This is a genomic window from Cupriavidus phytorum, assembly GCF_003254285.1.
GTDB lineage: Bacteria > Pseudomonadota > Gammaproteobacteria > Burkholderiales > Burkholderiaceae > Cupriavidus > Cupriavidus phytorum.
Genome location: NZ_QKZN01000004.1, coordinates 507,213 through 598,210, shown reverse-complemented (window position 1 = coordinate 598,210; position 90,998 = coordinate 507,213). Strand labels below are relative to the sequence as shown.

Here is a 90,998-nt window from a genome sequence, read left to right as displayed (position 1 = left end):
ACTCATGGTGTCTCGGGCGCTCCACGGCATGGTTCGTTCTCCCGGGCAGATATCTGCCCGGGAGTGTCAACCATGTCCTCGCACACCTGTCACCTTTGTCCCCGGTCCATACAGCGGGAGAGGGGTTGGGGGAGAGGGCCAGCGCCTGCCAGGCACGATGCCGAATCACTCCGTGGCGACTCCTGCCCTCTCCCCCGCCCCTCTCCCATAAATGGGAGAGGGGAGCAGACCAGCGGTGGTCGTTACGCGGTCAGACCTTGCTCGCCACCCACTCGCTGACCCCCGCCAGTGCCTGCGGCAGCTTGGCCGGCTCGGTGCCGCCGGCCTGCGCCATGTCCGGGCGGCCGCCGCCCTTGCCGCCCACCTGCTGGGCGACAAAGTTGACCAGCTCGCCGGCCTTGACCTTGCCGGTGGCGTCGGCGGTAACGCCGGCGATCAGGCTGACCTTGCCGTCCGCCACCGCGCCCAGCACGATGGCAGCGCTCTGCAGCTTGTCCTTGAGCTTGTCCATGGTCTCGCGCAGGGTCTTCACGTCGGCGCCGTCCAGCTGCGCGGCCAGCACCTTCAGGCCCTTGACGTCGACCGCCTGCGCCGCCAGCTCGTCGCCCTGCGACGCGGCCAGCTTGCTCTTCAGGCGCTCCAGCTCCTTCTCCAGCGCGCGTACCTGGTCCTGCACCTGGCCGATGCGCGGCACCAGCTCGGACGGCTGCGCCTTCAGCACGGCGGCGGCTTCGTTCAGCCTGGCGTCGAGGCCCTGCAGGTAGTGCAGCGCGTTGTCGCCGGTGATGGCTTCGACGCGGCGGATGCCGGCGGCAACGCCGCCTTCCATCACGATCTTGAACAGGCCGATATCGCCGGTGCGGTGCACGTGGGTGCCGCCGCACAGTTCCTTAGAAGTGCCGATCGACAGCACGCGCACGTCGTCTGCGTACTTCTCGCCGAACAGCGCCATCGCGCCGCTCTTGACCGCGTCGTCGAACGGCATGATCTCGGCCTGCGTGTCCTCGTTGCGCAGGATCTCGGCGTTGACGATCTCTTCGACCTGGCGGATCTGCGCGTCGGTCAGCGCTGCGTTGTGCGAGAAGTCGAAGCGGGTCTTGTCCGCATCGACCAGCGAGCCCTTCTGCTGCACGTGGCTGCCCAGCACTTCGCGCAGCGCCTTGTGCATCAGGTGGGTGGCCGAGTGGTTGCGCACGGTGCGCGCGCGGCGCAGCGCGTCGACCTGCGCCGACACGGCATCGCCCACCTTGAGCGCGCCGCCCTGCAGCGTGCCCTGGTGGCCGAACACGTCGGCCTGGACCTTGGTGGTGTCGGCGACCGCGAAGACAGCATTGCCAGCCTGCAGCACGCCCTGGTCGCCGGCCTGGCCGCCGGACTCGGCGTAGAACGGGGTGTTGTCCAGCACCACCACGCCGGTCTGGCCCGGCTGCATGGTGTCGACCGCGGCGCCATCCACATACAGCGCGGTGACCTTTGCCTGCGGCAGTTCCAGCTTTTCGTAGCCATGGAACACGGTCTTGTCGCCCGAGTACTCCAGGCCGGCGGCCATCTTGAACTTGCCGGCGGCGCGCGCCTGCTCGCGCTGGCGGTTCATGGCGGCGTCGAAGGCGGCCTCGTCCACGCCGATTTCCTGCTCGCGGCACACGTCCTGGGTCAGGTCCAGCGGGAAGCCGAAGGTGTCGTGCAGCTTGAAGGCGAGTTCGCCGTCCAGCGTCTTGCCGCCCTTGAGCTTCAGCTCGGCCAGCGCGGCGTCGAGGATGGCCATGCCGTTCTCGATGGTCTCGAAGAAGCGCTCTTCCTCGGCCTTCAGCACCTCGGTCACGCGCGACTGCGCCTCGGCCAGCTCCGGATAGGCCTGCCCCATCTGCTCGACCAGGTCCGGCACCAGCTTGTGGAAGAACGGGGTCTTCTGGCCCAGCTTGTAGCCATGGCGGATGGCGCGGCGGATGATCCGGCGCAACACGTAGCCGCGGCCTTCGTTGCCCGGGATCACGCCGTCGACGATCAGGAACGCGCACGCGCGGATATGGTCGGCGATGACCTTCAGCGAGTTCTGGTTCAGGTTGTCGATATGGGTTTCGCGCGCGGCGGCCTTGATCAGTGCCTGGAACAGATCGATCTCATAGTTGCTGTGCACGTGCTGCAGCACCGCGGCGATGCGCTCCAGGCCCATGCCGGTGTCGACGCACGGCTTGGGCAGCGGCGTCATGGTGCCCTGCTCGTCGCGGTTGAACTGCATGAACACCAGGTTCCACACCTCGATGTAGCGGTCGCCGTCTTCCTCGGGCGATCCCGGCGGGCCGCCCCACACGTCCGGGCCGTGGTCATAGAAGATTTCCGAGCAGGGACCGCACGGGCCGGTGTCGGCCATCTGCCAGAAGTTGTCCGAGGCGTAGCGCGCGCCCTTGTTGTCGCCGATGCGCACGATGCGCTCGGCCGGCACGCCGACTTCCCTGGCCCAGATGTCGTAGGCCTCGTCGTCTTCGGCATAGACCGTCACCCACAGCTTTTCGGCCGGCAGCATGTAGGTCTTGGTCAGCAGTTCCCATGCGTACTGGATGGCTTCGCGCTTGAAGTAGTCGCCAAACGAGAAGTTACCCAGCATCTCGAAGAACGTATGGTGGCGCGCGGTGTAGCCCACGTTCTCGAGGTCGTTGTGCTTGCCGCCGGCGCGCACCGAGCGCTGCGCCGAGGTGGCGCGGCTGTACGGGCGCTTGTCGGTGCCGAGGAACACGTCCTTGAACTGCACCATGCCGGAATTGGTGAACAGCAGCGTCGGGTCGTTCGCCGGCACCAGGCTGGACGAGCGGACCACGGTATGGCCCTTCGATTCGAAGAACTGCAGGAACTTGCTGCGAATGTCTGAGACTTTCATGGGATGGCGGACGCTTGCCCCGGCGTGGCCGGGCGCGACGAATCAGTATGGGATTTGCAAACCGTTGATTATACGGGCAAGGCAGGCCGTCGGGCAGGTCAGCCACGGCGCCCCGGAAGCGGCCGGCTATCGCCCTGAATCCCATTGCCTCGAGATACGCCTAAATCACTTATGGCGGCAACGGCGGCTGGCCGGTGGTACAGTGCAGCCAGCCCGCGCCGCCCCGTTTCGGGCGTGCCGACCACCCGCATTCCGGATCCGATCCCCGCCTTACCTCTGCCTCGAATACCGCCATGGGAGCCTTAAGCCATCTCCGCGTCCTCGACCTGACCCGCGTGCTCGCCGGGCCGTGGTGCGCCCAGAACCTTGCCGACTTCGGCGCCGACGTGATCAAGATCGAGCGCCCCGGCGCCGGCGACGACACCCGCACCTGGGGCCCGCCCTGGCTCAAGGACGAAGACGGCCGCGACACCGCCGAGGCCGCCTACTACCTCGCCGCCAACCGCAACAAGCGCTCGGTCACGTGCGACATCAGCACCCCGGAAGGCCAGCAGATCGTGCGCGACCTGGCCGCGCAGAGCGACGTGGTGCTGGAGAACTACAAGGTCGGCCAGCTGAAGAAATATGGCCTGGACTACGACTCGCTGAAACAGGTCAAGCCCGACCTGATCTACTGCTCGGTCACCGGCTTCGGCCAGACCGGCCCGTACGCCGCGCGCCCGGGCTACGACTTCATCATCCAGGGCATGGGCGGCTTCATGAGCCTGACCGGCGAGCGCGACGACCTGCCCGGCGGCGGCCCGCAGAAGGCCGGCGTGGCGATTTCCGACCTGATGACCGGCCAGTACGCCACCATCGCCGTGCTGGCGGCGCTGGCGCACCGCGACCGCACCGGCGAGGGCCAGTACATCGACATGGCGCTGCTCGACGTGCAGGTGGCAATGCTGGCCAACATGAACACCAACTACCTGGCCAGCGGCGAGGCGCCGCGCCGCTGGGGCAACGCGCACCCGAACATCGTGCCCTACCAGACCTTCCAGGCCGCCGACGGCTGGATCATCGTCGCGGTCGGCAACGACGGGCAGTTCCGCAAGTTCGTCACCGACGGCGGCATGCCCGAGCTGGCCGACGACCCGCGCTTTGCCACCAACCCGCAGCGCGTGGCCAACCGCGACGTGCTGGTGCCGATCCTGGCCGGGATGGTGCGCCCGCGCACCCGCGCCCAATGGATCCGCGACCTCGAAGCCGCGGGCGTGCCGTGCGGCCCGATCAACACGCTCGACGACGTGTTCGAGGACGACCAGGTCAAGGCTCGCGGCCTGCGCGTGGACCTGCCGCACCCGAGCGCTGGCGAGGTCAAGCTGGTCGGCAGCCCGATCAAGATGAGCGCGACGCCGCCGCAGGCGCTGCGCCACCCGCCGCTGCTGGGCGAGCACACCGACACGGTGCTGGCCGAGACCCTGGGCTACAGCGCCGCGCAGATCGACGCACTTCGTGCAAAAGGGGTGCTGTAAGATTCTCCTCCAGCCCGCGGCGGGCCAGCCGGCCGCGGGCGCTTTCCGGAAGCTCAGTCCCCACTGAAGTACTTTCCCCGGCCCGCGCCCTTGCGCGCGCCCGTGCAAAGCGAAGGAGAACCCATGCTGACCGACGCCATCCTCGCCTTCCTGCATTTCCTGGCGATCTTCGTCCTGATCACGCTGATGGCCGCCGAGGCCGTGGCGCTGCGCCCGGACCTGACCCCGGCCACCGTGCGGCGCCTGTCGCTGTACGACCTGTTCTATTTCCTGTCGGCGATGCTGGCGCTGGCCACCGGCCTGCTGCGCCTGTTCTACGGCGCCAAGGGCACGGACTTCTACCTGCACAACCCGTGGTTCCACGCCAAGATGGGCGTGTTCGTGCTGATCGCGCTGTGCTCGCTGCCGCCGACCTTCGCCATCGCGCGCTGGCGCAAGCAGGCGCGCAGGCTGCCCGATTACGTGCCGCCGCCGTCCGAGATCAAGGCGGCGCGGCGCTGGGTCATGATCGAATCGCACCTGGTGATCCTGCTGCCGCTGTGCGCCGTGATGATGGCGCGCGGCATCGGGGCCCGCTGAGAATCCCTATCCTTTTTGTCCTCCGTAACATGCTGAAGAAACTGCTTGCCGCCGCGCTGACCGCGGCCCTGGTGCCGGCTGCCGCCGTTGCCGCCACCAATGCCTACCCGACCAAGCCGGTCCGTTTCGTCGTGCCCTATCCGGCCGGCGGCCCGCTGGACACCGTGGCGCGCGCCATCGGCGACAAGCTGCGCGACAGCCTGGGCCAGCCGGTGATCGTGGAAAACAAGCCGGGCGCCGGCGGCAACCTGGGCGCGGATTATGTCGCCAAGCAGCCCGCCGACGGCTACACCATCGTGATGGGCGCGGTGGCCACGCACGCGATCAACCCGACGCTGTTCAGCAAGATGCCGTACGACCCCGTGAAGGACTTCGCGCCCATCACGCTGGTTGCCGACGTGCCCAACGTGCTGGTGATGCATCCGGGCAAGGCCGCCGAACTGCATATCAACAACGTGCGCGACCTGGTCGCCTACGCACGCAAGAACCCGGGCAAGCTGGACTACGCCTCGGGCGGCAACGGCAGCGCCGGGCATCTGTCGGGCGAGCTGTTCAAGAGCATGGCGAAAGTCAGCATGGTCCATATCCCCTACAACGGCGCGTCGCCAGCGCAGTTGTCGGTGCTGTCGGGCCAGACCGACCTGATCTTCGACAACCTGGCGTCGGCGTCGGCCAATATCAAGGCGGGCAAGCTCAAGGCCTTTGCCGTGACCACCGCCGGCCGCGCCGCGTCCTTCCCGGAGCTGCCGACCATTGCCGAGGCCGGCAAGGGGCTGGGGCTGGAAGGCTTCGACATCTCGACCTGGTTCGGCGTGTTCGCGCCGGCCAACACGCCGCGCGAGATCGTGGAGAAGCTGAACCACGAGATCGTGGCGATCCTGAAGACCGAGGACATGAAGGCCCGCCTGGCCCGCATCGGCGCCCAGCCGGCACCGACCACGCCGGAGCAGTTCGCGGCGTTGATCCAGAAGGAACTGAAGAAGTATGCGCAGATCGTGAAGGTGTCGGGGGCAAAGGTCGACTGACGACAAACAGGGAGAGGGACATTACGCGCGCTCGCGGCTCTGCTCCGCCCGGCGCCGCCGCCCCCACAGCTTCCCGCCCGAATCGCCCTCCAGCCGCGGCAGCAGCAACCCCACCTGCACGATCTGCGCCCCCTCCATGCGCGTCACCGTCAGCGGCAGTCCGGCGATCTCGACGCTGTCGCCCTCCACCGGCGGCGACGTGAACACGCGCTGCATCGCGCCTTCCAGCGTCAGCGGCGCTTCGTCCGGCGTCAGTTCGCGCGTGCCGTAGAGCGCGGCCACGTCGCGCAGCGGCGCGTCGCCCGACAGCAGGAAATCGTGCGACACCTGCTCCCAGGTGGGCGCGCGGCCCGGCGTCTGGAACAGCGCCGACAGCAGCGGCAACGAGACCGTCGGCCCCAGCACGCAGACCGCATCGCCGGCGCGCAAGACCGTCTGGGCCGGGTCGGCCAGCGCGTCGTCGCGCGCCACCGTCAGCAGCCGGCAGCGCGGCGGCAGCTCCAGCTGGTCGGCGCGCACGTTCTCGACCGGCGCGTTGGGGCCGACCTCGAACTGCATCACTTCCAGGATCGGCGCGCGCGTGCCGCGCAGGCGCGAGCGCGCCAGCGGCTCGGGGTAGCCGGGGCGCAGCACGCGCGCCAGCCGCGCCGCCACCGCCACGGTGGTGCCCTGGAACAGCAGGCTGGCCAGCACCACCGCGAAGGCAATGCGGAACAGCAGGCCCGACTGCGGCACCTCGCGCAGCAGCGGGAACAGCGCCAGCACGATGGGCACCGCGCCGCGCAGGCCCATCCAGGCGATAAAGCCGGTCTCGCGCGCATTGAAGCGGAACGGCAGCAGCGCCAGCCATACCGCCACCGGCCGCGCCACCAGCATCAGGAAGGCCGCCACCGCCACCGCGGGGCCGGCGACCTCCCAGATCCGGTGCGGCGCCACCAGCAGGCCCAGCAGCAGGAACATGGCGGACTGCGCCAGCCACGCCATGCCGTCCATCGCGCGCATGGTGTCAGCGGTGACGGCGCGCTCGCGGTTGCCGATCAGCATGCCGGTCAGGTACACCGCCAGGAAGCCGCTGCCGCCGGCGCTTTGCACCATGGCAAAGACCATCGCGCCGCCCGAGCACAGCAGGATCGACTGCAGCCCTTCGGCCACGCGCGTGCGCTCCAGCACATTGGCCAGGCAATAGCCGAGCCCAAGCCCCAGCACGCCGCCCACGCCGAACTGCACCAGCAGGCGCAGCACCAGCCCCAGCGGCGTCAGGCCCTCGGGCGCGGTCAGCCATTCGATCAGCGTCAGCGTCAGGAAGATCGCCATCGGGTCGTTGATGCCGGATTCGATCTCCAGCACGCTCGCGACCCGGTCCTTGAGCCGGATGCCGCTGCTGTTGAGCGTCGAGAACACGGCGGCGGCATCGGTCGAGCCGACGATGGCCCCCAGCAGCAGCCCCAGCCGCCAGTCGATGCCGAGCAGCCAGGCGGCGAACAACCCCACCAGCGCGGCCGTCACCAGCACCCCGACCGTGGCCAGCGACAGTGACGGCCTGAGCGCCACGCGGAAGGTGGCCAGGCGGGTGCGCAGCCCGCCGTCGAGCAGGATGATGGCCAGCGCCAGGTTGCCCACCAGGAAGCTGAGCCAGGTATCGGAGAAGCGGATGCCGCCGGGGCCGTCGACGCCGGCCAGCATGCCCACGGCCAGAAACACCAGCAGGAACGGCACGCCGAAGCGCGCCGAGAACGCGCCCAGCACGATGCCCAGCGACATCACGACGGCGCCGAGCAGGATGACATGGTCGATGCTTTCCAAAACGCTCCTTGTGTTGCCTGGGATTCGCCTGCGTCAGCTGGCAGGACCTTTCCGAACCTTTCAGAACCTTTCAGAACCATCCGCGGCGGCAGGCCGCCGCGGCACGCAAGACCGTTCCGGATGATAGCGCAGCGGCCCCGGCTGCTGCCCGCCAACCCGCCTGCAGCTTGGCGCAGCGGCACTTTTAAGCGCGCTCTCACTAGGGGATACCCGAACCATGACCCCATTTGCAGACATCTGAAAGGTAGCTGAAAGGTCGCCCCCTTACCTTCCACCCTGCCCGCCAGAAGGCCTCCGAAATTCGCTGCTTTGGTGCAACGCAACAAAGCCAGCAAGGAGGCCCCGCAGATTTCAAGCAGTCTTATCGAGGAGATTCACTTTGCGCATACGTAGCCAAAAGGACTTTGCCTCCGGCCTGATGTTCATCCTGGTCGGATTCGGCTTTTCCTGGGTCGCGCGCGGTTATTCCATGGGAACCGCCGCAAAAATGGGACCGGGATACTTCCCGTTCTGGCTCGGCATCGTGCTCGCCCTGCTGGGCGCGCTGGTGCTGTTCGGCTCGCTGTCGTCCAAGTCGGAAGAAGACAGCCTGGCCCGCTGGGACATCAAGACGCTGTTGTGGATCCTCGGTTCGGTGGTGCTGTTTGGCCTGCTGCTGAAGCCGCTGGGCATGGTGCTGTCGGTGCTGGTGCTGGTGCTGGTGTCGTCGATGGCCAGCCACGAGTTCAGCTGGAAGGGCGCCATCCTGAACGCGGTCATCCTGGTGCTGATCAGCCTGGGCGCGTTCGTGTACGGCATCAACCTGCAGATGCCGGTGTGGCCGGCTTTCCTGGCAAGCTAAGGAGGCCGCCAACATGGAACTACTCACCAACCTGAGTCTGGGCTTCTCCACCGCCCTGACCTTCCAGAACCTCGCGTACGCCTTCCTGGGCTGCGTGCTGGGCACCCTGATCGGCGTGCTGCCGGGCCTGGGGCCGCTGGCCACCATCGCCATGCTGCTGCCGGTGACCTACACGCTGCCGCCGGTGGCCGCGCTGATCATGCTGGCCGGCATCTACTACGGCGCCCAGTACGGAGGTTCGACCACCGCCATCCTGGTGAACCTGCCCGGTGAATCGTCGTCGGTGGTGACCACCATCGATGGCTACCAGATGGCCAGGCGAGGGCGAGCGGGGGTGGCGCTGGCGACAGCGGGCCTGGGCTCGTTCTTCGCCGGCTGCGTCGCCACCATGATCCTGGCCGCGTTTGCCGCGCCGCTGTCGGAACTGGCATTCAAGTTCGGCCCGGCCGAGTACTTCTCGCTGATGGTGCTGGGCCTGATCGGCGCCGTGGTGCTGGCCTCGGGTTCGCTGGTCAAGGCCATCGCCATGATCGTGCTGGGCCTGCTGCTCGGCCTGGTCGGCACCGACGTCAACTCGGGCGCCGCGCGCTTCTCGTTCGACGTGCCGGAACTGACCGACGGCCTGAACTTCGTCTCGGTGGCAATGGGTATCTTCGGCTTTGCCGAAATCATCGCCAACCTGGAGCAGAAGGAGCACCGCGAGACCTTCACCGACCACATCACCAACCTGTTCCCGACCAAGGACGACTTCAAGCGCATGATCCCGGCCGTGCTGCGCGGCACCGCGCTGGGTTCGGCGCTGGGCATCCTGCCGGGCGGCGGCGCCTCGCTGGCCTCGTTCGCGGCGTATTCGCTGGAGAAGAAGACCTCCAAGCACCCGCAGGAATTCGGCAAGGGCGCGATCGAAGGCGTCGCGGGTCCGGAATCGGCCAACAACGCGGCTTCGCAGACCTCGTTCATCCCGCTGCTGACGCTGGGCATTCCGCCCAACGCGGTGATGGCGCTGATGGTGGGTGCGATGACGATCCACAACATCCAGCCCGGCCCGCAGGTGATGACCAGCAACCCGGCGCTGTTCTGGGGCCTGATCGCCTCGATGTGGATCGGCAACCTGATGCTGATCGTGCTGAACCTGCCGCTGATCGGCATCTGGGTGAAGCTGCTGAAGGTGCCCTACCGCTACCTGTACCCGGCCATCCTGACGTTCTGCTGCATCGGCGTGTACTCGGTCCAGAACACCACCTTCGACGTGTTCCAGACCGCCGCCTTCGGCGTGGTGGGCTACCTGTTCATCAAGCTGCGCTGCGAACCGGCACCGCTGCTGCTCGGCTTCGTGCTGGGGCCGATGATGGAAGAAAACTTCCGCCGCTCGCTGCTGCTGTCGCGTGGTGACTTCAGCGTGTTCGTGACGCGTCCGCTGTCGCTGGGCCTGCTGATCGCCGCCGCGGTGCTGGTCGTGATCGTGGCGCTGCCGTCGATCAAGGCCAAGCGCGAAGAAGCGTTCCAGGAAGAATAAGCAGGGAATATCGCCGGCCTGGCGCCGGCGGCATCAAAGCTGAAGGGCACCGCTAGGTGCCCTTTTTTTCGTCCGCCACCCGCCGCCGCTAGGCCCCGAACAGTTCGCTGCAGGCCGCCCGCACCGCCGCCGTGACCTGCCCGCGGCCATGGTCGCGCCGCTCCAGCATGCCGATCTGGCGCATCACCGGCTCGCCGTTGACCAGCAGCGGCAGCACCCGCAAGGCGTCGTCGTCGCGCCAGCGCGCGCGCCGCAGCAGCGGCACCACCGTCACCCCCACCTCCTGCCGCACCAGTTCGACCAGCGCCTCGATCGCGTTCAGTTCCAGGAACTCGTTGACCTTCAGGTGGGCGCGGCGCAGCGCGCGCTCCACCAGCACGCCGGTGCGCTGGCTGCGGTCGAAGCGCAGGTAGGGATTGGCCGCCAGCGCCTCGCGCGCGTCGCGGCCCGGGCTGCCGCGCGCGGCGATGGCCACCAGCGGCTCCTGGTACAGCGGCGTCCAGCGCAGCGTGCCGGGCACGCGTGCCGCGCCCTCTACCAGAATGGCGGCGTCGAGTTCGCCGGCCTCCACCTGCGCCGCCAGCTCGATCGACTTGGCGCCGACCAGGCGCACATCCAGGGCCGGATAGGTGCGCTTCATCCGCGCCACCGCGTGCGACAGGCCGCCCATCACCGACACCACCGCGCCCACCGCGACCGCGCCCGCCATGGCTTCGGCCGACGCCAGCGGCAGCCGCATCTCGTCATACAGCGCCAGCAGCTTGCGCGCCTGCGGCAACAGCGCGCGGCCATCCGCATTGAGCACCGCCACGCGGCCGTTGCGGTCGAACAGCTCGCGGCGCAGCTCGGTCTCGAGCGCGCGCATCTGCAGGCTGACCGCGGCCTGGGTCAGCGCCACCTGCGCCGCGGCGGCGGCGAACGAGCCGTGCTCGGCCACGGCGACGAAGGTGCGAAGGAAACGGACAGTGCTCATGAGGCACACCAAGGAAGGAACGCCCCGTGTCGCCAAGGCGTTCGATACTTAAAAAAATCTTGTGACATCGGAAAGAAATATTAGCTTTCTTTGTGACCGACGGCACGGAATAATGAAGGCCGATCATCAATCCGCCCTGCGCCTGATTCTCGGAGACACCCATGACATCCTGGCTGCGCCGCCTCGGCACCGGCCTCGGCATCGGCCTGTGCCTGGCCGCCACCCCCGCACTGGCCGACAGCTACCCGAGCAAGCCGATCCGGCTGCTCGTGCCCTTCCCCGCCAGCGGCGCGACCGACCTGCTGGCGCGCGCCATCGCGCAGAAGGTGGGCAGCAACATGGGCCAGCAGATCGTGGTCGACAACCGCCCCGGCGCCGGCGGCGCGATCGGCTCCGACATGGCCGCCAAGGCCGCGCCCGATGGCTATACGCTGCTGATCGCCACTACCAGCACGCATTCGATCGGGCCGCATATCAATCCCCGCCTGCCGTACCAGACCGAGACCGACTTCACGCCGGTGGGCCAGGTCGCAATCGCCACCAACGTGCTGGTGGTGCCCAACAGCCTGCCGGTAAAGAACGTGCGCGAGCTGGTCGACTACGCCAAGAAGCATCCCGGCGAGCTGAACTACGCCTCGAGCGGCAACGGCACCGTGGTGCACCTGACCACCGAGGCGTTCAAGACGCAGGCGGGCGTGTTCATCACCCACATCCCCTACCGCGGCACCGCGCTGGCCGTGCCCGACCTGATCTCGGGCAAGGTGCAGGTGCTGTTCGACAGCATCGTCTCGGGCCTGCCGCATGTGAAGGACGGCAAGCTCAAGGCGCTGGCGGTGACGAGCGCGAAACGCTCGCCGCTGGCGCCGGAAATCCCCACCGTCAGCGAATCGGGCCTGCCCGGCTTCGTCTCCGATACCTGGTTCGGCATCTACGGCCCCAAGGGCATGCCGGCCGATATCGTCAACCGCCTCAATGCCGAGTTCAACAAGGCCATCCAGTCGCCCGAGGTGAAGGAACGGCTGGCCAAGCTGGGCGCCGAACCGGTCGGCGGCACGCCCGCCCAGTTCGCCGCCATGGTGAAGCAGGACAGCGCGCGCTGGGGCAAGCTGATCAGGGATCGCAAGATCACGGCAGAATAAGAACGCCACCGGGCGCCACCGAGTACAAAGGACCACACATGCAGAACTTCAACTGGACCAACCCCTACCCGTCCGTGCGCATTCCGCTGTTTGCGCGCAACGTGGTCTCGACCTCGCACCCGCTGGCCGCGCAGGCCGGCCTGCGCATGCTGCTCAAGGGCGGCAACGCGGTCGATGCCGCCATCGCCGCGGCCGCCGCCATCACCATCGTCGAGCCGGTGTCGTGCGGCCTGGGCAGCGACGCCTTCGCCATCTTGTGGGACGGCAAGTCGCTGCACGGCCTGAACTCGTCGGGCGTGGCCCCGGCGGCCTGGAGCCCGGAATACTTCAAGGCCAAGTACGGCACCGACGCCAACGGCCTGGCCAAGCGGCCGATCCGCGGCTGGGACTCGGTCACCGTCCCTGGCGTGGTCGCCGGCTGGGCCGCGCTGCACGAGCGCTTCGGCAAGCTGCCGTTCGCCGACCTGATGGAGCCCGCGATCGAGATCGCCGAGCGCGGCTACGCCGTGCCGCCGGTGGTCGCGCACAAGTGGGCCGCCGCGGTGCCGGAACTGAAGGACCAGCCCGGCTACGCCGAGACCTTCATGCCCAACGGCCGAGCCCCGGCGGTGGGCGAGAAGTTCACCATGAAGGACGCCGCCGAGACCCTGCGCCAGATCGGCGCGACCCGCGGCCGCGCCTACTACGAAGGCGCGATCGCCGAGAAGATCGCCGCCTTCAGCAAGCAGTGCGGCGGCGCGATGACGCTCGACGACCTGCGCAACTACCAGCCCGACTGGGTCAAGCCGATCAGCAAGTCCTACCGCGGCTACGAACTGCACGAGATCCCGCCCAATGGCCAGGGCATCGCCGCGCTGATCGCGCTGGGCATCCTCGACCAGTTCGACCTGGCCTCGATCCCGGTGGATTCGGTCGATTCGCAACACCTGCAGATCGAAGCCATGAAGCTGGCCTTCGCCGACCTGTACCAGTACGTGGCCGATCCGCGCAGCATGGAGGTCACGCCCGAACAGATGCTGGACGACGCCTACCTGAAGTCGCGCGCCAAACTGATCGACATGCAGCGCGCCACGCATTTCAACTTCGGCATGCCCAAGGTCGGCGGCACCATCTACCTGACCGCGGCGGACGAGAACGGCATGATGATCTCGTTCATCCAGTCGAACTACATGGGCTTCGGCTCGGGCGTGGTGGTGCCGGGCACCGGCATCAGCCTGCAGAACCGCGGCGTGGGCTTCTCGATGGACCCCAAATCCGCCAACGTGGTCGCGGGCGGCAAGCGTCCGTTCCACACCATCATCCCGGCCTTCCTGACCAAGAACGGCCAGCCGGTGATGAGCTTCGGCGTGATGGGTGGCGACATGCAGCCGCAGGGCCACGTGCAGACCGTGGTGCGCATGCTCGACTACAACCAGCAGCCGCAGGCGGCCTGCTGCGCGCCGCGCTGGAAGGTCAACCGCGACTTCACGCTGGACGTGGAAGGCACCATGGACCCGGCCACGGTCGAGGGCCTGAAGGCGCGCGGCCACCAGCTCAAGTCGGTGGACGATCCGTACATGGACTTCGGCTCGGGGCAGTTCATCTGGCGCCTGTCGGACGACGCCGAACATGGCTACGTCGCCGCCAGCGACAGCCGGCGCGACGGGCAGGCAGTGGGGTTCTGAAGCAAAAAAAGGAGCGCGGTTTTGGGTGCGCCAACGCCGCCCGAACTCGCCTAAGCAAGGTGTTCTCCCTCTCCCCTCATGGGAGAGGGACCGGGGTGAGGGGGAGCTAGCAAGGTACCAAACGGAGCGAAGCCTTCGGTTTTCACCCACGGGCGTCAGCCTTTGACGCTCCGGCCCTCTCCCCCGCCCCTCTCCCGCAAGCGGGCGAGGGGAGCTTGCTGCAAGCGGCATCGCGAGGACATCGCCGATCCCATCGATCCAACTGGCCCGCTCGCCACCGCGCCAATTGTCCATGGCCCGCCGCTCCGCGCTCCGTACACTGTGACAGAACATAATCCGGAGCCCCGCCATGACCACCTACGCCTTCCGCCTGCTCAACGTCTTTGCCGAATCTACCTTCGGCGGCAATCCCCTGTGCGTGTTCGAGGATGCGCGCGGCATGGACGCCGCCACCATGCAGGCGCTGGCGCTGCAGTTCAACCTGTCGGAAACCACCTTCATCCTGCCGTCGGACCAGGCCAGCGCGCGGGTGCGCATCTTCACCACCGGCTATGAGATGCGCTTCGCCGGCCATCCGACGCTGGGCACCGCGCACGTGGTGCGCGAACTGGCTGGCACCGGCGATGCGCTGATGCTGGAGTTCGCCGCCGGTGTGGTGACGGTGACCGCGCAGGGGGATGTCTGGACCTTCACCGCGCCCCACCGCGGCCAGCCGAAGACCGCGCCGGCCGGGCTGCCCGACGCCGACATGGCCAGCCTGCTCGGCCTGCGGCAACAAGACCTGCTGATGCCGCCGATGTGGGTCGATACCGGCGCCGACCAACTGCTGGTGCCGGTGCGCAGCGTCGATGCGGTGCGCCGCGCCAATCCGGACAGCGCACGGCTCGACTTGTGGCCGCAGAGCAGCCTGGGCCGCAAGACCGCCTACGTCTTTGCCTTCGACCCCGAACAGCCCGGGCATGTGCTGGCGCGCTACTTCTTCACCAAGCAGGGCGGCGGCGTGGCCGAGGATCCTGGCACGGGCTCGGCCTGCGCCAACCTCGGCGGCTGGCTGCTGGCCACCGGCCGGGCCTTGCCGGCGGAATATGCGATCAGCCAGGGCGAGGCGGTCGGCCGCCCCTGCCGGCTGCGCCTTGCCGTCGATGCCGAGGGCGCGATCCGCGTGGGCGGCCGCGTGCTGGAGATCGGCCGCGGTACCGTCACCGTGTAAGGCCTGCGCGCCGCGCTTGTGCGTTACATTGACGCTTTCGCCTCCCGCCCCAATGCCCAGCCTGCCATGACCCCGCACGCCATCACCACGCTGGCCGAACTGGAAGCGCTCTACGCGCAACCCGCGGCGCCCTCGCTGTCCAAGCAAGTCGATTACCTGCACCCGCACTACCAGGGCTTTATCGAGGCGGCGCCGTTCTGCCTGCTGTCGACCGTCGGCCAGGACTGGGCCGAATGTTCACCGCGCGGCGACGCGCCGGGCTTCGTCCAGGTGCTGGACGAGCGCACGCTGCTGCTGCCGGACCGGCGCGGCAACAACCGCATCGACAGCCTGCGCAATATCGTTGCCGATCCGCGCGTCGGCCTGCTGTTCGTGATTCCCGGCATCAACGAGACCATTCGCGTCAACGGCACCGCCCAGATCAGCGTCGATCCGGCGCTGATCGCGCGCTGCGTGGTCGACGGCAAGGCGCCGACCACGGTGCTGGTGATCACGGTGCAGGCCGTGTTCTTCCAGTGCGCCCGCGCGCTGATCCGCTCGCGCCTGTGGGCCGCGCAGTCGCAGGTCGCGCGCCAGTCCCTGCCGAGCAACGGCGAGATCCTGGCCACGCTGAGCGGCAACGCCATCGACGGCGCCGCCTATGACCGCGAGCTGCCCGAGCGGCAGCGCACCACGCTCTACTAGCGCGGCAGCCACTCCGGCGCGTGCGTGCCGAGCGGCTCGGACGGCAGCGTCCAGCGCGCCGGGGTCTCGGACAGGTGCGCAGCGTGGCGCACCACCGTCAGCATGCCGAAGCCGGACGGCACCGCTTCGAGCAGGTCGGCGACGTCGTCGATCTTCTGCTCGGGCGCCTTGAGCCCGTCCGGCACGCGTCCCAGCCCGCGCAGCCACTGTCCCACCTGCGCCAGCGACACGCGCACATGCCAGCTGCCGCCCTCCACCGCGCGCCGGTGCAGCGCGGCCATGGCGCCGAACGCCAGCAGGTAGCCCGCGGCGTGGTCCAGCACCTGGGCCGGCAACGGCCGCGGCGTGTCGCTGCCGTCGGCTTCCGCCTCGGCGTGGTTGAAGCCGGTGGCGGTCTGCACCAGCGAATCGAAGCCGCGCTTGTGCGCCCACGGCCCGACGTGGCCATACGCGCTCAGCGACACATAGACGATGCCCGGACGGGCGCGCGCCGCAGCCTCGGGGCCCACGCCCAGTCCGGCCAGGCCGCCGGGCCGGTAGCCTTGCACCAGCACGTCGGCGCCGTGCAGAAGCTTGTGCAGCGTGCGCTTGTCGTCGGCATCGCGCAGGTCCAGCTGGCAGCTGCGCTTGCCGCGGCCGGTGTCGATCACCAGCGGTGCGATCGACGGCAGGTGCGGCGCGGTCACCAGCAGCACGTCGGCGCCATGCGCGGCCAGCGTGCGGCCCGCCACCGGGCCGGCGATGATGCGGGTGAAGTCGAGCACGCGCACCCCCGACAGCGGCTGCGCATCCGCCGACACCGGGGCCGGCAGCGGCTGCGGCGGGGCGTCGCCGATCCGCTCCAGCGTTACCGGCGGCAGGCCGCGCAGCGCCGCCGCCTGCGGGTGGCGGTCCCATTCGTCGAAGCTGCGCAGCGCGGCGACCACCAGGCCGGCGTCGGACGCGGCCGTTTCGAACGCCTCGGCTTCCCATTTTTCCAGCGCGGCCTGCACCGCCGCCTTGTCATGGGCGCAGCCCAGCAGGCGCAGCACGCCGTCGCGGTGGTGCGGGAAATTGGTGTGCAGGCGGACCCAGCGGCCGTCGCCGCATCGATAGATGCCGGCGATCTTGTCCCACAGCTCCGGCGCCGGGCCGCCATCGACGCGCAGGTAACGCTCGCTGCGGAACTCGGTGATGGCGTGGCGCATGTCGACACCGACCTGTTGCCAGCGGCCGCTGCGGCCTTGCCACAGCGTGGCCGCGGCCAGCGCGGACGCGGCCAGGCTGGCCTGCGCCGCGGTGCCCACGGCAAAGCTCGAAGGCAGCACCGGCTCGGCGCCGTCCAGGCGCAGGTGGGCCAGTGCCTCGGCGGGCAGTCCGGCATCGCGCCACAGCGCGCCGACGACATCGAGGGGCATGGGCGGCACTTGTGCCGCAGCGGTGGGGGCGGTCATGGTCGTTCCTGGGCGTTGCTGCTGCGATGGGATGACTGCCGGCCGTGGCCGGCACGGGTCTCCATGCTACTCCGACACATCACTTTCGGTACGCGCAACTTGTGCCGGCAACGGACAAGACCACAAATGAGCCGATGCTCACGGCGTGCGGCGCCGCCGGCACGGTAAAATCCCGCTATTGGCATTCCGCCACGCAATCCGAAGACCCGGCCCCACGCCCTGCAGGCGCTCTGCAGGCGCCTGCGGCCGGCCAACCGGCGCCATCATGAGCCACGACAACAAGCCTACCGACAGCACCCCAGCCGCCTCCAACTTCCTGCGCAGCATCATCGACCAGGACCTCGCCGCCGGCACCTATGCCGGCCGCCAGGACAAGCAAGGCGAGCCGCTGCCGACCGTCATCACCCGCTTCCCGCCGGAGCCCAACGGCTACCTGCATATCGGCCACGCCAAGAGCATCTGCCTGAACTTCGGGCTGGCGCGCGACTACGGCGGCCGCTGCCACCTGCGCTTCGACGACACCAACCCGGTCAAGGAAGACACCGAGTACGTCGACTCCATCATCGACGCCGTGCACTGGCTGGGCTTCTCCTGGGACAGCACCGGCAAGGACGGCGCCGCACAGCCGCACCTGTACTACGCCAGCGACTACTTCGACCAGCTCTACGCCTTTGCCGAGACGCTGATCGAGCGCGGCGCCGCCTATGTGGACAGCCAGTCGGCCGAGCAGATCGCCGCCAGCCGCGGCAATTTCTCCGAGCCGGGCAAGCCCTCGCCCTACCGCGACCGCAGCGTCGAGGAAAACCTGCAGCTGTTCCGCGACATGCGCGCCGGCAAGTACGCCGACGGCGAGCACGTGCTGCGCGCCAAGATCGACATGGCCGCGCCCAACATCGTCATGCGCGACCCGGTGCTCTACCGCATCCGCCACGCGCATCACCACCGCACCGGCGACAAGTGGTGCATCTACCCGATGTACGACTTCACGCACTGCATCTCGGACGCGCTGGAGAACATCACCCACTCGCTGTGCACGCTGGAGTTCGAGAACAACCGCCCGCTGTACGACTGGGTGCTGGAGCACCTGCGCGACAGCGGCGTGTTCCGCGACCCGCTGCCGCACCAGTATGAGTTCGCGCGGCTGAACCTGACCTACGCCATCACCAGCAAGCGCAAGCTCAAGCAACTGGTCGACGAAAAGCGCGTCGACGGCTGGGACGATCCCCGCATGCCCACGCTGGTGGGCGTGCGCCGCCGCGGCTACACGCCGGAATCGATCCAGCTGTTCTGCGACCGCGTCGGCGTGGCCAAGGCCGACAGCTGGATCGACATGAGCACGCTCGAAGGCTCGGTGCGCGACGATCTCGACGGCCGCGCCGCCCGTGGCGTGGCCGTGCTGGACCCGCTCAGGCTGGTCATCGACAACTACCCCGAAGGCCACAGCGAGGAATGCTCGGCGCCGGTCCACCCCAAGAAGCCGGAACTGGGCAAGCGGGTGTTCCCGCTGTCGCGCGAGTTGTGGATCGAGCGCGAGGACTTCAACGAGACCCCGCCCAAGGGCTATTTCCGCCTGTTCCCCGGCAACAAGGTGCGCCTGAAGTACGGCTATGTGATCGAGTGCACTGGCGTGGACAAGGACGCCGACGGCAACGTCGTGGCGGTGCACGCCAACTACCTGCCCGACACCAAGAGCGGTACGCCGGGCGCCGACAGCGTCAAGGTCAAGGGCGTGATCCACTGGGTCAGCGCGGCGCATGCGTATGAAGCCGAGGTGCGCCTGTACGACCGCCTGTTCAGCGATCCCAATCCGGATGCCGGCGGCAAGAACTTCCTCGATGCGCTCAACCCGGATTCCAAGCAGGTGATCACCGCCTACCTGGAGCCGGGCCTGCGCGAGGCGCAGCCGGAAGACCGCTTCCAGTTCGAGCGCCATGGCTACTTCGTCGCCGACCGCAGCGATTCGACCCCGGGCAAGCCGGTGTTCAACCGCATCGTCGGCCTCAAAGACAGCTGGGGCAAGTGATGGCCAGACCTGGCAAGGCAACGGTGCAGACCATCACCTTCCCGCTCGAGGGCGAATTCATCGCCCTCAATGACCTGCTCAAGCTGGCGGGCGTGTGCGACAGCGGCGGCGCCGGCAAGGCGCTGGTCGCGGCCGGCGAAGTCTCGGTGGACGGCGCGCCCGAATCGCGCAAGACTGCGAAGATCCGCGCCGGGCAGGTGGTGGGCCTGGCGGGCATCGAGATCCGCGTGGTCGCCGCCTGAGCGCGCGGACCGGCCGGCGCGCCGCCCTTTGCGGCTGGCGCCGGCACAGCAACCGAAAGGATGACTATGCCGATCGCTTTCTGGTGCGTGCTGCTGGCCGGCGTGCTGCCGCTGGCGACGGTGGCCATCGCCAAGGCCAGCGCGCCGGGCTACGACAACCATGACCCGCGCGGCTGGCTGGACCGGCAATCCGGCCGCGCACGCCGCGCCGACCTGGCGCACCGCAACCATTTCGAGGCCTTCCCCTTCTTTGCCGCGGCGGTCCTGAGCGCCACCTACCTGCAGGCGCCGCAAGCCCGCGTCGACGAACTGGCGATGGCCTTCATCGCGGCGCGCCTGCTCTACACCCTGTGCTACATCACCGACCGCGCCACGCTGCGCACGCTGTGCTGGACCATCGGCTACCTGACCGTGGTGGGGATCTTCCTGCTGCCGGTCTTTGTCCACTGAAGCCCATGGGCCCGCGCGCGCTGGTGCTCGTGGCCGCCATCGGCATTCCTGCCGCCCACGCGACGCCGGTCGAGTACGCCCTGGATCCGACCCATACCACCGTCTATTTCTCGGCCAGCCATTTCGAGCGCAGCTCGGTGCGCGGGCGCTTCGGCAAGATCGACGGGCGCCTGGTCTATGACGCGGACAGTGGCGCGGGCGCGCTCGACGTGACCGTCGACCTGGGCTCGGTCGATACCGGCAACCGCACGCTGGACGGCGTGCTACGCTCGGCACAGTTCTTCGATATTGCCGAGCACCCGGTGGCACGGTTGCGCGCCGACCGGTTTCTGTCTGAAGCCGGCCGCATCACGGCCGTGGAAGGCGAACTGACGCTGCGTGGGGTAACCCGGCCGGTGCGCCTGCTGGCCGAGCGCTTCCGCTGCGGCGAGGTCACGCTGTTCGGCGTGCGCCGCCAGGTCTGTGGCGGCGACTTCCGCGCCGAAGTGCCGCGCAGTGCCTTCGGCATGACCCGCTTCCTGCCCGAAGTCGGCGACATCGTGACGCTGCAAGTGGCGGTCGAGGCATCGCCAGCTGCAAGCGTTCCGCGCTGACCCCGCGCTTACCCTACTCGTCACCTGCGCCACAAATTTCTCTTGTAGAATCAGCGCTTTGCAAAAATCCCTGCCACGCTTCGTGCGCGTGTGCGGCGACGCGAGACAGAGACCATGTTCGAGATTCATTCCGGCGACATCGTGGCCGCCGCGCTGGCGGCTGCCGGCGCCTGCCTGGCCTGCAGCATTCCGGGCGACTTCCTGCGCCGCTTCCCGCTGTGGGCGGTGCGCACCTACGGCCGCGGCGCGCTGCTGATGCCGTTCCTGGCGATGATGGTCGGCACCTGGCTGTTCCGCCTCGGCCTGGCCGGCCAGATCGATACCCCGCCGGGCCAGGCGCTGCTGGTGGCGGCCGCCTTCCTCGGCACCCTGCTGCTGTCGGCGCTGCTGCGCTTCTACCTGAAGGAATACCGCAAGCGCTGAGCCGCCGGCTTTGAATTGCCGGGCTTGAATCGCGTATGATGCGGCCTTTTGCGTCGTACGCACCCCAGCCCGGGGCGCCTGCCGCTTACCTCTCCTCATGGCGCTCAAATCCACCATCTTCAAGGCTGAACTGTCCGTGTCGGACATGGACCGGCCGTATTACGGCAGCCACAGCCTGACCATCGCCCAGCACCCGTCGGAGAACGACGCGCGCATGATGGTGCGCCTGCTGGCCTTTGCCTGCGAAGCCAGCGAAACCCTGGCCTTTACCCGCGGCCTCGATGAACCCGACGAGCCCGACCTGTGGGACAAGCGCCTGACCGGCGACATCGCCCATTGGGTCGAACTCGGCCAGCCCGACGAAGCTCGCCTGAAACGCGCCGCGGCCCGCGCCGAGCGCGTGACCGTCTACACCTACAATGCCGCGAGCGCGCGCGAATGGTGGAAGGGCATGGCGGGGAAGGCCGGCAAGCTGCGCAACGTCACCGTCTACAATGTCCCGGCAGAAGCCGTCGACGCGCTGGCCGCGCTGGCGCAGCGCGCCATGCGCCTGTCGGTGACGATCCAGGACGGCGATATCTGGGTGGCCGACGACGACCGCAACGTACAACTGACGCTGGAAGTGCTCCAGCGCGCCCAAGCCTGAGCGCAGCGCCGCTGCGCTCATCTTCCCTGTCCACGTCTTTTCCATCGCAAGGAAACCACGCCATGCAAACCACGCCCTCTGGCCTGCAATACGAAGACACCACCGTCGGCTCCGGCGCCGAAGCCACCGCCGGCAAGCACGTCACCGTGCACTACACCGGCTGGCTGTACGAGAACGGCCAGGCCGGCCGCAAGTTCGATTCGAGCAAGGACCGGAACGACCCGTTCGTGTTCCCGCTGGGTGCCGGCCATGTGATCCGCGGCTGGGACGAGGGCGTGCAGGGCATGAAGGTCGGCGGCGTGCGCCGCCTGGTGATCCCGGCCGACCTGGGCTACGGCGCGCGCGGCGCCGGCGGCGTGATTCCGCCGAACGCGACGCTGCTGTTTGAAGTGGAATTGCTGGCGGTCTGAAGCTGGCGATTCAGGCCGGCGCCACGCCGCTCCCGCGCCAGCAGGAGCGGCGTCCCGGCCGAAGCATTCAGCCCCGGGCGCCCGGCCCGGGCGCTCTCAGAAACCGATGGCGGCGTTGCCGACATCGACGCGGACCTTGTCCCGGTCCAGCAGCCGCGCCGCATGGCGCGCATAGTCCTGCGCCCAGGCAGCATCGCCGGAGAAGCGCGCTTCTCCCGAGAACTTGGCGACATTCAGGATCTTGTCGATCACCAGCACCTTGCCCACCGGGCTCGATGCCTGGCAGTCCAGCTCGGTGTATTCCCGGTCGAACCAGCGCCAGGCGGCATCCTCGGTGACCGCGGCCAGCTCGTCCGTGCCGATCGTGAAGTCATATTCCTTGCCGCTGCCGAACACCACCGTAAGCGTACGTGCCATCGCAGGTTCCCCCTGGGTTGGATTGAGGCCCCATTGTAAGGACTCGGCGGCGCCAGCGGCGCGCCATTGCGCCGCATTGCGCTGCATTTCGCGCCGGCCTGACCCCCGACAAGCCGCGGCGCCGCACGGCTATCGCACATGGCAACGGCGGCACGCGGCCGCGACCGTTGTCTGGCGCCCACAACGCGACCGCTGACTCGGACAATTCCGAGTAAAAGTGCCACTTGTGGCATTTCCCCGGCCCGCCCGGGACGCCGCTTTGATTTATGCTTGCAGCATGGGCATCACGCGACAGGACCTCGAATCCGACCGGCTGCGCACCTCGCTGTGCAGCACCCCGGTTGCGTCCTCGCTGTTGCCCGAGGCCGCGCTGGAGCAATCGCTGGCCGATACGCTGGCGCGCCGCCCCCATGATCCCGCGCTGGGCGGCGATGTCTGGGTATTCGGCTACGGCTCGCTGATCTGGAACCCGATGGTGGTGCACACCGAGCGCCAGCGCGCCACGGTGCACGGCTACCACCGCGGCTTCTACCTCTATTCCCGCATCAACCGCGGCACCTGGGACAATCCCGGGCTGGTGCTCGGGCTCGACCGCGGCGGCTGCTGTCACGGCATGGCCTTCCGCGTGCCCAGCCATGTGGTCGAGCAGGAGTTCCGCGTGCTGTGGCGGCGCGAGATGCTGACCGGCGCCTACCATCCGCGCTGGCTGCGCATCCGCGTCGGCGCCGCCGGCGCGCCGGAGCAGCGCGCGCTGGCCTTCGTCATGAACCGCTCCCACGAGGCCTACGCCGGCCGGCTGCCTGACGCCAGCGTGGTGGAACGGCTGCGCCACGCCGCCGGCCTGTACGGCCCGGCACGCGAATACCTGCAGCAAACCCTGCTGGGACTCGCCACCAACGGTGTCGACGATCCCTACCTCGGGCGGCTCTGGCGCCAGCTGCAGGCGGGCGATGCCGCCGAACCTGCCGCCGACCCCGCCGCCCAGGCGGCGGGCCAGGCGCCGGACAACCGCGCGCTGCCGGCCAGCCCTCACGAAACCGTCTGAGCCCAGGAGCTGCCGCCATGACGCGCCCCGCCGCCCGCACCCGCAGACAGGCACTCAACGAGTTGCTGGGGCTGGTGGGGTTGCTGATGGGCGGCGGCCTGCTGGCGGCGCAGGGCAGCCAGACCCTGGCGGCGCGTCCCGCCGGCGGTGCGGCCAACGCGCCCGCGGCGCGCCCGCCGCGCGCACCCGCCATGCAGGCGCCGGCACGCCGCGACGCCATCGGCACGCTCGACCGCAACCTGATCACCGCCGCCAGCGCCGGCGACCAGGCCCTGGTGGCGCGCCTGCTGGCCGCCGGGGCCTCGGCCCGTGCCGCCGACGAACGCGGCCACAGCGCGCTGCTTGCGGCCGTGCAGAACCGCCACACCGAGGTCGCGCGCACGCTGATGCTGGCCGGCGCCGACGTCAACCTGAAGGATGCCGATGCCAACAGCCCGTTCCTGCTGGCGGCCGCCACCGGCCAGGCCGACATGGTGCGGCTGGCACTGGCGCACGGCGCCGACCTCGCCAGCACCGACCGCTACCGTGGCACCGCGCTGATCGTGGCCAGCCAGCAGGGCCATGTAGAAGTGGTGAAGCTGCTGCTCAAGGCCGGCATCGCCGTCGACCACGTCAACGACCTGGGCTGGACCGCGCTGCTGGAGGCGGTGATCCTGGGGGACGGCAGCGCGCGCTACGAGGATACGGTGCAGCTGCTGCTGGACGCGGGCGCCGACGCCAACCTGGCCGACCGCGAAGGCGTGACGCCCACGCGCCATGCGCGCCAGCGCGGCTACAAGACCATGGTGAAGATGCTGATGCGGGTGCGCGGGCATTGAGCCCGGGACGCACACAAAAAGAAAAAAGGCTGGTCGCCGGACCAGCCTTTTTCATGCGAAGGCTTCGCGGACTCAGGCCGCCGGCGCCGTGCCTGCGACAGGATTGCGCGCGTTCTCGCTTTCCTGCAGCTGCCGCCACATCACCTTGCCGGTGCCCGACTTCGGCAGCGCCTCGACGAACTCCACCACGCGCGGGTACTTGTAGGCGGCCATGTTGTCCTTGGCCCAGTCGATGATCTGCTCGGGCGTGGTCTTGCCTTTGGCATGGGCGCGCAGCACCACCACCGCCTTGACGGTCTCGCCGCGGTACGGGTCGCGCGTGCCGATGATGCAGGCCTCCTGCACGTCCGGATGCTTGTACAGCAGGTTCTCGACCTCGGCCGGCCACACCTTGAAGCCCGACGCATTGATCATGCGCTTGAGCCGGTCGGTGATGAAGTAGTAGCCCTCTTCATCCATGCGCCCCAGGTCGCCGGTGCGGAAGAAGGTCTTGCCCTCGAATTCGATGAAGGCCTCGCGCGTGGCATCCTCCTTGCCCCAGTAGCCCTTGAACACCTGCGGGCCGCTGACGATGATCTCGCCGATCTCGTTGGGCGGCAGCTCCTTGAGCGTAACCGGGTCGATCACGCGCGCGTCGGTGTTGAAGGTCGGCACGCCCAGGCATTGCAGCTTGGGCCGGTCCGACGGGTTGCTGTGGGTCGGCGCCATGGTCTCGGACAGGCCGTAGCCCTCCAGGTAGTTCAGCCCGAACTGCTCGCGCAGGCGCTCGGCCACCGCCTGCGGCATGGCGGCGCCACCGCCGCCGATATAGCGCAGGCTCGACAGGTCGAATTCGGCCAGGTTGGGGCTGGCCAGGAAGTCGATCACCATGGTCGGGATATTGGTCCAGTGCGTGACCTGGTAGCGCGAGATCAGGCGCCCCGCCACTTCGCGGTCCCAGCGCGGCAGCATCACCACGGTGGCGCCGCTGTAGATCGGGCCGTTCATGCCGTACTGCATGCCGGTGACGTGGAACAGCGGCAGCACCGACAGCACCACCGACTCCGCGCCCGAGCCCGACCAGGTCGCGCCGCCGACGATGTTGTGCATCACCGAGCGGTGGGTGTGGATGCAGCCCTTGGGAAAGCCGGTAGTGCCCGAGGTGTACGGCATCACCGCCATGTCGTCCGGGCCGGCGGTATGCGGCCCCGGCTGCAGGCCCGCGCCGAGCGCGTCGGCCCACGTGGTGGCGCCGGCGGGCAACGGATGCGGCGTGGTCAGCCAGGCCGGCGGCGCGTCCTCCGCATGTTCGTGGGCCGGCGGCAGCGCGTCGGCGTATTGCGTCACCAGCAGGTGCTGCAGGCGCTGCGCCGGCTCCAGCTCGGCCTGCGCCTGCTCGACGCCGGCGGCAAGGTCGGCGGTGAAGATCGCCACGCGCGCCTGGGCGTCGGTGACGTAGTGCTTGAACTCCTCGGCACGGTTCATCGGGTTGACCGGCACCACCACCGCGTCGGCGCGCAGGATGGCGTAGTAGCTGACGATGAACTGCGGGCAGTTCTGCATGTACAGCAGCACCCGGTCGCCCTTCTTCACACCCGCCTTCTGCTGCAGCCAGCCGGCCAGCGCGGTGGCCTGGTCTTGCAGGGCACGGAAGCTGATGGCGTTGCCGAAATAGCGGATCGCGGCCTTGTCGGCATAGCGCAGCGCCGAGACCTCCAGATTGGCCCACAGCGACGTTTCCGGCAGCACGATGGCGTGCGGCAGGCGCTTTGGCCAGAACTGGAAATGCGGGCGGGCGGGGGTCGGCATGAAGGGTCTCCTGTGCGGTCTCGCGGACCGGGTCTGTCGTATGGTCAAGGACTATAACCGAACGATCGTTCTATTTTCAACCGGTGACTTCCCGAACCGCGGCGCTACGCCGGCTGCAACCGGCGTTGCATTCGGCGCCTTCGCCCTCACAATAAGGGGTATCGATTCTCTCTCTACTGACCAGGATTCCCCATGAGCGACGTCACCCTGCAGAATTTCGAAACCGAAGTGATCGACGCCTCGCGCCAGATGCCGGTGCTGGTCGATTTCTGGGCGCCGTGGTGCGGCCCCTGCCGCACGCTCGGGCCAATGCTGGAACGCCTGGAAGCCGAGGCGGACGGCCAGTGGAAGCTGGTCAAGGTCAATGTCGACGAAAACCAGGAGCTAGCCGCGCACTTCGGCGTGCGCAGCATTCCCCATGTGGTGGCGATCGACAACGGCCAGGCCGTGGACCAGTTCACCGGCGTGCTGCCGGAATCGGGCCTGCGCGAGTTCCTGAGCCGGCTGGCGCCGGGCCAGGCCAGGTCGCCGCTGGCCGATGCGCTGGCACTGGCCGCCGCCGGCAACCGCGACGGCGCCGAAACCCTGTTCGCCGATGCGATCGCGGCCGATCCCGAATCCGATGCCGCGCGCCTCGCCTATATCAGCTTCCTGCTGGACGGCAACGCCGTCGAGCGGGCCCGGGCCGAATTCGCGGCGCTGTCGCCGCGGGCGGAACAGGAAGATGGCTATGGCGCGCTGCGCACGCGCATCGATGCCATGGAGAACGCCGCCGGCCTGCCCGATGCGGCCACCCTGGCCCGCCGCATCGACGCCGATCCGCGCGACCTCGCCGCGCGCATGGACCTGGCGCGGCTGATGATCGCGCAGCAGCAATACGAGCCGGCGCTGGAACAGCTGCTGGCGATCGTGCGCACCGACCGCGGCTTCGATGACGATATCGGCCGCCGCACCATGCTGTCGGTATTCGAAATGCTGGCCGACCGGCCCGAGGTGGTGTCGCGCTGGCGCCGCCAGCTAAGCACGTCGCTGAATTGACGGTGACGCGGGCCCGGCGCGGTAAACTGGCGGACTCTCAGTTCCGCCGCATCCCCGATTCGCCCGCTGCCATGACCGCGCCCCGCCTGATCGACTTCAAGACCGAACCCGCCCCCAGCCACGACCGTCCACGCCCCGACCGGCTGGTGTCGGGCAATCCGGACCGCACCACCTGGACGCACTACAGCGCGCAGCATGGCGACTTCGATTGCGGTATCTGGGCGTGCGAGCCGGGCGCGTGGCGCATCGCCTTCCCGGCGGGGAAGGAAGAGTTCTTCCACGTCATCAGCGGCCGCATCCGCATCAGCGACGACAGCGGCCATGCCAGCGACTTCGGCCCCGGCGACGCCTGCGTGATCCCGGGCGGCTTTACCGGCGTGTTCCAGGTGCTGGACCCGGTGCGCAAATACTTCGTGGTGATCGACCGCGACGCGGCGCGCGAGGCCTGAGCGCCAGACCTGAGCGCCACATCGGCGGTACTCACGCCGCCGTCGCGGGACCTTCGATCAGCGTGAAGCCGTTCTCGCGCATATGCTCGACCATCATCGCGTCCATCGACTTGACGTGATGGTCGAACCAGCCTGACAGCTCGGCCACCAGCCGGCGGCCAAGCTGGAACTCGGCATCGCTGTGCACCTTGTCGCGCACCGCGACCGCCACCGCCAGCACCTGCTGGTGCTCGCCCGCGTGGCAATGGCGCGGGCCGAAGCCCATGGCCTCCATCCACTGCTCTTCCTGGGCGAAATGATGGCGGGTGTGGTCGATCCATGCGTCCATCGCCGCCAGGAAGGCGTCGTCGTCAGCGCCGGCGACCGCCGCCAGCAGCTGCACGAACTCGGCGTGGGTGGCGTCGGTGACCGGTTCGCCCAGGTGCAGGTGGTCCGGCAGGCCGGCGGAGGAAAGCTGGTCTTTGGCGTCCATGGGAAGCGGCGGCAAGCGTGGAGAAAAACGGCAAGGATACCGAATCGGCGCGACCCGGGCCTGATCTGGCGCAAGCGAGCGGGTATGCTGTGGGCAATGCGGCCGGTCCGTCACCCTACCGTCTTTCGCTCATGCCACGACTGATCTTCTTCTGCGGCCATGCCGGCACCGGCAAGACCACCCTCGCCCACCGCCTGATCGGCCCGCTGATGCAGGCCACCGGCGAGCCGTTCTGCCTGCTCGACAAGGACACGCTGTACGGCCGCTACAGCGCCGCGGCCATGGCCGCCATCACCGGCGATCCCAACGACCGCGACAGCCCGGCCTACCTGGAGCACCTGCGCGACCCCGAATACCAGGGACTGCTCGACACCGCGCGCGAGAACCTGGCGCTGGGCATCAGCGCGATCGTGATCGGCCCGCTGTCGCGCGAGGTCCGCGCCCACCTGCTGAACGACCCGGACTGGCTGCACGTGCCCGCCGGCACCATGGTGCGCACGGTCTGGGTGCACCTGCCCGAGGACGAGGCCCACGCGCGCATCATCCGGCGCGGCAACCCCAACGACGCCTACAAGCTGGCGCACTGGGATGCGTACCGGACCCGGCGCTTCCTGCCCGCGCCCGCCGACTATCCGGAACTGATCTTTTTCGACAACCAGGCACCGGGGCAGGCCGACATCGACGCGCTGCTTAGCGCGCTGAGCGCCTGAGCGCCTGAACGGCGCGGCGGCGCAAGTCCTCAGCCGCGCGCGATCGCGCCGATCACCGCCGACGCCGCGACAAAGCCGAACACCGCCGTCACCGCCACCGACGAACCGAAGCCGGCGCAGGCCAGCCCTTGCGGCCCGCGCGCGGCGGGCTGGCCCGGCGGCATCTCCGGCGGCGGCGCCTCGTCGATTTCGCAGGCCTGCTGCTCGGGCTCCGGATATTGCAGCGGCTCGTCGGAATAGACCGCGGCGATGCCGAACTTCTTTTTCGGGTCGCGGGTAAAGCCCCACTGCTTGCGCAGGCCGGCGCGCACCTTGGATAGCAGCGGATCCTGGATCGTGCGCGCGAGGTCGTCGATGCGCACGCGCGTGGGGTCGAGCTGGCCGCCGGCGCCGCCGCAGGTGATCACCGGCACGCCCTGGCGCCTGGCCCAGCCCAGCATGGCGGTCTTCACACGCACCGCGTCGATGGCGTCGATCACGTAGTCATAGCCGGCGCCGAGCAGGTCCGGCACGTTGTCGGCGGTAACAAAGTCGTCGACCTGGGCCACGCGGCAACGCGGATTGATGGCGACGATGCGCTCGGCCATGGCCTCGACCTTGGCACGCCCGTAGGCGTCGCCCAGCGCATGGATCTGGCGGTTGGTGTTGGACAGCGCGATATGGTCGAGGTCGATCAGCGTGATGCGGCCCACCGCATTGCGCGCCAGCGCCTCGGCCGCCCAGCTGCCGACCCCGCCAATGCCGACCACGCACACGTTGGCCGCCTCCAGCCGCGCCAGCCCGGCGGCGCCGTAAAGCCGCGCCACGCCGCCGAAGCGTCGATGGTAGTCGTCGTCGGCCGGGCTTTCGTGGGTCAGCGGCTCGGGCAGGCCAGCCAGCTCGTGTGCGGCATCGTTCATACAGGAAGGAGCGGATCCGGGGACGCGTGGCCATGCCACGCACGGCGATGCCAGGGCAAAAAATCCGGCATTTTCCGGCGGCGATGTCAGCCAGTCCCCGACAAGGACGGGAAGCGCGCAACTATACAATAGACCTGCAGTGGTCCGTTCGCCGCGCCGCCCCGCGCGGCTTTCGCGGGCCCTCGCCCCGCCAGCCAGGAGCCCGCCTCATGCCCGTGCGCCGCAAGGTCGTTCTGTGGAGTGTCCTGACACCGGTCGCGCTGATCGCGCTGCTGGTGGTCGTGATCCTGACCTTCGACTGGAACCGGATCAAGCCCTGGCTCAACGACCGCGTCTCCGAAGCCATCGGCCGCCCCTTCGCCATCAATGGCGACCTGACCGTGACCTGGCGCCGCGGCGAGGGCGAGCAAGGCTGGCGCACGCTGGTGCCGTGGCCGCGGCTGTCGGCGCGCGACATCACCGTCGGCAACCCGGACTGGGCCGCGCAACCCAATATGGCGACCGTGCGCGAGCTGATCTTCGTGCTGCGCCCGCTGCCGCTGCTGGCAAACGAGATCGCGGTGCCGACCATCGTCATCGACAGCCCGGCGGTATGGCTGGAGCGCCTGGCCGACAGCCGCAACAACTGGACCTTCGACACCGGCCCGAAAGAGGGCACCTCCAAATGGCAGCTGGATGTCGGCGAGGTGGTGCTGGCGCGCGGCAACCTGGCGCTGACCGACCAGCTCAAGAAGATCTCGCTGCAGGCGGAACTCGACACCATCGGCAATGCGCCGCTTTATGACAAGGCGCGCGACGGCGCGCTGGTCGAGCCGCAGGCCTCGGCCGTGCCACCCGGGCCGCCGGGCAGTGCCGCCCAGGCGGCCTCGGCGCCGCGCGCAAGCGGCCCGGCCTCGGCGGCGCCCGCCAACGGCGGCGACGGCCGCTATGGCGTGCGCTGGAAAGCGACCGGGCGCTACAACGAGGCCACCATCAACGCCAGCGGCAAGGCCGGCACGGTGCTGAGCCTGCGCAATACCGACGTGCCGTTCCCGATCCAGGCGGATGTGCGCGTGGGCACCACGCGCGCCCAGATCGAAGGCACGGTCACCAATCCGGCGCACCTGGCGGCGCTGGATGTGCACCTGACCCTGGCCGGCGACAGCATGGCCAGGCTCTACGCGCTGACCGGCGTGGTGCTGCCATCGACGCCGCCGTACCAGACCCGCGGCCGGCTGATGGCGACGCTGCGCAAGGAAGGCTCGATCTACGAGTACCAGAAGTTCACCGGCCGCGTCGGCGGCAGCGACCTGTCCGGCACGCTTACCTTCACCAAGCGCGACCCGCGCCCGCTGCTGGCCGGCAACCTGGTGTCGAACCAGCTGCGCTTCGTTGACCTGGCCCCGCTGATCGGCGCCGACGCCAAGCCCGGCCGCCCGGCCAAGGACAGCCCGGTGGCCCAGCCGGCGGACAAGGCGCTGCCGGTGGCGCCGTTCCGCACCGAGCGCTGGGACGAGATCGACGCCGACGTGCACTTCACCGGCAAGCGCATCATCCGCGACGCCGAGCTGCCGATCACCGACCTGGTCACCCACCTGAAGCTGCAGGACGGCGTGCTGCTGCTGGACCCGCTCAACTTCGGCGTCGCCGGCGGCAACCTGGTGTCGACGGTGCGGCTCGACGGCAAGCGCGAGCCCATGGGCGCGATGGTCGACCTGAAGGCGCGGCGCATGAAGCTCAAGCAGCTGTTCCCGACCATCGACCTGATGCGCGCCAGCATCGGCGAACTCAACGGCAGCGCCAAGCTGTCGGCCACCGGCAATTCGGTCGCGGCGCTGCTGGGCTCGTCCAACGGCGAGGCGCGGCTGCTGGTCGAGAACGGCACGGTCAGCAAGTTCCTGCTCGAGGCCATCGGCCTGAATGTCGGCAGCCTGGTGGTGTCGAAGCTGTTCGGCGACAAGCCGGTGCAGATCAACTGCGGCGTCAGCGACTTCGCCATGACCGACGGCGTGGCGCGCGCGCGCACCTTCGTGCTCGACACCCAGGACGCGGTGATCGAGACCACCGGCGGCATCGACCTGCGCAGCGAGCGGCTGGCGCTGACCATCCACCCCGATTCGAAGGGCCTGCGGGTGTTCTCGCTGCGCTCCCCTCTGTATGTCGGCGGCACCATGAAGAATCCGCGCGTCAGCCCCGACATCGGCGTGCTGGCGCTGCGCGCCGGCGGTGCGCTGTCGCTGGCGCTGCTGGCGCCGGTCGCCACCGCGGTGCTGCCGCTGCTCGACCTCTCGCCGGGCGGCGACGACACGCAGTGCGCCAGGCTGCTGGCCGAACTGCGCAAGCGCCCCACCGCGCCGCCGCCCGGCAAGACCTACAAGGACCCGAAGGCCGCGGCAGCGCCCGCCGACGCCACCGGCGCGACGGACACAAGCCGGCCCCGCGCGGAGGCCACGGCCAGGCGCCCGGGCCAGCCCGCGGCCGAAGCCCGTGCCGGCAAGCCGCCCGCTGCCAGCCGGCAAGAACCGTCCCGGCCCGCCGCCCAGCGCCCGCCGCAGCGCCCGGCCAACGAGCGCGCGCCGCAGCGCCCCGGCAACGACCGGTCGTTCTACCAGGGCGGATAGACCCACTCGCCCCGCCAGGCCACTCGCCGTTTAAACAAAATCGCAACACTTGGCGCCGCTGCGGCAAGTTGACGCACGTTGTCGTTGTGCCGCGCCGCGCTCAGGCGCATAATTAAACGGCCATTTACAAGAAGCTTAAGCATGGCAAGCATCGGCTGCGACGCGGGCCCGCCCGTGTGGCATCCTTGAGAAGGCGCGGCTGCGGCCGCCCTTTGTTTTTGCTGCCTGTTTTTGTAGTCTGTTCGCGGCCCTTTTTCCTGATTTGCCCCGTCTGGCACGGCTCACCGCCGGCACCAGGCGCGGTCCACCACGCTCCGCCCCGCCCCATGACGCTGACGCATGCCGCCGTCCCGCCGATCACCTGGCTGATCGCACTGACGGTGTGCAACCACGTGGCCTTCAATGCCAGCCGCGTGGTGGTGTCGCTGTTCGCGATCTCTCTCAAGGCCTCCACCATCACGCTAGGCGTGCTGATGTCGCTGTACGCGCTGCTGCCGATGCTGCTGGCGATCCGCGCCGGCAAGCGCATCGACCAGATCGGCCCGCGCAAGCCGATGATGGCGGGTTCGCTGATGGTAGTAGCGGGCACGCTGCTGCCGGCGCTGTGGCACGAGCTGGGCGCGCTGTACCTGTCGTGCGCGCTGATCGGGGTCGGCTTCATGCTGGTCCAGGTGGCGATGCAGCTGCTGATCGGGCAGGTCTCGACCGATGCCACCCGGCTGCGCAACTACACCTGGCATGCGCTGGGGCTGTCGGTGTCGGGCACGCTCGGGCCGGTGGCGATGGGCTACGTGATCGAGCATGCGGGCTTCCGCCCCGCGTTCGCGGTGCTGGTGGCGGTGGCGCTGGCGGGCCAGGCCGGCCTGCAATGGGTGCGGCCGCGGCTGCCCGCGCGCAGCGGCAACGCCGGGCGCATCGCCATCGCGGACGGCACCCGCCATTCCACGCTGGACCTGCTGCAGCATCCCGAACTGCGCGCGGTCTTCGTCGCCAGCGCGGTGCTGTCGGCCGCGTGGGACCTGCACGCGTTCCTGATCCCAATCCAGGGCTCGCGCATCGGGCTGTCGCCGTCATCGATCGGCTGGGTGCTGGGCGCTTTCGCCATCGCCACCTTTGCCATCCGGGTGGCGATGCCGGCGGTGTCGCGCCGGCTGTCGGAATGGAAGATCATCCGCGCCGCCCTGCTGGTGGGCGCGCTGGCCTACCTGGCCTATCCCTTCGTCGCGCACTTCTGGCTGATGTGCGCACTGGCCTTCGTGCTGGGCCTGGCGCTGGGCAGCGCGCAGCCCAATGTCATGAACATCCTGCACACCGCGTCGCCGCACGGCCGCGCCGGCGAGGCCCTGGGCCTGCGCTCGGCGGTGCTGAACACCAGCCAAGTGGTATGGCCGCTCACCTTCGGCGTGGTCGGCACGGCGCTGGGCATGCTGCCGATCTTCCTGTCGATGGCGGGGGCGATGGGCGCGGCCGGCTACTATTCGCGCCGCCAGGGGCGCAAGGCGCTGGCGCCGCCGGCACAGCCTACCGCCGGCGGGTAACGCGCCCGGAGCGCCGGTCGGGCTTGTCGCCACGCAAATGCGGCCCCCGATGCATTCGCTATACTCGAATCAGCCGGACCCGCGCTCTGCCCCCGGGCGCACCGCGCTTCCGGACCGATTCCCTGATGATTGCGACATGACCCAACTTGCCGACCTGCGCCGCACCTATGTGCTGGGCGCGCTGTCCGAATCCGACGTGGCCCCCGACCCGATGAGCCAGTTCAGGCGCTGGTTCGACGAAGCGGTCACGGCCAAGCTGCCTGAACCCAATGCCATGACCCTGGCCACGGTCGATGCCGACGGCCAGCCCTCGGCGCGCATCGTGCTGCTCAAGGGCATCGACGACCGCGGCTTTACCTTCTTCACCAACTACGAAAGCCGCAAGGGCCTGGACCTGGCGGCAAACCCGCGCGCCGCGCTGCTGTTCCACTGGGTCCAGCTGGAGCGCCAGGTGCGCGTCGAAGGCCGCGTCGAAAAGGTCTCCGACGACGAAAGCGACGCCTATTTCGCCACGCGCCCGCTGGGCTCGCGCGTGGGCGCGTGGGCTTCGGCGCAAAGCCGCGAGGTCACCGGCCGCGACGTGCTGGAGCAACGCGAGCAGGAATACCGCAGCAAGTTCGGCGAGAACCCGCCGCGCCCGCCCTACTGGGGCGGGTACCGCCTGGTGCCGACCGCGCTGGAATTCTGGCAGGGGCGGCCGTCGCGCCTGCATGACCGCATCGCTTACCGGGTCCAGCCGGGCACGGGCTGGCAGATCGTGCGCCTGTCGCCCTGAGCCGGGGCCGCGGACGCCGCGCGCGTCCGCGCTGATGCGTCTACGCCTCTCCCGGGACGACGACAGGGTCTTCCGGCGGTGCGCTGCACGGGCTGCGGAATTGGACTAAAGTGAGACAGGCGTCGCTTGGCTACTCTTTTCTTGCAGCGCTCGCGACGGATCGGGCAAGGTTTGCGCGCAGTTTCTCCTTGCCGGATGCGTCCGCCGAAGCGTGTGCCGCAACCATCGGGAGGTAAAGCGCATGTTTTTCAAGCAAACCCTGGAAAAGCAACTCGACAACTGGATCGCCGACCTGCGCGAGAACGCCAATCTCCCGGTCAGCCTGCGGCTGTGGAATGGCACCGAATACCCGCTCGGGCAATTCGACAAGCCGGTGGTGACGCTGACCGTGCGCGAAGCCGCGGCCCTGCCGCTGCTGCTGACCCCCAGCCTGGACAACCTGGGCGAGGCGTACGTCCAGGGCAAGATCGATTTCGACGGCCGCCTGGCGGACATCATCAAGGTGGGCTACGGCTTCTCGGCCGCGGCCACGCGGCGCGCCGGCGGCGCGCTGTACAAGGTGGCGCAGCATTTCTCGCATACCAAGCAGGAAGACAAGGAGTCGATCCAGTACCACTACGACGTCTCCAACGACTTCTACCAGCTCTGGCTCGATCCCAACATGGTCTATTCCTGCGCCTACTTCGAAAACGGCGACGAAGACCTGGCCACCGCGCAGATCAAGAAGATCGACCACATCCTGACCAAGATCCGGCTGCAGCCGGGCCAGACGCTGCTCGACATCGGCTGCGGCTGGGGCGCGCTGGTACTGCGCGCGGCGCAGAAGTTCGGCGCGCGCTGCGTCGGCATCACGCTGTCGCAAAACCAGTTCGACCTGGCCACCGAGCGCGTCAGGGCCGCGGGCCTGTCCGACCGCATCGAGATCCGGCTGCAGGACTATCGCGACACCACCGGCACCTTCGACCGCATCACCAGCGTCGGCATGTTCGAGCATGTGGGCAAGGACAACCTGCCGGGCTACTTCGGCCGTATCCGCGAGCTGCTGGCCGACGACGGCTTCGCCATGAACCACGGCATCACCTCGCCCGATCCCGACAACGGCGCCACGCCGATGGACGGCGCCGAATTCATGGACCGCTACGTGTTCCCGCAGGGCGAGCTGCCGCATATCGGGCTGGTGCTGCGCACGCTGCAGCAGGGCGGCCTGGAGGCCTTCGACGTCGAGCTGCTGCGCCGGCACTACGCGCGCACGCTGCACCACTGGGCCGACAACTTCGAGGCGCGCGGCGATACCATCCGCAGCATGGTCGGCGAGAAGAAGTACCGCATCTGGCGCGTCTACCTTGCCGGTTGCGCGCACGCCTTCGAGACCGAGAAGATGTCGATCTACCAGGTGGTGTGCCACAAGGCCGGGCTGCAGGCCGACTCGCTGCCGTGGTCGCGCCGCTATATCTACGAACAGCCCATCGGCCGCAACGACTGAAGGCAACCGAACCGATTGACTGAAGACCTTTTTGGCGGGCTGCCCCTGCCCGCCCCCGCAGCTCCAACCGGGCGGCCCGCGGCGCAAGCCGGCGCGGCCGCCCAACCCGACTCCCCAGGCAAACCGGCGCGTGGCAAGAGCGTGCAGCCGTTTCCGGCCGCGCCGGCGCTGCAGGCGCTGGCCGCGCGGCTGCCGCCGCAGCTGTATTTCGGCACCTCGTCCTGGGCCTATCCCGGCTGGAACGGGCTGGTCTACGACGGCGAGTACAGCGACAGCCTGCTGTCGCGCAAGGGCCTGGCCGCCTATTCGCGCCACCCCCTGCTGCGCGCCGCCGGCATCGACCGCGGCTTCTACGGGCCGATCCCGCTGGCCGATTACCTGTCGTACGCGGCGCAGGTGCCGGAGGGCTTCCGCTTCCTGGTCAAGGCCCCGGCCAGCGTGTGCGATGCGTGGCTGCGCGGCCCGGACGGCGCCGGCCGGCTCGCCAACGCCGCCTTCCTGGATGCGGAGATCGCGGCGCGCGACTTCGTCGTGCCGGCCACCAGCGGCCTGGGGCATAAGTGCGGGCCGTTGCTGTTCCAGCTGTCGCCGATGGGGCCGCTGGCCGACAGCGCGGTATTCCTGGAGCGGCTCGACGCCTTCCTCGGCGCACTGCCGGCGCTGGATCCGGCACTGACGCCGCACGCCGCCTATGCCGTCGAACTGCGCGACCCGGCCCTGCTGACGCCGCGCTATATCCGGCTGCTGCGCCACCATGGCGTGCGCTTCTGCCTGTCGGCGCGCGACCGGCTGCCGCCGGTGCCGCGCCAGGCGGCGGCGCAGGCGCTGATGGACGAGGCCGCGGCGGGCCCGCTGGTGCTGCGCTGGATGCTGCATGCGGGCCGGCCCTACGCCTATGCGGAGAAGCGCTATGCGCCGTTCGACCGCATCGTCGACGACGACCCCGACACACGCCACGCGATTGCCGACGTGGTGGCGCGCACGCTGCGCGCCGGTCAGCCCGCCATCGTCATCGTCAGCAACAACGCCGAAGGCTGCGCCCCGCAGAGCTGCGCGCGGCTGGCCGAAGCCATCGTGGCGCGGCTGGAGGGCTAGGCACGCCTTACTTGCGCAGCTTCGCGCCGAACTGCTTGCGGAACTTGGCCAGCTTGGGCGAGATCACGAACGCGCAGTAGCCCTGGCTGGGATGGTCCTGGTAGTAGTTCTGGTGGCCGGCCTCGGCGCGCCAGTAAGGCTGCTCCGGCTCGACCTGGGTCACGATCGGCGCATCGAACGCCTTGGCGGCGACCAGCTCGCGCATCACGTATTCGGCCGTCGCGCGCTGCGCCTCCGAGTGCGTGAAGATGGCCGAGCGGTATTGCGGCCCGACGTCGTTACCCTGCCGGTCCGGCGTGGTCGGGTCGTGGATGGCGAAGAAGATCTCGAGGATCTCGCGGTAGCTGATCACCGACGGATCGAAGCTGACGCGCACCACTTCGACATGGCCGGTATCGCCTTCGCACACCTGCTGGTAGGTCGGGTGGTCGACATGCCCGCCGGTGTAGCCGGACTCGACCGCGACCACGCCTTCGACCTGCTGGTAGACCGCTTCCAGGCACCAGAAGCACCCGCCGCCCAGCGTGGCGGTTTCCAATCCATGTTCCATTTGCGCCGCTCCCTTGCGTAACCGTCAGTCCAGTCTGTCTGGCCAGGCCTCAAGCATAAGCGCAGATCGGCGCGCTTGCAGCGGATTCAGCCGGGCGCGCGGCGCGCCTCCAGCAGCGCGCGCAATTGCGGCTTGAGCACCTTGCCCAGCGCGCTGCGCGGCAGGTCTTCCATCAGCACCACCTCGCGCGGCAGCTTGAAGCGGGCGATGCGCGCGGCCAGCAGCTCGCGCAACGGTTCGGCCGCCAGCGCGCCGCGCGGCGCTCCCAGCGCCGGCACGATCACCGCCACCGGCACTTCGCCCCAGCGCGCATCGGCCACGCCGACCACCGCGCATTCCTGCACGCCGGGCAGGCCCACCAGCACGTTCTCGATCTCGGCGGGATAGATGTTCTCGCCGCCCGAGATGATCATGTCCTTGCTGCGGCCCACCACCTCGATGCAGCCCTCGGCATCGCGGTGGGCCAGGTCGCCGGAACGGAACCAGCCGCCCGGCAGCCCGTTGTCCGTTGGCCCGTTGTCAGTTAACCCGCTGTCGGTCTGGTTCCAGTACCCCGCCATGACATTGGCACCGCGCACCCACAGCTCGCCCACCGCGCCCGGCGCCACCTCGGCGCCGTCCGGGCCGGCCAGGCGCACTTCGGCCTCGGGCTGCGGCCAGCCGGCGTAGCCGGGGCGCGCCATGGCCTGTTCCAGCTTCAGCACCACCGACACCGGCCCGGTCTCGGTGGCGCCATAGACCTGTCCGAGCGGCACGCCGCGGGCATGGAAGGCGTCGATATACGAGCGCGGGATGGTCGACGATCCCGCCATCACCCCGCGCAGGGCCGTCAGGTCGGCATTGGGCCAGCCCGGGTGCTCCAGCACCGCGCGCAGCGTCGCCGGTACCATCAGCGACAGATTCGGCCGCGCCGCGGCCACCGCGTCCAGCCACGCCTGCGGCGCAAAGCGGTCATGCAGCGTGACCCGCGCGCCGGCCAGCAGCGCCGGCAGCGTCTGGATGCACAGCCCGCCGACATGGAACAGCGGCAGCACCGACAGCACGTGGTCGTCGGCACTCATGCCATGCGCCCACCAGCTGGCGCGCGCATTGGCCAGCAGGCCGGCCTGGGTATGGACCGCGCCCTTGGGCTTGCCGGTGGTGCCGGAGGTATAGGCCAGCAGCAGCGGCGCGTGGTCCGGCACGGCGGCATGGATCACGTCGGACGGCGCCGGATGGTCGATCAGCCGGTCGAGGTGCGCCAGCCGGCAACCGGCACCGGCTTCGCGCGCCAGCGCTTCATGAGCCGCGTCATGGAACAGCACGGCCAGTTGCGCGTGGGCAGCGATCGCCCGCAACTCCGCCGGCGCCAGCCGGTAGTTCAGCGGCGCGAACATGGCGCCGACGCGGGCGCAGGCGAACAGCAGCACCAGCTGCAGCTCGTGGTTCAGGCACAGCGTGCCGACCCGGTCGCCGGGGCGGATGCCCCAGCTTGCGGCCAGGTGGGCGCTGGCGCGCTCGACGCGCCGCCACAGCTTGCCGTAGGTGAAGGTGCGGCCCAGGTAGTGCAACGCCGGCCGGTCCGGCGCGGCGTCGGCATGGCGATGGAGCATGGCCGGCAGCGCGCCAAGTCCGGCGGCACCGGCGCGGATGGCCCGGCGGGGGGCGCTCATTCGTCGCGCTCGCCGGATTCGTACAGGGTCTCGCGGCCCATGCGGTCGAGGATCAGCTCGGCGGTCCACGGCAGCATCAGCGCGCCGCAGCGCGAATCGCGGTAGAGCCGCTCCAGCGGCAGGTCCTTGAGCATCGACTGGCCGCCGCAGGTGCGGATTGCCAGCCGGGCGATATCGTTGGCGCCTTCCATCACCGTGTAGTGCGCGGCGTACAGACGCAGGCGCTCGTCCTTCGACGGATTGGGCTTCGCTTCGTGGATCGCGCGCCAGAAGATCGAGCGCATGGCCTCCAGCTGGATGCGCATCTGCGCCACCGCGATCTGCTTGGTCGGATACATGCGGCGCTTGACCGGCGGCTGCCCCGGCACCTCGCCGCGCAGGTACTGCACGGTGAAGTCGTAGGCCGCCTGCGCCACGCCGAGGTAGGTCGGCGACAGCGTGAAGAACATCGCCGGCCACGTCTGCGCGGCACGGTAGTAGACCCCGCGCGGCATCAGCTGCTCATGGTCGGGCACGAACACGTCCTTGAGCAGCAGCGTGCGCGACACCGTGCCGCGCATGCCCATCGGGTCCCAGTCGCCGGTCACGGTGAGCCCGTCCGCCCGACCGGGCACGGCGATGTAGAGCGTGTCGCGCATGTCCGGATGCTGGTCGCCGCGGTCCTCGGTGCACAGGATGCCGTAGTAGTCGGCCGCGCCCGACAGCGAAGCGAAGATCTTGCGCCCGTTCAGCACCCAGCCGCCGTCGACCTTGCGCGCGGTGGTGCCGAACGGCGCCTTGCCGGCGGCCGCGGCCGAGCCTTCGGAGAACGGCTGCGCGTAGACCGCGCCGTCGCGCACCACCCGCGCGAAATGCAGCTCGCGGCGGGACTGGTGTTCGTCGCGCTGGGCCGGCGTCATGTCGATGCCATCGGACAGCACGCCGGTCCACATGGTCGAGCAGATATGCATGTTGTAGGTGAGCGCGGTGGCGCCGCAGAAGCGGCCGATTTCCGCGCCGACCATGCAGTAGGTGGCAAAGTCCGCGCCCGCGCCGCCGAACGCCCGCGGCACGCACAAGGCCAGCAGGCCGGCCTCGCGCAGGTCGTCGTAGTTGGCGAACGGGAAGCTGGCCTCGCGGTCCCAGGTGGCGGCGCGCGGCGCGAAGCGCTCGCGGCCCAGGCGGTTGGCCAGCGTCAGCCATTGCGCCTGTTCCGGGGAGAAGTCCGCCGTACCGACGGCGGGAATGAAGTCGAGCTGGCCGGATGGCATGTCGCGTCTCCTGTTTTGCCTGCTCGCGCCGGGTGGATGGATAGGGGGCGGCGCGGCGGCGGTTCTTGTGTGGCGTTGCCGGAAAGCGGCGCGCTTCAGTGCACCGGGAAGTGCCGGCGCAGGAATTCCAGCACCGCGTCGTTGAACAGCCGGGGGCGCTCCATGCACGCCAGGTGGCCCACGTCCGGCAGGCAGCGGTACTCGGCGCCGGCAATGCGTTGCGCCATGCGCTGCATCACCTCGGGCGCGGCGTTGGTATCGTGCTGGCCGGCCAGCGCCAGCACCGGCACGGCGATGCGCGCCAGCGCGTCGCGCTGGTTGAAGCGCACCAAGGCACCCAGCGCGGCGCGGTAGGTGGCTGCCGGCACCGTCGCCATCACCGCGGTGGCGAAGGCCACGGCCTGCGCGTCGGCATCGGGCGCGACCATGGTGCTCACCAGCCCGGCCGCCATCTGCGCCATGGTCTTGCCGGCATCCAGCGGCGCGGTGCGCGCGGCGATGAACTCGCGCTGCCACGGGCCATCGCCCTTGCCGAAGGCGGGCGAGGTGCCGGACAGCACCATGCCGTCGACCAGCGCGGGCGTGGCCGCGCAGGCCTGCTGCGCCACCATGCCGCCCATGCTGTGGCCCAGCAGCACCACGCGCCGGCCGGCGTCGCGCTCGAACAGCAGCACGGGGGTCAGCGCCTGCGCCAGTCCGTCGAAGTCATAGGGGTCGATCAGGGCACTGTCGCCATAGCCCGGCATGTCCCACGCCAGGGCGCGGTAACCGGCCTGAGCCAGGGCCTCGCCCTGCGCGGGCCAGGCGGCCTTGCCGCCGCCGATGCCATGCAGCATCACCACCGCCACCGGCCCGTCGCCCCAGGCCAGCGTGGCGATGCCGTTGGCGTGGCGTTGCGTGGTCGCGGCGCTCATGCGGCCACCTCCACCAGCGTGCCGGCCTCGACCTCGTTGCGGCCGTCGAGCGACACCGTGCAGTTGCGCAGCGGCAGGTCGAAGTGGCCCAGCGTATGCCGCCCGGCGACCTCGTTGGCGCCGGTCGAGAACAGGAAGTTGCCGGCGAACGCGCGCAGTTCGGTGCCGTTGCAATCGCGCTTGTCGTAGAACGTCATCGCGTCCCAGCGCGCCATCCGGTTCAGGCCCCAGCCCACGTGCGAGACCGCGTAGGCGTCGCGCGTGCCTTCGCGGTCGGCCCAGGCCTGGTAGTAGCCTCGCATCATGTCGGCGTCGACGCCCTGCCCCTCGACCGCGACGATATAGTCGTCCTCGATATGGCACACCACGGTGTCGCGCAGGTAGGTCTTGAAGGTCAGGTTGACGTCGCCCGGCGCCAGCACCAGCGTGCCGTTGACCTGGCGCCCCGCGGGAAACGCCAGGCACAGCCCGCCGGGCCAGTGCGAGACCTGGCCGGGCTTGTTGCAGAAACCCCAGACGCCGCCGACGCGCGCCTCGGTCAGGCCGATGCGCAGCTCGGTGCCAGCGCTCGAATGCACGCGCATCTCGCGCGCGCCGCGCAGGCGCTTCATCGCCGCGCGCACGGTGGTCTCCAGCGACGGATCGGGTTGGCAGCGCTCCAGGATCTCGGGGTGCTCGTTGCTGACCATCAGCATGCGCGGCACCACGCCGTCAGCGCCGCGCAGGATCTGCGGCAGCTCGGGCGCGTGCAACAGGCCTTCGACGGTGCAGTCGAGCACCAGCTGGCAGCGCGACAACGCCGCCAGCACCGGTGCCAGATGCTGCAAGGCATCGCTGGCACCCGTCGAGCGCACCGGCGCGGGGGCCGCAAGCGCCGGGGTCGGCACCTGGATCCGCACCGGCGTGGCGCCAAGGGATTGCACGGCCAGCTCGGCCAAGGCCACGTTGACAGGGCGGGATTGGGACTCCGTTACAATTCCCACGACATCCCCGTGCCGCAGGGCACAGAGTTCCAGCGTGCGGCGGAACGCCGCCAGCCAGCGGTGTTCGATCTGCTCGATGAGCATGCGCTTGTCTCCTGCTGCTTGTTATGGCTTCTTGTTCTATGGGGCCCGGCCGCCCACGCTTTGTGCAGCGGCCAGCGCCGGCGGCGCCGGACTTGAATTCGCCGCCCCTGGCGCGAATAATATATATGAAATTTCATGAACTCCAGTGGAGCCCCCATGGGCATGCCTGAGGCCCAGCCACGGATCGCCAGCGTAGCCGCCGCTCCGGACTTCGATGCGATGCACTTCCGCCGCACCCTGTCGCAGTTCGCGACCGGAGTCACGGTGATCACCACGCGCGCCAGCAACGAGTCGGTTGCGGCCGGCGCGCCGCCGTTCATCGGCATCACCGCCAGCTCGTTCAACTCGGTATCGCTGGAGCCGCCGCTGGTGCTATGGAGCATGGCCACGCGCGCCAACAGCCTGCCGATGTTCCGCGACGGCACCCACTACATCATCAACGTGCTGTCGGCTTCGCAGCTGGACCTGTGCCAGCGCTTCGCCACGCTCAAGGGCGACCGCTTCGCCGGCGTCGATTACCGGCTCTCGGCCACCGGCCTGCCGATCCTGTCGAATGCGCTGGCCTGGTTCGAATGCCACAACCGCAGCCGCTACGACGAAGGCGACCACGTCATCTTTGTCGGCGAAGTGGAGCGCTGCGGCGTGCTCGATGGCAAGGACGGCCCGCTGATCTTCCAGGGCGGCCAGTTCACCACCACCACCCCGCTCGATCTCTGAACAGCCACTGAGCCATCATGGCGGACCTGCCGGCAGTCCCCTCGCCCCAGCCCTTTGTCGACGGCTACCTGGCCTACCTGCTGGCGCGCGCCAGCCATCTGATCTCGGGCGAATTCCACCGCGAGGTCGAGGCCAGCGGCCTGTCGGTGCAGGAATGGCGCGTGCTGGCCACGCTGGCCGACCGCCCCGACTGCACCGTCGGCGCGCTGGCGGAAATCACGCTGACCAAGCAGCCCACGCTGACCAAGCTGGTCGACCGCATGGCGCACGACGGCCTGGTCCGGCGCCGCGCCGGCAAGACCGACCGCCGCCAGGCACTGGTCTCGATCACGCCGCGCGGCCTGGCGCTGGTGCAGCCGCTGCTCGAGCGCGCCGCGCAGCACGAGCGTGCGGTGCTGGATGACTTCGGCGCCCGCCAGGGCGCGCAACTGAAGGAAACCCTGCGCCAGCTGATCGCGCTGCATACGCAGCGCTAGGCTTCAGCGGCCTTCAGGATCGCCAGCGGCGAACTGTCCACCTTGATCCGCTGCAGCACGATATTCGAGCGGATATCCATCACGCCCTGGGTGCGGTACAGACGGTTGACGATGAAGTCCGAGTAGTGCTTCAGGTTGCGCGCCTGCACGCGCAGGATGTAGTTGCTGTCGCCGGTGATGATGTACGCCGACAGCACCTCCGGCCACGACTGCACCGCGGCGATAAAGGTGTCGTGCCAGCCCTCCACGTCATGGCGCATCGACACCTGAACGATCGCCTCCAGCTCCAGTCCCAGTTGCTCCGCATCGAACCAGGCGCGATAGCCGCCGATCACCCCTGACTCTTCCAGCAGCCGTACCCGTCGCAGGCACGCCGACGGCGACAGCGCCACGCGGTCGGCCAGGTCCTGGTTGCTGATGCGGCCGTTCTCCTGCAGGCAGGTCAGGATGCGCAAATCGGTCGGATCGAGGTTCATTCGAATATCCTTCGATTAATCGTGAATTTTTCGCATTCTATGCGAAAGACCGGGCGGGTGACGGGCCATTTAGCAAGCCTCTTGCCCCCGATTTTGACTATGATTCCCGACATCGAGGCACACAGAAACGGCGCCCGTGGACGGCGCCGCGCAACCCATGACCGCCCCCACTCCCGACCCGCGCCGACTGTGGGACATCAGCCCGCCGCTGTCGCCCGCCACGCCGGTGTGGCCCGGCGACACGCCGTTCCAGCAGCAGCCGGCCTGGCAGATCGACGCGCATTGCCCGGTCAATGTCGGCCGCATCACGCTGTCGCCGCACACCGGCGCGCATGCGGACGCGCCGCTGCACTACGCCGCCGACGGCGCGCCGATCGGCGCCGTGCCGCTGACGCCCTACCTGGGCCGCTGCCGTGTGATCCACTGTATCGGCGCGTCGCCGCTGGTGCAGCCGCACCATGTCGAGCACGCGCTCGACGCGCTGCCGCCGCGGGTGCTGCTGCGCACCTACCGGCAGGCGCCGCTGGCGCAGTGGGATCCCGACTTCTGCGCGGTGTCGGCCGACACCATCGCGCTGCTGGCTGCGCACGGCGTGCAACTGGTCGGCATCGACACGCCCTCGCTCGATCCGCAGGAATCCAAGACCATGGACGCGCACAACGCGGTGCGCCGCCATGGGCTGGCGATCCTGGAAGGCATCGTGCTGGACCAGGTCGATGCCGGCGACTATGAACTGATCGCGCTGCCGCTGCGCTTTGCCGCGCTGGATGCCAGCCCGGTGCGCGCGGTGCTGCGCAGCCTCGACTGAACCTTTTCCCGAACCCGCCTGGCCTTTCTGCACGACATGACGACCATTGACCGCGAGCACTGTATTCGGCTCGACCAGCAAGACCCGCTGCGCCCGCTGCGCGACCAGTTCGCGCTGCCCCAGGGCGTGATCTACCTCGACGGCAATTCGCTCGGCGCCCGCCCACGCGCCGCCGCCGCGCGCGCCGCCCAGGTGGTGGCGGAGGAATGGGGCGACGGCCTGATCCGCAGCTGGAATACCGCCGGCTGGTTCGACCTGCCGCAGCGCCTGGGCAACAAGCTGGCGCCGCTGGTGGGCGCGGGCCACGATGAAGTGGTGGTGACCGACACCACCTCGATCAACCTGTTCAAGGTGCTGGCCGCGGCGCTGCGCGTGCAGCAGACGCGCGACCCGGCGCGCAAGGTGATCGTTTCCGAGGCCAGCAACTTCCCGACTGACCTGTATATCGCGCAGGGCCTGGCCGACCTGCTGCAGCAGGGCTACTCGCTGCGGCTGGTGAACTCGCCGGCCGAGATCGACGCCGCCGTCGGCGCCGATACCGCGGTGCTGATGCTGACCCACGTCAACTACAAGACCGGCGAGATGCTCGAGATGGCCGGGCTGACCGAGCTGGCCCATGCCCGCGGCGCGCTGACGGTGTGGGACCTGTGCCATTCGGCCGGCGCCGTGCCGGTCGATCTGAACGCCGCCGAGGCTGACTACGCCATCGGCTGCACCTACAAGTACCTGAACGGCGGCCCGGGCTCGCCCGCCTTCGTCTGGGTCGCGCCGGCGCTGCGCGACGCCTTCTGGCAGCCGCTGTCGGGCTGGTGGGGCCATGCCGCGCCGTTCGCGATGGATCCGCAGTACCGGCCGGTGGAAGGCGTGCGCCGCTTCCTGTGCGGCACGCAGCCGGTCACATCGCTGGCGATGGTCGAGTGCGGGCTGGACATCTTCGCCCAGACCAATATGCAGGTGCTGCGCGCCAAGTCATTGCTGCTGACCGACTTGTTCATCGAACTGGTCGAGGCTCGCTGCGGCCACCACCCGCTGACGCTGGTGACGCCGCGCGAGCACGCGCGCCGCGGCAGCCAGGTTAGCCTGGAGCATCCGGACGGCTATGCCCTGGTGCAGGCCCTGATCGAGCGCGGCGTGATCGGCGACTACCGCGAGCCGTGCATCGCCCGCTTCGGCTTCACGCCGCTCTACACCAGCTTTGCCGAGGTGTGGGATGCTGTGGAAATCCTGCGCGACGTGCTGGACAGCGGCGCCTATCGCGACGCGCGCTTCCAGACGCGCGGCCAGGTGACCTGACCGGGAGCGCATCATGAGCGAATTCAAGGGATGCCCCTTCTCCGGCGCGGCGCCGGCAGCCACCCCGGCAGCCACCCCGCAGGGCGACGACTGGCACGGCGCGCAGATGGATTTCGCCAGGGACATGAGCTATGGCGACTACCTCGGCCTGGACCAGATCCTGAGCGCGCAGCATCCGCTGTCGCCGGACCACAACGAGATGCTGTTTATCGTGCAGCACCAGACCACCGAGCTGTGGATGAAGCTGATGCTGCACGAGCTGCGCGCCGCGCGCGAGTCGGTCAAGGGCGACAGCCTGCCGCCGGCGTTCAAGATGCTGACGCGCGTGTCGCGCATCATGGACCAGCTGGTGCAGGCGTGGAACGTGCTGGCCACCATGACCCCGCCGGAATACTCGGCGATGCGGCCCTATCTGGGCATGTCGTCGGGCTTCCAGTCGTACCAGTACCGCGAGATCGAGTTCATCCTGGGCAACAAGAACGCCGCCATGCTGCGTCCGCACGCGCACCGGCCGGAACACCTGGCGCTGGTCGAGGCCGCGCTGAAGACGCCGTCGCTGTACGACGAGGCGATCCGGCTGATGGCGCGACGCGGCTTTGCCATCGACGCCGACTGTGTCGAGCGCGACTGGACCCAGCCGACCGCGTACAACGCGTCGGTCGAGGCGGCGTGGCTGGAGGTCTATCGCAACCCCGGCGCGCATTGGGAACTCTATGAGCTGGGCGAGAAGTTCGTCGACCTGGAAGACGCGTTCCGGCAATGGCGCTTCCGCCATGTGACCACGGTCGAGCGGGTGATCGGCTTCAAGCGCGGCACCGGCGGCACCGAGGGCGTCAGCTACCTGCGCAAGATGCTGGACGTGGTGCTGTTTCCGGAGTTGTGGAAGTTGCGCACCGACCTTTGATCCACACTGTCCCTGCGCGCAGGGACCGCGGTACGGGCGGCGGGCAGCTTCAGCCCGCCGGCTCGGACAACCTTGCCGCCAGCGTCTGCAGCGCCGGCGCCAGCGTCTGGTGGAACACCGTCTCGTCCACCGCGCCATAGGAAGCGCTGCAGCTCAGCATGTGCAGCTCCTTCTCCCCCACCGGCCGGAACGCCACCGCACAGGCATGGATGGCCGGATGCCAGTCGCGGAACGACGCGGCATAGCCGCGCTGCTGCGCCTCGGCCAGCGCGGCGCGGGTGGCGGCCTCCTGCTGCTTCCATTGCTCCGGGAAGGCCTGGCTGAACTCGGCCATCACGCGTTCGCGGCGCGGCGCCGGCAGAGCGGCCAGGTAGGCCCGCCCCATCGAACTCGACACCAGCGACAGACGCGAGCCGACGCCCAGCCCGAGCATCACGCCGGCATCGTTGCGGATCGATTCCAGGTAGATCACCTCCATGCGCTCGCGCTTGCCGAGCGACACCGAGACCCCGTACGACTGCGCGAACGCCAGCATGTGCGGCCGCGCCAGCGACACCACGTCCGATGCCGACAGGTAGGCGTAGCCTAGCGCCAGCACCCCGGCATCGAGCGCGTACTTGCCCAGGCTCTCGTCATAGCGCAGGTAGCCCAGCTGCACCAGGGTACCGGCCAGCCGGCTTACCGTGGCTTTGGGAAAGCCGGTGCGGCGCACGAACTCCTGGTTGCCCAGCATCGCCTCGCCGGTGCGGAAGCAGCGCAGCAGCTCCAGGCCGCGCGCCAGCGCGGTGACGAAGTTCGGATCGCTGTCGCGCACGGGCGCCGCGGCAGGTTCCTGGGAAAGTGACGGATCGGGCTGGGTGTTTTGGTCGAGGTTGGCCAAGGTTCGCGGCTCCAGTCGGGGCTTGTCCGTTCATCGCACAAAGGCGCGGAGGTTCAGGGTTTTGCCTGTTGCGTGGCAAGACCATTGCGATATACTAATTCAACGGAACACAGTTCCGCAATGCGGAACTTCCAGGATCCCGAAAAAATCCTCCGCACGATCGCCATCGACCACCATCGACCGATCACAGATCGATCACCGAACCCGTTACGAATGACGGAATCCGCCGGCGCGGACCCGCGGCACGCCAGCCGCCCGCCCGGCGCTTCCCCTGCGCTACCGAAGGAGACCTGCATGGCTGCCAACGCCGAATTCCACTGGGCCGACCCCCTGCTGCTGGACCAGCAACTGAGCGCCGACGAGCGCATGGTGCGCGACGCCGCCGCGGCGTACTGCCAGGACAAGCTGATGCCGCGCGTGCTGCAGTCGTTCCGCAACGAGAAGACCGATGTCGAGATCTTCCGCGAGATGGGCGAACTCGGCCTGCTCGGCCCGACCATCCCCGAGCAATACGGCGGCCCGGGCCTGAACTACGTCAGCTACGGCCTGATCGCCCGCGAAGTCGAGCGCGTCGATTCGGGCTACCGCTCGATGATGAGCGTGCAGTCGTCGCTGGTGATGGTTCCCATCTACGAATTCGGCACCGAGGCGCAGAAGCAGAAGTACCTGCCCAAGCTGGCCACCGGCGAATGGATCGGCTGCTTCGGCCTGACCGAGCCCAACCATGGCTCCGACCCGGGCTCGATGGTCACCCGCGCCAAGAAGGTCGACGGCGGCTACGAGCTGACCGGCGCCAAGATGTGGATCACCAACTCGCCGATCGCCGACGTGTTCGTGGTCTGGGCCAAGCTGCAGGGCGATGACGGCAAGGAAGACATCCGCGGCTTTATCCTGGAAAAGGGCTGGAAGGGCCTGAGCGCCCCGGCCATCCATGGCAAGGTCGGCCTGCGCACCTCGATCACCGGCGAGATCGTGCTCGACCAGGTGTTCGTGCCGGAAGAGAACATCATGCCGGGCGTGAAGGGCCTGAAGGGTCCGTTCACCTGCCTGAACTCGGCCCGCTACGGCATCGCCTGGGGCGCGCTGGGCGCCGCCGAATTCTGCTGGCACACCGCGCGCCAGTACACGCTGGACCGCAAGCAGTTCGGCCGCCCGCTGGCCGCCACCCAACTGGTGCAGAAGAAGCTGGCCGACATGCAGACCGAGATCACGCTGGGCCTGCAGGGCTGCCTGCGCCTGGGCCGCATGAAGGACGAAGGCACCGCCGCGGTCGAGATCACCTCGATCATGAAGCGCAACTCGTGCGGCAAGTCGCTCGACATCGCCCGCGTGGCGCGCGACATGCTGGGCGGCAACGGCATCTCGGACGAGTTCGGCGTGATCCGCCACGTGGTCAACCTGGAGGTGGTCAACACCTACGAAGGCACGCACGACATCCACGCCCTGATCCTGGGCCGCGCCCAGACCGGCCTGCAGGCCTTCTTCTGATCGCGGCATAAAAAAGCCCGGCGATGAAGCCGGGCCAAGCACACTACCAAGGAGACGACGAGGCTGCCCCCGTCGATACAACATCTGCCTTGCATACTGCCCCGCCCTGGCGGGGCCGTGTTCATTTGTTGGGCTGGGGCGTCAGGCGCAGGTACGGACGCACGGCCTGGTAGCCCTTGGGGAATTTCTCGCGCAGCACGGCTTCATCCTTCAGCGACGGCACGATGACGACGTCGTCGCCGTCCTGCCAGTTGCCCGGCGTGGCAACGCTGTGGCTGTCGGTCAGCTGCAGCGAGTCGATCACGCGCAGCACCTCGTTGAAGTTGCGCCCGGTGCTGGCAGGATAGGTGATGATCAGGCGCACCTTCTTGTTCGGGTCGATGATGAACAGCGAGCGCACCGTCAGGGTCTCGTTCGCGTTCGGGTGGATCATGTCGTAGAGCTGCGACACCTTGCGGTCGGCGTCGGCCAGGATCGGGAAGTTGACCTGGGTCGCCTGGGTCTCGTTGATGTCCGCGATCCAGCCGCGGTGCGAGTCCACGGTATCGACCGACAGCGCGATCGCCTTGACGCCGCGGCGCGCGAATTCATCCTTCAGCCGTGCGGTGAGGCCCAGTTCGGTGGTGCACACCGGGGTATAGTCGGCCGGGTGCGAGAACAGCACGCCCCAGCTGTCGCCAAGCCACGCATGGAAACGGATGCGGCCCTCGCTGGAATCCTGCTCGAAGTCCGGGGCGATATCGCCAAGACGCAACGCCATGTTCTGTTCTCCTGATTTCACGGTGAAACCAGAGTAACTGGATTGATATCCAACCCAAACGAATATAAAGTCACTACAAAATCACTCGTAGTCATATAGACATTCTCTGACATTCATCACGCCCGCTTTCGTGCATGCTGGCAATACTTGGGCGTCCGACCCCGCAGCAACCCTGCAGCGAACCCTTGTTCCGGGCGCGCTGCCTTGAAAGGGCGACGTGTCGCCACATATGCTAGGTATCAGACTAAGTATCAGACCGACAAATGCCGTTAGCCTCGGAGCGTAGAAAATGTCAGAATCCGCACAAACCGAACCAACCGCCCGCAAACAGGAGAAACTGATGAGCGATGTCAAGACCGTGCTGTCCGACGCCGAGGAACTGCTGAAGCAAGCCGCCTCGACCACCGGGGAAAAGGCCGCCGAACTGCGCGAGCGTGGCATGGGCCTGCTCAAGCAAGCCAAGGAAAAGGCCCAGGACCTGCAAGACGCCGTCGTAACCAAGAGCAAGGCCGCCGCGCGCGCCACCGACGACTACGTGCACGACCACCCGTGGCGCGCCGTGGGCGTGGCAGCCGGCGTGGGCCTGCTGATCGGTCTGCTGCTCAACCGCAAGTAAGCGCTGCAAATCCGGCGCGGCACGCCAAGGCCGCGCCATCGCGGCAACCCGCCAGGCGGGTTGCCAGTGGCCGGGGCGCCCGGTGTGCCGGTAACGCTGTCGCGGTTGGCCCGTCGGGCCAACCGTTCGTTGCCGACACAACCTGGCGCCGTCATCCGGCCCCGCCAGCTGGATAGGTGCGTACGGCCATGCCGGCGCACCGCTCTTTCACGCCGGAGCCGCATGAGCGAAGCCACCCCTTCCCCCAAGTTCCTCGACGCCGTGCGCAACCTCGCCGGCTCGCTCGTGGCGATGGTGCAGACGCGCCTGGAGCTCGCCAGCGTGGAGCTGGCCGAGGAGCGCACGCGCTTGCTGAAGGTCGCCCTGCTGGCCTTGTTCGGGCTGGCGTTCTTCGGGCTGGGCCTGGTCACGCTGACCGCCCTCATCGCGATCCTGTTCTGGGACACCTACCGCTGGCAGGCGCTGGGCGCGCTGACGGTGCTCTACCTGGTGCTGTGCGCCGCCTGCCTGGCGTACGCCCGCAACGTGCTGCGCAACGCGCCGCCGATGCTGGAAGCCACGCTCGCCGAAATCGACAAAGACCGGGAGATCCTGCGCCGATGAGCACACTAGACCCTGACGACGCCACGCCCGCACGCGACCGCGGCGAGTACCCGCGCGCGCCCCGGTTCACACAGGAGGTGCGCCTGCCGCTCGCGGTGCGCAAGGAACTGCTGCTGACCCGCGCCGCCCTCGAACGCCACGATTGCCTGCAGGCGCTGCACGCGGTACGCGGCGGCGTGCACCGCCTCGGCACCGTCAGTGCCTGGCTGCCGCGGATCGCGCGGCCGGGCTCGTGGATGAAGGTGGTCGGACTGACCAAGGACTACCCGATGCTCAGCACCGCGGTGACACTGGCGCTGCCGCTGATCAAGCGCGCGCCGGTGCTGCGCTGGAGCTGGAAGCTGTCCAAGCTCGGCCTGGTCGCCGGCGCGGCCTACTGGGCCTACAACACCTGGCGCGATGCCAAGGGCCAGGCGGTGCCGCCGGCCAACGTGCCGACCCCTGCCCCGGCCGGCACCCCGCCCGCCGCCGACACTGGCTTCCGCGATCCGCTGATCCCCTGACGGTCCTGCCGACTCAGCCGGCCAGCGCCAGCGCCGGCTGCGCGCCGGCCTCCGCGGCGGCCGGTGCGAACGGCACCGGCGGCGCAATGTGATAGCCCTGCGCCAGGTCCACGCCCAGCTCGCGCAAGCGCGCGAGCATCGCCTCGTTCTCGACGAATTCCGCAATGGTCTGCTTGCCCATGGCGTGGCCGATGCGCTGGATCACCTCGACCATCACCAGATTGACCGGATCGGCCAGCATGTCGCGCACGAAGCTGCCATCGATCTTCAGATAGGCCGCGGGCAAGTGCTTGAGGTAGGTGAACGACGACATGCCGGCGCCGAAGTCGTCCAGCGCGAAGCGGCAGCCGAGCTGCTGCAACTGCATGATGAACGCGCCGGCCTGCGCCAGGTTGGCAATGGCCGCGGTCTCCGTGATCTCGAAGCAGATGCCGTCCAGCGCGATGCCGAAGCGCTGCGCCTGCTCGCGCACGAAATCCGGGAACTGGATGTCGGCCAGCGACGAGCCTGACAGGTTGATCGCGCAGGTCGCGATCTCGGCCTGGCGCCCCGCCAGCGTGGCAAACGCGGTCTCGACCACCCAGCGGTCGATCATCGGCATCAGGTTGTAGCGCTCGCAGGCCGGCACGAAGGCCATCGGCGGCACCAGCCGGCCGCGCTCGTCCACCATCCGCAGCAACAGCTCCACATGGCGTCCCCCCGCCGGCACCGTGCCCGGCTGCACCGGCACGATCTCCTGCGAGAACAGGCAGAAGCGGCCGGCGGCCAGCGCCGCGTGCACGCGGCTGACCCACTCCATCTCGCCATGGCGCGCCTGCACCACGCTGTCCAGCGGATGGTAGACCTGCACGCGGTTGCGCCCGCCCTCCTTGGCCACGTAGCAGGCCGCGTCGGCCGCGCTCAGCGCCTCGGCCACGCTGCCGGTGTGCCGGTCCAGCGTGACCAGGCCGATGCTGACCCCGACCGCGAAGGTGCGCTGCCGGTGCGCAAAACGGAAGCTCGCAATCGCGTGGCGCAAGCCCTCGGCCACGCGCTCGCCGTCGGCGGCGCCGCAATGCTCGAGCAGCACGCCGAACTCGTCGCCGCCCAGCCGCGCCAGCATGTCGCTGCGGCGCAGCTGGCCGCGCATGACCTCGGCCATCTGCCGGATCAGCTCGTCGCCGGCGGCGTGGCCGCAGGTATCGTTGACCACCTTGAACTGGTCCAGGTCCAGGTACATCAGGGTGTGGAGCATGCCTTGCGTGCGCGCACGCTCGATCGCCGCGGCCAGCCGGCGCTCGAACCCGGCGCGGTTGACCAGGCCGGTCAGCGCGTCATGGCTGGCCTCGTAGGCCAGGCGCGCGGCATGCGCGCGTTCCTGGCTGATGTCGTGCAGCACCACCACCACGCCGATGGCCTGCGCGGCGCGGTCGCGGATCAGCGCCACCGACGGCTTGACTGCCAGTGCCTGCCCCGGCTGTCCGGCGCCGTCGCGCTGCACCAGCTGGGCCGAGCGGCTGTGCCAGCGCTGGCGCAGCGCCAGCGGCACGATATCGGGCAGCGGCGCCAGGCTGTCCTCGTCGCGCAGCACGCACACCTCGCTCAGCGGCAGGCCGCGGGCATCGGCCTCGCGCCAGCCGGTCAGCGCCTCGGCGGCCGGATTGAGCGACTGCACGCGGCCCCATACATCGGCGGTCACCACCGCGTCGCCGATCGCCTGCAGCGTGACCTGGGCGCGCTCCTTTTCGGCAAACAGCTGGGTCTCGTAGCGCTTGTGGTCGGAGATATCGGTCAGCGAGCCCGCCATGCGCGCGCGCCGGCGCCCGGCCCCGCGCACCAGCCGGCCGCGCGCGCGCACCCACAGGTAGTCGCCGGCGCGGTTGCGCAGGCGGAATTCGGCGTCGTAGGGCTCGCCGCTGCGCAGGTGGTGCGCCAGCTTGGCCTCGAACGCCGCCAGCTCGGACGGATGCAGCAGGCCCAGCACGGTTTCGCGCGCGTGCGGCAGCTCGTCGGCGCGGTAGCCCAGCATCTGCGCGCAGCGCGGCGAGAAATACAGCTCGCCGCGGCCAAGATGCCAGTCCCACAGGCCGTCGTTGCTGCCTTCGACCGCGAGCTGCAGCTGCTCTTCACTTTGCGCCAGGGCCTCGCGCAACCGGCGCTCGCGCCGCAGCGGCCCGACCGACAGCAGGATCGCCGACATCAGCAGCGCCGCCGCCATCACCGCGCTGCCGGTGGTGAGCAGCCGCGTGACCCGGCGCGACGCCTGTCCCAGGTGATCGGAAAAGGCCCGCTCCAGCGGCGTCAGCCGGGCGTCGATCCGGGCGATGTTGCGCAGCACCGGCGCGACGCAGGCGTCGTCGCAGCCGGGCTGGGTGGCCAGGCGCCGCAGCGCCAGCGCCTGCTCATGCAAGGCAAAGATCTCGAGATCGCCCTGCGCCCACACGCGGATGGCGGCATCGACTTCATGGATCTGGCGGAAATTCCGGTACAGGCGCACCATCCGCGGGATGTCTTCGGGGTGGTTGCCGCCGGCGAGCAGGCCCTCGTGCACGCGTTCCAGGTCAGGCTCGGCACGGTCCAGTTCCAGGCGCGCGCGATGGTCGCCGAACGGGATGGCGATGGACGCCAGGTAGGCGTCGAAATCGGCCGGATCGCGGTCCTCGCCGTAGCGCAAAAGGTGCAGCACGGCGTTCTTCTGGCCCTTGGACCACTGGCTCTCGCCGGCGACGAAGGCGCGCGCGGCCGACAGCAGGTCCAGGCTGGCGATGCTGAACAACGCCAGCGCGACCACCACCGGTACGAACGGCCAGATGATGCGCAGCACATGCCCGCTGGCCGGCAAGGAAACGCCTGCTCGCCGCATAGGTCTTGTTCGAGGGGGGCCGTGTCTCGCGGCCGTTCCGAGGACCCGCGGTCCACACGCCGCGGTTAGACCCATTGTGCTGCGCTGGCCGGGCGTGCGTCTCTACCTCGAACTAGTTAAAGCACCCCCTACCATCGGGGCATGCCGCGCGGAAACAATGCAAAAAGGGCCTGTGACGTGCGCCACAGGCCCTTCGACATGCTGGTGGGTCGTGCGTGACTCGAACACGCGACCAACGGATTAAAAGTCCGCTGCTCTACCGACTGAGCTAACGACCCGAAAAAACAGAACCGCGATTATAGTGATGCGATTCTCGATGTGTCAAGGGCATGGCGCGCCAGCGCACTTAAACCATGCGTTCCAGGCGCCACATCTGGTAGCGGAATGCCAGCATCGCGCCGGCCAGGATGCCGGCCAGCGCAATGAACGAACCCAGCGCCAGCGTCGACACGCCCGACAACCCCTGCCCCACCGTGCAGCCGAGCGCCGTGACGCCGCCGGCGCCCATCAGGATGCCGCCGACCATGTGGTTGGCCACGTCCTCGGCATTGCCGAAGCCTTCCCAGCGGAAGGTGCGCGTGGCCAGCGCATAGGCGGCCGCGCCGGCGATCACGCCGAACACGCTGACGATGCCGATGGTCAGCACCTTGCTCTTGTCGCTGAACATCATCAGCCAGTCGAGCGTGTAGGCATACGGGGCGACGAAGCTCAGGCTTTCCATGCGGCCGCTGTTGGTCGAGACGAACAGCTCTTCCAGCGTATTGGGGTCTTCGGCGACGTAGCCCAGGTGGCCCGACACGTACCACATCGCCACGATGATCAGGCCGACGCCGATGCCGCCGAGCAGGTTGTCGAAGGTGCGGAAGCCGCGCCCCGCCAGCGCCCACGCCGCCAGCACGCCGCCCAGCGCCAGGCCCAGGCCCAGCTGCAGCGCGCCGCGGGCCGCGCCGGTCCCCTGCGCCAGCACCGACGGCAGGTCCTGCGTGGTCGGCAGCGCCAGCGCCACCGCGTCGACGGTATTGACGCGCACCACGCCGAACAGGCCGCGCAGCGTCATGTAGGCCGACAGCCCCAGGAACACGAACACCACCAGCGACTTCAGGTTGCCGGCGCCGATGCGCACCAGCGTCTTGCTGCCGCAGCCCGACGCCAGCACCATGCCGAAGCCGAACATCAGCCCGCCGGCCAGCGCCGACAGCCAGGCCAGCTTGCTGGCAGCATAGATGGTCTTGGTCGGGTCGATGGCGCCGTTCCAGGCCAGCACGCCGGTGCCGATCATGGCCACGCCGATCGCCAGCACCCACATGCGCATGCGGCTCCAGTCGCCCATGTTGACGATGTCCGAGACCGCCCCCATGGTGCAGAAGTGCGTGCGCTGCAGCACCGCGCCAAACAGGAAGGTCAGGACAAAGGTGCTCAGCAGCACCGAGCGCGACAGCGCGGCAAGATCGATTTCAGGCATGGGGCGGGAACGGCGGACTCAGGCTAAGGCGCGGACTCAGGTGCAGGATCAGGCGGCGGCCTGGTAGCGGGTCGGGTCGGGCACGCCGGCAGCCTCGAAGCCGGCGCGGCGGATGCGGCAGGAATCGCACACGCCGCAGGCGCGGCCGTCATCGTCGGCCTGGTAGCACGACACCGTCAGGCTGTAGTCGACGCCCAGCGCCATGCCGGCGCGGATGATCTCGCCCTTGGTCATGTCGATGATGGGCGCATGCACGCGGAAGCGGTCGCCCTCGACGCCGGCCTTGGTGGCCAGGTTGGCGAGGGTCTCGTAGGCGGCGACGTATTCGGGGCGGCAGTCCGGGTAGCCGGAGTAGTCGACCGCGTTGGCGCCGAAGAACAGGTCGCGCCCGCCCACCGCCTCGGCCCAGCCGAGCGCCAGCGACAGCATGATGGTGTTGCGCGCCGGCACATAGGTGACGGGGATGCCGCCGCTGGCGCCATCGGTGGGGACCTCCAGCGCGTCGTCGGTCAGCGCCGAGCCGCCGAAGCGGCGCAGGTCCAGGTCGACGATCTCGTGGCGCACGGCGCCCAGCGCGGCGGCCACGCGCTTGGCGGCCTCCAGTTCCGAGGAATGGCGCTGGCCGTAGCGCATCGACAGCGCATAGGTCTCGAAGCCCTGGGCGCGGGCCATGGCAAGTACGGTGGCGGAGTCGAGTCCGCCGGACAGCAGGACGATGGCGCGTTGGGTCATGGTGCGGGTCGCGCCGGGGGCGGCGCGCAAGAACATTCAGGCGAATCGCATATTCTAGCGCGACAAACGAGAAAGGCCCGCCGAAGCGGGCCTTGCAATGGCGGACGGCGGCGCCGGCGGCGCTTACTTCAGCGTCTTGAGCCGGTTGCTCGCCGCCTGCGCGCCCTCGGTGCCGGGATACTTCGCCACCACCTGCTCCAGCGTCTTGCGCGCGGCCGCCTTCTGGCCGGACTCGAGCTGGTTGTTGGCAATGGCGATCATCGCATCCGGCACCTTGGGGTGGGTCGGATTGGCGTTGACCATGTTCTGCAGCACAAAGGTGGAACCCTTGTAGTCGCGCTGCGCGTACAGCGAGTTGCCGAGCCAGTACTGTGCCAGCGGCAGGTACGGGCTCTGCGGGTACTTCTTCACGAACGCCGAGAACGAATTCCCCGCGCTCTTGAAATCGCCCGCCTGGAACTGCTTGAGCGCGGCATCGTATTCGGGCTTTTCGCCCGGCTGCGCGATGCCTTCGCGACCCTCGACCGTGACCTGCTGCGGCTCGAATTTCTTCAGGCGCGCATCGAGGTCGGCGTAGTAGTCCTTCTGCTGCTTCTGCAGCGTGTCCACCGTGTTCTGCAGCACTTCGTTCTGACCGCGCAGCCGCGCCACTTCCTGGCGCAGGCCTTCGAGCTGGTTCTGCATGTCGAGCAGGTTGCGGCTGTTCTGCTCGATGCGCTGCGTCGCGGTCGCCTGGAAACCGTTGAACTGGTCGCGCAGGCTGATGACGGCCTTGCGGGCCTCGTCATCGTCGAACACTCCGGCATGCGCCTGCGACAGCGGCAGCATGCCGCCGCCGGCCACGGCGGCGAGCCACAACAGGGTGGAAACGCGTGCTTTCATGGAAGGCGGTCCAGATCAGTAGTTGATGTCCGCGCGACGGTTCTCGGCCCACGAGGCTTCATCGTGGCCGGTCGCCTTGGGCTTTTCCTTGCCCAGGCTGACGGCTTCCATCTGCGCGTCGGGCACGCCCATCGAGGCCAGCGAGCGGCGCACGGCTTCGGCGCGCTTCTGGCCCAGCGCCAGGTTGTACTCGCTGGTGCCGCGTTCGTCGGTGTTGCCCTGGATCAGGATCTTGCGGCCCTTGTTGGTGCCCAGGTACTTGGCGTGCGCGCCCAGCATGCCCTGGTAGTCGGCCTTGACGGTGTAGCTGTCGAAGTCGAAGTAGACGCTGCGCTTGGCCAGCGGGCTGTTCGGGTCGTTGAGCGGATCGGCCGCGGTCACCGGGGTGACGGCGCGCGGATCGGCGGCGCCCGCGCCGGCCGTGCCGGCGCCGGCGTTGGCGGTGTCGTCCAGCTTGACGCCGGAGCTGCAGGCGCCAAGGGCCAGCAGCGCGGCGACGGCAAGGGTTTTGGTCATCAGTTGGGCCATGGTGGTTGACTCCTGTTATTGCATGAAAGGACCCCAGGACGGCTCGCGAACATCGCCGGACTGGAGGGACAGAACCTGCCGGGTACGCCCGTCAGTGGACACCGCCGCCAGCACCGCGCGACCGCCCACGCGGGTGGCATAAAGGATGTACTTGCCGTTGGCGGCGAAGCTGGGCGCTTCGTCGTTGGCCGTATCGGTCAGCGACGTCACGTCGCCGTTGGTCAGGTCCTGCAACTGCAGCTTGAAGCCGCCCCCGCGCGAAATGTACGCCAGGTACTTGCCATCCGGCGAAATGCGCGGGCTCACGTTGTAGCTGCCCTTGAAGGTGACGCGCTGCGCCCCGCCGCCCTCCTCGCCGGAGGCGGGCATGCGGTAGACCTGCGGCGCACCGCCGCGGTCGCTGGTGAAATAGATGCTCTTGCCGTCGGGCGAGTACTGCGGCTCGGTGTCGATGGCGCTGCTGCGCGACAGGCGGCGGATGCCCGAGCCGTCGGCGTTGACCTGGTAGATCTGGGTATTGCCGTCGCGCGACAGCGCCAGCGCCAGGTGGCGGCCATCCGGCGACCACGACGGCGCGCTGTTGTTGCCCTTCTGGTTCGATACCAGCGTGCGCTTGCCGCTGGCGAGGTCGTGCACGTAGACCACCGGCTTCTTGGCCTCGAACGAGACGTAGGCCACGCGCGCGCCGTCCGGCGACCACGACGGCGAGATGATGGGCTCGTTGCTGGTCAGCGCCACCTGCGCGTTCTGCCCGTCCGAATCGGAGATCAGCAGCTGGTAGCGGCCGCCCACCTTCGACACGTAGGACAGGCGCGTGGCAAACACGCCGCGCTCGCCCAGCAGCTTTTCATAGATGTAGTCGGCGATCTTGTGCGCGGTCACGCGCAGCTGCGACTGGTTCACGGTGAAGGCCAGCCCGCCCAGGCTCTGGCCCTTGACGGTGTCGTACAGGCGGAAGCGCACTTCGTACTTGCCGCCCGCCGCCGGGGTCACGCTGCCGGCGACGAAGGCATCGGCGCCGCGCGCCTTCCAGCTGCCCAGGTCGACATTGGCGGACTCGGCCACGGTGGCGCCGCCCGGGTCGACGTTGCGGAAACGGCCGCTGCGGGCCAGGTCCGAACGGATGATCGCGGTCAGGTTCTGCGGGGCCTGGGCCTCGCCCTGGAAGTTGGCGGTGGCCACCGGGAACTGGCTGGCGCCAACCCCGGAAATCTCAACGTTGAGCTGCGCGTGCGCGGCGCCGGCGGCCATGGTCATGGCCGCGGCCAGCCACGCCATCAGCGCGCGCCGGCCGGCCAGCGGCATCGGCCGGCTCGCACCTCGGGATGCGGGGGAATCTGCGTTGTGCCGCCTCGCGGACAGCCAGTTGGGGGCCCAAAGCTTTCGCATGCTGCTCCTCAGTCGATTTCAAGTTTCGTCGGGCACCGTCGGGCACGACGGGCGATCGTCAACACGGGCAAATGCGGCATTGCAGCGCGTGGCGCATGCCCCGTCCGTGTGCATACCGCACCGTCGGCTGCGTCAGGCAACCTGTCATGCTAGCGCTGGGACCAGAACCCGACGATGAAGTTTGCATTATGTTGCAAATCATGCCGTGCCGTTCACCCGGTCCACCCAGTCACACTCAGTCCTTCGGCCGGAAGGTAATGGTGAAGCTGGCCGGCGCCTTGCCGTTCTCGTCGCGCGGCAGCGGATCGGAACGCTCGACCGCGCGCAGCACGGCATTGTCCCAGCCGGAGTTGCCGCTGGACTTGGACAGCCGCGCCGACAGCAGCGAGCCGTCCGGCGCCAGCTGCACCGAGACCACCGCGGTCGGGTTGCCCGGCACGTCCTCGGTAAAGACGATGTTCGGCTTGACGCGGCGCCGCACGCGGTCGGCGTAGCCGGGCGAAGCCTTGCCGCCACCGCCGGCACCGGCGCCGGCCGCATTGCCGACCCCGCCACCGCCGGCGCCGGAGCCGCCGGCCAGCGCCTGCAGGCGCGCCAGCTCGCTCTTGCGCTGGGCGTTGGCAGCGGCTTCGCGCTTGGCCTTGGCATCGGCATCCGCCTTGGCCTTGGCATCGGCCTGGGCTTTCGCCTTGGCGTCGGCCTGGGCCTTGGCCTTGGCATCGGCCTGCGCTTTGGCCTTGGCCTCGGCGGCTTCCTTGCGCTCGCGCTCGGCCTGTTCCTTGCGCTCCTGCTCCTGCTGCGCCGCCTTCTTCTTCGCGTCTTCCTTGCGCTGCGCTTCCTTGCGCTCGGCCTCGCGCCGCTCGGCTTCCTTGCGGTCGGCCTCCTTGCGCAGCGCTTCCTTGCGGGCCTCTTCCTTGCGGGCCTCTTCCTTGCGCGCCTCTTCCTTGCGCTCGGCCTCCTTGCGGGCCGCTTCCTTGCGCTCGGCTTCTTCGCGCGCGGCCGCCTCGGCGCGGCGCTTCTTCTGTTCCAGCGCGATATCGGCGTCGTCCTCGACCTTGCTCTTCACCTGGGGCGGCGGCGGCGCCGGACGCGGCTGCACCACCGGCTCGGGCTCTGGCTGCGGCTGCGGCCGCGGCGGCGGGGGCGCGGTGGCGGCGGGAATCTCCTCCCACAGTTCGGCCTCGGCCCCGACCGGGGTGCTGCTCTGCCAGCTCACGCCGTAGTACAGCACCACGGCCAGCATCAGGTGCATGAGCAGCGCGAGCAGGAAGGAACGCAGGGTTCCCCGCTCCTTGACCGGCTGGTAGGGATAGGCGGCGGCGGTCGTCATCAAGCGCAACGGCAATCGGATAGGTGCTTCAATACGTCACGAGGTCTTGGACTTGACCATCAGGCCCACGCGCTTGACGCCGTCGGCTTTCAGCACCGACATCACGTCCAGCACCGCCTCGTACTTGACCGCGCGGTCGGCGGCGATCACCACCGGCTGGTCCGGGTTCTCGTTCTGGCGCTGGTGGACGAAGTCCAGCAGGCCCTGCTTGTCGAGCTTGCGTTCGAAGGCATTGCCGGCTGTGTCCTTGCCGCGCGCGGTGAGTTGGCCGTCTTCATGCACGGTAACGACGATCGGGGGCGCCTTCTGCTGCGGCGTGGCATTGGCCACGGTGGGCAGGTCGACGGTGGCGGGGCTGACGATCGGCGCGGCCACCATGAAGATGACCAGCAGCACGAGCATGACGTCGATATACGGCACGACATTGATCTCGGCGCTGGCCCGGCGGCGCGAGCCGCCGCGGCGCTGAATGGCTGCCATTGCAGGACTCCTGGAAACGCCGGCCCGGGCTCACCGCCCGGACCGTTGATAGGGAATACGGTTAGCGGGTCTGGCGCTGCAGGATGTTCAGGAACTCTTCCATGAAGCTCTCGAACCGGATCGCCAGGCGATCGATTTCGGTGGCATAGCGGTTGTAGGCAATCACCGCCGGGATTGCCGCGAACAGGCCGATCGCGGTCGCCACCAGTGCTTCGGCGATACCGGGCGCCACCGACGCAAGCGTCGCCTGCTGCACGTTCGACAGCCCGCGGAACGCGTTCATGATCCCCCACACCGTGCCGAACAGGCCGATATACGGGCTCACCGAACCGACCGACGCCAGGAACGGCAAATGCGATTCCAGCACGTCCATCTCGCGCTGGTAGGCCGCGCGCATGGCGCGGCGGGCGGCGTCGAGCAGCGCGCCGGCCTCGTTGCCGCGCTCGCGCGCCTTCAGGAACTCGCCCATGCCGGATTCGAAGATCCGTTCCAGCGCACCGGTGTTGTGGCGGTTGTTGACGGCGCTGTTATAGAGCGCCTGCAGGTCGCCGCCGGCCCAGAAGTCGCGCTCGAAGCCTTCGGTCTGGGTGCGCGCCGAACGCACCGCCAGGTGCTTGCGGAAGATATAGGTCCACGAAAACAGCGACATGACGAGCAACAGCGCCATGACGGCCTGTGCCAGCACGCTGGCGTGGAGCACCAGCGTTACGATCGACATGTCTTGCGTGACGGTCACGGGATTCATCGTGCTGACTTGATGGTGGCTAGAACGGGGTCGGGGATCGGGGCAGGGCGGAAAGTGCTTTTGTCGACGCAGCCAACGCGGATCGCGCCGGTCGCGAGCATCAGCTCGCCACGCCAGGCTTCCTGGGTGAACTGCACCGAAGCCGGGCCGACCCGGTCGATGCGCGTGCGGATCTCAAGCTGGTCGTCCAGCCGGGCGGGCGCATTGTAGTCCACCGCCGTACTGCGGACGATGAAGACCACGCCCGCCTGGTCGGCGAGCGCCTGCTGTTCGATGCCGAGCGAGCGCAGCCACTCGGTGCGGGCGCGCTCGAAGAACTTGAGGTAGTTGGCGTAGAACACTACGCCGCCTGCATCGGTGTCTTCCCAGTACACCCGCAGGGTCCAGACAAAGTTTGGCATGGCCGCGATTGTAACGGAGAGCGATACCCGTTTCGTGTAAACCCGCAGGACGACTTTGCAACAGCAAGTTGCTGGCCAGGCCCGCGCCAGCCCTTGCCAGCGCTTGCCTGGCGGGTTCACGGCTTGCGGCGGGCGGCCGCCTCGCGCTACACTGCGCGCAACCATTCCATCTTGCGCGACTGGCGAAGTCAGTGGGCACTACCACGAGGAAGCGCAAGTTCTCTGGCGTGAAGTTTCCAAACGCCATGGCGTTGACGCGAGTCATGCCTGCCGCTCGCCTGGGCAGCGAATGGGAAGCAGGGTGCGCCCTGCGCCGACGGCCAAGCCGCCGCCGGTGCCGGTCGCCGCTAGCCTTCCCCGCGCGCCCTACCCCCGATGCCTGAATCGGATTCCCTTTTTTCAGACGAGTTTCGCCATGTTCGAACGCAGCCGTTTTACGATCGACCAGATCGACCCCGAGGTCTTTGCCGCCATCCAGCAGGAAAACCAGCGCCAGGAAGACCACATCGAGCTGATCGCCTCCGAGAACTACACCTCGCCCGCGGTGATGGCCGCGCAGGGTTCGCAGCTGACCAACAAGTACGCCGAGGGCTATCCCGGCAAGCGCTACTACGGCGGTTGCGAGTACGTCGACATCGTCGAGCAGCTGGCCATTGACCGCGTCAAGCAGCTGTTCGGCGCCGAGGCCGCCAACGTGCAGCCCAATTCGGGCTCGCAGGCCAACCAGGGCGTGTACTTCGCCGTGCTCAAGCCGGGCGACACCATTATGGGCATGAGCCTGGCCGAGGGCGGCCACCTGACCCACGGCATGGCGCTGAACATGAGCGGCAAGTGGTTCAACGTGGTCAGCTACGGCCTCAACGCCCAGGAAGACATCGACTACGACGCGCTCGAAAAGCTGGCGCAAGAGAAGAAGCCCAAGCTGATCATCGCCGGCGCCTCGGCCTTCGCGCTGCGCATCGACTTCGAGCGCATCGGCCGCGTCGCCAAGTCGATCGGCGCCTACTTCATGGTCGACATGGCCCACTACGCCGGCCTGATCGCCGCGGGCGTCTACCCGAACCCGGTGCCGCACGCCGACTTCGTCACCACCACCACCCACAAGAGCCTGCGCGGCCCGCGCGGCGGCGTGATCCTGATGAAGGCCGAGCACGAGAAGGCGATCAACTCGTCGATCTTCCCCGGCATCCAGGGCGGCCCGCTGATGCACGTGATCGCCGGCAAGGCGGTGGCGTTCAAGGAAGCGCTGACGCCGGAGTTCAGGGAATACCAGCAGCAGGTGGTGAAGAACGCCGCCGTGCTGGCCGAGACCCTGATCGCGCGCGGCCTGCGCATCGTCTCGGGCCGCACCGAGAGCCACGTGATGCTGGTCGACCTGCGCGCCAAGAACATCACCGGCAAGGAAGCCGAGCGCATCCTGGGCGAGGCGCACCTGACCGTGAACAAGAACGCGATTCCGAATGACCCGGAAAAGCCGTTCGTCACCTCCGGCATCCGCGTCGGCTCGCCGGCCATGACCACGCGCGGCTTCAAGGAAGAAGAAGCCCGCATCGTCGGCAACCTGATCGCCGACGTGCTGGACAACCCGCACGACGCCGCCAACATCGCCGCGGTGCGCGAGCAGGTGTCGGCGCTGACCAAGCGTTTCCCGGTCTACGGCTGACGCTGACAGGCCGCCCGCGCGCACGCGCACGGGTGGCCGGCAGCTCCGCGGTCCGCGCCACCCCCGGCGCTGGCCGCGGGCCTCGCCAACCCGCCCCGCCGCCGCAGAACGACAACACGGACAAGGCGATGGGGTTCAACTGAAGGTGGTCCGGCATGAAATGCCCCTTTTGCGGTCATTCCAATACCCAGGTTCTCGACACCCGCATGTCGGAAGACGGCGATGCCGTGCGCCGGCGCCGCCGCTGCGAAGCCTGCGACCGCCGCTTCACCACCTATGAGCGGATCGAGCTGTTCTTCCCCGCCATCGTCAAGAAAAACGGCTCGCGCGTGGACTACGCCCGCGCCAAGCTGAAGGATTCGATGCGCCTGGCCTTGCGCAAGCGCCCGGTCTCGGCCGAAGCCATCGACGAAGCCATCACCCGGATCGAAGAAAAGCTGCTGGCGCTGGGCGAGAAGGAAATCCCCAGCAGCCAGGTCGGCGAACTGGTGATGCGCGAGCTGCGCAAGCTCGACAAGATTGCCTATATCCGCTTTGCCTCGGTCTACCGCAGCTTTGAAGACGTGTCCGAATTCTCGGACGTGCTGGCCGAAGTCACCGCCGGCAGCGGCAAGCGCTGACGCCCGCGTTTTCCGCTACCAGCACTGCGCCGACGCCACGCCGGCGCGCATCCCCGTGTTCCCCTGCAGCCCAAGGTGGTTGAGGGTATAGCTGCCGCAGTCGTCCCCCGCCTGCGGGCCGACCGGCGCCGCGGTCGCGGTATAGCTGGTGGCCGGATTGCCCGCCACCACCGTCAGCTGGTAGTAGGCCTGTCCGCCCGACTGGACCGCCACAGGGAACGCGTCGCCGGCATATCCCAGCGCCGCGGGCGTGCCGCCATAGACGTTCTGCGTGCTGAACAGCCGCTCCTGGCGCGCCGCGAGATCCAGCAAGGCGGTCTTGGCGTCGGTGCGGCGCGACTTGCGCACGTGCTCCGTGTAGGACGGATAGGCGATCGCGGCCAGGATCGCGGCAATCGCCACCGTGATCATCAGCTCGATCAGCGTGAAGCCGGCGGCGGCGCGCCGCGGCAGCGGGAAGGCAGGCAGGTTCATGGTGGTCAGCGCAGCCGGATCCAGTTGAGACGGGCGCCCGCGCCGTTGGCGCCGGGGTTGATCTGGGTGATGGCACCGCTGCCGCCCACGGTCTGCTGCACCAGGTAGGGCCGCTTCTTCGCCGTCACCACCGATGGCGTGCCGGTGCCGCTCAGGCCGATGCCGCTGACGATGCCGTTGTTCAGCAGCGGGAAGCTGCTGCTGTTGGTGCTGCTGAAGAACGACTGCGCGGCCGCGCCGCCCGAGCCCATCGACACGCCAATGGTGAAGCCCGACGGCACCTCGGCATTGCACGACAGCGCCTGCGACAGCGCCGAACTGGGCGGGATGGTGGTGTTGACGATCACCATGCCGTAGGCGATCACCGGGTTGTAGATCACCTGCTCGCGCGTGGCCGACGGCAGCGGCAGCTGCCAGCCGTACTTGTTGTTGCCGCTGGCGCAGGCGCTCGAGCCCTGCCAGCACACCTTGTTGGCGCTGACCGTGCGCACCGTCACCGTGCTGCCGGCCGCCCGCCCTTCGGCGGTAATCGATTGCTGCGTCAGGTTGGCGGCGGACAGCGGCCGGGTGGCGCTGGCCAGCGACGCATAGCGGGCCTGCGCGCCGGCCACCGCGTTCCATCCCGCCATGTCCCAGTCCCACACGCCATACAGCCCCTGCCCGCCCGGCTCGAACACCGCTTCGCTGCCCTGCGTCTGCTCCAGCCGGCGGCCCGTGCCGAACGCGACCACCACGCGCGGCATCGCCGCGGCGCCGGTTCCGGTGCCGGGCACCGAGCCCACCGCCACCCTGGTGGAGATCGGCTTGCCGCCGGTCTGCATCAGCGGGCGGCTGCCGGCGCGCCAGTGGTCCGGATTGTCCGAGGTCAGGTCGAAGCGCCACAGGTTGCCGAACACGTCGCCGGCGTAGACGTAGTCGGTGATGTGGTCGCCGTCGAGATCGGCCGGCGTGACATAGGCAATGCCGTTGCGGCTGCTGGCGCCGGCCGGGTCCTGCTGCGGCCCGTAGCCGGTGCCGAGATAGCGGAAGCTGCGCGAGCCGTCGGCCGGGTCGACCAGCATGATGAACAGGCCGGCCGAGCCGCTCTTGCTGCCCAGGCCGTTGCCGAACAGCACCGCCCACTGGCCGTTGTGCAGGCGGCGGATCACGGGCGTGCCATAGGTGTTGCCGAGGTTGTCGCCGCACGCGCTGTCGCCGGTGCACTGCAGGGTGTTGTTCCACTCGCCGATCACCGTGGCGCTGGCCGCCGCCGGGGTATCGTCGAAGCGCTCCGGATCGGTCACGTCGAGGGCGTAGAGCGCGCCGCCGGTCGCGGCCGCGGCCTTGCTGGCGAGCGGGCCGCCGCGGTTCGCGCCCGGCCCCAGCCCGCCGACCAGCCAGGTATGCCAGGCACCGGCGTAGTAGAGATCGCCGGTGCCGGGCGTGGCATCGACAAACAGGTTGTGCACGTATTGCGGCGAACTGTAGGCGAGCGCCGCATTCGACGACTGGATGGTGTCCAGCACCGCGCCGGGCATGTACGCCAGCACCTCGCGGCCGTCGTTGGGCTTGCCGGCGTCATTGCCGACAAAGGCGCCCGCCGCGTTGTAGTAGCCGGAACGGAAGCCGTGCAGCAGCCCGTCGTTGGCGCCGACATAGACCACGTTGAGCCGCTGAGCCCTGGCTTGGCGGAAGGCGTCGTAGCTGCCGGCAGGCTCGGGCGGGCTGGCGCGCTTGTACAAGGCATCGGTCCAGGGCCCGCTGTACGGCGATGACGGCGCGCCGACCCAGGCCGGGCTGGAATCGATGATGTCGCCCAGCACGCCGGTACGCTTGCGGAACAGCCCGGCGCCGGCCGCGGTCAGCTCCTTGCTGCGGTCCCCGCGCAGGTAGTCGAGGCGGTCGCCGCTCGGTGCGGCATCGCCGGCGGTCAGCTTCGCCTTCTGCGCGGCTGGCAGGTTGGCATCCCAGCGCAGCGGGATGCCGGTGCTGCCGCTCCAGGTCAGGATCCTGCGGCTGTCGGGCGCCTGCGCCACCACCGAGGTGCCGGTCGCCGCGCAGTGGCCGCCGGTCAGCGTGCAATGCGCGTTCCAGTTGGCCACGGTGGCAATCGACACCGAATCGGTGGCGGGATCGTAGAGCAGGTTCTGCGCGCTCAGCTCGCCCCACCAGTTGGTCGGATGGTAGTAGGCCAGGTACACCTGCGAGCCCGCCTCGACCCGCGCCGACTGCTGCACGTTGGTGCCGGCCGAGCTGCTCGACTGGCCCACCGGCTCGGCCTTGAAGCAGGTGATCTCGTGCACGTTGCTGCCGCCGCCGGTGCCCGCGGCGAAGCCGAAGCGCAGCGACGCCGGCACCGGCCCGTTGGCCTGCGTGATGTCCTGGTCGGTGATCACCGGCGTGGCCGCGCCGCCGTTGTAGCTGTAGGACATGCTCAGCAGCCCGTTCTGCGTCAGCTTGAGCGAATAGACGATGGGGATGCCCTTGGCGCGCGTCGGCCTCGACACCGCCTGCTGGTTGGCGATCTTGTCGGGCAGGTCGCTGATGCCGAGCATGCGGTAGTTGTAGGCCAGCCGCCGTCCCCTGACGTCGCCGCCGTCCTTGCCGCTGCTCCAGTCCTGCACATAGCCGCGCGCACAGGTGTTCTGCACGGCCTGCGCGCGCTTGCTGGCGCTCAGGCTGTCGGGGTAATAGCCCGGATAGGCGGCGCGCAGGCCGGCCCAGTTGGTGTCGCCCGAGCCGCGCACGCTGATGCGGTTGGCCTGGAACGCCGGGCCCGAGTCGGTGTTGTCGGCCTTGTTCGAGAAGTTGCCGAACTCGTCGATGCCGATGCCGATATAGCCTCCGGCCACGCCGTCGTACGCGGCATTGACGTTGGAGCAGCTGTAGCCCAGGCTGCCGCCCAGCCCGCCAACAGTCGGGCTCTTGCTGCCGTCGGCCAGGTAGAAGCTGATGCCGTCGGCGCCGGTGCCGCGCAGGTTGTCGCCGCCGTAGGTGACGGTGGAGAACGTCACCTGCAGCCCTTCCTGCATGCCGAAGGTGAAGCGGGACACCACCGCGCCGGTCTGGTTGTCGCCGTTGGCGCCCTCGGCCGTGTCGCCGTTGGTCAGCCGCAGCGCGCCGTAGCCCGCGGCATCCGGCACGCTCCCGCTGGCGCCTCCGACCAGTTTCGAGTTGCGGTCCCGGTAGTAGGTGAAGCTCGATGTGGCGCAGCCCGGAATCGAGCCGGTGCCGTTGCCTGCGGTCAGGCACGCGCCATTCAGCGCCACCCAGTCGTAAGAGGACGAGGCCCCGTTCAGGTTGTCCTGGATCACCAGCGCATGCGCCGGGCCAGCCAGCAGCGCGTTGACGACGGCACTGACGGTGGCACTGACGGTGGCACTGACGGCGGCGGCAATGCCAGCGAGGCGTGGAGGTTGGCTCATCACTCTTTCCCGAGGTCCTTGGTGCCGGCGCCAAGCTGGTAGGTGCTCTGCACCACCGCGGCGGTGCCGTCGCCGCCGCCATAGCCGGCCCCGGTGACGCGGAACAGCATCGACAGGCCATCCGGCGACAGGCCCAGATAGTGGATGTAGAGGCTGGGCGCGCGCGCGTAGTTGATGTCGGTACCATTCAGGCCGCCGGGGCTGCCGGCCGTCGCAAGGCGCATCGACGGCGGCAGGTAGTCGGCCCGCGCCGGCGTCCACGGCAGGCTGGCCGGGTCTGCCAGCGCGTTGGCGCAGACCTGCAGGTTGGCCGGATCGTTGGCGTCGATCACGGTGTTGCAGGCGGCGCCGGCGGAGCCGTTGCCCTGCCCCAGCCACCATTCGCCGTACTGCAGCGCGCCCTGCGCGGCCTCGAACGCGCGCTGCTTCTCGCGGGTGTTGCCGGCGATCTTCTCCTGCAGGCCGAAGCCGCGGAACATCGTCACCGACAGCAGCGACAGGATCAGCAGGAACAGCAGGCCGATGATCAGGACATAGCCGCGCGGCGCGGCGCCGGCGCGGAAGCGGTCTGGCTGGGCGCGTGTCATGGACGGTTCATCAGGCTGATGGTCTGGGTCCAGCCGAGCGTGGCCGGCTGGCCGGGCTGACCGGCAAAGGGATTGGCAAAGGTCAGCGTCACGCGCGCACTGCGCACCTGGCCCCACAGTGCGCCGGCGGTGACCGCGCTGGCGCTGAGGTAGGTGTCGACGTTGCCGCCGTTGCCGGTATCGGTGCCGTAGCGCACCCGTAGCGCGGTGATGCCACTGGCCAGCGGCACCGGCGCGCCGCCGTTGACCGCGCAGGTCAGCTCGTTGGCGGCGTTGACCGCAAAGGTGTTGAGGTAGGCGACACTGGCGCCGGAGGTATTGGCCGCGCCCTGGCAATTCATGATGCCGTCGCCGCTGGCGGTGACAAAGCGCGCCGTCAGCGTATCGCTGGCCCCGTCGGCGCCGGACTGGCCGACGATGGCCTGCCCCGCGGCGAAATCGCCAAAGGCGTTGCCGGCCAGCGCCGGCAGCGCGTCCGCCGCGACCTGGTTCAGCGGATCGGGGAAGTACCCGGCCGACTGCACCGTGTTGGCCAGCATCGTCATCACCAGGCGCTCGCTGTCCTGCAGCGCCGCCAGGCGCTCCTGGTCGCGCACGGTGCCGCGCAGGTTGAGGAACACCGTCATCAGCGCCGCCAGCATGAACAGCGCGATCACCATGGCGACCAGCACCTCGACCAGCGAGACACCGGCCTGCGCGCATCGATACCCGCGGCGATGCATGCCGCGAGATATTGGGCGCGGGATTCGCAGGATCGCTCTCATGGCTGGACGTGCAGCGTCAGGCTTTGCGTGGCGGCCATGGCCGAGGTCTGCGCCGCGGTGGTCTGGTTGTAGGCCAGGTAGTGCTCGCTCCAGGTGGCGGTCAGGCTGCAGCGGATCGGGCGGCTGATGTCGTTGCTGCAGTTGACCGTGGCCGCGTAGGTGGGAAAGTGCGCCGCCATGTCCGCGGCCCAGTGCTGGACGTCGTAGGCGGCCATCTGGATCGGCGTGCAGGCCACGCTGGCGCAGTCCGGCGCGGCCGCGCTGAGCGCGCCGGTGCTGTCGGTCACCGTCGCGCCGGACAGCGTGAACGTCTGCGGCGCCGTGCCGGCTGCCCAGAAGCCGCGGTTGCCGTGCATCGCCGCGGCCAGGCTTTCCAGTTGCAGCGCCACCAGCGAACGCCCGCGCGCAATCTGCGTATTGGCCAGCGCCGCCGCCTGCATCTTGGCCAGGCCGAGCAGCCCCACCGAGGTGATCACCAGCGTAATCAGCACCTCGATCAGCGACAGTCCGAGCGCCATGCGGCGCCGGCGCAGTCTGCCGATGCGTCCGGTCACTGGCATGCGCCCTCCCCGGCGCGCTGGATGGTCTGCCGGCCGGCAATATTGATGGCGATGCAGCGCGTAGCCTCGGCGGCCACCGGGCTGGTGCGCAGCGTCATCGTCAGCGCGCCGCCGGGCAGCACGGCAAAGCCATCGCGGTTGTAGCTCAGGAAGGCCGCGCCGGCGGGCGTGGTGAAGGTGTCGGTGGCGGACCAGCCGGCGCGGTAGTGCAGCACCTCGTCGGCCGGCGGCGCCGCGTCCACCGTTCCCGAGCCATTGCGGTCGACGAAGGCGATCCAGCCGCGCGCCCAGTTGCCGGCGCCCAGGCAGCCGGTGCCATTGGCGGACGGGCACACGCTGACCGGCACGCCGCGCTTGATGGCCTCGCTGCGCGCGAGCTGCAGGGTGCCGACCATCGACTGGATCTCGCTGTCGACGCGGCTGGTGCGCAGCAGCGAGACGAACGAAGGCGTGCCGATCGCTGCCAGGATCGCCACCATCACCACCACCGCCATCAGTTCGACCAGCGTCAGCCCGCGGCAGCGCCGGCGCAACGCGCGCGGCCGGGAGCCGGCACGGCTGCCGTTGCGCGCCATGCGCACAGGCATGCCCGGGCCGGGCATGGCCACATCGTGGTGGAGGCGGGGAGGCGCGGTATCGCGAAGGCGAACCGTCGCCGGCATGTCAGCGCGCGGGCAGAGGTGCCGCCGCCGATGGACAAGGAACTGCCAGGATGACCCGATGCATGTTGACCCCCGAAAAATGGCTTTGTTATCTGGGCAAGGCACTCCGCTCTGACGGCGGAAAGGCCAGCCCGTACCCGAAAATTCTTGTTCTATGCCTCGTTGCCGGCCGGGTGGCCGGCAACGGGATGCCGCCAATCGCGATTCGCCATTCGAATAGCGGAATCGATACGACTTTGCAACACCCGCGATAGTGGGGAATTTGATAATTCCTGTCAATTGCATCGCGCAGCGTTTGACGGCGACCCGGCATGGCGTTGGGCCGCCGCAACTGGTCGCGGACAAGCGACACGATCGGGTGCGGCAGGTCCGCGCTTAACACAATGGTGCGGATCTCCCCGCTTTACGTTTCGGCACGTTCGTGGCCGGGCGGGCTGGCTAATCTGGGCCCATCGCCTTCACAGCCCATGCCATGTCCTCACCTGCAACCCGGCGTCGACCGCCGCCGCCAGCTACCCCGCAACCGCGGCTCCAGCGCGCCTACGCGCTGATCGAGGCGCTTGGCGCCCTGTCGATCGTCGTTGCCGGACTGCTGCCGATGGCGGTGGTCGGCACCACCGGACTGGGCTGGCTGCGCCAGCTGGAGCGCCTGGCACAGGCCACGCGCAGCGCGGCCGACGATGCCGAACTGGGCCGCTGCGCGACGCCCTGGGCTGCGGTCGCGGCCATCGTGCCGATGCCGGATGCCGGCGGCTGCCTGCCCGCCGGGGCAACATGGGAGCGCCCATGAGCGGGGTCATTGACGCGCGCAGTGCGCGGACCCGCGCGCGCGGCTTCTCGCTGGTCGAGTTGATGGTCGGCATGACGCTGGGCCTGGTCGCCTCTGCCGCCGCCGGCGCGGCCTTCCTGAACGCGCACGCGGCCTACCTCGCCGCCACCGACCGCGTGCTGATCGAGGAACGCGGCCAGCGCGCGCTGGCCATTCTGTCCACGCTGCTGCGCCAGTCGGGCTGGCCGGGCGAGCCCGCGTCAGGCATGGCCGCCACCGCGCTGCCCGCGGTCAGCGGCGCGGACAATTGCGGCCAGCCCGCCATGGCCGCCGTGCCCGCCTGCGCCCGGGCCGGGGTCGGCCAAAGCGACGCGCTGCTGGTCCGCTTCAGCGGCAGCGGCCTGCCCGCCGCGCCGGCGCAGCCGGACGACACCATGACCGATTGCAGCGGCTATGCGGTCGCGGCCATGGCAACAGGCGCGCCGGCCACCGCACCGACCGCCGGCTATGTCGCCGAGAACCTGCTCTATGTGGCGGCTGGCGCCGATGGCGTGCCGCAACTGCTGTGCCGTTACCCGGCCCGCCGCAATGGCCTGATCGACGGCAGCGGCTGGACCTCGGGCGCGCTGGTGCGCGGCGTGGAATCGCTGCAATTGCGCTATGGGCTGGACCTGGACCAGGACGGCCGCCCCGATCGCTTCGAAACGGCATCGGCGATCGCCGCGCCGGGCGATGCCGCCTGGCAACGCGTGGTGGCGGTCCAGATTGCCCTCGCCGTGCGCGGCGACCGGCCGGGCTCGGCCACGCCAGTCCGGGGTAGCGCTACGGACACGCTGTCGCTGCCCGGCACCGCGGCGGCGGACCTGCCGCCCGCTACGCCGGCGCAGGCAGGCACAGCGCGCCGCGTGTTCGCCGCCACGGTGCGGCTGCGCAACGCGCCGCGCTGCGAGGAGACGCTGTGCTAGCGCCCCGCCTGCCACGCCCACGCCAGGCCGGCGCCGTCACGCTGCTGCTGTGCGCCACGCTGCTGCTGATGGTGGTGCTGATCGCCGCCGCCACGCTGCAGATGCTGCTGTCCGGCCGGCAGCTTGCCGTCATGCAGCGCGAGCGCGAACTCGCCTTCCGCGCCGCCGAGGCGGCCCTGCGCGACGGCGAGGCCGAGCTGCTGGCGGCCGCCGCATCGCCGGACACGCAGGACCGCCTGGGCCTTTGGCCGGCGCAGGGTGACTGCGGCCGCGGCCAGCAGGCCGGCGTCTGCCGGCCCGCGCTGGCCGGGCCGCCGGTGTGGCAGCCGTGGCTGCGGGCCGATGCAAACGTCGACGCCATCGGCGTGCCGCTGGGCCGCTTTACCGGCGCTGCGCTGCCGGCCGACGCGGCCGCACAGGAGCTGCCGCGCTATGTCGCGGAGATTCTGGATGAAACGCCGGCCGGCTACAGCGCGCCGGATCCCGCTGTCGCCCTCGCCCCGTGGCCGCGGATCCGTGTGACCGCGATCGGCTTCGGCCCCACGCGCGCCGTGCGCGCCCTGTTGCAAAGCGTGATCCAGCCATGACCTGCCTCGCCCGCTGCACGTTCGTCTGCCTTGCCCTGATGCTGGTTCCGGCGTGCCATGCCGCCGGGTCCGAAGCAGGCCGGCTGCCGCTGGCCTACCGGACCTCCAACGGCGCCTATCCGTGGACCGGGCGCTTGTTCGCCATCGGCTGGCAGGACCTGACGCAGGCGCCCTCGCCTGACTTGTGGGAGGCCGGTGACCGACTGGACCGCCGCACTGTGCCGTCGCGACGGATATTCACGTACGCCGCGCCGGACGGCGCAACGGCGCGCGCGATGCCGCTGCAGTGGGATGCTGTAACCGAGACACTGCACATGGGCGACAACGCCTCGGTGGACTGGCTGCGCGGCGACCAGACCCGCACCGGCCTGCGCCCGCGGGATACGCGCCTGGGCAACGCGGCAGGCGCGCGCGTGCGGGTGGTGGCGCCGCCGGCCTGGTCCCCCGGCAAACCCGGCCACGCCGGCTTTCGCCTGCGCTACAGCCTGCGCCCGCACGTGGCCTGGCATGGCACTGTCGACGGCCTGCTGCACGCGTTCGATGCCGCCACCGGCGAGGAGCGTGCCGCTTACCTGCCGGGCGCGCTGCTGCCCTATGCGCTGGCCATGCCGGCCCCGGGCACACCGACGCTGCCGCCGCCATGCCCGCGCCCGGAAACGCAGGATGTCACCCTGCGCGGCGAATGGCGCACGGTGCTGCTGTGCGGTATCCCGGCCAAGGCCGCGACCGGCAACCCCGCCGCGGTCTTCGCGCTCGACGTCACCGAGCCCGAAGGACAGATGCCGTTCGTGCCGATCTGGGAGATCGCCGCGACCGACGCCCTGCCACTGGCCGCGCGCGGGCCGGTACGCGCTGCCGGCATCCGTGGCCCGGATGGTCTGCGCTGGTATGCGGTGGTGATCATCGATGCAAGCGCCAATGGCGAGGCGGGTGTTGCCCGCGCCGGACTGGCGCTGCTGCCACTGGACAAGCCCGCCGGCGCCGCATGGGCCGGCCAGTACGCCATCCGCACCTTGCCCTTGGCGGAGCGCGACTGCCTCGGCGGCCCCGCGGCCGGCCAGCTGGTGGCGGTCAGCGTGCTGTCCGATCTCACTGGTGCCGCGCTCGCGGCCTATGCCACCGACGATGCCGGCCAGCTCTGGCGCTTCGCGCTCGCCGACGCGCCGCCGACGGGGGCAGGGCCTGCGGCGGCCTGCCTGTACCGGATGCAGGTGGCCGCGCAACCAGTCAGGGAAGAAGCCCCCGTATTGCTCGGATCCCCGTCCGCGCCCGTGGTGATCTACGGCGCCGGCAACGAACTGGCCGCGGTGCCCGATGAACTTATTTCACGCAGCGTCACGGCGCGCGTGCCTCGGCAGCTCACGACCCAGGCTGCGGACAACGGCCAAATCCTGCGCGCGACGCCCGGCGGCGCTCAGGATCACGGCTGGCGCCTGACCCTGCCCCATGCCGGCGAACAGCTGGTCGAGATCGAACCGGTCTTCCCCGGCTACCTGCTGTTCGTGACCCGCACGCCCGATGGCGCGCAGCGCAGCTATCTGGTGCTGGCGGCGACCGGGGAATCCGTCGCGCAGCGCAGTTCCGGCGAGCGCCTGCTGGTCGCCACCGGCCAGTTGCTGCCGCCCGGGGCCAGCGTGTTCGCGACCCGCACCGAAGTGCCCGGCACGCCCGCGCAACCGGGCGGCGCCGGACGCCAGGCGTTTGCCCTCTCGGTGTGGTCCGCCACGGGCAACGCCGTCACGCAGATCGCACAAACGCTGGCCACACGCCGCATCGGGCGCCTGCGCTGGCGCGAGATCGTCGGCCCGGCCAGGGAGGAGGCGCCATGATGGCCCAGGCATCGACCTGCCGGCGCAAGTGCGGCTTCAGCCTGATCGAGCTGGTGGCGGCGCTGGCCGTGCTGGCTATCCTCGCGGCCATTGCCGTGCCCGCGTGGCACCGCCATCTGGCGCGCGGCTGGCGCGCGCAGGCCCGCGCCGCGCTGACCGGCGCGATGCTGCAGCTGGAGCGGCATGCGCTGGAGACCATGACCGTCGCCGCCGCCCCGGGGTCCGACATGGTCGCCGGCCAGTGGCCGCTGCGCGTGCCAGCCAATGGCCCGGTGCGCCATCTGGTAAGCGCCGGCGCTTGCCCGCAAGCCGCGCTCGATACCTGTGTCGAACTCCGTGCGCTGCCGCAAGCCGCGGATCCCGAATGCGGCACGCTGATCCTGCGCAGCACCGGCCAGTGGCTGGCGCAGCCCGACGGCGCGGCGGTGCCGCAGCCGTTGCCACCCCATTGCTGAGGCCCGGATGGACATGCCATGGAATGCCGGCAGGCCTCGACACACGGGGGGACTGACGCTGGTCGAGCTGGTCGCCGGCCTGGCCATTCTCGGCGTGTTCACGGCCGCGGCCTATCCGCTGTTCAGCGGCATGCTCGCGCGCCAGCAGGTCACGCTGGCGGCCGACCGGCTGGCGATATCGCTGGCGCTGGCGCGCGCCACCGCGCTGTCACGCCGCGTCGAGGTGACGCTGCAGCCGCTGCCGGGCGAGTCCACGCTGAGCCCGGGCTGGCAGTTGGTGACGGCCGGCGCCAGCCCGGACCAGCCGGTGGTGCTGTCCGTGGTCGAGCCCGGCATGCCGTGCCTGTCCGTGGCCCTTCGGCAGACCGTGCGCGGCGTCAATGTGCTGAAATTCCTGCCTGTGGGATACTCTCGTTCTGAGCAGGGCGGTTTCCAGGCCGCCACCTTCACGCTTGGCTGCCGTGGCGAACAGCGGCAAGTCAGGCTGGGCGCGCAGGGACGTATCCGACTCTGCACACCCGGCCGCGACGCCGACTGCGAGGCGGCGGAATCCTCCGAACCGCCATGACCTGGCAGCCCTGCCACCCAATCTCAGCGCCAAGGCCCACCCGATCGCCGAATGTTTTCCGATACCGACCACGCCGCCATGCAGCAGGCGCTCGCGCTCGCCGCGCGGGGCATGTTCAACACCACGCCCAATCCGCGCGTCGGCTGCGTGCTGATCAAGGACGGCCAGGTCATCGGACAGGGCTTCACCCAGCCGGCCGGGCAGGACCATGCCGAGATCCAGGCGATGAAAGACGCGCTGTCGCGCGGGCTCGATCCGGCCGGCGCCACCGCCTATGTCACGCTGGAGCCGTGCAGCCATTTCGGCCGCACCCCGCCGTGCGCCGATGCGCTGGTGCGCGCCGGCGTGACGCGCGTGGTGGCGGCGATGGAAGACCCCAACCCGTCGGTCTCCGGGCGCGGCCTGCAGCGCCTGCGCGAGGCCGGCATCGACGTGCGCTGCGGCCTGCTGGAAAAAGAGGCGCGCGACCTGAATATCGGCTTTGTCTCGCGCATGACGCGCGGGCTGCCATGGGTGCGCGTCAAGGTGGCGGCGTCGATGGACGGCGGCACGGCGCTGCATGACGGCACCAGCCAGTGGATCACCGGCCAGGCCGCGCGCGATGACGGCCACGCCTGGCGCGCCCGCGCCTGCGCCATCCTGACCGGCATCGGCACCGTGCGCGACGACAATCCCGCGCTGACGGTGCGGGCCATCGCCACGCCGCGCCAGCCGCAGCGGGTGCTGGTCGATTCCCGCCTCGAAGTGCCGCTCGACGCCCAGATCCTGACGCCGGACACCGGCGAGTTCGCCAGGCCCGTGCTGGTGTTCTGTGCGGTGGAAGACCGCCAGCGGCAGCGCGCGCTGGAAGGCCGCGGCGCCGAAGTCGTGGTGCTGCCCAACCCGCACGGCAAGGTCGAGTTGCGCCGCATGCTGGAAGAACTCGGCCGGCGCGGCATCAACGAACTGCATGTCGAGGCGGGCTTCAAGCTCAACGGTTCGCTGGTGCGCGAGCACTGTGCCGACGAACTGCTGATCTACCTCGCGCCCAAGCTGCTCGGCGATGCCCAGGGCATGTTCAACCTGCCGCCGCTGGCGCGACTGCAGGATGCCGAGCAGTTCCACTGGCATGAAGTCCGGCAGATCGGCGACGACCTGCGCCTGATCGCCCGGCGCAACGATGCGTAGCGCTGGCACACCGGCAGCCCATCCGGGATTCCCAAAACCTCAAGCACAAGACTCCACCATGTTTACTGGCATTGTCGCGGCGGTCGGCCGCATTGAATCCGTGACCCCGCTCGGCGCCGACGCCGATGCCGGCGTGCGCCTGCGCATCGCCGCGGGCGGGCTCGACCTGTCGGATGTCATCATCGGCGACAGCATCGCCATCCAGGGCGCCTGCATGACCGTGATCGCCATGGCGCCCGACGCCTTCGACGTCGAGGTCTCGCGCGAATCGCTGGACAAGACCGTGGGGCTCGACCGCCCCGGCCGCGTCAACCTGGAGAAAGCGCTGCGCCTGGCCGACCGGCTCGGCGGCCACCTGGTGTCGGGGCACGTCGACGGCCTGGGCGAAGTGGTGCATTTCGCCCCGGTGGGCGAGTCGCACGAGCTGCGCATCCGCGCCCCGCGCGAGCTGGCGCGCTACCTGGCCTACAAGGGCTCGGTGGTGGTCAATGGCGTGTCGCTGACCGTCAACCGCGTCACCGATGAAGCCGACGGCTGCGAGTTCTCGATCAACCTGATCCCGCACACCGTCGAAGTGACCACGCTGCAGGAGCTCAAGCCCGGCGCGCGCGTCAACCTGGAGATCGACCTGATCGCGCGCTACGTGGAACGGATGCTGTCGGCCGCCCAGGCTCCAGCGTAAGGCGGGGCCGGCCAGGCGCCGCAGTCTGCACCCCTGCCCGTCCCGTCCCAAAGCCGCAGCACTTTCGCGGCCTGCGCGTCCCGCGTGGGCTGCCTTGGCGTACAATAGCCGGCTTGACTGGGCGACCTGCCGGGCGTATATGCCCCGGCCGGCCCGGCCCGAAGCCCCGCCTCAGTCCGGCCGCTTTCCACCGCGGCCACGGTTCCTGCCACAGCCAATTCGCCGGTTTTTCGCCTGATTTCCGCCCCAACCTGCCGTTCTGCACGCCATGACAATCGCCCGTACCGAAGACATCATTGCCGACATTCGCGCCGGCCGCATGGTCATCCTTGTCGACGAGGAAGACCGCGAGAATGAGGGCGACCTGGTCCTGGCTGCCGATTTCGTCACGCCGGAGGCGATCAACTTCATGGCCAAGCATGGCCGCGGCCTGATCTGCCTGACGCTGACCGCCGAGCGCTGCCGCCAGCTCGACCTGCATCCGATGGTAAGCCGCAACGGCACCCAGCACGGCACCAACTTCACCGTCTCGATCGAGGCGGCCGAGGGCGTGACCACCGGCATTTCCGCCGCCGACCGCGCCCGCACCGTGCAGGCCGCCGTCGCCCGCGATGCCAAGCCGGCCGACCTGGTCCAGCCTGGCCATATCTTCCCGCTGACGGCCCAGCCCGGCGGCGTGCTGATCCGCGCCGGCCATACCGAGGCCGGCTGCGACCTGGGCGCGCTGGCCGGCCTGACGCCGGCGGCGGTGATCTGCGAGATCATGAAGGACGACGGCACCATGGCGCGCCTGCCCGACCTGGTCGAGTTCGCGCAGGAGCATGACCTGAAGATCGGCACCATCGCAGACCTGATCCACTACCGCAGCCGCACCGAGAGCATTATCGAGCGCGTCGGCGAGCGCGCCATGCAAACCCCGTACGGCACCTTCCATAGCATCGCCTACCGCGACAAGCCGACCGGCCAGGCCCACCTGGCGCTGGTCAAGGGCACGCCCACGCCGGAACAGGAAACGCTGGTGCGCGTGCACGAGCCGTTCTCGGTGCTGGACCTGCTGGAAGTGAAATGCACGACGCACTCGTGGAGCATCCCGGCGGCGATGCAGGCGATTGCCGAGGCCGACCGCGGCGTGATCGTGCTGCTGAACTGCGGCGACACCGTCGAGCAGCTGTTCACGCAGTTCAGCGCGCTCGACGCGCCGCAGTCGCGGCCGCGCCGCAAGCCCGACCTGCGCACCTATGGCATGGGCGCGCAGATCCTGAAGGATGTCGGCGTCGGCAAGATGCGCGTGCTGGCCGCCCGGCAGCGCATGCCCAGCATGACCGGCTTCGACCTGGAAGTGACCGGCTACCAGCCGATGAGCGGCCAGGCCGACTGAGCCGGCCCCCAGGACAAAGCCATCCCCAATACCCGGGCGGCGGCGCATGTCGCCGCCGCCCTCCCGAAAACTGGAGAACTGAACAATGGATCACGGCTTCTACCCCAGCAACCTCGACGGTGAAGGCCTGCGTATCGGCATCGTGCAGGCGCGCTTCAACGAGCCGGTCTGCGCCGAACTGCTCGAGGCCTGCGTGGCCGAGCTGGAACAGCTCGGCGTCGAGGGCGAAGACACCCTGGTGGTAACCGTCCCCGGCGCGCTGGAAGTCCCGCTGGCACTGCAGAAGATGTGCGAGAGCGGCCAGTTCGACGCGCTGGTCGCGCTGGGCGCCGTGGTGCGCGGCGAGACCTATCATTTCGAGCTGGTCTCGAACGAGTCGGGCGCCGGCATCACCCGCGTCGGCCTGGACTTCAACGTGCCGATCGCCAATGGCATCCTGACCGTCGACACCGACGAGCAGGCCCATGCCCGCACCCGCGAAAAGGGCCGCGACTGCGCCCGCGCCGCGGTGGAGATGGCCAACCTTGTGGCGGCGCTCGATTCGCTGCGCGGCCAGGAAGACGAAGACGAGGACGACGATGAGTGATACGTCGAACACCCCGGACCAGGACGCCGGCAAGGCCGCCGGCGGCAAGCCCGCCGCGGCCCGCACCGAAGCCAAGGCGCCGCCCAAGAGCGCGCGCCGCCGCTCGCGCGAGCTGGCCCTGCAGGGCCTGTACCAGTGGCTGCTGAACCGCAACGACATCGGCGCGATCCAGGCCCACCTGCATGACGCCCAGGGCTTCAACAAGGCCGACCGCGAGCATTTCGACGCGCTGCTCAACGGCGCCGTGCGCGAAGAGGCCCGCCTGACCGCCGCGTTCGAGCCGTTCCTGGACCGTTCCGTCGACGAGCTGTCGCCGGTCGAGCGCGCCGCCCTGCTGGTCGGCAGCTATGAGCTGGTGCACTGCCTCGACATCCCGTACAAGGTGGTCATCAATGAAGCGGTCGAGCTGACCAAGACCTTCGGCGGCGTCGAGGGCTACAAGTACGTCAACGGCGTGCTGGACAAGCTTGCGGCCCAGGTACGCGCCGCGGAAGTGGCTGCGCGCCGCTGAACCATCCCGCGGCTGCGCCGTGCCGTCGCGCTGGCCCCGGCGCCAGCGGCGATGAAGACGACACCCGCCGCGGCGGGTGTTTTCATTCCCACCGACCCTCTTTTGCTGAACGGGCCCCTGCCCGCCCCGGAACACCATGGACTTGCAGCACCTGGCCACCGCCTCCCGCCTCGCCAACATCGACGCCTTCCATGTGATGGAGCTGGCCAAGCAGGCCGCCGCGCTGGAGCGCGCCGGCCGCCATATCGTGCACATGGGCATCGGCGAGCCGGACTTCACCGCCGCCGAGCCGGTGGTGCGCGCGGCCGAGGCGGCCATGCGCCGCGGCGTCACGCAGTACACCGGCGCGCTCGGCATCCAGCCGCTGCGCGAGGCCATCGCCGGCTATTACAAGACGGCCTACGGCCTGGACCTTCCGGCGCGGCGCGTGATCGTCACCGCCGGCGCGTCGGGCGCGCTGCTGCTCGCGTGCGCGGTACTGGTCGAGATCGGCGCCGAAGTGCTGATGCCGGACCCCAGCTACCCGTGCAACCGCCACTTCGTCGCCGCCTTCGACGGCGTCGCGCGCATGATCCCGAGCGGCCCGGCCGAACGCTTCCAGCTGACCGCCGCGCAGGTCGAGGCCAACTGGGGCGGGCAGACCCGGGGCGTGCTGCTGGCGTCGCCGTCCAATCCGACCGGCACCTCGATCCTGCCCGACGAACTCGCGCGGATCCTGCAGGCGGTGCGCGCGCGCAACGGCTTCGCCATCCTCGATGAGATCTACCAGGGCCTGTCCTACGACGCCGCGCCGGTGTCGGCGCTGAGCCTGGACCCGAACGTGGTCACGGTGAACAGCTTCTCGAAGTACTTCAACATGACCGGCTGGCGCCTGGGCTGGCTGGTGGTGCCCGCGGCGCTGGTCGAGGCCTTCGAGAAGGTGGCGCAGAACCTGTTCATCTGCGCGTCGGCGGTGGCGCAGTACGCCGCGCTGGCGTGCTTCACGCCCGAGGCGCTGGCCATCTACGACGAGCGCAAGGCCGAATTCCGCCGCCGCCGCGACCTGATCGTGCCGGCGCTGGAGTCGCTCGGGCTGCGCGTGCCGGTGCGCCCCGACGGCGCCTTCTATGTGTATGCGGACTGCCGCGGCGTCAACCACCCCGCCGCCGGCGATGCCGACCGCCTGACGCAGGCCATGCTGCACGACGCGGGGGTAGTGATGGTGCCCGGTCAGGACTTCGGCCCGCATACGGCGCGGGACTACATCCGGATCTCGTACGCGACCTCGCGCGAGAATATCGAAGAGGCGATGGCGCGGCTGGGCAAGCTGTTCCGCTGACCGCACCCGGCCGCGGCAGCCTTTGCGGCGGCAGGCCAATAAAAAAGCACCCCGCGGGGTGCTTTTCTTCTGGGCGATGCCGGTGCCAGACTCAGGCGTTGTGCGGCCCGTTGTTGGCTTCCAGCTTCTCGGTCGGCGAATGCTCGACCGGTGCCTTGTCCTCGGCCGCCGGCTTGTCGGCGTTGGCGGGCGCGCTGCGCACGCCGATCAGCTGGCGCAGGCGGGCGCGCTCGGCCAGCACCTTGGCGCCGTAGCCGCCATCGGTGGCCGTGGTGGCGCCGACGTAGTACTTCAGGCCGCCCTCGAGCGAGCCGGCGCGGGCGATGCAGTCCTTGAGCACCAGCGCGCCGATCTTGATGTTGGCGTACGGGTTCAGGGCCGCGGACACGCCGCCGACGGCTTCGTACTTGTCCTGGTGGACCTTGGTCATGACCTGCATCAGGCCCTGCGCACCCACGCCGCTTTCGGCGTACGGGTTAAAGCTGGACTCGATCGCGATCACGCCCAGGATCAGCAGCGGGTCGATGCCGACCTCGCGCCCGGTCAGGTAGGCCGCCTTGACCAGCTGCGCGGTGGCCTGGGCCGCCACGCGGTACTTGCGGGCGATATAGTCCGCCACCGCGGCCTGCTCGCGCGCGCTGCCCAGCGTGGCGCCGGTGCTGCGGGCGTCCGCGGCCACGCGCGTCACCGGGATCCGCGCGGCCAGGTGCGCGACCGACGGCACCTTGGTATTGGCCGCCAGGCTCCATTCGTCGACGCCCGACACGGTCGGCAGGCCAAGCTTGCCGCCGCGGCCAGTGCCATAGCCGAACTTGGCCGCCGCGACGTCCGCCGTGCTCGGCGGCACGGCACTGGATACGGCCGGGCTGTTGGCAGCGTTGGCAGCGTTGGCGGCAGTGCCGGCATGCGCGGGCGCTGCCACGGCGGCGCTCACCAGCACCGCGGGCGCTTCGTCACCAGCCAGCAAGGCGGCCAGCGTGGTGCGCCATTCCTGGCTCACCGACAGCGACACCGCCGAAACCACCGCCACCACGCCCAGGCTGTTCAGGGCGTACTTCAGCGTCGTGCGGCCACCGCGCAAGGCGCGGCCCGCGACCGGATGCGCGAGACGGACCTGCAATGCCCGACTCATTCCGGGTACCGGCTGTCGGAGGCGGACCTGCAGGGCCCGCCCGATGCCGGGAAGATGAAGGGTTTTCCAACCGCTCATGCTTACCTCCATCCGTTGCCCGCTTCGCGTGCCCGACTGCGGCATGCGCCCGATCTCAACGTACTCAAGTAAGGATGCCGCGCCGTCTAGCAGTGACGACCAAGCACCTGTTGGCAGGGCGCTCCCCATGCGCCCAACTGGAAACAGGCCGCACCCTGGGGGAGCGCAACCTGCCACGACTTAACTCTCTACACTCCGGCAAGTCGCCGGAGGCGACCGGTCACCCGCCATGCGCGCGGGACTATGACATCGGTCCTTGCTGGAGGGACTTTCTGGCACGTTGTTTTGATGTGCACCCCTTGACACAGGGGGAAAATCCATGTTGCGACGCAACACTCCATGGAGCAGACCGGATTGTAGGAACCGTGTTATATCCCGTCAAGAATAACGATTTGATAATTCACTACTTTCAGTTATTTGTAACAAGGCAGTTTTGGTCGATCCGGCATCACTCTGACGCCCGCAAACGCAGGCGTGGCCTTGGCTCGCCGCGTTACGGCCCGCCCCGGGGCGGGCAAAAAACTTACAATTTCCGCGGTACCGGCCGGACGATTTTTTTGCCGCCGCCTCGAGGAATGTGTATCGTCACCGACCTGACTGCCGCCTCCCTGGATCCGGTGCGGGATGCCGCACCACAACAGAATTCACCATGCAATACAAAGACTTGCGCGATTTCATCGGCCAGCTCGAAGGGCTCGGCGAGCTGCGGCGCATCGCCCGACCGGTCTCGCCCAACCTGGAAATGACCGAAATCTGCGACCGCCTGCTGCGCGCCGGCGGTCCCGCGGTCGTCTTCGAGCAACCTGCGGGCGCTCCCCATGGCGACATCTATAGCGTGCCGGTGCTGGCCAATCTGTTCGGCACGACACGCAGAGTCGCATTTGGCATGGGCGCCGAATCGATGGAAGACCTGCGCGACATCGGCCGGGTGCTGTCGGCGCTGAAGGAGCCGGAGCCGCCGCGCGGGCTGCGCGAGGCCGGCAAGCTGTTCACGCTGGCCAAGTCGGTGTGGGACATGGCACCGAAGCGCGTGAGCAGCCCGGCCTGCCAGGAGGTGGTGTGGGAAGGCAACGATGTCGACCTGGCGCGCCTGCCGATCCAGACCTGCTGGCCCGGCGACGCCGCCCCGCTGATCACCTGGGGCCTGGTGGTGACCAAGGGCCCGCACAAGAAGCGCCAGAACCTGGGCATCTACCGCCAGCAGGTGATCGGCCGCAACCAGGTGATCATGCGCTGGCTGGCGCACCGCGGCGGCGCGCTCGACTTCCGCGAGCATGCGCTGGCCAACCCCGGCAAGCCGTTCCCGATCGCGGTGGCGCTGGGCGCTGACCCGGCCACCATCCTGGGCGCGGTGACGCCGGTGCCCGATACGCTGTCCGAATACCAGTTCGCCGGCCTGCTGCGCGGCAGCCGCACCGCGCTGGCCGGCTGCCTGACGCCGACGCTGTCCGAGCTGAGCGTGCCGGCGTCGGCCGAGATCGTGCTGGAAGGCCATATCCAGCCCGATCCCAACCACCCGACCGGCTACCAGCACGCGCTCGAAGGCCCGTTCGGCGATCACACCGGCTACTACAACGAGCAGGACTGGTTCCCGGTCTTCACCATCGACCGCATCACCATGCGGCGCGACCCGATCTACCACTCCACCTACACCGGCAAGCCGCCCGACGAGCCGGCCGTGCTGGGCGTGGCGCTGAACGAGGTGTTCGTGCCGCTGCTGCAGAAGCAGTTCCCGGAAATCACGGACTTCTACCTGCCGCCCGAGGGCTGCAGCTACCGCATGGCGCTGGTGCGGATGAAGAAGCAGTACGCCGGCCATGCCAAGCGCGTGATGTTCGGCGTGTGGAGCTTCCTGCGGCAGTTCATGTATACGAAGTTCATCGTGGTGGTCGACGACGATGTCGACGTGCGCGACTGGAAGGAAGTGATCTGGGCCATCACCACCCGCGTCGATCCCAGCCGCGACACGGTGCTAGTCGACAACACCCCGATCGACTACCTGGACTTCGCCTCGCCGGTGTCGGGCCTGGGCTCCAAGATGGGCATCGATGCCACCGACAAGTGGCCCGGCGAAACCACGCGCGAATGGGGCACCCCGATCGCCATGGATGCCGCGGTCAAGGCCAAGGTCGACACTCTGTGGGAAACGCTGTTCGAGCGTCCCGCCGGTCGCTGATGGCAGCCGGCACGCGCCGGCAGCGATCCGCCGTTATCATGTCACGCTGATGCCGGGCGCCGCGACAGGCGCCCGCGGCCAACCCTCGCACCATCCGATGCCCGCGGCAGACGGGCCCAAGGAGGAGACATGACCACCGCCGCCCCGCTCGCCGAAGGCAACCTGATGTGGACGCCATCCGAGGCGTTCCGCGACCGCAGCCAGATCGCGCAGTTCATGCGCTGGCTGCGCACCGAACGCGGCCTGGCCTTCGACGACTACGACAGCCTGTGGCAGTGGTCCGTCACCGAGCTCGAAGCCTTCTGGGACGCCGTGCGCGCCTACTTCGACGTGCACTTCGACACCCCGGCCAGGCAAGTGCTGGACCGACGCACCATGCCCGGCGCGCGCTGGTTCGACGGCGCCACGCTGAACTATGTGCAGCAGGTGTTCCGCCATGCCGGCAGCGGCAGCGCGCGCCAGCGCACCGCCATCCGCCATGCCGGCGAGGCACAGCCGCTGGCCGACATCAGCTGGCACGCGCTCGAGGCGCAGGTCGCCTCGCTCGCGCATGCGCTGCGCCAGATGGGCGTGCAGCGCGGCGACCGCGTCGCCGGCTACCTGCCCAATATCCCCGCCACCGTGGTCGCCTTCCTGGCCACCGCCAGCCTGGGTGCGGTCTGGTCCGGCTGCGCGCCGGACATGGGCCAGGTGGCGGTGGTCGACCGCTTCCGCCAGATCGCGCCCAGGGTGCTGATCGCCGTCGACGGCTACCGCTACGGCGGCAAGGCCTACGACCGCGCACCGGTCGTGGCCGAGCTGGTCGCCGCCCTGCCCTCGCTGACCGACCTGGTGCTGGTGCCGCAAATCGGCGGCGGCGCGGCGACGCCTGCCGGCGTACGCGTGCACGCCTGGCAGGACGTGCTGGCGCACGACGTGCCGCTGGCGATCGAGCCGGTGCCGTTCGACCATCCGCTATGGATCGTCTATTCCTCCGGCACCACCGGCATGCCCAAGCCGATCGTGCACGGCCACGGCGGCATCGTCATCGAGCAGCTCAAGCTGATGGCGTTCCACAACAACCTGGGCCCGGACGACGTATTCCACTGGTACAGCAGCAGCGGCTGGATCATGTGGAACGCGCAGGTGGCCGGGCTGCTGCTCGGCGCCACCATCGCGCTCTACGACGGCAACCCGGCCTGGCCCGACGCCGGCGTGCTGTGGCGCTTCGTCGACGATGCCGGCGTGACCCTGTTCGGCGCCGGCGCGGCGTTCTTCACCAACTGCATGAAGGCCGGCATCGAGCCGGCGCGCATCGCCGACGTGTCGCGGCTGCGCGGACTGGGCTCGACCGGCTCGCCGCTGCCGGTCGAGGCCTACGACTGGATCTACCGCCATGTGCGCGAAGACATCTGGCTGGTGCCGATGTCGGGCGGCACCGACTTCGCCGGCTCGTTCGTCGCCGGCTGCCCGCTGCTGCCGGTCTATTCCGGCGAGATGCAGTGCCGCTGCCTGGGCGCCAAGGTCGAAGCCTTCGACGACCATGGCCGGCCGCTGGTCGACGCGGTCGGCGAACTGGTCTGCACCGAGCCGATGCCGTCGATGCCGCTCTACCTGTGGGGCGACACCGATGGCCAACGCTACCGCGACAGCTACTTCGACACCTACCCCGGCGCCTGGCGGCATGGCGACTGGATCAAGATCACCAAACGTGGCGGCGCGGTGATCTACGGGCGTTCCGACGCCACCATCAACCGCCACGGCATCCGCATGGGCACCAGCGAGCTGTACCGCGTGGTCGAAGACCTGCCCGAGGTACTCGACAGCATGGTGGTCGACCTCGAATACCTGGGCCGCGAATCGTATATGCCGCTGTTCGTGGTGCTGCGCGAAGGCGTGGTACTCGACGACGCGCTGCGCGACACCCTGCGCGCGCGCATCCGCAGCGCGCTGTCGTCGCGCCATGTGCCCAACGAGATCGTGCAGGCGCCCGGCGTGCCGCGCACGCTGTCGGGCAAGAAGATGGAGGTGCCGATCAAGAAGCTGCTGCTGGGCCATGCGCCCGAGAGCATCGCCAATCGCGACGCCATGGCCAACCCCGACACGCTCGACTGGTACTTCGACTACGCCGCGCACTTCCTCAAGGCGCGCCAGGCCGAGTCGGCCACGACCTGAGCGCCACCACATCGTCCAGGCCATGCACAACCTGCCAACCGAAGACTTCCAGGGCCAGCCGCTGGTGCGGATCGGCCACGCCGATTCCTGGCTGCTGCTGGCGCCGCAATCCGGCGCGCGGCTGGTCCGCTGGGTCCACCGCGGGCAAGACCTGCTGTACTGGCCCGATGCCGCCGACTGGAGCCGCCCGGCCAAGGTCCGCGGGGGCAACCCGCTGCTGTTCCCGTTTATCGGCCGGCATTTTGTCGAGGGTAACGCGGGGCAATGGCGCGACGGACAAGGGACGGTCCATACCCTGGCGCAACATGGCTTTGCGCGCGACCTGCCGTTCGAGGTCAGCGCCATCGACCCGCATACCGCCATCACGATGACGCTGCGCGACAGCGAGGCCACGCGCGCCGGCTATCCGTTCGCCTTCGTGTTTGACGTGGTCTATACCTTGCTGCCCGACGGCCTGGAGGTAGCGCTGCGGACTACCAACCCCGGCACGCAGCGCCTGCCGTGTTATCCCGGCCACCACTTCTATTTCGCGCTGCCCCACGCGCAGCGCAGCGCGGCATCGCTGGCGCTGCCGGCCACGGCGCGTATGCGCCAGCTACCCGATGGCAGCCCGGGGCCAGCCGGGCCCGGCGAGTCGACCTACCAGCTGGACGATCCACGGCTGCAGGACACCTTCCACGTCTTCGGCGGCAGCCCCTCGGCGCAACTGGCCATGCCGGGCCGCAATATCCGCTTCGAGCTCGATCTGCCCGGCAGCACGCCCTGGCGTGCCGTGACCACCTGGTCCGAAACCGAAACCTCCGACTTCTATTGCGTGGAGCCGTGGGTGGGACTGCCCGACGCCATCCACCATGGCCACGGCTTGCGCTGGATCGAGCCGGGCCAGGCGGAAAGCGCGGTGTGCCGGCTGCGCGTATCCGGTTGATTCAGGCCAGCGCCGCTCAGTGTTCAAAATCCAGCCCGCCGATCAGGATCTGCGGGTCGGCCTGCGACAGCGAGCGGAAATCGATGCCGCGCGGCTCCTGCCACGCCCGCAGCTTGGACGGCAGCGCCGCCAGGTAGCCGGCAAAGCGTGCCTCGCCGCCCGCGGCGAACAGCCGCTGCACCTCCAGCCCGTCCCACGCCAGCGTGATATCGAGCGCATACGGATGGCGCCGCAGCTCCGGCGGGCCCTCTGCGGTCATGCGCAGGCGCGGCGGCTGGCCCGGGCCATCGGCAGGCAGCGGCTGGAGTTGCAGGCGCCGGTGCTGCTGGCCGATCGCATCGGTGATGCGCGGCAGGCATTCGGCTTCGAAGCGGGCGAAGAAGTCGGTGGTCAAGGTGGGGGTATCCTGACGTTGCGGGAGGGGTGGCGGCGCTCAAGGCCGTATGCGCGGTTTGCCAGCCACTATACGCCGGGCTCAAGCGACGGGCAGCGAGGGCAAACGCGACCTATCATTGACTGCTATGGAGCCCTACAGGAACCTGAGCGGCAATTCCGGCATCGACGCCTACGAACTCGGCCCCGAGTACATCCGGGTCCGGTTCGGCGACGGGCGCGTCTACACCTATGACTACCGGCGCCCGGGCCGCAGCCATGTGGAACAGATGAAGCGCCTCGCCACGGCGGGACGCGGGCTGTGCAGCTATATCAGCCAGCAGGTCGGCAAGGACTTCGCGTACAAGGCCTGAGACGCTGAATGCGCCCCATCGGCCACTCGCTTGCGCTCCCCCTGGATCCCGCATAGAATCGCGGGTTCGCGGGCGTCGTATAATGGCTATTACCTTAGCTTCCCAAGCTGCCAAGGTTTCCAATATCGGCGCGGCTTTCAGCCTAATTCCCGCTCCGCAATTCTCCATTTCCGGCAACCCGGAAACCCGCATCCCGCCTATACCCGCTCCCGTTTTGCGGAGCAAGAAATTCCGCAGATTAAGGGGGATTCGAACCCCCGCAGGTGCCCGTGTCTATTGGCCTGGCGGGGTGATGCTGCGATGTTCTTACGATTCCTGCCGCATACCATTCCGTCTACAGCGTTTCACGTTTTGCCTACAGGCGCCGGTCGCGCTTCACAAAATGGCTACGCGGGCGGCTTGCCTGCCTGCGCCAGCAATTCCGACTTCTTGGCGCTGCCGGCCGTGCTCCCGAAATAGTAGGCGACTATTTGTTCCGCCTTGGCCGACAGGTAGCCGATGATCGTGCCGGCGAGCACGGTATCGGCGCGCACCTGGCCGAACAGCACCGCGAAGGCCATCCCGAGGAAGCCGCCGATCAGCAGGTAGGCCAGCACCCGAGGCGTGTTGTCACGCACGGCAGCCTCACGCTTGCGGGCGCTGTCCCGGTCGCCGGCAGCCGTCTGCTCGCTCTGCGCGTCCGCAGCGATCTCAGCCTTGCGCACGTCGGCCGCGATCTGCGCCAGCTCCACCTCTTTCTCAACCAGCGCCTTCTGAAACTCCAACGCCAGGTCAGGGTTGGCCTGCAGCGCAGCCAGAGCGGCGTCAGGGGTTGCGGCGCCGGTCACCGCCTGCGCCACGTTGACGACCTTGCCGGCGATTTCCTCTGCCTTGGGGCCAGAGATCAGGCCGGCGATCATGGGCGCGAACTGCGCCAGCGCCATAACGATGGGAAGCATCACGCTGCTCCTTTGATGAGGTTTTCCGACGTGCGGCGAATCCAGCCGCGCGAGAAGGTCGGCCACGGCTTGATGTTGGTCATGTAGACCTGCCGGTAAGCGATGAACCGCATGATGAAGCGCAGCGGGTCGGCCGCCTTGACCGCGGCGATGGTCTTGGGGCCGAGCACACCATCAGCCTTGGCGCCGCTGGCCTGCTGCATCCAGAGCACCACCTTCCCGCCGTTGTACAGCGCGTCGAAGCACTGGAAGGCAATGCGCGGGTCGTACTCGTCGCAGCGAAGCACGTCCCAATACAGCCGCTTGGCGATCGACTTGGCGCGCTCAACCGGTAGAGACTGCATCGGGCCGGTGTAGCCGTCAGCTCGGGCGACGCGCTGCG

At 69.1% G+C, this 90,998-nt stretch carries 89 protein-coding genes, 1 tRNA gene and 1 riboswitch (1 of these 91 only partly in view); of the genes, 53 read left to right on the top strand and 37 right to left on the bottom strand.

Going from position 1 to position 90,998, the window contains the following annotated elements:
• Window positions 1-250: 250 nt before the first annotated feature.
• Window positions 251-2,875, bottom strand: a complete 2,625-nt coding sequence (alaS, locus tag C7416_RS14155; protein WP_111519503.1) for an alanine--tRNA ligase — start codon at window positions 2,873-2,875, stop codon at window positions 251-253.
• A 293-nt stretch (window positions 2,876-3,168) separates the two neighbouring features.
• Here alaS and C7416_RS14150 point away from each other — a divergent pair, with 293 nt between their 5' ends.
• From C7416_RS14150 to C7416_RS14140, 3 genes are all read left to right on the top strand, one after another.
• On the top strand, window positions 3,169-4,389 hold the full coding sequence (locus C7416_RS14150) for a CaiB/BaiF CoA transferase family protein (protein ID WP_111519502.1): 1,221 nt from the start codon (window positions 3,169-3,171) through the stop codon (window positions 4,387-4,389).
• 123 nt (window positions 4,390-4,512) lie between these two features.
• Window positions 4,513-4,968 carry a DUF2214 family protein gene (locus C7416_RS14145; protein ID WP_111519501.1) on the top strand — a complete coding sequence of 152 codons (456 nt, stop codon included), beginning with the start codon at window positions 4,513-4,515 and terminating at the stop codon, window positions 4,966-4,968.
• A gap of 29 nt (window positions 4,969-4,997) precedes the next feature.
• Window positions 4,998-5,993, top strand: a complete 996-nt coding sequence (locus C7416_RS14140) for a tripartite tricarboxylate transporter substrate binding protein (RefSeq protein WP_111519500.1) — start codon at window positions 4,998-5,000, stop codon at window positions 5,991-5,993.
• Window positions 5,994-6,014: 21 nt separating this feature from the next.
• Here the strand turns inward: C7416_RS14140 and C7416_RS14135 are convergent, their stop codons facing one another.
• Window positions 6,015-7,796, bottom strand: coding sequence for a potassium/proton antiporter (locus tag C7416_RS14135; RefSeq protein ID WP_111519499.1), 1,782 nt, complete (start codon window positions 7,794-7,796; stop codon window positions 6,015-6,017).
• A gap of 379 nt (window positions 7,797-8,175) precedes the next feature.
• Here C7416_RS14135 and C7416_RS14130 point away from each other — a divergent pair, with 379 nt between their 5' ends.
• Window positions 8,176-8,637, top strand: coding sequence for a tripartite tricarboxylate transporter TctB family protein (locus C7416_RS14130; RefSeq protein ID WP_062801349.1), 462 nt, complete (start codon window positions 8,176-8,178; stop codon window positions 8,635-8,637).
• Window positions 8,638-8,650: 13 nt separating this feature from the next.
• Window positions 8,651-10,153: a tripartite tricarboxylate transporter permease gene (locus C7416_RS14125; protein WP_062801350.1), complete on the top strand. Its 1,503-nt coding sequence runs from the start codon at window positions 8,651-8,653 to the stop codon at window positions 10,151-10,153.
• 88 nt (window positions 10,154-10,241) lie between these two features.
• Here C7416_RS14125 and C7416_RS14120 read toward each other — a convergent pair whose 3' ends face one another.
• Entirely contained in the window at window positions 10,242-11,126 is an 885-nt protein-coding gene (locus tag C7416_RS14120) for a LysR substrate-binding domain-containing protein (protein WP_062801351.1), read from the bottom strand.
• A gap of 161 nt (window positions 11,127-11,287) precedes the next feature.
• Between C7416_RS14120 and C7416_RS14115 the strand changes: the two genes are divergently transcribed.
• The 4 genes from C7416_RS14115 to C7416_RS14100 all read left to right on the top strand — a co-directional run bounded on the left by C7416_RS14115 (window position 11,288) and on the right by C7416_RS14100 (window position 15,823).
• Window positions 11,288-12,265: a Bug family tripartite tricarboxylate transporter substrate binding protein gene (locus C7416_RS14115; protein ID WP_111519498.1), complete on the top strand. Its 978-nt coding sequence runs from the start codon at window positions 11,288-11,290 to the stop codon at window positions 12,263-12,265.
• A 38-nt stretch (window positions 12,266-12,303) separates the two neighbouring features.
• The gene (ggt, locus tag C7416_RS14110; protein ID WP_111519497.1) at window positions 12,304-13,929 is read left to right on the top strand and encodes a gamma-glutamyltransferase; all 1,626 of its coding nucleotides are present in this window, start codon (window positions 12,304-12,306) and stop codon (window positions 13,927-13,929) included.
• Between the two features lie 349 nt (window positions 13,930-14,278).
• Window positions 14,279-15,139 (top strand): PhzF family phenazine biosynthesis protein, encoded by an 861-nt coding sequence (locus tag C7416_RS14105; RefSeq protein WP_111519496.1) that lies wholly within the window; start codon window positions 14,279-14,281, stop codon window positions 15,137-15,139.
• Between the two features lie 66 nt (window positions 15,140-15,205).
• A complete protein-coding gene (locus C7416_RS14100; RefSeq protein ID WP_111519495.1) occupies window positions 15,206-15,823 on the top strand; it encodes a pyridoxamine 5'-phosphate oxidase family protein in 618 nt (205 codons plus the stop codon).
• Here the strand turns inward: C7416_RS14100 and C7416_RS14095 are convergent.
• On the bottom strand, window positions 15,820-17,256 hold the full coding sequence (locus C7416_RS14095) for a CoA transferase (protein WP_111519494.1): 1,437 nt from the start codon (window positions 17,254-17,256) through the stop codon (window positions 15,820-15,822). The genes C7416_RS14100 and C7416_RS14095 overlap by 4 nt on opposite strands.
• 265 nt (window positions 17,257-17,521) lie before the next feature.
• Here C7416_RS14095 and C7416_RS14090 point away from each other — a divergent pair, with 265 nt between their 5' ends.
• The 7 genes from C7416_RS14090 to C7416_RS14060 all read left to right on the top strand — a co-directional run bounded on the left by C7416_RS14090 (window position 17,522) and on the right by C7416_RS14060 (window position 22,043).
• On the top strand, window positions 17,522-19,279 hold the full coding sequence (locus tag C7416_RS14090; protein ID WP_111519493.1) for a glutamine--tRNA ligase/YqeY domain fusion protein: 1,758 nt from the start codon (window positions 17,522-17,524) through the stop codon (window positions 19,277-19,279).
• The gene (locus C7416_RS14085) at window positions 19,279-19,521 is read left to right on the top strand and encodes an RNA-binding S4 domain-containing protein (protein WP_018008200.1); all 243 of its coding nucleotides are present in this window, start codon (window positions 19,279-19,281) and stop codon (window positions 19,519-19,521) included. The genes C7416_RS14090 and C7416_RS14085 overlap by 1 nt, the downstream gene beginning before the upstream one ends.
• A 66-nt stretch (window positions 19,522-19,587) precedes the next feature.
• Window positions 19,588-19,971 (top strand): MAPEG family protein, encoded by a 384-nt coding sequence (locus C7416_RS14080; RefSeq protein ID WP_018008199.1) that lies wholly within the window; start codon window positions 19,588-19,590, stop codon window positions 19,969-19,971.
• 5 nt (window positions 19,972-19,976) lie between these two features.
• Window positions 19,977-20,564: a YceI family protein gene (locus C7416_RS14075; protein ID WP_111519492.1), complete on the top strand. Its 588-nt coding sequence runs from the start codon at window positions 19,977-19,979 to the stop codon at window positions 20,562-20,564.
• A gap of 114 nt (window positions 20,565-20,678) precedes the next feature.
• Complete coding sequence (locus tag C7416_RS14070) at window positions 20,679-20,987, top strand: hypothetical protein (protein ID WP_111519491.1); 309 nt, start codon at window positions 20,679-20,681, stop codon at window positions 20,985-20,987.
• A 97-nt stretch (window positions 20,988-21,084) separates the two neighbouring features.
• Window positions 21,085-21,633 (top strand): YaeQ family protein, encoded by a 549-nt coding sequence (locus C7416_RS14065; protein ID WP_012353517.1) that lies wholly within the window; start codon window positions 21,085-21,087, stop codon window positions 21,631-21,633.
• Between the two features lie 62 nt (window positions 21,634-21,695).
• Window positions 21,696-22,043 (top strand): FKBP-type peptidyl-prolyl cis-trans isomerase, encoded by a 348-nt coding sequence (locus C7416_RS14060; RefSeq protein ID WP_018008195.1) that lies wholly within the window; start codon window positions 21,696-21,698, stop codon window positions 22,041-22,043.
• 96 nt (window positions 22,044-22,139) lie between these two features.
• Here C7416_RS14060 and C7416_RS14055 read toward each other — a convergent pair whose 3' ends face one another.
• Window positions 22,140-22,460 (bottom strand): hypothetical protein, encoded by a 321-nt coding sequence (locus C7416_RS14055; RefSeq protein WP_062801360.1) that lies wholly within the window; start codon window positions 22,458-22,460, stop codon window positions 22,140-22,142.
• 277 nt (window positions 22,461-22,737) lie between these two features.
• On the opposite strand from C7416_RS14055, the gene C7416_RS14050 reads away from it, so the two are divergent.
• A complete protein-coding gene (locus C7416_RS14050; RefSeq protein WP_111519490.1) occupies window positions 22,738-23,505 on the top strand; it encodes a gamma-glutamylcyclotransferase in 768 nt (255 codons plus the stop codon).
• Window positions 23,506-23,522: 17 nt separating this feature from the next.
• Window positions 23,523-24,323, top strand: coding sequence for an ankyrin repeat domain-containing protein (locus C7416_RS14045; RefSeq protein ID WP_111519489.1), 801 nt, complete (start codon window positions 23,523-23,525; stop codon window positions 24,321-24,323).
• 72 nt (window positions 24,324-24,395) lie between these two features.
• Here C7416_RS14045 and C7416_RS14040 read toward each other — a convergent pair whose 3' ends face one another.
• The gene (locus C7416_RS14040; protein ID WP_111519488.1) at window positions 24,396-26,111 is read right to left on the bottom strand and encodes a long-chain fatty acid--CoA ligase; all 1,716 of its coding nucleotides are present in this window, start codon (window positions 26,109-26,111) and stop codon (window positions 24,396-24,398) included.
• A 192-nt stretch (window positions 26,112-26,303) separates the two neighbouring features.
• Here C7416_RS14040 and trxA point away from each other — a divergent pair, with 192 nt between their 5' ends.
• On the top strand, window positions 26,304-27,149 hold the full coding sequence (gene trxA / locus C7416_RS14035; RefSeq protein WP_111519487.1) for a thioredoxin: 846 nt from the start codon (window positions 26,304-26,306) through the stop codon (window positions 27,147-27,149).
• Window positions 27,150-27,220: 71 nt separating this feature from the next.
• Window positions 27,221-27,598 carry a cupin domain-containing protein gene (locus C7416_RS14030; protein ID WP_111519486.1) on the top strand — a complete coding sequence of 126 codons (378 nt, stop codon included), beginning with the start codon at window positions 27,221-27,223 and terminating at the stop codon, window positions 27,596-27,598.
• 31 nt (window positions 27,599-27,629) lie between these two features.
• On the opposite strand, the gene C7416_RS14025 is transcribed toward C7416_RS14030, so the two are convergent.
• Window positions 27,630-28,070 carry a bacteriohemerythrin gene (locus tag C7416_RS14025; protein ID WP_018008188.1) on the bottom strand — a complete coding sequence of 147 codons (441 nt, stop codon included), beginning with the start codon at window positions 28,068-28,070 and terminating at the stop codon, window positions 27,630-27,632.
• A gap of 131 nt (window positions 28,071-28,201) precedes the next feature.
• On the opposite strand from C7416_RS14025, the gene C7416_RS14020 reads away from it, so the two are divergent.
• Entirely contained in the window at window positions 28,202-28,780 is a 579-nt protein-coding gene (locus C7416_RS14020; RefSeq protein ID WP_111519485.1) for a P-loop nucleotide/nucleoside kinase family protein, read from the top strand.
• Window positions 28,781-28,809: 29 nt separating this feature from the next.
• On the opposite strand, the gene tcdA is transcribed toward C7416_RS14020, so the two are convergent.
• Window positions 28,810-29,679: a tRNA cyclic N6-threonylcarbamoyladenosine(37) synthase TcdA gene (gene tcdA / locus C7416_RS14015; RefSeq protein WP_111519484.1), complete on the bottom strand. Its 870-nt coding sequence runs from the start codon at window positions 29,677-29,679 to the stop codon at window positions 28,810-28,812.
• A gap of 209 nt (window positions 29,680-29,888) precedes the next feature.
• On the opposite strand from tcdA, the gene C7416_RS14010 reads away from it, so the two are divergent.
• The 5 genes from C7416_RS14010 (at window position 29,889) to C7416_RS13990 (ending at window position 37,170) form a co-directional block, all read left to right on the top strand.
• Window positions 29,889-32,279: an AsmA family protein gene (locus C7416_RS14010; RefSeq protein WP_111519483.1), complete on the top strand. Its 2,391-nt coding sequence runs from the start codon at window positions 29,889-29,891 to the stop codon at window positions 32,277-32,279.
• 326 nt (window positions 32,280-32,605) lie between these two features.
• The gene (locus C7416_RS14005; RefSeq protein ID WP_111519482.1) at window positions 32,606-33,817 is read left to right on the top strand and encodes an MFS transporter; all 1,212 of its coding nucleotides are present in this window, start codon (window positions 32,606-32,608) and stop codon (window positions 33,815-33,817) included.
• Window positions 33,818-33,953: 136 nt separating this feature from the next.
• Window positions 33,954-34,592, top strand: a complete 639-nt coding sequence (gene pdxH / locus C7416_RS14000) for a pyridoxamine 5'-phosphate oxidase (protein ID WP_111519481.1) — start codon at window positions 33,954-33,956, stop codon at window positions 34,590-34,592.
• A 241-nt stretch (window positions 34,593-34,833) separates the two neighbouring features.
• Window positions 34,834-36,075 (top strand): SAM-dependent methyltransferase, encoded by a 1,242-nt coding sequence (locus C7416_RS13995; RefSeq protein ID WP_111519480.1) that lies wholly within the window; start codon window positions 34,834-34,836, stop codon window positions 36,073-36,075.
• A 15-nt stretch (window positions 36,076-36,090) separates the two neighbouring features.
• Window positions 36,091-37,170, top strand: coding sequence for a DUF72 domain-containing protein (locus C7416_RS13990; protein WP_111519479.1), 1,080 nt, complete (start codon window positions 36,091-36,093; stop codon window positions 37,168-37,170).
• A gap of 7 nt (window positions 37,171-37,177) precedes the next feature.
• Here C7416_RS13990 and msrA read toward each other — a convergent pair whose 3' ends face one another.
• From msrA to C7416_RS13965, 5 genes are all read right to left on the bottom strand, one after another.
• Window positions 37,178-37,720, bottom strand: coding sequence for a peptide-methionine (S)-S-oxide reductase MsrA (gene msrA / locus C7416_RS13985; protein WP_111519478.1), 543 nt, complete (start codon window positions 37,718-37,720; stop codon window positions 37,178-37,180).
• 86 nt (window positions 37,721-37,806) lie between these two features.
• A complete protein-coding gene (locus C7416_RS13980; RefSeq protein ID WP_111519477.1) occupies window positions 37,807-39,372 on the bottom strand; it encodes a class I adenylate-forming enzyme family protein in 1,566 nt (521 codons plus the stop codon).
• Window positions 39,369-40,622 carry an acyl-CoA dehydrogenase family protein gene (locus tag C7416_RS13975; protein WP_111519476.1) on the bottom strand — a complete coding sequence of 418 codons (1,254 nt, stop codon included), beginning with the start codon at window positions 40,620-40,622 and terminating at the stop codon, window positions 39,369-39,371. The genes C7416_RS13980 and C7416_RS13975 overlap by 4 nt, the downstream gene beginning before the upstream one ends.
• A gap of 95 nt (window positions 40,623-40,717) precedes the next feature.
• The gene (locus C7416_RS13970) at window positions 40,718-41,536 is read right to left on the bottom strand and encodes an alpha/beta fold hydrolase (protein WP_111519475.1); all 819 of its coding nucleotides are present in this window, start codon (window positions 41,534-41,536) and stop codon (window positions 40,718-40,720) included.
• Window positions 41,533-42,603 carry a 2,5-dihydroxypyridine 5,6-dioxygenase NicX family protein gene (locus C7416_RS13965; RefSeq protein ID WP_111519474.1) on the bottom strand — a complete coding sequence of 357 codons (1,071 nt, stop codon included), beginning with the start codon at window positions 42,601-42,603 and terminating at the stop codon, window positions 41,533-41,535. The genes C7416_RS13970 and C7416_RS13965 overlap by 4 nt, the downstream gene beginning before the upstream one ends.
• Window positions 42,604-42,759: 156 nt before the next feature.
• On the opposite strand from C7416_RS13965, the gene C7416_RS13960 reads away from it, so the two are divergent.
• On the top strand, window positions 42,760-43,320 hold the full coding sequence (locus tag C7416_RS13960; RefSeq protein ID WP_111519473.1) for a flavin reductase family protein: 561 nt from the start codon (window positions 42,760-42,762) through the stop codon (window positions 43,318-43,320).
• Window positions 43,321-43,337: 17 nt separating this feature from the next.
• Window positions 43,338-43,796, top strand: coding sequence for a MarR family winged helix-turn-helix transcriptional regulator (locus C7416_RS13955; RefSeq protein ID WP_111519472.1), 459 nt, complete (start codon window positions 43,338-43,340; stop codon window positions 43,794-43,796).
• Here the strand turns inward: C7416_RS13955 and C7416_RS13950 are convergent.
• Window positions 43,793-44,272, bottom strand: a complete 480-nt coding sequence (locus C7416_RS13950) for an Lrp/AsnC family transcriptional regulator (protein WP_111519471.1) — start codon at window positions 44,270-44,272, stop codon at window positions 43,793-43,795. The two genes, C7416_RS13955 and C7416_RS13950, sit on opposite strands and share 4 nt — an antisense overlap.
• Window positions 44,273-44,429: 157 nt before the next feature.
• Here C7416_RS13950 and kynB point away from each other — a divergent pair, with 157 nt between their 5' ends.
• Genes kynB through kynA form a run of 3 tightly spaced genes read left to right on the top strand, consistent with a single transcriptional unit; the run spans window position 44,430 to window position 47,277 of the window.
• Window positions 44,430-45,080 (top strand): arylformamidase, encoded by a 651-nt coding sequence (gene kynB / locus C7416_RS13945; RefSeq protein WP_111519470.1) that lies wholly within the window; start codon window positions 44,430-44,432, stop codon window positions 45,078-45,080.
• Between the two features lie 36 nt (window positions 45,081-45,116).
• On the top strand, window positions 45,117-46,373 hold the full coding sequence (gene kynU, locus C7416_RS13940; protein ID WP_111519469.1) for a kynureninase: 1,257 nt from the start codon (window positions 45,117-45,119) through the stop codon (window positions 46,371-46,373).
• 13 nt (window positions 46,374-46,386) lie between these two features.
• Window positions 46,387-47,277 carry a tryptophan 2,3-dioxygenase gene (gene kynA / locus C7416_RS13935; RefSeq protein WP_111519468.1) on the top strand — a complete coding sequence of 297 codons (891 nt, stop codon included), beginning with the start codon at window positions 46,387-46,389 and terminating at the stop codon, window positions 47,275-47,277.
• Between the two features lie 49 nt (window positions 47,278-47,326).
• Here kynA and C7416_RS13930 read toward each other — a convergent pair whose 3' ends face one another.
• A complete protein-coding gene (locus C7416_RS13930; protein WP_373424970.1) occupies window positions 47,327-48,157 on the bottom strand; it encodes an IclR family transcriptional regulator in 831 nt (276 codons plus the stop codon).
• Between the two features lie 294 nt (window positions 48,158-48,451).
• On the opposite strand from C7416_RS13930, the gene C7416_RS13925 reads away from it, so the two are divergent.
• Window positions 48,452-49,645: an acyl-CoA dehydrogenase gene (locus tag C7416_RS13925; protein WP_018008168.1), complete on the top strand. Its 1,194-nt coding sequence runs from the start codon at window positions 48,452-48,454 to the stop codon at window positions 49,643-49,645.
• A 121-nt stretch (window positions 49,646-49,766) separates the two neighbouring features.
• Here C7416_RS13925 and C7416_RS13920 read toward each other — a convergent pair whose 3' ends face one another.
• Window positions 49,767-50,405, bottom strand: a complete 639-nt coding sequence (locus C7416_RS13920; protein ID WP_111519467.1) for a peroxiredoxin — start codon at window positions 50,403-50,405, stop codon at window positions 49,767-49,769.
• 289 nt (window positions 50,406-50,694) lie between these two features.
• Between C7416_RS13920 and C7416_RS13915 the strand changes: the two genes are divergently transcribed.
• From C7416_RS13915 to C7416_RS13905, 3 genes are all read left to right on the top strand, one after another.
• The gene (locus C7416_RS13915; RefSeq protein ID WP_010813729.1) at window positions 50,695-51,021 is read left to right on the top strand and encodes an ElaB/YgaM/YqjD family protein; all 327 of its coding nucleotides are present in this window, start codon (window positions 50,695-50,697) and stop codon (window positions 51,019-51,021) included.
• Window positions 51,022-51,243: 222 nt separating this feature from the next.
• Window positions 51,244-51,624, top strand: a complete 381-nt coding sequence (locus tag C7416_RS13910) for a phage holin family protein (RefSeq protein WP_111519466.1) — start codon at window positions 51,244-51,246, stop codon at window positions 51,622-51,624.
• On the top strand, window positions 51,621-52,127 hold the full coding sequence (locus C7416_RS13905; protein ID WP_111519465.1) for a DUF3318 domain-containing protein: 507 nt from the start codon (window positions 51,621-51,623) through the stop codon (window positions 52,125-52,127). The genes C7416_RS13910 and C7416_RS13905 overlap by 4 nt, the downstream gene beginning before the upstream one ends.
• Window positions 52,128-52,140: 13 nt before the next feature.
• Here C7416_RS13905 and C7416_RS13900 read toward each other — a convergent pair whose 3' ends face one another.
• The 11 genes from C7416_RS13900 to ybgC form a co-directional block, all read right to left on the bottom strand.
• Window positions 52,141-54,948 carry an EAL domain-containing protein gene (locus C7416_RS13900; protein WP_111519464.1) on the bottom strand — a complete coding sequence of 936 codons (2,808 nt, stop codon included), beginning with the start codon at window positions 54,946-54,948 and terminating at the stop codon, window positions 52,141-52,143.
• Between the two features lie 223 nt (window positions 54,949-55,171).
• Window positions 55,172-55,247: transfer RNA gene (locus C7416_RS13895), tRNA-Lys, on the bottom strand.
• A 68-nt stretch (window positions 55,248-55,315) separates the two neighbouring features.
• A complete protein-coding gene (locus tag C7416_RS13890; protein WP_111519463.1) occupies window positions 55,316-56,431 on the bottom strand; it encodes a YeeE/YedE family protein in 1,116 nt (371 codons plus the stop codon).
• A 48-nt stretch (window positions 56,432-56,479) separates the two neighbouring features.
• A complete protein-coding gene (gene queC, locus C7416_RS13885; protein ID WP_111519526.1) occupies window positions 56,480-57,163 on the bottom strand; it encodes a 7-cyano-7-deazaguanine synthase QueC in 684 nt (227 codons plus the stop codon).
• Between the two features lie 123 nt (window positions 57,164-57,286).
• Window positions 57,287-58,045 (bottom strand): tol-pal system protein YbgF, encoded by a 759-nt coding sequence (gene ybgF, locus C7416_RS13880; RefSeq protein WP_111519462.1) that lies wholly within the window; start codon window positions 58,043-58,045, stop codon window positions 57,287-57,289.
• Window positions 58,046-58,060: 15 nt separating this feature from the next.
• On the bottom strand, window positions 58,061-58,573 hold the full coding sequence (pal, locus tag C7416_RS13875) for a peptidoglycan-associated lipoprotein Pal (protein ID WP_111519461.1): 513 nt from the start codon (window positions 58,571-58,573) through the stop codon (window positions 58,061-58,063).
• A gap of 15 nt (window positions 58,574-58,588) precedes the next feature.
• Window positions 58,589-59,962: a Tol-Pal system beta propeller repeat protein TolB gene (tolB, locus tag C7416_RS13870; RefSeq protein WP_111519460.1), complete on the bottom strand. Its 1,374-nt coding sequence runs from the start codon at window positions 59,960-59,962 to the stop codon at window positions 58,589-58,591.
• 235 nt (window positions 59,963-60,197) lie between these two features.
• On the bottom strand, window positions 60,198-61,292 hold the full coding sequence (gene tolA / locus C7416_RS13865; protein WP_111519459.1) for a cell envelope integrity protein TolA: 1,095 nt from the start codon (window positions 61,290-61,292) through the stop codon (window positions 60,198-60,200).
• A 36-nt stretch (window positions 61,293-61,328) separates the two neighbouring features.
• Window positions 61,329-61,772: a protein TolR gene (gene tolR / locus C7416_RS13860; RefSeq protein WP_111519458.1), complete on the bottom strand. Its 444-nt coding sequence runs from the start codon at window positions 61,770-61,772 to the stop codon at window positions 61,329-61,331.
• A gap of 61 nt (window positions 61,773-61,833) precedes the next feature.
• Window positions 61,834-62,517 (bottom strand): protein TolQ, encoded by a 684-nt coding sequence (tolQ, locus tag C7416_RS13855; protein WP_012353556.1) that lies wholly within the window; start codon window positions 62,515-62,517, stop codon window positions 61,834-61,836.
• On the bottom strand, window positions 62,514-62,918 hold the full coding sequence (ybgC, locus tag C7416_RS13850) for a tol-pal system-associated acyl-CoA thioesterase (RefSeq protein WP_111519457.1): 405 nt from the start codon (window positions 62,916-62,918) through the stop codon (window positions 62,514-62,516). The genes tolQ and ybgC overlap by 4 nt, the downstream gene beginning before the upstream one ends.
• 165 nt (window positions 62,919-63,083) lie before the next feature.
• A riboswitch (ZMP/ZTP riboswitch) is annotated at window positions 63,084-63,209 on the top strand.
• A gap of 124 nt (window positions 63,210-63,333) precedes the next feature.
• On the opposite strand from ybgC, the gene glyA reads away from it, so the two are divergent.
• Together glyA and nrdR are read left to right on the top strand one after the other, a co-directional pair.
• Complete coding sequence (gene glyA, locus C7416_RS13845; protein WP_111519456.1) at window positions 63,334-64,581, top strand: serine hydroxymethyltransferase; 1,248 nt, start codon at window positions 63,334-63,336, stop codon at window positions 64,579-64,581.
• 155 nt (window positions 64,582-64,736) lie between these two features.
• Complete coding sequence (nrdR, locus tag C7416_RS13840) at window positions 64,737-65,201, top strand: transcriptional regulator NrdR (RefSeq protein WP_012353559.1); 465 nt, start codon at window positions 64,737-64,739, stop codon at window positions 65,199-65,201.
• 15 nt (window positions 65,202-65,216) lie between these two features.
• Here the strand turns inward: nrdR and C7416_RS13835 are convergent, their stop codons facing one another.
• Genes C7416_RS13835 through C7416_RS13810 form a run of 6 tightly spaced genes read right to left on the bottom strand, consistent with a single transcriptional unit; the run spans window position 65,217 to window position 71,577 of the window.
• The gene (locus C7416_RS13835; RefSeq protein ID WP_111519455.1) at window positions 65,217-65,675 is read right to left on the bottom strand and encodes a type IV pilin protein; all 459 of its coding nucleotides are present in this window, start codon (window positions 65,673-65,675) and stop codon (window positions 65,217-65,219) included.
• A 5-nt stretch (window positions 65,676-65,680) separates the two neighbouring features.
• Window positions 65,681-69,079, bottom strand: coding sequence for a pilus assembly protein (locus tag C7416_RS13830; protein WP_111519454.1), 3,399 nt, complete (start codon window positions 69,077-69,079; stop codon window positions 65,681-65,683).
• On the bottom strand, window positions 69,079-69,666 hold the full coding sequence (locus C7416_RS13825; RefSeq protein WP_111519453.1) for a pilus assembly PilX family protein: 588 nt from the start codon (window positions 69,664-69,666) through the stop codon (window positions 69,079-69,081). The genes C7416_RS13830 and C7416_RS13825 overlap by 1 nt, the downstream gene beginning before the upstream one ends.
• Window positions 69,663-70,388, bottom strand: coding sequence for a PilW family protein (locus C7416_RS13820; RefSeq protein WP_111519452.1), 726 nt, complete (start codon window positions 70,386-70,388; stop codon window positions 69,663-69,665). The genes C7416_RS13825 and C7416_RS13820 overlap by 4 nt, the downstream gene beginning before the upstream one ends.
• A gap of 38 nt (window positions 70,389-70,426) precedes the next feature.
• Window positions 70,427-70,990, bottom strand: coding sequence for a type IV pilus modification protein PilV (pilV, locus tag C7416_RS13815; RefSeq protein ID WP_240988181.1), 564 nt, complete (start codon window positions 70,988-70,990; stop codon window positions 70,427-70,429).
• Window positions 70,981-71,577, bottom strand: coding sequence for a GspH/FimT family pseudopilin (locus tag C7416_RS13810; protein ID WP_240988182.1), 597 nt, complete (start codon window positions 71,575-71,577; stop codon window positions 70,981-70,983). The genes pilV and C7416_RS13810 overlap by 10 nt, the downstream gene beginning before the upstream one ends.
• Before the next feature lie 547 nt (window positions 71,578-72,124).
• Here C7416_RS13810 and C7416_RS28950 point away from each other — a divergent pair.
• The 12 genes from C7416_RS28950 (at window position 72,125) to C7416_RS13750 (ending at window position 82,467) form a co-directional block, all read left to right on the top strand.
• Entirely contained in the window at window positions 72,125-72,442 is a 318-nt protein-coding gene (locus tag C7416_RS28950; RefSeq protein ID WP_146604279.1) for a hypothetical protein, read from the top strand.
• Window positions 72,439-73,386, top strand: a complete 948-nt coding sequence (locus tag C7416_RS13800) for a PilW family protein (protein ID WP_240988183.1) — start codon at window positions 72,439-72,441, stop codon at window positions 73,384-73,386. Before C7416_RS28950 ends, C7416_RS13800 begins: the two co-directional genes overlap by 4 nt.
• A complete protein-coding gene (locus C7416_RS13795) occupies window positions 73,380-73,973 on the top strand; it encodes a pilus assembly protein (RefSeq protein WP_111519448.1) in 594 nt (197 codons plus the stop codon). Before C7416_RS13800 ends, C7416_RS13795 begins: the two co-directional genes overlap by 7 nt.
• Window positions 73,970-75,802: a pilus assembly protein gene (locus C7416_RS13790; RefSeq protein ID WP_111519447.1), complete on the top strand. Its 1,833-nt coding sequence runs from the start codon at window positions 73,970-73,972 to the stop codon at window positions 75,800-75,802. The genes C7416_RS13795 and C7416_RS13790 overlap by 4 nt, the downstream gene beginning before the upstream one ends.
• Window positions 75,802-76,257, top strand: coding sequence for a type IV pilin protein (locus C7416_RS13785; protein WP_111519524.1), 456 nt, complete (start codon window positions 75,802-75,804; stop codon window positions 76,255-76,257). Before C7416_RS13790 ends, C7416_RS13785 begins: the two co-directional genes overlap by 1 nt.
• Before the next feature lie 13 nt (window positions 76,258-76,270).
• Window positions 76,271-76,825 (top strand): GspH/FimT family pseudopilin, encoded by a 555-nt coding sequence (locus C7416_RS13780; protein WP_181461237.1) that lies wholly within the window; start codon window positions 76,271-76,273, stop codon window positions 76,823-76,825.
• A gap of 51 nt (window positions 76,826-76,876) precedes the next feature.
• Complete coding sequence (ribD, locus tag C7416_RS13775; RefSeq protein WP_111519445.1) at window positions 76,877-77,992, top strand: bifunctional diaminohydroxyphosphoribosylaminopyrimidine deaminase/5-amino-6-(5-phosphoribosylamino)uracil reductase RibD; 1,116 nt, start codon at window positions 76,877-76,879, stop codon at window positions 77,990-77,992.
• A gap of 58 nt (window positions 77,993-78,050) precedes the next feature.
• Window positions 78,051-78,674 (top strand): riboflavin synthase, encoded by a 624-nt coding sequence (locus C7416_RS13770; protein WP_111519444.1) that lies wholly within the window; start codon window positions 78,051-78,053, stop codon window positions 78,672-78,674.
• A gap of 268 nt (window positions 78,675-78,942) precedes the next feature.
• Window positions 78,943-80,052, top strand: coding sequence for a bifunctional 3,4-dihydroxy-2-butanone-4-phosphate synthase/GTP cyclohydrolase II (gene ribBA, locus C7416_RS13765; protein WP_111519443.1), 1,110 nt, complete (start codon window positions 78,943-78,945; stop codon window positions 80,050-80,052).
• 85 nt (window positions 80,053-80,137) lie between these two features.
• Complete coding sequence (gene ribH, locus C7416_RS13760; protein ID WP_012353576.1) at window positions 80,138-80,638, top strand: 6,7-dimethyl-8-ribityllumazine synthase; 501 nt, start codon at window positions 80,138-80,140, stop codon at window positions 80,636-80,638.
• Entirely contained in the window at window positions 80,631-81,149 is a 519-nt protein-coding gene (nusB, locus tag C7416_RS13755; RefSeq protein ID WP_111519442.1) for a transcription antitermination factor NusB, read from the top strand. The genes ribH and nusB overlap by 8 nt, the downstream gene beginning before the upstream one ends.
• A 136-nt stretch (window positions 81,150-81,285) precedes the next feature.
• Window positions 81,286-82,467, top strand: coding sequence for a pyridoxal phosphate-dependent aminotransferase (locus C7416_RS13750; RefSeq protein WP_111519441.1), 1,182 nt, complete (start codon window positions 81,286-81,288; stop codon window positions 82,465-82,467).
• 91 nt (window positions 82,468-82,558) lie between these two features.
• On the opposite strand, the gene C7416_RS13745 is transcribed toward C7416_RS13750, so the two are convergent.
• Window positions 82,559-83,677: a lytic transglycosylase domain-containing protein gene (locus C7416_RS13745; protein WP_111519440.1), complete on the bottom strand. Its 1,119-nt coding sequence runs from the start codon at window positions 83,675-83,677 to the stop codon at window positions 82,559-82,561.
• A 649-nt stretch (window positions 83,678-84,326) separates the two neighbouring features.
• Here C7416_RS13745 and ubiD point away from each other — a divergent pair.
• The 3 genes from ubiD (at window position 84,327) to C7416_RS13730 (ending at window position 88,932) form a co-directional block, all read left to right on the top strand.
• Window positions 84,327-85,853 (top strand): 4-hydroxy-3-polyprenylbenzoate decarboxylase, encoded by a 1,527-nt coding sequence (gene ubiD / locus C7416_RS13740; protein ID WP_111519439.1) that lies wholly within the window; start codon window positions 84,327-84,329, stop codon window positions 85,851-85,853.
• A 129-nt stretch (window positions 85,854-85,982) separates the two neighbouring features.
• On the top strand, window positions 85,983-88,007 hold the full coding sequence (locus C7416_RS13735) for an acetoacetate--CoA ligase (RefSeq protein WP_111519438.1): 2,025 nt from the start codon (window positions 85,983-85,985) through the stop codon (window positions 88,005-88,007).
• A 22-nt stretch (window positions 88,008-88,029) separates the two neighbouring features.
• The gene (locus tag C7416_RS13730) at window positions 88,030-88,932 is read left to right on the top strand and encodes an aldose epimerase family protein (RefSeq protein ID WP_111519437.1); all 903 of its coding nucleotides are present in this window, start codon (window positions 88,030-88,032) and stop codon (window positions 88,930-88,932) included.
• A 16-nt stretch (window positions 88,933-88,948) separates the two neighbouring features.
• Here C7416_RS13730 and C7416_RS13725 read toward each other — a convergent pair whose 3' ends face one another.
• On the bottom strand, window positions 88,949-89,326 hold the full coding sequence (locus C7416_RS13725) for a DUF5594 family protein (RefSeq protein WP_111519436.1): 378 nt from the start codon (window positions 89,324-89,326) through the stop codon (window positions 88,949-88,951).
• Window positions 89,327-89,453: 127 nt separating this feature from the next.
• Here C7416_RS13725 and C7416_RS13720 point away from each other — a divergent pair, with 127 nt between their 5' ends.
• Window positions 89,454-89,678, top strand: coding sequence for a hypothetical protein (locus C7416_RS13720; protein WP_111519435.1), 225 nt, complete (start codon window positions 89,454-89,456; stop codon window positions 89,676-89,678).
• A 386-nt stretch (window positions 89,679-90,064) separates the two neighbouring features.
• On the opposite strand, the gene C7416_RS13715 is transcribed toward C7416_RS13720, so the two are convergent.
• On the bottom strand, window positions 90,065-90,619 hold the full coding sequence (locus C7416_RS13715) for a hypothetical protein (RefSeq protein ID WP_146604278.1): 555 nt from the start codon (window positions 90,617-90,619) through the stop codon (window positions 90,065-90,067).
• Window positions 90,616-90,998: the 3' portion of a glycoside hydrolase family 108 protein gene (locus C7416_RS13710; protein ID WP_111519433.1), read on the bottom strand. Its footprint extends 100 nt past the window's final position; the window shows 383 of its 483 coding nt (coding positions 101-483); the start codon falls outside the window, past its right edge; the stop codon is at window positions 90,616-90,618. The genes C7416_RS13715 and C7416_RS13710 overlap by 4 nt, the downstream gene beginning before the upstream one ends.

Excerpts from the sequence above, each read along its gene's own strand:
- alaS (WP_111519503.1), bottom strand. The coding sequence starts at position 2,875 with ATGAAAGTCTCAGACATTCGCAGCAAGTTCCTGCAGTTCTTCGAATCG.
- C7416_RS14150 (WP_111519502.1), top strand. The coding sequence starts at position 3,169 with ATGGGAGCCTTAAGCCATCTCCGCGTCCTCGACCTGACCCGCGTGCTC.
- C7416_RS14145 (WP_111519501.1), top strand. The coding sequence starts at position 4,513 with ATGCTGACCGACGCCATCCTCGCCTTCCTGCATTTCCTGGCGATCTTC.
- C7416_RS14140 (WP_111519500.1), top strand. The coding sequence starts at position 4,998 with ATGCTGAAGAAACTGCTTGCCGCCGCGCTGACCGCGGCCCTGGTGCCG.
- C7416_RS14125 (WP_062801350.1), top strand. The coding sequence starts at position 8,651 with ATGGAACTACTCACCAACCTGAGTCTGGGCTTCTCCACCGCCCTGACC.
- C7416_RS14120 (WP_062801351.1), bottom strand. The coding sequence starts at position 11,126 with ATGAGCACTGTCCGTTTCCTTCGCACCTTCGTCGCCGTGGCCGAGCAC.
- C7416_RS14115 (WP_111519498.1), top strand. The coding sequence starts at position 11,288 with ATGACATCCTGGCTGCGCCGCCTCGGCACCGGCCTCGGCATCGGCCTG.
- ggt (WP_111519497.1), top strand. The coding sequence starts at position 12,304 with ATGCAGAACTTCAACTGGACCAACCCCTACCCGTCCGTGCGCATTCCG.
- C7416_RS14105 (WP_111519496.1), top strand. The coding sequence starts at position 14,279 with ATGACCACCTACGCCTTCCGCCTGCTCAACGTCTTTGCCGAATCTACC.
- C7416_RS14100 (WP_111519495.1), top strand. The coding sequence starts at position 15,206 with ATGACCCCGCACGCCATCACCACGCTGGCCGAACTGGAAGCGCTCTAC.
- C7416_RS14095 (WP_111519494.1), bottom strand. The coding sequence starts at position 17,256 with ATGACCGCCCCCACCGCTGCGGCACAAGTGCCGCCCATGCCCCTCGAT.
- C7416_RS14090 (WP_111519493.1), top strand. The coding sequence starts at position 17,522 with ATGAGCCACGACAACAAGCCTACCGACAGCACCCCAGCCGCCTCCAAC.
- C7416_RS14085 (WP_018008200.1), top strand. The coding sequence starts at position 19,279 with ATGGCCAGACCTGGCAAGGCAACGGTGCAGACCATCACCTTCCCGCTC.
- C7416_RS14080 (WP_018008199.1), top strand. The coding sequence starts at position 19,588 with ATGCCGATCGCTTTCTGGTGCGTGCTGCTGGCCGGCGTGCTGCCGCTG.
- C7416_RS14075 (WP_111519492.1), top strand. The coding sequence starts at position 19,977 with ATGGGCCCGCGCGCGCTGGTGCTCGTGGCCGCCATCGGCATTCCTGCC.
- C7416_RS14070 (WP_111519491.1), top strand. The coding sequence starts at position 20,679 with ATGTTCGAGATTCATTCCGGCGACATCGTGGCCGCCGCGCTGGCGGCT.
- C7416_RS14065 (WP_012353517.1), top strand. The coding sequence starts at position 21,085 with ATGGCGCTCAAATCCACCATCTTCAAGGCTGAACTGTCCGTGTCGGAC.
- C7416_RS14060 (WP_018008195.1), top strand. The coding sequence starts at position 21,696 with ATGCAAACCACGCCCTCTGGCCTGCAATACGAAGACACCACCGTCGGC.
- C7416_RS14055 (WP_062801360.1), bottom strand. The coding sequence starts at position 22,460 with ATGGCACGTACGCTTACGGTGGTGTTCGGCAGCGGCAAGGAATATGAC.
- C7416_RS14050 (WP_111519490.1), top strand. The coding sequence starts at position 22,738 with ATGGGCATCACGCGACAGGACCTCGAATCCGACCGGCTGCGCACCTCG.
- C7416_RS14045 (WP_111519489.1), top strand. The coding sequence starts at position 23,523 with ATGACGCGCCCCGCCGCCCGCACCCGCAGACAGGCACTCAACGAGTTG.
- C7416_RS14040 (WP_111519488.1), bottom strand. The coding sequence starts at position 26,111 with ATGCCGACCCCCGCCCGCCCGCATTTCCAGTTCTGGCCAAAGCGCCTG.
- trxA (WP_111519487.1), top strand. The coding sequence starts at position 26,304 with ATGAGCGACGTCACCCTGCAGAATTTCGAAACCGAAGTGATCGACGCC.
- C7416_RS14030 (WP_111519486.1), top strand. The coding sequence starts at position 27,221 with ATGACCGCGCCCCGCCTGATCGACTTCAAGACCGAACCCGCCCCCAGC.
- C7416_RS14025 (WP_018008188.1), bottom strand. The coding sequence starts at position 28,070 with ATGGACGCCAAAGACCAGCTTTCCTCCGCCGGCCTGCCGGACCACCTG.
- C7416_RS14020 (WP_111519485.1), top strand. The coding sequence starts at position 28,202 with ATGCCACGACTGATCTTCTTCTGCGGCCATGCCGGCACCGGCAAGACC.
- tcdA (WP_111519484.1), bottom strand. The coding sequence starts at position 29,679 with ATGAACGATGCCGCACACGAGCTGGCTGGCCTGCCCGAGCCGCTGACC.
- C7416_RS14010 (WP_111519483.1), top strand. The coding sequence starts at position 29,889 with ATGCCCGTGCGCCGCAAGGTCGTTCTGTGGAGTGTCCTGACACCGGTC.
- C7416_RS14005 (WP_111519482.1), top strand. The coding sequence starts at position 32,606 with ATGACGCTGACGCATGCCGCCGTCCCGCCGATCACCTGGCTGATCGCA.
- pdxH (WP_111519481.1), top strand. The coding sequence starts at position 33,954 with ATGACCCAACTTGCCGACCTGCGCCGCACCTATGTGCTGGGCGCGCTG.
- C7416_RS13995 (WP_111519480.1), top strand. The coding sequence starts at position 34,834 with ATGTTTTTCAAGCAAACCCTGGAAAAGCAACTCGACAACTGGATCGCC.
- msrA (WP_111519478.1), bottom strand. The coding sequence starts at position 37,720 with ATGGAACATGGATTGGAAACCGCCACGCTGGGCGGCGGGTGCTTCTGG.
- C7416_RS13980 (WP_111519477.1), bottom strand. The coding sequence starts at position 39,372 with ATGAGCGCCCCCCGCCGGGCCATCCGCGCCGGTGCCGCCGGACTTGGC.
- C7416_RS13975 (WP_111519476.1), bottom strand. The coding sequence starts at position 40,622 with ATGCCATCCGGCCAGCTCGACTTCATTCCCGCCGTCGGTACGGCGGAC.
- C7416_RS13970 (WP_111519475.1), bottom strand. The coding sequence starts at position 41,536 with ATGAGCGCCGCGACCACGCAACGCCACGCCAACGGCATCGCCACGCTG.
- C7416_RS13965 (WP_111519474.1), bottom strand. The coding sequence starts at position 42,603 with ATGCTCATCGAGCAGATCGAACACCGCTGGCTGGCGGCGTTCCGCCGC.
- C7416_RS13960 (WP_111519473.1), top strand. The coding sequence starts at position 42,760 with ATGGGCATGCCTGAGGCCCAGCCACGGATCGCCAGCGTAGCCGCCGCT.
- C7416_RS13955 (WP_111519472.1), top strand. The coding sequence starts at position 43,338 with ATGGCGGACCTGCCGGCAGTCCCCTCGCCCCAGCCCTTTGTCGACGGC.
- C7416_RS13950 (WP_111519471.1), bottom strand. The coding sequence starts at position 44,272 with ATGAACCTCGATCCGACCGATTTGCGCATCCTGACCTGCCTGCAGGAG.
- kynB (WP_111519470.1), top strand. The coding sequence starts at position 44,430 with ATGACCGCCCCCACTCCCGACCCGCGCCGACTGTGGGACATCAGCCCG.
- kynU (WP_111519469.1), top strand. The coding sequence starts at position 45,117 with ATGACGACCATTGACCGCGAGCACTGTATTCGGCTCGACCAGCAAGAC.
- kynA (WP_111519468.1), top strand. The coding sequence starts at position 46,387 with ATGAGCGAATTCAAGGGATGCCCCTTCTCCGGCGCGGCGCCGGCAGCC.
- C7416_RS13925 (WP_018008168.1), top strand. The coding sequence starts at position 48,452 with ATGGCTGCCAACGCCGAATTCCACTGGGCCGACCCCCTGCTGCTGGAC.
- C7416_RS13920 (WP_111519467.1), bottom strand. The coding sequence starts at position 50,405 with ATGGCGTTGCGTCTTGGCGATATCGCCCCGGACTTCGAGCAGGATTCC.
- C7416_RS13915 (WP_010813729.1), top strand. The coding sequence starts at position 50,695 with ATGTCAGAATCCGCACAAACCGAACCAACCGCCCGCAAACAGGAGAAA.
- C7416_RS13910 (WP_111519466.1), top strand. The coding sequence starts at position 51,244 with ATGAGCGAAGCCACCCCTTCCCCCAAGTTCCTCGACGCCGTGCGCAAC.
- C7416_RS13905 (WP_111519465.1), top strand. The coding sequence starts at position 51,621 with ATGAGCACACTAGACCCTGACGACGCCACGCCCGCACGCGACCGCGGC.
- C7416_RS13890 (WP_111519463.1), bottom strand. The coding sequence starts at position 56,431 with ATGCCTGAAATCGATCTTGCCGCGCTGTCGCGCTCGGTGCTGCTGAGC.
- queC (WP_111519526.1), bottom strand. The coding sequence starts at position 57,163 with ATGACCCAACGCGCCATCGTCCTGCTGTCCGGCGGACTCGACTCCGCC.
- ybgF (WP_111519462.1), bottom strand. The coding sequence starts at position 58,045 with ATGAAAGCACGCGTTTCCACCCTGTTGTGGCTCGCCGCCGTGGCCGGC.
- pal (WP_111519461.1), bottom strand. The coding sequence starts at position 58,573 with ATGGCCCAACTGATGACCAAAACCCTTGCCGTCGCCGCGCTGCTGGCC.
- tolB (WP_111519460.1), bottom strand. The coding sequence starts at position 59,962 with ATGCGAAAGCTTTGGGCCCCCAACTGGCTGTCCGCGAGGCGGCACAAC.
- tolA (WP_111519459.1), bottom strand. The coding sequence starts at position 61,292 with ATGACGACCGCCGCCGCCTATCCCTACCAGCCGGTCAAGGAGCGGGGA.
- tolR (WP_111519458.1), bottom strand. The coding sequence starts at position 61,772 with ATGGCAGCCATTCAGCGCCGCGGCGGCTCGCGCCGCCGGGCCAGCGCC.
- tolQ (WP_012353556.1), bottom strand. The coding sequence starts at position 62,517 with ATGAATCCCGTGACCGTCACGCAAGACATGTCGATCGTAACGCTGGTG.
- ybgC (WP_111519457.1), bottom strand. The coding sequence starts at position 62,918 with ATGCCAAACTTTGTCTGGACCCTGCGGGTGTACTGGGAAGACACCGAT.
- glyA (WP_111519456.1), top strand. The coding sequence starts at position 63,334 with ATGTTCGAACGCAGCCGTTTTACGATCGACCAGATCGACCCCGAGGTC.
- nrdR (WP_012353559.1), top strand. The coding sequence starts at position 64,737 with ATGAAATGCCCCTTTTGCGGTCATTCCAATACCCAGGTTCTCGACACC.
- C7416_RS13835 (WP_111519455.1), bottom strand. The coding sequence starts at position 65,675 with ATGAACCTGCCTGCCTTCCCGCTGCCGCGGCGCGCCGCCGCCGGCTTC.
- C7416_RS13830 (WP_111519454.1), bottom strand. The coding sequence starts at position 69,079 with ATGAGCCAACCTCCACGCCTCGCTGGCATTGCCGCCGCCGTCAGTGCC.
- C7416_RS13825 (WP_111519453.1), bottom strand. The coding sequence starts at position 69,666 with ATGACACGCGCCCAGCCAGACCGCTTCCGCGCCGGCGCCGCGCCGCGC.
- C7416_RS13820 (WP_111519452.1), bottom strand. The coding sequence starts at position 70,388 with ATGCATCGCCGCGGGTATCGATGCGCGCAGGCCGGTGTCTCGCTGGTC.
- pilV (WP_240988181.1), bottom strand. The coding sequence starts at position 70,990 with ATGCCAGTGACCGGACGCATCGGCAGACTGCGCCGGCGCCGCATGGCG.
- C7416_RS13810 (WP_240988182.1), bottom strand. The coding sequence starts at position 71,577 with ATGCCTGTGCGCATGGCGCGCAACGGCAGCCGTGCCGGCTCCCGGCCG.
- C7416_RS28950 (WP_146604279.1), top strand. The coding sequence starts at position 72,125 with ATGTCCTCACCTGCAACCCGGCGTCGACCGCCGCCGCCAGCTACCCCG.
- C7416_RS13800 (WP_240988183.1), top strand. The coding sequence starts at position 72,439 with ATGAGCGGGGTCATTGACGCGCGCAGTGCGCGGACCCGCGCGCGCGGC.
- C7416_RS13790 (WP_111519447.1), top strand. The coding sequence starts at position 73,970 with ATGACCTGCCTCGCCCGCTGCACGTTCGTCTGCCTTGCCCTGATGCTG.
- C7416_RS13785 (WP_111519524.1), top strand. The coding sequence starts at position 75,802 with ATGGCCCAGGCATCGACCTGCCGGCGCAAGTGCGGCTTCAGCCTGATC.
- C7416_RS13780 (WP_181461237.1), top strand. The coding sequence starts at position 76,271 with ATGCCATGGAATGCCGGCAGGCCTCGACACACGGGGGGACTGACGCTG.
- ribD (WP_111519445.1), top strand. The coding sequence starts at position 76,877 with ATGTTTTCCGATACCGACCACGCCGCCATGCAGCAGGCGCTCGCGCTC.
- C7416_RS13770 (WP_111519444.1), top strand. The coding sequence starts at position 78,051 with ATGTTTACTGGCATTGTCGCGGCGGTCGGCCGCATTGAATCCGTGACC.
- ribBA (WP_111519443.1), top strand. The coding sequence starts at position 78,943 with ATGACAATCGCCCGTACCGAAGACATCATTGCCGACATTCGCGCCGGC.
- ribH (WP_012353576.1), top strand. The coding sequence starts at position 80,138 with ATGGATCACGGCTTCTACCCCAGCAACCTCGACGGTGAAGGCCTGCGT.
- nusB (WP_111519442.1), top strand. The coding sequence starts at position 80,631 with ATGAGTGATACGTCGAACACCCCGGACCAGGACGCCGGCAAGGCCGCC.
- C7416_RS13750 (WP_111519441.1), top strand. The coding sequence starts at position 81,286 with ATGGACTTGCAGCACCTGGCCACCGCCTCCCGCCTCGCCAACATCGAC.
- C7416_RS13745 (WP_111519440.1), bottom strand. The coding sequence starts at position 83,677 with ATGAGCGGTTGGAAAACCCTTCATCTTCCCGGCATCGGGCGGGCCCTG.
- ubiD (WP_111519439.1), top strand. The coding sequence starts at position 84,327 with ATGCAATACAAAGACTTGCGCGATTTCATCGGCCAGCTCGAAGGGCTC.
- C7416_RS13735 (WP_111519438.1), top strand. The coding sequence starts at position 85,983 with ATGACCACCGCCGCCCCGCTCGCCGAAGGCAACCTGATGTGGACGCCA.
- C7416_RS13730 (WP_111519437.1), top strand. The coding sequence starts at position 88,030 with ATGCACAACCTGCCAACCGAAGACTTCCAGGGCCAGCCGCTGGTGCGG.
- C7416_RS13720 (WP_111519435.1), top strand. The coding sequence starts at position 89,454 with ATGGAGCCCTACAGGAACCTGAGCGGCAATTCCGGCATCGACGCCTAC.